Origin of the sequence: Amycolatopsis thermophila (assembly GCF_030814215.1) — a bacterium.
Classification (GTDB): Bacteria; Actinomycetota; Actinomycetes; order Mycobacteriales; family Pseudonocardiaceae; genus Amycolatopsis_E; species Amycolatopsis_E thermophila.
On the sequence record NZ_JAUSUT010000001.1, the window covers coordinates 6256872 to 6369950 of the forward strand.

Sequence of the window (113079 nt, forward strand, 5' to 3'; positions counted from 1 at the left end):
ATTCCAGTCTCCCCTACCGAACTCAAGCCTGCCCGTATCCACTGCAGGTCCGGAGTTAAGCCCCGGATTTTCACAGCAGACGCGACAAGCCGCCTACGAGCTCTTTACGCCCAATAATTCCGGACAACGCTTGCACCCTACGTATTACCGCGGCTGCTGGCACGTAGTTAGCCGGTGCTTCTTCTCCAGGTACCGTCACTTACGCTTCGTCCCTGGCGAAAGAGGTTTACAACCCGAAGGCCGTCATCCCTCACGCGGCGTCGCTGCATCAGGCTTCCGCCCATTGTGCAATATTCCCCACTGCTGCCTCCCGTAGGAGTCTGGGCCGTGTCTCAGTCCCAGTGTGGCCGGACACCCTCTCAGGCCGGCTACCCGTCGTCGCCTTGGTAGGCCATCACCCCACCAACAAGCTGATAGGCCGCGGGCCCATCCCGTACCGCCGAAACTTTCCACCCCTGCGGATGCCCACAAAGGTCATATTCGGTATTAGACCCCGTTTCCAGGGCTTATCCCAAAGTACAGGGCAGGTTACCCACGTGTTACTCACCCGTTCGCCACTCATCCCCGGCCGAAACCGGTTCAGCGTTCGACTTGCATGTGTTAAGCACGCCGCCAGCGTTCGTCCTGAGCCAGGATCAAACTCTCCAACAATGTCAGAAAATCAAACCCGGCTATGATTCATAGCCTCAAAGGAACCCACAAAGGGTTCTAGCTAATCAAACTGGCTTTAGCTCATCAATACACTGTTGAGTTCTCAAACAACACGTTTTGTTGTGTCACCCGACGACCCCGACCAGCAACACAGAGCCTCGCGACTCCAATTCGCAGCGGTTTCGTCTAGCGGCGGTCACCCACTCTACCACCCGAGGTGGGAGCTTGGTTCGTGACCCCCCGCCCGGTACCCCGTGCTCCTCGGCCTCGCGGCTCCGGCCCGGTCTCCCTGGCGACGAAGAGAAGATTACATGGTCGGAAACCCCCCTCGAACAGGGGGGTCCCTAAACCGCGAAACCCCAGGTCAGGCCAGCAATCGGACGCCGGCGGTGTTCCGCTTGCCGCGGCGCACGACCAGCCACGTCCCGTGCAGCGCGTCGGTCCGCTCCGGCCGCCACTCCTCGTCGGCGATCTTCGCGTTGTTCACGTACGCACCGCCCTCCTTCACCGTGCGCCGGGCCGCGCCCTTGCTGTCGACGAGACCGGTGGCGACGAGCAGGTCGACGATGGTGGGGTCGTCGGCCAGGCGCACCTCGCCGGTGGGCACCTCGCCCATGACCGACTCGAGGGTGCGCGCGTCCAGCTCGGTCAGTTCTCCCCGGCCGAACAGGGCCTGGCTGGCGTTGATCACCTGGCGCGTCTGCTCCTCGCCGTGCACCAGGGTGGTCAGCTCCTCGGCGAGCCGGCGCTGGCCGGCGCGCAGGTGCGGCTTCTCCTGGGTCAGCTGGGCGATCTCGTCGATCTCCTCGCGCGGGACGAACGTGAGCATGCGCAGGTAGGGCACGACCTCGGCGTCCGCGACGTTGACGAAGTACTGGAACCACGCGTACGGGGAGGTCATCTCCGGGTCGAGCCAGAGGTTTCCGCCGCCGGTGGACTTTCCGAACTTGCGCCCCTCCGAGTCGGTCACCAGCGGCGTGGTCAGCGCGTGCACGGCGGCCCCGTCGACCTTGCGGATGTAGTCCACCCCGCCGACGATGTTGCCCCACTGGTCGGAGCCGCCGATCTGCAGCTTCGTCCCGTACTGCCGGTGCAGCTGCAGGTAGTCGTAGGACTGCAGGAGCAGGTAGCTGAACTCGGTGTAGGAGATGCCGTCGGTGGCCAGGCGCCGCTTGACCGTCTCCCGGGCCAGCATGACGTTGACCGAGAAGTGCTTGCCGACGTCGCGCAGGAAGTCGAGCGCGGAGAAGTCCTTGAACCAGTTCAGGTTGTTCTCGATGACCGCACCGGTCGGCGAATCGTCGAAGGTCACGAACTTCTCGAGCTGCACCCGGATCTTCTCCAGCCGGGCGGCCGTGACCTCCCGGCTCACCATGGTCCGCTCGCCGACGTCCCGCGGGTCGCCGATCTGCCCGGTGGCCCCGCCGCCCAGCACGATCGGGCGGTGACCGGCCCGCTGGAACCGCGCCAGCGTCAGCAGCTGGACGAGGTGACCGGCGTGCAGGCTCTCCGCGGTCGGGTCGAAACCGCCGTAGAGGGTGAGCGGACCGGCGTCCAGATCCTTCCGCAGCGCATCGAGGTCGGTGGACTGCGCGATCAGTCCGCGCCAGGACAGTTCGTCGAGGATGTGTTCGCTCACGTCTCGATACTCCCGTACGAGGTCAACCGGTTATGTGGGGGGTCGGACCCGCCCGCCCCGCCGGTAGGCCGACACCGCGGGCGAGCCGGAGATCCAGAACCGCCACGGGGTGTCCATCCCGGCCGCGACACCGACGCGCGGGCCGGAGGAAACGCGGCCGGCGGGGATCTCCTCCCCCGTCAGCAGGCGCACCGGCGAGTCCGGGTCGACGAGGTCGGCACCGTTGTGCTGCGGGCCGATGCCCAAGGCGGAGGTCAGCCGCGCCGGACCGCGGCCCAGTTCGGCGTCCTTGCGGGCGGCCTTCCGGCGTGAGCGGGCCAGCTCCGTGCCCTCGATGACCTCGGCGGCGCGCAGCAGGACCGCGCCTGCTTCGCCGTCTTCCCGGCCGACCACGTTCGCGCAGAAATGCATGCCGTACACGAAGTACACGTAGAGGTGACCGGCCGGACCCCACATCACCGTGTTGCGCGCCGTCCGGCCGCGGTAGCAGTGCGACGCGGGGTCGTCCTCCCCGCGGTAGGCCTCGACCTCGACCAGCCGCGCGCGCACCGTCCCGCCCGGTCCGGTGCTTTCCAGCACCGAGCCCAGCAGCACGTGGGCCAGGTCGACCGGGTCGATGGCCAGCTCCTCGCGCTTGAACAGGCGGCCGGTCATCGCAGCACGACCTCGCCGCCGGGGGCGCGGAGCACCGCCTCCAGGCGGGGTTCCGGGCCGGTGACGACCGTGAGGACGGCGCCGATCGCGGCGAGCGGACCCGCGACCAGCCCCGGCTCGGGATGGACGCCGGTCAGCGACTCGAGCGTGGTGCCCTCGGGCAGGGCGTCCGCCGGGTGCGGCGAGTCCTGCCAGTCGATGAGGAACGGCACCACTCCGCCCTCCTCGCGCGGGGCGGCCAGCGACCAGCTGAGCAGCACGCCGTCCGGCCGCCGCCGCGACATCGGCACAGGCTCGCCGAAGGGATACCCGGCCGCGGCCGACGTCTCCCGCGCCGCGGCCAGGTCCGGCACGCGCAGCGCCCAAGTGACCAGGCGCGGGCCGGTCAGCTCGTCGATGCCGAACCAGCGCGGCCCCTCCGGCGCCGCCTGGTCCGGATCGGGCCCGATGACCTCCAGGTACGCGCCGTCGCCGAGACCCGCGAGGTGGTTGCGGGTCCCGCGGCCGGGGTGCGGACCGCCGGGTACGAGCTCGACCCCGCGCCCGCGCAGGTCCGCCACCGTCCCCGGCAGGTCCGGCGTCGCGTAGACCAGGTGGTCGAGTGTCACGCGATCCACTGCCGGTGCTCGGCGACGCGCGCCACGAGACGCTCGAGCTGCTCGGCCACGCGCGCCGGGGCGGTGCCGCCGCGCGCGTCGCGCGAGTTCACCGAGCCCTCGACCGTGAGCACTTCCCGCACCCGCGGGGTCAGCGCCGGGCTGATCTTCTCCAGCTCCTCGTCGGTGAGCTCGTCGAGGCCGGCGCCTCGCGCCTCCGCGACCCGGACGCACTCCCCCGCCGCCTCGTGCGCGAGGCGGAACGGCACACCCTGCCGCACCAGCCACTCGGCGATGTCGGTCGCGAGCGTGAACCCGGCCGGGGCCAGCTCGGCGAGGCGATCGGTGTGGAAGGTCAGCGTGCCGATCATCCCGGCCAGTGCCGGGAACAGCAGCTCCAGCTGCTCGACCGAGTCGAAGACCGGTTCCTTGTCCTCCTGCAGGTCCCGGTTGTAGGCCAGCGGCATGCCCTTGAGCGTGGCCAGCAGACCGGTCAGGTTGCCGATCAGGCGGCCGGACTTGCCGCGCGTCAGCTCGGCGACGTCCGGGTTCTTCTTCTGCGGCATGATCGAGCTGCCGGTCGCCCACGCGTCGTCGAGGGTCACGTAGCCGAATTCGGCCGTGTTCCAGATGATGACCTCCTCGGCGATGCGCGACAGGTTCACGCCCAGCATCGCCAGGACGAACGCGAACTCGGCGGCGAAGTCGCGGGAGGCGGTGCCGTCGATCGAGTTCTCCACGCTCGTGGTGAAACCGAGCTCCGCGGCCACGGCCTCCGGGTCCAGCCCCAGCGACGACCCGGCCAGCGCGCCGGACCCGTAGGGCGACTCGGCGGTGCGGGCGTCCCAGTCGCGCAGCCGGCTGACGTCCCGCAGCAGCGACTGCGCGTGTGCCAGCAGGTGGTGCGCCAGCAGGACCGGCTGGGCGTGCTGCAGGTGCGTGCGGCCGGGCAGGACCGCGTCCGGGTGCCGCCGGGCCTGCGCGACCAGTGCGTCGACGACGTCCAGGGTGCCCGCGGCCACCCGGCGGCCGGCGTCGCGCAGCCACATCCGGAACAGGGTCGCGACCTGGTCGTTGCGGGACCGCCCGGCGCGCAGCTTGCCGCCCAGCTCCGGCCCGGCCCGCTCGATGAGCCCGCGCTCCAGCGCCGTGTGCACGTCCTCGTCCGCGACGGTCGGGGTGAACGCGCCGGACTCGACGTCGGCGGCCAGCGTGTCGAGGGCGGTGAGCATGCCCGTGAGCTCGTCCTCGGTGAGGAGACCGGCCTTGTTCAGCACCCGCGCGTGGGCCTTGGACCCGGCGATGTCGTAGGGCGCCAGCCGCCAGTCGAAGTGCGTCGACGCGCTCAACGCCGCCATCGCCTCGGCCGGGCCGCTGCTGAAGCGGCCGCCCCACAGCGCGATCCCGGGTTGGCCGTTGTCTGCCATGTGTTCGTCTCAGCCTTTCTGATCCCGCGTCGCGGCTTACTCGTGGTCCAGGTCCAAAGTAGAGGAGCGCCGGGCCAGTGCGGCGAACCGGTCGGCCAGGTCCTTGCCGCTCAGCGGTTCGCGGGCGATGACCGCCACCGTGTCGTCGCCCGCGATCGAGCCGACGACCTCCTCGAGTGCGGCCCGGTCGATGGCGCTGGCCAGGAACTGCGCCGCGCCCGGCGGGGTGCGCAGCACCGTCAGGTTGCCCGAGGCGTCGACCGACACCATCAGTTCGGCCAGCAGCCGCGACAACCGGGACGTTCCGCCCTGCACCCCGCGCACCGGGCTGCCGTCCTCGGGGATCACGTACACCGGAGCACCGGAGTCCGCGCCCCGCAGCTTGACCGCGCCCAGCTCGTCGAGGTCACGGGACAGGGTGGCCTGCGTGACCTCGACCCCCTCCGCGGCCAGCAGCTTCGCGAGCTCGGTCTGGCTGCGGATCGCCATCGACGACACCAGCTCGACGATGCGGGCCTGCCGGGCGGCGCGGTTCATCGTCGCGAAGCCTCCTGCTCCAGGAGCCAGACCAGCAGCGCCTTCTGGGCGTGCAGGCGGTTCTCGGCCTCGTCCCACACCGCGCTCGCCGGGCCGTCGATCACCTCGTCGGTGATCTCCCAGCCGCGGTGCGCGGGCAGGCAGTGCAGCACGACCGCGTCGTCCCCGGCCTCGGCCAGCAGCTCGGTGTTGATCTGCAGCTTCCGGAACGGGGTGACCCGGTCCATGCCGTCGTTCTCCTGGCCCATCGACGTCCAGGTGTCGGTGACCAGCACGTCCGCGCCCTCGACCGCGGCGCGCGGGTCGGTGAACAGGTTCACGCTGCCCCCGGTGTCCGCCGCGCGCTTCTTGGCGTCGGTGACCACCTCCGGGTTCGGCTGGAAGCCCTCCGGCGCGACGACCCGGACGTGCAGGCCCGCGGTGACCCCGCCGAGCAGCAGGGAATGCGCCATGTTGTTGGCGCCGTCGCCGAGGTAGGTCAGGGTCAGCCCGGCCAGCCTGCCCTTGCGCTCGCGGATCGTCTGCAGGTCCGCCAGCACCTGGCAGGGGTGGAACTCGTCGGTGAGGGCGTTGACCACCGGGACGCTCGCCACCGAGGCCATCGCGATGATCCGCTGCTGAGCGAAGGTGCGCCAGACGACCGCGTCCACGTAGCGGGAGAGCACCCGGGCGGTGTCCTCGATCGTCTCCTCGCGACCCAGCTGCATCGAACGGCCGTCGACGATGATCGGGTGCCCGCCCAGCTGGGCGATGCCGACCTCGAACGACAGGCGGGTGCGGGTGGAGTTCTTCTCGAACAGCACGGCCACCGACTTCGGGCCGGCCAGCGCGCGGTTGGCCAGCGGGTCCTTCTTCAGCTCGGCGGCCAGGTCGAGGACGGCGAGTTGCTCTTCGGGGGTCAGGTCGTCGTCGCGCAGGAAGTGGCGGAGCATCGGGCAGTCAGTCCTTCGTGGTGGTGGTGTCGAGCGCGCCGGGCAGCGCGGCGAGGAAGCCGCCGGCCTGCTCCTGGCTCAGGATCAGGGGCGGGGCCAGCCGGATCGTGTCGGGGGCGACCGGGTTGACCAGATAGCCGGCGGACTGGGCGGCCTGGGCGAGTGCGGGCGAGACCGGCTCGGTGAGCATGATGCCGATCAGCAGGCCGGCGCCGCGCACGCCCTTGACCAGCGGGTGGGCGAGCTCCTCCACACCGGCCGCGATGTCCTTGCCCACGCGCGAGACGTGGTCGTTCAGGCCGTCACGGGCGATCGTGCGCAGCACCGCGAGCCCGGCCGCGCAGCACACCGGGTTGCCGCCGAAGGTCGTGCCGTGCTGGCCCGGCTTGAACAGCTCGCCGGCCTCACCGGCACCGATCACCGCGCCCAGCGGCAGACCACCGCCGAGCCCTTTGGCCAGGGTGATCAGGTCGGGGATGATCCCGGCGCGCTGGAAGGCGAACCAGTCGCCGGTGCGGCCGATACCGGTCTGGACCTCGTCGAGCACCAGCAGCGTGCCGGTGGCCTTGGTGATCTCGCGGGCGGCCTGCAGGTAGCCGTCGGGCGCCGGGATCACGCCGGCCTCGCCGAGGATCGGCTCGAGGAAGACCGCCGCCGTGTCGGTGTCGACGGCGGCGCGCAGGGCGTCGACGTCACCGAAGGGCACGTGCACGACACCGGGGACCAGCGGCTCGAAGGGCTGCTTCTTGCCGGGCTGGCCGGTCAGCGACAGCGACCCCATGGTGCGGCCGTGGAAGGCACCTTCGCAGGCGACCACCTTGGTGCGCCCGGTGAGCCTGGTGATCTTCAGGGCCGCCTCGTTGGCCTCCGCGCCGGAGTTGACGAAGAGGACCTTGCCCTGCCCGGCCAGACCCGCGACGTCGAGCAGCGCCTCGGCCAGCTCCACCGCGACGGGGTTGACGTAGAGGTTCGAGGTGTGGCCCAGCTTGGTGATCTGCTCGGTGACGGCCGCGACGACGTCGGGGTGCGCGTGACCGAGCGCGTTGACCGCGATGCCGCCGACCAGGTCGACGTACTCGGTGCCCTCGGCGTCCCAGACGCGGGCGCCCTCGCCGCGGACCAGGGTCAGGTTCGGGGTGCCGTAGTTGTCCATGAGGGCCGACTGCCAGTGCTGCCGGCCGTCCACATTGGAGGTGAGCGCGTCCATCAGGACTCCTGTTCGGGGAGGACCATGGTGCCGATCCCGCGGGAGGTGAAGACCTCCAGCAGGACCGAGTGGGCGATGCGGCCGTCGATGACGTGCGCGCGGCGCGTGCCGCCGCGCACCGCCCGCACACAGGCCTCCATCTTCGGGATCATGCCGCTGGCCAGGGTCGGGAGGAGCGCCTCGAGCCGGTCGACGCGGATGCGGTCGATCAGGGACGAGCGGTCCGGCCAGTTGGCGTACAGGCCCTCGACGTCGGTCAGCACGACCAGCTTCTCGGCGTCGAGCGCGGCGGCCAGCGCGCCGGCCGCGGTGTCGGCGTTGACGTTGTGCACCACGCCGTCGGCGTCCGGGGCCACGGTCGACACGACCGGGATGCGGCCGGCGTTGACGATGTCGAGGACCGCGTCCGGGTTGACCGAGGCGACCTCGCCGACCAGGCCGACGTCGACCGTCTCGCCGTCGACCGTGGCGTGCTTGCGCTCGGCGGTGAACAGCTGCGCGTCCTCGCCGGAGATGCCGACCGCGTACGGGCCGTGGGCGTTGATCAGCCCGACCAGTTCGCGGCTGACCTGGCCCACCAGGACCATGCGGACGATGTCCATGGTTTCCGGGGTGGTGACGCGCAGGCCGCCTTTGAATTCACCGACGAGCCCGACCCGTTCCAGCATCGCGGTGATCTGCGGGCCGCCGCCGTGCACCACGACCGGGCGCAGGCCGGCCAGCCGCAGGAACACCATGTCCTGGGCGAAGGCGCGCTTGAGCTCGTCGTCGATCATCGCGTTGCCGCCGTACTTGACGACGACGGTCGCGCCGTGGAACCGCTGCAGCCACGGCAGCGCCTCGATCAGCACACCGGCCTTCTCGGCCGCGGTGGCCATCCGGTCGTCGGCCGCCACCAGTTCGGGAGGAGTCATGAGGAGTAGGCGCTGTTCTCTTCGACGTAGGCGTGGGACAGGTCGGTGGTGAAGATGGTGGCCTCGCTGGCGCCGATGCCCAGGTCGATCACGATCTCGATGGCGCGGCCGGACAGGTCCGCCGCGGAGCGGTCGGCCGCCGTGGTGCCGTTGGCGAACAGGGTGACGCCGTTGATGGTGATCGACAACGTGTCCGGGTCGACCTCCGCCTGGGCGCGGCCGACGGCCATCGCGACACGGCCCCAGTTCGGGTCCGAGCCGAACAGCGCGGTCTTGACCAGGTTGTCCTCGGCGACCGTGCGGCCGACGTTGATCGCGTCCTGCTCGCTGGCGGCGCCGCGGACGACGACGTCGACCTCCTTGGTGACGCCCTCGGAGTCGGACCGCAGCTGCTGGACCAGGTCCAGGCAGGCGGCGGTGAGGACGTCGGTGAACTCGTCGAGGCCCGGGGTGACCCCGCTGGCGCCGGAGGCGAGCACCAGGACGGTGTCGTTGGTGGAGGTGCCACCGTCGACGTCCAGGCGGTCGAAGGTGACGCGGGTGGCGGCGCGCAGGGCGGCGTCCAGCGCGTCCGGGTCGACCACCGCGTCGGTGGTCAGGACCGACAGCATCGTGGCGAGGTTCGGGGCGAGCATCCCCGCGCCCTTGGCGAAGCCGCCGACGCTCCAGCCGCCGTCGTGACGGCGCAGCGTCTGCTTCGGCTTGGTGTCGGTGGTCATCACGGCGCTGGCCGCGGCCAGCGCCGAGTCGGCGGTGGTGTCGAGCGCCTTGACCGCGGCGTCCACACCGGACAGCACGGCCGGCATCGGCAGGCGTTCCCCGATCAGGCCGGTCGAGCACACCGCCACGTCGATCGCGCCGACCTCGAGCAGCTCGGCGACCTTCTCGGCGGTCGCGTGCGTGTCCTGGAACCCGCCCGGGCCGGTGGCCGCGTTCGCCCCGCCGGAGTTGAGCACCACCGCGCGCAACCGCTTGTGCCGCAGCACTTCCTGCGACCAGAGCACCGGCGCCGCCTTGACGGCGTTGCGGGTGAAGACACCGGCCGCGGCCTGCTCCGGCCCGTCGTTGACGACGAGCGCGAGGTCCAGGGCGCCGGACGCCTTGATCCCGGCGGCCACGCCTGCGGCGCGGAACCCCTTCGGTCCGGTCACGGTCACGGTGCGACTCCTACTGTCGGAAGGCCGGTGGTCTCGGGAAGACCGAGCGCGACGTTCATGGACTGGATGGCACCGCCCGCGGTGCCCTTGGTCAGGTTGTCGATCGCGGCGACGACGACCAGGCGCCCGGCGTCGGCGTCCACGGTGACCTGCAGCTGCACGTTGTTCGAGCCCAGCGTCGCTGACGTGACCGGCCAGCTGCCCTCGGGGAGCACCTGCACGAAGGGCTCGGAGGCGTAGGCCTTCTCGTACACCGCGCGCACGGCCGCTGTTTCCGGCTCCCCCGCCAGCGGGGCGCTCGCCGTGGTGAGGATGCCGCGCGGCATCGGGGCCAGGACGGGCGTGAACGACACGGTCACCGGCACCCCGGCGACCGAGCTGAGGTTCTGCACGAACTCGGGCGTGTGACGGTGCGCGCCGCCGACCCCGTACGCGCTCGCCGACCCCATCACCTCCGACCCGAGCAGGTGAGGCTTGAGACTCTTGCCGGCGCCGGACGTGCCCGTGACGGCCGTGATGGTCACCTCGGGGCGCACCAGCCCGGCCGCCAGGGCCGGGGCGAGCGCGAGGGTGCCGCCCGTCGGGAAGCAGCCCGGCACCGCGATCCGCTTGGTGCCGGCCAGCTTCTCGCGGGCGCCCGGCAGCTCCGGCAGGCCGTAGGGCCAGGTGCCGGCGTGGTCGCCGCCGTACCAGCGCTGCCAGTCCGCCGCGTTGTGCAGCCGGTGGTCCGCCCCCAGGTCGACGACCAGCACGTCGGGCCCCAGCTGGGCCGCGATCTCCGCCGAGTGCCCGTGCGGCAGCGCCAGGAAGACCACGTCGTGGCCGCCCAGGGTGTCTGCACTGGTCTCCTGCAGGATGCGCCCGGCCAGCGGGACCAGGTGGGGCTGATGCTGACCCAGCGGGGTGCCGGCACTGCTCGCCGCCGTCACCGCGCCGATTTCGACCTCCGGATGCGCCAGCAGCAGGCGGAGGGCTTCCCCGCCCGCATACCCGCTCGCCCCGGCCACCGCGACCTTCACCGTCATACGAATGATTATGCATTGCGACGGAAGATCAATCAAACGGATCGGGTTGGAGTCACAACGCGCCGGGGGTTCGGGGACTTGGGGCGGAGGGGTGGGGCGCGGGCTCCTGGGGCGCGGGCTTGGCCCGGACCTGGGCCCCGACCTGAGGCGGATTTGGGGCGGACTCGGGGCGCGCGGGCTAGGGCTGGGCCTCGGGCGGGCGCGGCCGGGCACGGAGCAGGTCCTGGCTGGGATACGGACGGGCGCGGAGGCCAGGCTTGCGCCGGGCCTTCGCCGGGTTTCGGGCGGGCGCGCGGAGGCCAGGCCAGGCTCGCGCCGGATCTTCGCTGGGTTTCGGGCGGGCCTGGTGCTCCGGCTGGGCCCCGATCTGGGCGCGGATTTGGGGCGGGCTAGGGACTGGAGTCTCGGGCGGGCTCGGGGCGGGTTTCGGGCGGGCGTGGGGGCGCTCACTCGGGGCGGGCCTTGGGGTGCGGGCTTGGGGCGGGCCTGGGCGCGCACTTGGGCCTGTGCTCGGGCCGGCCTGGGGCTCGGGCTCGGGCCGGCCTCGGGCGAGCCGAAGCCCTGGCCTACTCCTGGGCCTGCTCCTGGGCCTGGGCCCAAGTCCGGGTCCGGACGGCCCTGGGCGAGTGGCGGGAGGGCCGACACGCGGGTGGCGGACGGGCGAGGTGCTGGTTCGAGTCGTCGCCCCGGGCGGACCGGGGGGCTCGGCCGAGCGCTACCGGCGCCGGTCACTCGACCGAACCCACCGAGCGCTGCCAGTGACCCGCAGGTTCCGTATTCGCCCTGTCGGCAGCCCAGGTGGAGACCAGCGTGTCACCCGACCTGGTGCGGCGTCCCGCACCGGGCCGGGCGCGCCGTGCCCCGGTTCGGCTCAACGGTCGGTGAACCAGGCGCGTGCCGCCTGCACTGCCCGGTCAGCCGCCGATCGTCATCGGTACCTCCGAGGGTCGGCCCGGCTCCCACCTGCGTTGGACCGCCGTCCTTGACACGTCCAGGCGGCAGACACCGGCTGACTCCCACCCAAGCGCTCAGCGAGCATCGGCACCTCCGAGAGAGCGGGGCACCGGCCGGCTCCCACCTGGGTGGTCAGTCGTCATCCGTGGCTCCGGGCGTCGGCGCGGCGGGCGTGTCCGGGGAGCGCATGCTCGGCGGGTCGGGCAGGTACTCACCGCGGCGCTCGGGGTCGCAGCCCACCCTGGGCAGCCGGGCACGGATGCCGCCCGGGCTGCGCTCCATGTCGCGGGCGATGTCGGCCACGCTGTCGCCCGCGATCCAGCGTCGTTCGAGTTCGGCGTCCATCTCCGCGGTCCACGGGCGGCCCTGACTGGCCGGGCGTGCTCTTCGCCCGCCCGGATCCGCCAGCGCGGCGTGGTGTCGCAGCGTCTCCGACAGCATCGAACCGAGGGTGGCCGCCGCGGTCGGCGTCACCTCGATCTGGCCGTCGGCCACGGGTTCGCCCTCCGCACCGGCCGCGCCGATGCGGATCACGAGACGGCCGGCCTCGTCGCCGGCGGGCAGGGTCGTGACGTCGATGGAAAAAGTGGTCTCACCAGCGCGGAGCGTGCTCCGGTGCTCTTCGATGATGTTCATGCCCGGCACGCTAGCGGCACCCACCGACACTTTTCGTTCACGGACGGTCGCCGGTCGATTGCGGACCGGAATTGTCGTACCCCCGCCCTACCGTGATCCCGGTCATCACACAGCACTGGGGGAGACATGAGGGAGCACCAGTTCTGGCGGCTCGTCACGGGGCGCACCGTCAGCGAAATCGGCACGGTCCTGCGCGGACGGACCGCACTCGAGGTCATCCGGTTCCACCACCAGTTCAGGCGCCTTCACCTGCGCGCCTGCCGGTGGGATGTGTGGACGGCGTTCGGGCTGGTCCTCGGCGGTGCGGGGGCCGGCGAGCTGCGCGCGGGCGTCTGCTGGCTCATCCTCCGCGGTCGGGGCGCTTACCGCCGCGCCCTCGTGGATCCCGACACCCTCGCGGCGCTCGGGGCCGATCCCCTGAAGATCACTCGAGCAGGTGAACTCGCGCACCTCGCACACGATCTGCTGGCGCCGCCCGGCTCCGGTGAGGTCGCCACCGCGTACCGCGAGGCCATGGCGGCCATCCTCGGTGAGGCCGGCCCGCGGGAAGCCCCGCCGGGCGAACGGCCCGCCCTCGACGCCGAGACGCTGGCGCGCTGCTACCCGCGGCTGACCGCCCGGTACGGGATCGTCGCCGAACCCATCCGCCAACTCGCCCCGGTGGAACGGACGAGCCGGTGAGCAGAATGCAGCTGCCGCAGGACAACCTGACGCGCGGCCACCCGCGGCGGAACGGCCTCCGCGGGATCGGGGCCCTGGCCCAGCCCATCCGGCGGGCCGTATCGGCGACGGGCCGTCCCGGGCGGGCGGAGCGACCGATGACCGCCAGGCAGCAACCGCAGGACAGGCTGCCGGGCGCCAGGCAGCAACCGCTGGCAAGCCGCCGGGCGGCAGGCAGCAACTGCTGAACAGGCTGCCGAGCGGCAGGGAGCAACAGCACGCCAGCCGGCCAGGCGCCACGCAGCAACAGGACGCCAGGCCGTCGGACACCACGCAGCAACCGCGCGACAGGCCGCCGGGCACCACGCAGCAACCGCGCGACAGGCTGCCGGGCGCCAGGCAGCAACCGCTGGACAAGCCGCCGGGCGGCAGGCAGCAACTGCGCGCCAGGCAGCCACTCGCGACGCAACAACCGCACGCCAGGCCGTCGGACACCACGCGGCGACCGGGCGGCAGCCGACCGAGCGCCCCGCAGCTAGCGCACGACAGCCTGCAGCGCGTCCCGGAGCTCAGGGGCCTGACCGCTGCCCGCGCGGTCCGCGCGGGCGTCCGGCGTGCCCTCCGGCTCCGGTTCGGGCAGTGGGTCACACACGGCGTCCGGCACGTCGCCCTTCTGGCGGGGTGGCAGCGCGCCCGTGGCGAGGTAGTCCGCGATCCGGTCGTCCACACACGCGTTGCCGGACAGCGAACCGGCGTGGGTGGTGCCGCCCGGCTCGCCGATGAGGCTCGCCCGCGGGAACCGGCGGCGCACCTCGAGGTTGCCGGCGAACGGGGTCGCCGCGTCCAGCTCCTCACCGATCAGCAGCGCACCCGCCACCCGGCGGCCGTCGACGTCCACCGGCTTGCCCGCGGGCACCGGCCAGGTCAGGCACGGCGCGTTGTACCAGGCATTGCCCCACGTCTCGAACGGCGACTTCGCGTAGGTGATCCAGTTGTCCACCTTCCAGTCCGTCCAGTTCCGCGGCCACGGGGCGTCGGTGCACTGCACGGCGTTGTAGACGGCGAACCCGTTGTCGTCGCCGGGCGAGTTCGTCCGGTCGTAGCGGTCCTTGAGCGTCTGCCAGTCCCGCTGGTGCACCCACCCGGCGAACAACTTAGTCAGCTCGTCCCACGTGGACTGGTAGTACCCGGCCTGCAGGAAGATGTCGGTCCACTCGTCCGGGCCGATCACCCCGCCGGCGGGGGTGGCGTCCAGCTCACGTTGCTGCGCGTACCACAGCTTCTCCACGTCCTCGCCGGTCGTGCCGAGGTGGTACGCGGCGTCGTGCCGGGCGATCCAGTCGAAGTACACCTTGATGTTGCGGCCGAAGGCGACATCCTGGTCCAGGTTCGCCCGGTAGAAGACCTTCCGCGGATCGACGTTGCTGTCCAGCACCATCCGGCGCACCCGCTCCGGGTACAGCGTCGCGTACACCTGGCCGAGGTAGGTGCCGTAGGAGAACCCGAAGTAGTTGATCTGCTCGGCGCCCAGCGCCTTGCGCAGGCTGTCGAGGTCCTGGGCCACATCGGTGGTGCGCAGGTGCCGCAGCAGCGGCCCGTTCTTCTCGCACGCCGCCGCGTAACCGCGCGAGCGGTCAAGCCACGCCCGCTCGAGGTCGGCGGTGCGCGGCACGTAGGCGGGCCGGTCGTAGCCGAAGTAACCGGGATCGCACGACAGCGCGGGGCGACTGGACCCGACGCCACGCGGGTCGAAGCCGATCCAGTCGTAGGAAGCCCCGGCGTCGTGCGGCACAGTCCGGCCGAGCGCGGACAACCCGAGGCCCGAACCACCCGGCCCGCCCGGGTTGACCAGCATGACGCCCTGGTAGTCGGCGCTCGTGTGCCGCACCCGCGACACGGCGAGCGAGATCTTCGCACCGGCCGGATCGGAGTAGTCGAGGGGAACGTCGAGGAAGCCGCATTCGGCGCCGGCGCGCACCAGCCCGCTCGACTGACAACTCCCCCAGCTGATCGGGGCGGGCGTGAACTCCGGCGGCGCGGGAGGCGCGGCGGCCGCGGGCGCGGCCACCAGACAGCTCGCCAGCACACCGGCCGCGAGGGTCGCGGGCACGAGCCTGCTCACAGTGCTCCTTCTCGTCGGCTGCGCGGTCAGGACCTCACCACAAGATCGTGGATCACGCTGGTTTCCGCCAGCCGACGCGCGGCGCACGGCACGATGCCACCCGACGGGGAAGGATCGTCGAATGGACGAAGTGGACGAACTGGTCCAGGCGGCGCGCTCCGGGCTGGCGGACCTCGCCGACCCGGTGAAGGCGCCGCAGATGCGCCGCTACATGAAGTCGGACATGGACTTCCGCGGGGTGCCCAAGCCGGAACGGGCGCGCCTGGCGCGGCGCGTCTTCACCGAACACCCGCTGCCGGACCGGGAATCCTTCGTCGCGGCCGTCCGGACACTGTGGCGGGACGCGGCGTACCGGGAGGAGCGCTACCTGGCGATCGACCTGACGGGCCACCGGGCGTACGCGCGCTGGCAGGACCACTCGCTGGTGCCGCTCTACGAGGAGATGATCGTCACCGGTGCCTGGTGGGACTACGTCGACGAGATCGCCATCCGCCGCATCGGGCCGATCCTGCGGGCCGAACCGGGACGGCTGACACCGGTGATGCGGCAATGGGCCCGCGACGCCGACACCTGGCGCCGGCGCACGGCGGTGATCTGTCAGGTGGGGGCCAAGGAGAACACCCACCGCGACCTGCTGACCCACGCCGTCGAGGCGAACCAGGACGACCGGGACTTCTTCCTGCGCAAGGGAATCGGCTGGGCGCTGCGCGACTACTCGCGCACGGCGCCCGGGTGGGTGCGCGCCTTCGTCGAGGCGCATCCCGCACTGTCGCCGTTGTCAGTGCGGGAAGCGCTCAAGCATCTCGGCGGCTGAGAACCGGCCTACGCGCGCAGCTCGGCACCGTACCGGGTGCCGGCCTCGGCGATGGCGGCGTCACGCGCCTCGGTCGCCTCGTCCACGGTGAGCGTGCGGTCCGCGGCGCGGAAACGCAGCTTGTAGGCCAGCGACCGCTTGCCCTCGCCGACCTGGTCACCGGTGTAGACGTCGAACAACGAGGTCGCCTCGAGCAGGTCACCACCGCCCGCGACCAGGGCCTCGGCCAGGTCCGCGGCCGGCACCTTCTCGTCGACGACCAGCGCCACGTCCAGCAGCACCGGCGGGTACGGCGAGATCACCGGCGCCGGCCTGCGGTCCTGCAGCGGGATCGCGTCGAGGTCGAGCTCCATCGCGACCGTCCGCTTGGGCAGCCCGAGCGCCTCGACCACCTTGGGGTGCAGCTCGCCGGCGTGCCCGACCGGCCAATCGCCGACCAGCAGCTCGGCGCAGCGGCCCGGGTGCCACGGCGCCAGCTCGGCGTTGCGCACCCGCAGCTCGACCCCCGCCGCCTGGCCGACCAGACGCGCGGCCTGGACGGCGTCCGCCCAGCCTGCCTGCTCGCCCTTGCCCCACCAGCCCGCGTGCTCACGCTGGCCGGCCAGCACCACGGCCACGTGCTGCGGCTGGGCCGGCACCGCCGCCTCCAGCTGCGCCAGCTCCTCGTCCGACGGCCGGCCGTCGACACCCAGGTCGGGCACCGGCACCGGGTTCGCACCCGGCAGCACGACCTGTCCGATGTGGAACAACGCGAGGTCCTTGAACCCGCGGGAGGCGTTGCGCTGCAAGGTTTCCAGCAGACCGGGCAGCAGCGTGGTCGCCATCCGGTCCTTGTCGGCCTCGAGCGGGTTCTGCACCTTCACCGTCTTGCGGCGCACGTCGTCGGCGGGCAGGCCGAAGGCGTCCCACACCTGCTCCCCCACGAACGGGAACGGCTGGACCTCGACGTAGCCGGCCTCGGCGAGGGCGCGGGAGACCGTGCGGCGCCGCCGCTGGGCGGCGGTGAGGCCGGTCCCGGCCGGGGCGGTGGGCAGGACCGAGGGGATGCTGTCGTAGCCCTCGAGCCGCAGCACCTCCTCGACGAGGTCGGCGGGCTGCTCGAGGTCGCCACGCCAGCTGGGCGGGGTCGCGTGCACCAGGGCGACGCCGTCGTCACCGGCGCCGACCGTGGTCTTGCATCCGATCTGCTGCAGCCGCTGGACGGTGACACCGCGCTCGTAGCGGACGCCGGCGATCTGGTCGGGCAGGCTGATCGGCATGGTGATCGGGGCCGGCGGCGCGACGCTGCCGACGTCGGTGCGGCCGGGCTGGATGCTGCCGTCGCCGTAGGTGCGCAGCAGCCGCGCCGCACGCTCGACCGCGGCCGCGCACACCTGCGGGTCGGTGAACCGCTCGAACCGCTTCGCGGCTTCGGAGAACAGCTTGTGCCGCCGCGCGGTGCGACTGATCGACGGCGGGTCCCAGTGGGCGCCCTCGAGCAGGACGTCCGTGCTCTCGGCGCTGATCTCGGTGCTCGCGCCGCCCATGGTGCCGGCCAGCGAGGCCACGCCGCGCTCGTCGGCGATCACCACGTCGTCCGCGTCGAGCGTGCGCTCCACGTCGTCGAGGGTGGTCAGCTTCTCCCCCGGCTTCGCGCGCCGGACGACCAGGCCGCCCTGCAGGGACGCGGTGTCCCACGCGTGCAACGGCTGGCCGAGCTCGAGCATCACGTAGTTGGTGACGTCCACGGCCAGCGAGATCGACCGGATACCGGCCAGCAGCAGCCGGCGGCGCATCCACCACGGCGTCGGGGCGCCGGCGTCCAGGCCGGTCACCCGGCGCACCACGAACCGGTCGCAGCCGGTCGGGTCCTCGATCTCGACCGGCCAGGCCTCGCCCTCGGCGGCGGGCAGATCCAGCGCGGCCGGGTCGCCGAACGACACGTCCAGCGCGGCGGCCAGCTCACGCGCCAGCCCGCGCACCGACAGCGCGTAGCCGCGGTCGGGGGTGGGCGTCAGCTCCAGCACGGTGTCGGCGAGCCCGAGGACCTCGTACGCGGAATCGCCCGGGCTGGCCGTCGACGGCGGGAGCACGAGGATGCCGGTGTGGTCGTCCCCCAGCCCCAGCTCGCGGGCCGAGCAGATCATGCCGTCGCTGATCCGGCCGTAGGTCTTGCGCGAGGCGATCTCGAACGGCCCGGGCAGCACGGTGCCGGGCAGCGCGACGACCACCAGGTCGCCCTCGGCGAAGTTGGTGGCGCCGCAGACGATGCCGCGCGTGCGGATGCCGGACGGGCCCTCGTTGTCGGCGGGCTCGTCGTCGGAGGCTTCCTCGCCGACATCGACGCGGCAGTACCGGATCGGCTTCTTGAACTCGGTCAGCTCCTCGATCTCGGCGACGCGGCCGATCACGAGCGGGCCGGTGACCTGGTCCAGCGAGCGGACCTCGTCGACCTCGATGCCGATCCGGATGAACGCCTCGGCCAGCTCCCGCGGTCCGACCTCGCCGGCGTCCAGGTGCTCGAGCAGCCAGCTGACGGGGACTCGCACTCAGGCCTCCGTTCCGAAGGGAAGGGTGAAGCGGACATCGCCCTCGACGATGTCACGCATGTCGGGAATGCCGTTGCGGAACTGCAGTGTCCGCTCGATGCCCATGCCGAACGCGAAGCCGGAGTAGACGTCCGGGTCCACACCACAGGCGCGCAGCACGTTCGGGTGGACCATGCCGCAGCCACCCCACTCGACCCAGCCCGCGCCACCGGCCTTCTCCTCGAACCACACGTCGACCTCGGCGGAGGGCTCGGTGAAGGGGAAGAAGTGCGGGCGCAGCCGGGTCCGGGACTTCTCGCCGAACATCGCGCGGGCGAAGGCGTCCAGGGTGCCCTTGAGGTGGGCCATCGTGATGCCCTTGTCCACCGCGAGACCCTCGACCTGGGAGAACACCGGGGTGTGCGTGGCGTCCAGCTCGTCGGTGCGGTAGGTGCGGCCGGGGCAGACGACGTAGACCGGCAGGTCGCGGTGCAGCAGCGTGCGGGCCTGCACCGGCGAGGTGTGCGTGCGCAGCACCAGCCCGGAGCCCGGCTCACCGGCGTAGAAGGTGTCCTGCATCTGCCGGGCCGGGTGGTCCTTGGCGAAGTTGAGGGCGTCGAAGTTGAACCACTCGGCCTCCAGCTCGGGACCCTCGGCGACCTCCCAGCCCATCGCCACGAAGACGTCGGCGATCCGCTCGCTCACCGTGGTGAGCGGGTGCCGCGCGCCGCGCGGGATCCGGTCCCACGGCAGCGTGACGTCGACGGCCTCCTCGCGCAGGACGCGCTCGTCGCGCTCGGCGACGAGCGTGGCACGGCGGGCGTCGAAGGCGGACTGGATGGCCTGGCGTGCCTCGTTGACGCGCTTGCCGACCTCGGCCTTCTCCTGCTTGGACAGCGCGCCGATGGCGCGGCGGGCCAGCATCAGCGGCGAGTGGTCCCCCAGGTGGGCCGGCTTCACCGCGGCCAGGGCGTCCAGGTCGCCCGCGGCCTGGAACTCGGCTTCGGCGTGCTTGACCGCCGCCCCCAGGGTCTCGGGCGAGGTGGCCTCGGCCGGGGTCAGTTCCTGCTTCTCGGTGGCTCCGGACATAACTCCTCGGTGTCCGCTGGACGGGATCCGCCGTGCGAGGTGCACACGTGACGATTACCGGTGGATTCTAGGCGATCGCGATCCGGCGCCGGCGCCTCACCCGGCCGGACGACGGGCCGCCATCGCGCTGGTGTAGAGGCACACGGCGGCCGCCGTGGCCAGGTTGAGGCTCTCCGCCGCGCCGTAGAGCGGTATCCGCACCGGGAGATCCACCGCGGACAGCACCTCGGGCGCGAGCCCGTGGGCCTCGTTGCCGAAGACCCAGGCGGTCGGCACGGCCGCGTCGAGGGCGCCCAGCTCGGTGTCGGCGTATCCGTGGGCGGCGAGCAGGCGCAGCCCGGCGGCGCGGCAGGCGCCGAGAGCGGCGGCGGTGTCGCGCACACGCGCGAGGGGGAGGTGGAAGAGGCTGCCGGCGGAGGCACGGACGCACTTGCCGTTGTGCGGGTCGACGCTGTCACCGGTGAGGAGGACCGCGTCGGCACCCGCGGCGTCGGCCACCCGGATGACGGTGCCCGCGTTGCCGGGGTCGGCCACGCCGTCCAGCACGGCGACCAGCCGGGCGGACGGGCCGAGCAGGCCCTCCAGGGGCCGGTCGAGCACGGTGCACACCGCGACGATGCCCTGCGGGGTCACGGTCTCCGACAGCCCGGCGGCCGCCCGGTCGGTGATGCGCGAGACGCGCACGCCCGCCTCGCGCGCGGTGGCGACGAGGTCCGGGTGCGCCTGAGCGGCACGGTCGGTCACGAACAGCTCGTGCACCCCGGCGGGGTCACGCGCCAGCGCCGCGCCGACCGCGTTGGCGCCCTCGGCCAGGAACCGGCCGGTCTTGTCGCGCTCCGCGCGGCGCGTCAGGCGCCGCGCAGCAACGACCCGGGGGGTCCGTTCGGTGAACGGAGCCGCCCCGGGCCGGGTCAGATCGGTGCGCTCGCTCAGGCCGACTTCTTCTCGTCGCTCGGCCCGGTCGTCACGTGCTGCTTGGCCAGCTCGGCCAGCGCGGTGAACGCCGCGGCGTCGTTGACGGCGAGGTCGGCGAGGATCTTGCGGTCGACCTCGACACCAGCGGCCTTGAGGCCCTGGATGAAGCGGTTGTAGGTCACGCCGTTCTGCCGCGCGGCCGCGTTGATGCGGGTGATCCACAGCTGGCGGAAGTCACCCTTGCGGGCACGGCGGTCCCGGTAGGCGTAGTTGAGCGAGTGGAGCATCTGCTCCTTCGCCTTGCGGTACAGCCGCGAGCGCTGGCCGCGGTAGCCGCTGGCCAGTTCGAGAGTTGCGCGACGCTTCTTCTGGGCGTTGACCGCCCGCTTGACGCGTGCCACGGGTCCGTCCTGTCGTTCTCAGGGGGCGCGATCGGCGCCCCGGGGGTTTACGGCGGAAGAGGAGGGGCTCAGCGGCCGAGCAGCCGCTTGACCCGGCCGACGTCGTTCTTGGCGACCTCGGCGGTGCCCTCCAGGCGGCGGGTGACGCGGCTGGACTTCTTCTCCATCAGGTGGCGGCGGCCCGCCTTCTGACGGCGGAGCTTGCCCGTGCCGGTGACCCGGATGCGCTTCGAGGTCCCGCTGTGCGTCTTCATCTTCGGCATTGAGTGCTCTCTTTCATGGTGCAGCACACCGGAGTTCCGGTGTGCTGCGAAACTGCGTCGGTCGCGGCGGCCGTCAGGACTCGACGGGTTCCTTGACCTTCGGCTTGGGCTTGGCGTTCTTGTGGGGCGCCAGCACCATGATCATGTTGCGGCCGTCCTGCTTCGGGGACGCCTCCACGTAACCGAGCTCGGACACGTCCTCGGCGAGCTTCTGCAGCAGCCGGAAACCCAGCTCCGGCCTCGACTGCTCACGACCGCGGAACATGATGGTCACCTTGACCTTGTTCCCGGCGGAGAGGAAGCGGGACACGTGGCCCTTCTTCGTCTCGTAGTCGTGCTGGTCGATCTTCGGGCGCAGCTTCTGCTCTTTGATGACGGTGAGCTGCTGGTTACGGCGTGACTCGCGGGCCTTCTGCGCGCTCTCGTACTTGAACTTGCCGTAGTCCATGAGCTTGCAGACCGGCGGGCGCGCCTGCGGGGCGACCTCGACGAGGTCGAGATCCGCTTCCTGGGCGAGCCTGAGCGCATCCTCGATCCGGACGATGCCGACCTGTTCGCCGTTCGGTCCGACGAGCCGGACCTCGGGAACGCGGATGCGTTCGTTGATGCGTGTCTCGGAGCTGATGTGGCCTCCTTGGTCCGAGTTTCAATGTCTAGCCTGCTCGACCTGGTGCCCACATACCACGGGCCCCGTCCCGGGCATGTCTGCCGGGATGCGGGGCCCTGCTTTCCGATCACGTCCGACGGCTACGACGAACGTTCCGCCGCCATCGGGTACACCCGGTGACGGGACCGGACCCGGCCGCCTCGAGCGGCGACTCGGGTGGGAGCGGGGCTCCACTTGCCGCCCCCGATTCCTCGGGGACTGGTCGCACGTGGAAGGGTACCAGACGTGCTTGACGATGGTTCCAACGCGCCCGACCCGGGCGATATTTCCCCGCCCGTCCGCGACCTGCAGGACATCCCCAGTGTCGAGGTCATCAGCCGGGCCGCGGTGATGCTGCTGTCCGCCGCGGCCGAGCGGCTCGGGCTCGCCGACGAGGACCCGGACACCAGCCCGCACCGCGACCTGGACGAGGCCCGGCGCCTCATCACCGCGCTGGCCGGCCTGGTCACGGCGTCGGCCGAGTACCTCGGTGTGCACGCCGCTCCCCTGCGTGACGGCCTGCAGTCGCTGCAGCGGGCCTTCCGCGAGGCCTCCGCCGTGCCCGACGCGCCCGGCCAGGGCCCCGGCGAGAAGTACACCGGCCCGGTGATCTGACGTCGCGGACGGTGGAAGCGCGGGCTTCCACCGCCCGCAGCGGGGGTGTCAGTCCACGACGGCCAGCAGGTCGATCTCGACCAGGAGACCGGCCGCCAGGCCGACGTACACGGTGGTGCGCGCCGGGTAGGGCTCCGGCATCAGCTCGTTGTAGACCTCGTTGAAGGCCGCGAAGTGGTCGCGCTCGGTCAGGTAGGCCCGCACCATCACGACGTCCTCCCACCCCGAGCCCGCCTCGCGCAGCAGCGCCTCGAGGTTGGCGAACACCTGGCGCGTCTGCTCGCCGACGGTCGTGCCGACGATCTCCCCGGTCTTCGGATCGAACGGGACCTGCCCGGCCAGCTGCAGGATGTTGCCCTTGCGCACCGCGGGCGAGTAGTTCGCCGCCGGCTTCGGGGCGTTCTCCGTGCTGATCGAGACCTTGCCCATGTACCGCTCCCTCTCTCACCTGCTCCATCCACTGTGGATGGACGCGTCCTCGGCCGCGGCCCGCAGCTGCGGCAGCAGCGCCAGCAGGCCGTCGTGGTCCAGCAGCACGCGCGGCACGGACAGCGACACGGCTGCGAGCACCTCCCCGCCCTGACCGCGCACCGGCGCGGCGATGCAGTGGATGAAGTCCTCGTGCTCGGCGTCGTCGACCGCGTACCCCTGCTCGGCGACCTTCTCCAGTTCGGCCAGGTAGGCCTCGGCCGTGGTGATGGTGTTGGCGGTCAGCGCGGGGTAGTCCAGGTCGTGCGCGATCGCCGCGCGCTGGGCCGCCGGCCGCGCGGCCACCAGGACCTTGCCGACGGCGGTGCAGTGCAGGGGCGCACGTTTGCCGACGCGCGAGTACATCCGCACCGTGTGGCGGCCCTCGTACTTGTCGACGTAGACGACCTCGCCGTCCTCGTAGGTGGCGAGGTGGACGGTGTGCCCGGTGCGCTCGTTGAGCGCCGCCAGCGCGGGCGCGGAGCTGCGCCGCACGTCCCGGTCCTCCAGCGCCCGGTTCGCCAGGTCGAACAGCGCGCTGCCGAGCCGGTAGTGCCGCGTTCCCTCCCGCTGCACGAAGTGCTGGCCCTCCAGGGTGCGCAGCAGGCGCAGCACCGTGGACTTGTGCACCCCCAGCTCGCCGGCCAGCTCGTCGAGCGTGGTCGCGCCGCCGGCGAGCGCGCCGAGCAGGCTCAGCCCGCGCTCAAGACTCTGGCTCACGTTCGCTCCATTGACCGGTCACGGACCGGATGCTACACCTATCGCATTCACTCTGCGCAACGCACATTGCGCAATACGCAACGGAGCACACATGGTCTCGTCCGATTGCACCCTGGACCCCGCCGCGCTGGCCTCGATCGCCGGTGAACGCCTCGACTGGCGGTTCAAATCCATCCCCGCCGGCCTGTGGGGGCTCACCCTGGCGGAGGCCGCCGCGCGACGGCCGAACCTGTTCACCGACGGCTTCGTGGGACCGGTCGTCGTGCTGGAGGCCGGCGCACTGGACCACAACCTGCGCACGATGGCGCAGTGGTGCGACCGGGCCGGCGTCCGCCTCGCCCCGCACGGCAAGACGACCATGGCACCCCAGCTGTTCGCGCGCCAGGCCGAGCACGGCGCGTGGGGCATCACCGCGGCCAACACGAGCCAGCTGCGGGTCTACCGGGCCTTCGGCGTCTCGCGGGTCCTGCTGGCCAACCAGCTCGTCGACCCGGCGGCGCTGCGCTGGCTGGGCGCCGAGCTGGACGCGCACCCGGAGTTCGAGTTCAGCTGCTGGGTGGACTCCGTCACCTCGGTCGAGCTGATGACCGAGGCGCTCGCCGGCGTGGACCGCCCGGTCGACGTGCTGGTCGAGCTGGGCGGGGACGGCGGGCGCACCGGCGTCCGCGACCTGGCCACCGGACTGGCGGTGGCCGAAGCCGCGCACGCGAGCCCGGCGCTGCGGCTGGCGGGCACCGGCGGTTACGAGGGCGCCCTGGCCCACGACCCGGGCGAGCGCTCGCGGGACGTCGTCGCGGCCTACCTGCGGAACCTGCGGGAGCTGACGCGGGAGATCGCGGACCGGGGCCTGTTCGCCCGGCTGGACCAGGTGATCGTGACCGCGGGCGGCAGCGCCTACTTCGACCAGGTCGCCGCGGCCCTCACCGAGGACTGGGGCGGCCTGCCGGTCGTGCCCGTGCTGCGCAGCGGCGCCTACGTGACGCACGACGACGGCTTCTACCGCGGCATCTCGCCGCTGGGCGAGCACCCACGCATCGACGGCACACCGCCGTTCCGTTCCGCGCTGCGCGCCTGGGCCCAGGTCACCTCCCGGCCCACCGACGAGCTGGCGCTGCTGACGCTGGGCAAGCGGGACGCCTCCTTCGACGAGGGGCTGCCCGAGCCGCAATGGCACCGCCGGCCCGGCGGCGAGCCGGAGAAGCTGGCCGGCCACACCGTGACCGCGCTCAACGACCAGCACGCGTTCCTCGCGCTGCCCCCGGATTCCCCGCTGCGCGTGGGCGACTGGGTGGGGCTGGGCCTGTCCCACCCGTGCACGGTGTTCGACAAATGGCCGCTGCTGCCCGTGGTCGACGGCGACACCGTCGTCGGCTTCGTGCGCACGTACTTCTAGGAGGCGGGGATGGACCTCGTTCTGCGGGGCGCGCGGATCGCCGACGGCACCGGTGCTGCCCTGTTCCGGGCCGACGTGGGCATCGACGGCGGCCGGATCGCCGACATCGGTGACGGTGTCACCGGCACCCGCGTGATCGACGCGGACGGGCTGGTGCTCGCACCCGGGTTCGTCGACATGCACGCGCACTCCGACCTGCAGCTGCTCGCCGACCCGGGCCACCTGGCCAAGGTCTCCCAGGGCGTCACCACCGAGGTGCTCGGGCAGGACGGCCTGTCCTACGCGCCGGCCGACGACACGACGCTGGCCGCGCTGCGCGAGCAGCTCGCCGGCTGGAACGACGACCCGCCCGGCTTCGACTGGGACTGGCGCTCCGTCGGCGAGTACCTGGACCGGCTCGACCGCGGCGTCGCGGTCAACGCCGCCTACCTGGTCCCGCAGGGCACGGTGCGGATGCTGGCCGTCGGGTTCGACGCGCGCCCGGCCACGGAGTCCGAAGTGGACCGGATGCGCGAGCTGGTCGCCACCGGCCTCGACGAGGGCGCGGTCGGCATGTCCTCCGGGCTGACCTACACGCCGGGGATGTACGCCGACGACGACGAACTGGTCGCGCTGTGCGAGGTGGTCGGCGCGCGCGGCGGGTACTACAGCCCGCACCACCGCAGCTACGGTGCCGGCGCGCTGGACGCGTTCGCCGAGATGGTCGAGGTGTGCCGCCGCGCGCGGTGCCCGCTGCACCTCGCGCACGCCACGATGAACTTCTCGGTCAACCGGGGCAGGGCGCCGGATCTGCTGCGGCTGCTGGACTCCGCGCTCGACGAGGGCATGGACATCACGCTCGACACCTACCCCTACCTGCCCGGCGCGACGTACCTGTCCGCGCTGCTGCCGAGCTGGGCGGCCGAAGGCGGGGTGGCCGCGACGCTCGAGCGTCTGTCCGATCCGGACACCCGGGAACGGATGCGGGTCGCGATCGAGGAGACCGGGTCGGACGGTGCGCACGGCGTGCCGATCGACTGGGAGAGCATCGAGATCAACGGGGTCCGGCGGGCCGAGAACGCCCACCTGGTCGGCCTTTCCGTCGCCGAGTCCGCCCGGCGCGCGGGTGTTCCCGCCGCACAGCTGTACTTCGACGTCCTGGTGTCCGAACGGCTCGGCACGTCGTGCCTGATGCACGTCGGGCACGAGGAGAACGTGCGGGCCATCATGCGGCACCGCACCCACACCGCTGGCAGCGACGGGCTCCTGGTCGGCGACCGCCCGCACCCGCGGGCCTGGGGCACCTTCCCCCGCTACCTCGGCCGCTACGTCCGCGAACTGGGTGTGCTCGACCTCGCCGACTGCGTCGCGCACCTGACCGGACGTCCGGCGAAACGGCTGCGGCTGACCGATCGCGGGCTCGTGCGCCCCGGCTACGCGGCCGATCTCGTGCTGTTCGACCCCGCCACGGTGGCCGACACCGCCACCTTCGACGAGCCGCGGCAGCAGGCCGCGGGCATCCCCTACGTCTTCGTCAACGGCGTCGCGGCCATCGACGACGGCAGGCCCACCGGCGCGCTCGCCGGCCACTCCCTCCGGAGGTCCGCTTGATCGACTGGCTGCAGCACTCCACCGGGGGGCTGCTCACGCTCGCGGCGGTGTCGATCGCCGTCCTGCTGGTACTGATCATCCGGTTCAAGACCGAACCGTTCATCGCCCTGATCGTCGTCGGGCTGCTCACCGCGCTGGCCGCGGGCCTGCCGGTGGGCACGATCGTCGGCACCGCGCAGAAGACCTCGGATTCGTTGCTGGAGAAGGGGTTCGGCGGAATCCTCGGGCACATCGCCGCGATCATCGGCCTGGGCACGCTGCTCGGCGCGATCCTGGAACGCTCCGGTGGCGCGCGGGTGCTCACCGGTGCGCTGCTGCGGGCGTTCGGCGAAAAGCGCGCGCCACTGGCGATGGGCCTGGCCGGGCTGATCTTCGGCGTCCCGGTGTTCTTCGACATCGGGATCTTCGTGCTCGCGCCGCTGGTCTACGTCGCGGCGCGGCAGGGCGGACGTTCGCTGCTGCTGTACTGCCTGCCGCTGCTGGCCGGCCTGTCGATGACGCACGCGTTCATCCCGCCGCACCCGGGACCGGTCGCCGCGGCCGGGCTGCTGCACGTCGACCTCGGCTGGATCATCCTGATGGGCGCGGCGTGCGGGATCCCGGCGTGGTTCCTCTCGGGCGTGGTGTTCCCGTCCTGGATCGGCAAGCGGATGCACGTGGCGGTGCCCGCCGAGATGCTCGTCGACGCCGAGGACGACGACGAGGAGCGGCCGGGCCCCTCGCTGGCCCTGGTGTCGGCGATCATCGCGGTGCCGCTGGTGCTGATCCTGGCCGGCACGTTCGGCAGCATCTGGCTGCCGAAGAACTCGGTGCCCGCGGGCATCGCCGCGTTCGCCGGGACGCCCGCGGTGGCGCTGACGATCGCGGTGCTGCTCGCGTCGTGGCTGCTGGGCACCCGTCGCGGGATGACCGGCCGGGAACTGTCCGAACTGTCCGCCGCGTCGCTGCGGCCGGTCGCGATGCTGCTGCTGGTGGTCGGCGCGGGCGCGTTCTTCGGCGCCGTGCTGTCGGCGACCGGGATCGGCAAGGCGGTGGCCGACTCGCTGCAGGCCGGCGGGCTGCCGGTGATCGCCGCGGCCTACGTGATCAGCTGTGGTCTGCGGATCGCGCAGGGCTCGGCGACCGTCGCGATCGTCACGACCGGCGGCATCATCGCCCCCAGCGTGACCGGCCTCGGGTACTCCCAGGCCCAGCTGGCGCTGATCGTTGTCGCGATCTCCGCGGGGTCGATCATCGCCTCGCACGTCAACGACGGCGGGTTCTGGATCGTGTCCCGCTACTTCGGGATGACCGTCGGCGAGACGCTCAAGACGTGGACGGTGCTGGAGACCATCCTGTCCGTCTCCGGGTTCGCGATGGCGGCGATCCTCATGGCCGTGGTGTAGGGCCGTCGGTCAGTTTCCGGGCAGAAGGGACGACCGACCGGTCGTCACCCACCGGGTGTGCTCTTGCACGCATGGCGAAGACCCGGACCGGACGGGAGGAGAACCGTCCACTACGGACCGGTTAGCGCCCATCCCGGTGGAAAACCTTCCCCGCCAAGCCCTTCAGTCGATGTTGCTCCGGTCGTAGCATGGCCCGGGTCGCTGAGGGAGCAGCGGAGTGGGGAGCAGCTCATGGTCACGACCGGCGCGCGGCCCGGCCAGCTCGATGGCGAACCGGACCCGCCCCTGGGAAAACGGCGCCGGAGAGCGCTACCCCAGGCGCTGGCCGTGGCGGCACCGGTGGCCCGCCCGCACCTTCCGGCACTGGCCGCGACGTCGGTGCTGGAGCTGTTCGGCGCCGGGGTGTCCCTGCTGCGCCCGTGGCCGCTGGCCCTGGCCGTCGACCACGCCATCGCCGGGCGGCCAGCGACCGGGCTTCTGCGCTGGCTCAACGGTTTCTCGCCGGGATACGTGCTGCTGCTGGCCGGCGCGGCGACGGTGGCGCTCAGCGTCGCCGCCGGTGCACTGAACCTCGTGTCGACGGTGTCGGCTCAGCGCGCGGCCGAAGGGATCGGCGCCCGCTTGCGGGAATCGGTGTTCGAGCACACGATGGAGCTGTCGCTGCGCTGGCACGACCGGATGCCCAGTGGCGAGTTGCTGTCCCGCCTGACCAGCGACGTGGCGCGGATGCTGGCCGCGGTCGTGGCGGTGGCGACGATCCTGATCCCGGACACGTTCGTCCTGCTGGTCGTCCTCGCCGTGCTCGCCGTGTTCGACCCCGGTCTGGCGCTGATCGGGGTGGCGGTGCTGCCCTTGCTGGTCGTCCTCGCGGTGCGGCAGCGGCGCCGGGTGCGCCGCGCGCAGCACGAAGCCCGTGACGCGTGGGGAAAACTGAGCGCCGTCACCAACGACCTGCTGCGCAACGTCCGCGCGGTCCAGGCCTTCGGCCGCGGCGACCGGGCGCGGGAACTGTTCGCCCGTCCCAACGGGCGGTTGCGGGACGCCGAGGTGAAGGCGGCCGCGGTGTCGGCCCGGTGGAGCCCGATCGCCGACGTCGTGCTGTCCCTGGGGGCCGGCCTGGTGCTGGTCGTCGGCGGGCGCGCGGTGCTGTCCGGCTCGCTGAGCACCGGTGACCTGCTGGTGGTCCTGGCCTACCTGGGCGACATGTATTCGCCGGTGCGCAGCCTGACGCGCCTGTCCTCGGTGCTGGCCAAGGCCGGGGCGAGCGCCAAGCGCGTGGACGAGGTGATGGCGGCGTCGGAATCGGTGGCCGACGCGCCGTGGGCGCGGCCGCTCCCCGAGCGCATCGGCGAGGTCCGCTTCGCCGACGTCGGCTTCGCCTACGAACCCGGGCACCCGGTGCTGCGCCACTTCGACCTGGTCGTCCGCGCCGGCGAAACCGTGTGCCTGCTGGGCCCCAGCGGCGCGGGCAAGAGCACGGTGCTGCACCTGCTGCTCAGGCTCTACGACGTCGACACCGGACGGATCACGGTCGACCGGTCGGACATCCGCGACCTGCGACGGCGCAGCCTGCGGCGGCGGATCGCGTTCGTGCCGCAGGACCCGTGGCTGCTGGACGCGACGGTGGCGGAGAACATCGCGTTCGGCTCGGCCGGCGCGGATCGTGCGGCCGTCGAGGAGGCGGGACGGCAGGCGCTCGTCGACGAGTTCGTCCACACCCTGCCCGACGGGTACGACACGACGCTCGGCGAAGGGGGCGTCCGCCTGTCCGGCGGCCAGCGGCGGCGCGTGGCGCTCGCCAGGGCCGCGGTGTCCACCGCGCCGCTGGTGCTGCTGGACGAGCCGACCGCCTCGCTCGACCCCGTGTCGTCCGCGACCGTCGTCCAGGCCATTCGCGGCGCCACGGCGGACCGGACCGTCCTCATCGTGACGCACGACCGGGACCTGGCGGCCATCGCCGACCGGGTCGTCGTGCTAGACCGGGACCCGGAACGACCCGACGAGACCGCGGAAGGAGGTGAACCCCATGCTGTTGATCAAAGGCCCGATGTCCTACCGCAAGCACGGACACCGGCACGGTAAGCACACCAGCCGGACCACTCGCACCAGCCGCACCAGCCGGTCGCGCTGCTGACGACGCCATCGATCACCCTGGTGGCCCGCGTTCCGCGCGGGTCACCGGGCTCTGCCGGGAGGACGGCCCATGAGCGCACCCGATCTCGACGACGACGGCCAACCCGTGTGGGACACCGCCGAAGGTGGTGAGTTCCCCGGTGGCACCCGCGCGGTGCGGCGGCTGGGTGTGGGGTGGCGGTGCGAGACGTGGCTCGTGTGGTCGGTCCCGCTGTGGTGCCCGGTCGTGCTGAAACTGCCCCGTCCGCACCTGCGCGAGCACCCGCGTTCGGTGACCGCGCTGCGCCGGGAGGTGACGGCCCTGTCCGGGCCGCCGCACCCCGGCCTGCCGAGGCTCATCGCCGACGGTAGCGGCGAAGCCCTGCCCCACCTGCTGTTCGAGTACCTCGACGGGCCCGACCTCGACGACGTCGGAGACGACATCGGGCCGCTGCCGGAGGGCGAGGCGGCGTTGCTGGGGGTGCAGCTGCTGTCCGCGGTGGCGGCGGTGCACCACGAAGGTCTGGCCCACCTGGACGTCAAACCGGGCAACGTGGTGCTGCGCGACGGCAAACCGCTCCTCATCGACTTCGGCAGCACCCGCGCGATCGGGTCGCCCCAACCGCCGGGACGTCCGATCGGGACCCGTGGCTACACATCCCCCGAGCAGGAGGCGTGCCTGACGGTGTCACCGGCCATGGACGTCTACGGGGTCGGGGCGACCCTGCACGCGGTCGTGACAGGCCACCGGCCGGATGCGGGCGGGCGGTCCTCCCCGATGCTCGCGGGACTGCTGGAGCCCGACCCGACGCGGCGCCTCGACCTCACCGAGGCGACGGCCGCGCTCCTGCAGTGGATTCCCGCCGAGTTCCGGCCGTGGCCGGAATGGGCGGACGCCTACCTCGGTGGAGCGTGACCGTCGTCCCGGTCACCAGCCGGTCAGAGCCGGCTGGCGTTGTGGAACGGCATGCCGGCCATCGAGGACACCTTCACCGGCTGCCCGGACGTGCTGGCGTGCACGATCTTGCCGTCGCCGACGTAGATGCCGACGTGGCTGACCGGCGTGTAGAAGAACACCAGGTCACCGGGCTGCAGCTGGGACTGCGCGACCGGGGTGCCCAGCGTGGACTGGGCGCTGGAGCTGTGCGGGAGGTCCACGCCGGCCTGCTTGAAGGCCCACTGGACCAGACCCGAGCAGTCGTAGGCGTTCGGCCCCGCCGCACCCCAGGCGTAGGGCTTGCCCTGCTGGGTGAGCGCGCTGCGCAGCGCGGTCGCGCCGACGCTGGTGCCGGCCACCGAGGCCGGCGCGACGGCCGGGGCGCTGTCGACCGGAGCGGCCGTGCTCGCGAAGGCGGGGCCGGCGGTTCCGGCGACGGCGGCGGCCAGAACGGCGCCGGTCACGCCGGCGCGCAGGAGTTTTCGACCGGACTTGGGGTGCGCGGAATGTTGTCCCATGTCGAGCGTTTCCTTTCGCTTTCCACCGCCCGTGGCGGGGGAACCACGAAAAACGGCGGTGGCCCGCGGCCGCGATCTTTCGGGGACAGATCACTGGTTGCCGCGAGAGCGCAGAAAACGTTACGAACCGGGCCCCATATATGTGAAGACCCGGTGCGATATGACACAGATCAAATCATCAACAGTAACGGATCTTTGGCCGATAGTGACAATTCATTTCGTCCCGGCGCGGAAAGCGCCGGGACGGTGAGGTCATTGCTGCGGTGCGTAGCCCTGCTGGAATTGGCCCTGCGGCTGCTGCCCCTGCTGCTGGTACTGCTGCTGCGCGGCCTGCTGGCCGGCCTGCTGGGCGCCGGGGTCGGCGCCGTCGGGCACCACGTACACCGCCGTGCCGTAGGCGGCGATCTCGCTCGCGGTCTGGGCGATTTCGTTGCAGTCGAACCGCATGCTCAGCACCGCGTTGGCACCGAAGGCCATCGCCTCCTGGCAGAGCCGGCCCAGCGCCTCGTAGCGCGAATCGGACAGCAGCTTGGACAATCCCTTGAGCTCACCGCCCGCCATCGCCTTGAAACCCGCGCCCATCGTGGAGAACATGTTCCGGCTGCGCACGGTCAGCCCGAACACCTCGCCGTAGACGCGCACCACGCGGTAGCCGGGCAGATCGTTCATGGTCGACAGCAGGATCGGGAACCGGGGCTGCTGCTGCTGGTATGGCTGGCTCATGCGCGGATCGTAGCGGTGCTCAGGTCTGGACCCGGTACCAAACCTCCGGACGCCCGACCTGTCCGTATCGCGGCTCGCGCCGCGCCAGCCCGTTGTCGGCCAGGTACTCCAGGTAGCGCCGCGCGGTCACCCGCGACACGCCGGTCGCCGTCGCCGCCGCGCCCGCGGAGAGTCCGTCGGGTTCCGCCCGCAGCGCGGACACCACGGCGTCCAGCGTCTGCCCGCTCATCCCCTTCGGCAGCGCCTGCGCCACCGGCGAGCGCAGCGCGGCCAGGGCCCGGTCCACCTCGGACTGTCCGAGCACCTCGCCTTCGCCGAAGCTGTCCCGGAACTCCGCGTAGCGCTCCAGCTTGTCCCGCAGCGAGGAGAAGGTGAACGGCTTGATGAGGTACTGCACGACGCCCACCGACACCGCGGCCTTGACCACGGCGAGGTCGCGTGCCGAGGTCACCGCGATGACGTCGACGAGGTTGCCCGCCGCGCGCAACGCCCGGCACACCGCGAGACCGTGCGTGTCCGGCAGGTAGAAGTCGAGCAGGACCAGGTCCGCGCTGTCCCGGTCGAAGAACCGCAGCGCCTCCGCTCCGGAGTGGACGACCGCGGCGACCGCGAACCCGGGAACCCGCTCCACGTAGGTCCGGTGGGCCTCGGCCGCGACCTGGTCGTCCTCGACCACGAGCACCCGGATCACCGCACCGCCTCCCGTCGTACCGGCAGCCGCACCGTGAACACCGCGCCGCCGTCGGTGGTCACGTCCACGCTCCCGCCGTTGCGCCGCACCACCTGCCCGACCAGGGCCAGACCGAGCCCGTGACCGTCCGGTTTGGTCGTCCAGCCGCGCTCGAACACGTGCCGTCGCACCTCGTCGGGCACGCCGGGCCCGCTGTCGGCGACGCGCAGCAGCAGGTCGTCGTCCTCGATCTTCGCGGTCACCGTGACCCTCGGCCGCCCGGGACGCTCCCCCGCCCCCTCGATGGCCGCGTCGATCGCGTTGTCGATCAGGTTGCCCAGCACGGTGATCAGGTCGCGGGACTCCAAGCCGGTGTCGGCGTCCTCGATCGCGGTGTCGTCGGTGAGCACCAGCTCGGCACCGCGCTCGCCGGCCTCGGCGGTCTTGCCGAGCAGCAAGGCGGCGAGCACCGGTTCGGACACCGCACCCACCACCTGGTCGGTGAGCCGCTGGGCGATCTCCAGCTCGGCGGTGGCGAACTCGATCGCCTCCTGCGAGCGGCCCATCTCCACCAGGGACACCACGGTGTGCAGGCGGTTGGCCGCCTCGTGCGCCTGCGAGCGCAGGGATTCGGCCAGGCCGCGTGCGGTGGTCAGCTCCCCGGTGAGCAGCTGCAGGTCGGTGTGGTCCCGCAGGGTCACGACGGTGCCGTGGTCGCGGGCCCGCGCGCGGGAGCGGACCGGCGCGGTGCTGACCACCAGCACCCGCACGTCGGTCAGGTGGATCTCGTCGCGCCGCGGCTCCTGGCCGCGCAGGGCCTCGACCAGGCTCGGCGGCAGGCCCAGGTCGCCCACGGCGGCGCCGGCCGGGTCCCCGGCCAGCCCGAGCAGCTCCCGAGCGGCGTCGTTGCACAGCACGACCCGTTCGTCCGCGCCGACCAGCACCAGCCCCTCGCGCACCGCGTGCAGGGTCGCCTCGTAGTAGGCGAAGACACTGCTCAGCTCGGCCGGCGCGAGTCCACGGGTCTGGCGGCGCAGCCGGGCACTGACCAGGTAACTGCCGGCGGTCCCGACCACCAGCGCGGCCCCCGCGACGGCGGCCAGGGTCTGGATGCGCTGCGCGAGCGTCGCGGCGATCGCGTCCACCTTGATCCCGGCCGACACGAGCGCGACCACCCGCCGCTCGCCGTCGAAGACCGGCACGACGGCGCGCATCGACGGGCCGAGCGTGCCGGTGTAAGTCTCGGTGTAGACCCGGCCCTGCCGGGCGACGTCGATCGTGCCCAGGAAGCGCTGTCCGATCAGCCGCGGATCCGGGTGGGTGTAGCGGATGCCGCCGGGATCCATGATGGTGATGAAGTCGACACCCGTGTCGTGGCGGACCTGTTCGGCGAAGGGCTGCAGCGCGGTGCTCGGTGACGGCAGCGCCAGCGCCGACAGCACGGCCGGGGAGTCGGCGATCGTGGTCGCGATCGCGGTCACCTTGTCCCGTGCGCGGTCGTCCACCGTGCGGGCGGCGTCCACATAGGCCAGCAACGCCCCCACCGCGACCAGCACTGCCACGCCCGTGACCTGCAGCAGGAGCAACTGGCGCGCAAGGCTCCAGCGCCGGCTCGTCATCCGCACCCCGCCATCCCAGCACACCGGCCCGGACGAGCGCGCAGGCGGTTCACGGCCGGGGAACTCTATGAACACAACGGTGACCCCGGTCATAACCGTGGCCGATAGTCGTCGAAGCTGCGCCGAGGACGGCGCGCCTCGTCCCCACAGGAGGCAACGTTGCCTACGGCACAAGAAACCGGCGCGAAACCGCGTCGCGACCGGATGCACTACCTCTACCTCGCGGTCGTCGCCGCGGTGGTGCTCGGCGTCGTCGTCGGGCTGGTGTTCCCGGACTTCGGCAAGAGCCTCGCCTGGCTCGGCACCGCGTTCGTCAACCTCATCAAGATGATGATCTCGCCGATCATCTTCTGCACCATCGTGCTCGGCATCGGCTCGGTGGCCAAGGCCGCGAAGGTCGGCAAGGTCGGCCTGATGGCCATCGGCTACTTCCTGGTGATGTCCACGTTCGCGCTGGCCATCGGCCTGGTCGTGGGCAACCTGCTGCACCCCGGCTCGGGCCTGCACCTGGACCCGTCGTCGATCGCGAAGGCGCAGGAACAGGCGAGCAAGGGCACCAGCGAGGGCACCACCGACTTCGTGCTCGGCATCATCCCGACGTCGCTGGTGTCGTCGTTCACCGAGGGTTCGGTGCTGCAGACGTTGCTCGTCGCGCTGCTGGCCGGGTTCGGCCTGCAGAAGATGGGCGACGCGGGCAAGCCGATCCTGCGCGGCATCGAGCACCTCCAGAAGCTGGTCTTCCGGATCCTGGGCATGATCATGTGGGCCGCCCCGGTGGGCGCGTTCGGCGCGATCGCCGCGGTGGTCGGAGCCACCGGGTGGAACGCGCTGAAGAGCCTCGCGGTCGTGATGATCGGGTTCTACGTGACGTGCGTGCTGTTCGTGACGATCGTGCTCGGCGCGATCCTCTGGCTCGGCGCGCGGGTCAGCATCTTCAGCCTGCTGCGCTACCTGGCGCGCGAGTTCCTGCTGATCGTGTCGACGTCGTCGTCGGAGTCGGCGCTGCCGCGGCTGATCGCGAAGATGGAGCACCTGGGCGTCAGCAAGCCGGTCGTCGGCATCACGGTGCCGACCGGGTACTCGTTCAACCTGGACGGCACCGCGATCTACCTGACGATGGCGACCCTGTTCATCGCGACCGCGCAGGGCAGCCCGCTGTCGGTGGGCGAGCAGATCTCGCTGCTGGTGTTCATGATCATCGCGTCGAAGGGCGCGGCCGGCGTGAGCGGCGCGGGCCTGGCGACCCTGGCCGGCGGGCTGCAGTCGCACCGGCCGGACCTGGTCGGCGGGGTCGGGTTCATCCTCGGCATCGACCGGTTCATGTCCGAGGCCCGTGCGGTCACCAACTTCGCCGGCAACGCGGTGGCCACCGTGGTCATCGGGGCCTGGACCAAGGAGTTCGACCGGGACAAGGCGCGGCGCGTGTTCCGCGGCGACGACCCGTTCGACGAAGCCACGCGACCGGAGCGGGAGGCGGAGCCTGAGCTCGTGAAGGCGGGCGTCTGAGGCGTGCCCGCGGGCTGGTGATCGCGGTGGTCGCCGCGATCACCAGCCCCTTCCTGGGCTCGCCCGCCGCCACCGCGCAGGGCCGTGCTGAACGTCCCCCGTGCCTTCCGCCGGCTGCGGCCACCCCGCACCCGTGCCGGCGGGACGGAGCGTGACCCGCACCGTCACCTCGGGCGGTCTCACGCGCAGCTACCTGCTGCACGTTCCGGCGGATTACCGGCCCGACCGGCCGGTTCCGCCGGTCCTGTCCGGCTTCGCGGCGACCGCCGTCATCGCCGCCCCGGACACCGGCGCGAACGCCGCGATCCGGCCGCTCAGCCGGCAGGCCAGCACCCCGGTGAACCCGCCCCGTTGGACGTGCCCGTCGCGTAGATCCACGATCCCCTACGCCGGTGATCCCGCCCGCGGGGCTACCGTCCATTCCGGACCGGCCGGCGGGGTGTGCCGCGCGGAACGGCTGTTCGGCGGCACCCGGGGTGTCCGGGGACGAGGTAGGGGTCTCCCGGTGGCGCGGGTGCGACCGGGGCGCCGACGTCGTGCACCACCGGCTCGAAGGGCTGGCCGAGCACCACGCCCAACCGGATTCGGACGTCCCGCCGGTCCTCGACGCGACACCGGTGATCATGCGGTTCTCAGCGCGCACCCGCTGCGTTGAGGTGGGCCTGGAGCCCGCGCCGGCCACGCCGCATCATCAGGGCGTGGTTGGCGCGGAACACCGGCCGCGCGAGCGGCGACAGCGTGCGCAGCAAGGGTTTCGTGGCCAGCACCTGCTGGGTGATCTCCAGCCGCGTGCCGCCCGGCTGCCCCAGCACCACCGCGGCGAGCGAACCCTCGAGATCACCGCTCAGGTGCACGCGCATGCGGCCGGTGCGCGGATCCTCCTCCGCGCGGCGCATCCGGATCGTCAACGCGTACGGCAGCGCGGCGCGGCAGACCAGCACAGCGGTGTCGTCGTCCAGGCGGCTGACCTCGCGCACGTCCGGCCACCAGCGGGGATAGCCGGCGACATCGACGACCGCGTCGAACACCGCGGGCACGGGTGCCGACAGCAGCCACGTGTCCCGGAACCGGTAGGTGTTGACCCGCATGGATCGAGTATGCGCCGAGATCAATAACCGAACCCGCTGTCGCCGCTCGTGGCGGGCGGGGTTGCGGTCGCCTTCGCACCGGCCGGGGTGACGGCGAACCACGTGCCGTCGACGCCCTGACCGTTGGCCTGGCCCGGCGCGGTGTCGTTGAGGTAGCGGTAGAGCGGCCACCCGGCGAGCGTGAGCTGCCGGACGCCGTCCGGCCGGACCAGGACCCCGGCCAGCCCCGGGGCGATCCCGTCGGTGGCCGGCGCGGCGGCACCCGCGACGGCCGGCGGCCAGCGCGACGCGCAGGCGCCGAAGCAGTTCGACGCCGACGGGCTGTCCAGGTCGAACCGGTAGAGCGTGCGGCCCTGACCGTCGGTGACGACATCGCCGAGGACGTCGGCGCTGGTCACCCGGAGGTCGGCGGGCGGCCGTGGCGGCGCTGCCGGACCGCAGCCGGACACGAGTGCCGCCAGGAGCACGGCGGCGAGCGCGACGAGCAGGCGGGTCATGGGCACCTCCCCCGGTGGGAGCCCCGGCTGCCGGGGATACCTCATGACACGAACCGGGCGGCCGGACGGTTCACCCGGCCCGGCGTGGGAACGCGCGGCCGCCGGTGCCGGTGGCCGCGCGATCGCCTTCGTCAGTTGAGCAGGTCCTGCAGGAACTTGCCGGTGTAGCTCTCCCCCACGGTGGCGACGTGCTCGGGCGTGCCCTCGGCGACGATCGTGCCGCCACCGGACCCGCCCTCCGGACCCAGGTCGATGACCCAGTCCGAGGTCTTGATCACGTCGAGGTTGTGCTCGATCACGATGACCGTGTTGCCCTTGTCCACCAGCCCGTTGATCACGCCGAGCAGCTTGCGGATGTCCTCGAAGTGCAGACCGGTGGTCGGCTCGTCGAGCACGTACACCGTCTTGCCGGTCGACCGCTTCTGCAGCTCGCTGGCGAGCTTCACGCGCTGCGCCTCGCCGCCGGACAGCGTCGGCGCGGGCTGGCCCAGCCGGACGTAGCCCAGGCCCACGTCGACCAGCGTCTGCAGGTGGCGGTGGATCGCCTTGATCGGCTCGAAGAACTCGGCGGCCTCCTCGATCGGCATGTCGAGGACGTCGGAGACCGTCTTGCCCTTGTAGTGCACCTCGAGCGTCTCGCGGTTGTACCGGGCGCCCTTGCAGACCTCGCACGGCACGTACACGTCGGGCAGGAAGTTCATCTCGATCTTGATGGTGCCGTCACCGGCGCACGCCTCACACCGGCCGCCCTTGACGTTGAACGAGAAACGGCCCGGCTGGTAGCCGCGCACCTTCGCCTCGGTGGTGGCCGCGAACAACTTGCGCACGTGGTCCCACACACCCGTGTAGGTCGCCGGGTTGGACCGCGGGGTCCGGCCGATCGGCGACTGGTCCACGCGCACCAGCTTGTCCACCTGGTCGAGGCCGCGCACCCGGGTGTGCCTGCCGGGCACCTGGCGGGCGCCGTTGAGCTTGTTCGCCAGCACCGTCGCGAGGATGTCGTTGACCAGCGTCGACTTGCCCGACCCGGACACGCCGGTGACCGACACCAGGCACCCCAGCGGGAACGACACGTCCACCCCGCGCAGGTTGTGCTCGCGCGCCCCGACGACGGTCAGCTGCCGCTTCTTGTTCACCGGCCGCCGGATCGCCGGCACCGGGATCGCCTCACGCCCGGACAGGTACGCGCCGGTCAGGGACTTGCGGTTCTTCACCAGCTTGGTGAACGGTCCGCTGTGGACGATGTGCCCGCCGTGCTCGCCCGCGCCCGGCCCGATGTCGACCACCCAGTCGCTGGCGCGGATGGTGTCCTCGTCGTGCTCGACGACGATCAGCGTGTTGCCCAGGTCACGCAGGCGGGTCAACGTGTCGATCAGGCGGCGGTTGTCCCGCTGGTGCAGTCCGATCGACGGCTCGTCCAGCACGTACAGCACGCCCACCAGGCCGGAGCCGATCTGGGTGGCCAGCCGGATGCGCTGCGCCTCACCGCCGGACAGCGTCGCCGAGGCCCGGTCCAGCGACAGGTAGTTCAGGCCCACGTCGAGCAGGAAGCGCAGCCGCGCCTGGATCTCCTTGAGCACCGCGCCGGCGATCATCGCCTCGCGCTGCCCCAGCTTGAGGCCGTCGAGGAACTCCGAGGCCTCCTCGATGGACAGGGCGCACACCTCGGCGATGGAGCGGTCACCGCGCTCGGCGTGCTCGAGGGTGACCGCGAGGATCTCCGGCTTGAGCCGGGTGCCCTGGCACGCCGGGCACGGCACCTCGCGCATGTAGCCCTCGTACCGCTCGCGCATGTAGTCGGACTCGGTCTGCTCCAGGCGCCGCTCCAGGAACGGGATGACCCCCTCGAAGCTGGCGTAGTAGCTGCGCTGGCGGCCGTAGCGGTTGCGGTAGCGGACGTGCACCTGGTCGCTGACGCCGTGCAGCACCGCCTTCTGCGCCTTGGCGGGCAGCTTGCGCCACGGGGTGTCCATGCGGAACCCGATGGTCTCCGACAGCGACTCCAGCAGCCGCTGGAAGTACTCGGCGCTCTGGCCACCCGACCACGGCGCGATGGCGCCCTCGGCCAGCGACAGCTCGTCGTCGGGCACCACCAGTTCCGGGTCGACCTCCTTGCGGATGCCGATGCCGGTGCACTCCGGGCAGGCGCCGTAGGGCGAGTTGAACGAGAACGAGCGCGGCTCGAGGTCCTCGATCGCGAGCGGGTGCCCGTTGGGGCAGGCCAGGTTCTCGGAGAACCCGCGGATGCGGTGCGGGTCGCCCTCGGGCAGGTCGACGAACTCCAGCTCGACCAGGCCGTCGGCCAGCCGCAGCGCGGTCTCGACCGAGTCGGTGAGCCGCTGCTTCGCCGACGCCTTCACGGTGAGCCGGTCGACCACCACCCCGATGTGGTGCTTCTCCTGCTTCTTCAGCTTCGGCGGGTCGGTCAGCTGGTACACCTGACCGTCGACGCGGGCCCGTGAATAGCCCTGCTGCTGCAGGTTGGCGAACAGGTCGACGTACTCGCCCTTGCGACCGCGGACCACCGGCGCGAGCACCTGGAACCGGGTGCCCTCCTCCATGTCCAGCACCTGGTCGACGATCTGCTGCGGGGTCTGCTTGCTGATCGGCTCGCCGCACTGCGGGCAGTGCGGCTTGCCGGCGCGCGCGTAGAGCAGCCGGAGGTAGTCGTAGACCTCGGTGATCGTGCCCACGGTGGACCGCGGGTTGCGCGAGGTGGACTTCTGGTCGATCGACACCGCGGGCGACAGGCCCTCGATGAAGTCGACGTCCGGCTTGTCCATCTGCCCCAGGAACTGCCGAGCGTAGGCCGACAGCGACTCCACGTAGCGCCGCTGGCCTTCGGCGAAGATCGTGTCGAAGGCCAGGCTCGACTTGCCCGACCCGGACAGGCCGGTGAACACGATCAGGCTGTCCCGGGGCAGGTCGAGGTCGACGCCGCGGAGGTTGTGCTCGCGCGCACCGCGAACAACGAGGCGATCAGCCACGGATGAGGTCCCTTCCCTGGAATGTGACGGCCGGATCAGCCAGCCGCATCCATGCTAGGACGACCCACCGACAGAAACCGGAGCCGGACCGCTCGGCTCCCCCGTGACGAAGTCGTCCGGGGGCGTGCGGGGCGGCGGCGCCGTCACGGCGCGCGGTCTGGTCAGCCAGCGGTGGGCCGGCCGTTCGACGAACTTCGTGAGCAGCCATCCGGCGCCGATCGCCGCCCCCAGCACCAGCGGCAGCCGCGCCCAGCCCGGCAGTCCCGCGAGCAGCAGCGCCTTGGCCAGGATGTAACCCAGTTCCTGGTGCAACAGGTAGACACCGTAGGAAATTCCGGCGATCCAGCCGATCGCCGGGGCCAGCGGGCGCAGGAACGTCCAGTCCGGCCCCTTCGCCGCGGCGCACACGAGGACGAGCACGACCGCGAACCCGAGGTCGGAGGGCAGCCGCGCCGGGTCGGTGGGCAACGCCACGTGGTGCGGGTACAGGTGCAGGTCCTGCGCCACGACCACGGCGGCCAGCAGCACGACCAGGTGCGCGGTGGACATCCGGCCGCGCGACCACAGCCACACCGCGATCCCGGCGGCGAACGCGTGCAGCCGGTGCAGGCCGAAGCCGAACACGAGCGCGAACGCCCACGGCGACGGGTTGTCCGGCCCCAGCACCCAGAAGCGGACGACCAGCGGCACCAGCGTCATCGCCCAGGCCAGGACCACCGCGTGCCGGGCGGCGTGCGGTGAGCGGAACCACCGGGTGCGCGACCACAGCAGCGCCGCCCCGGCGAAGACCATCAGCTGCACCGGCAGCGTCCAGTAGGAGCCGTCGAGCCAGATGAACCCCTGGTGCCAGCCCTGCACCATGGTCAGGTTGACCAGCAGGTCCCAGCCCACCGGCACGTACCAGGAACTCGCCCACGCGACGCCGTCGGTGGTCGGGCCGAACAGCTTGTCCCACCAGTGACCGCCGAACCCCTGGCCGTTGAAGGCGGCGCCGGCCGCGCGCATGACGAAGTAGGTGACCAGCACGGCGACCAGGTACGGCGGGACCAGTCGCGCGGTCTTCTTCCACATCCAGCGGCCGCAGTCGCCGCGCCGGATCGTCTGGCAGACGAAGAAGGCCGAGACGACCATGAGGATCGCGGCGCCGAACTGGGCCGTGATCTTGACCGGGTAGTCGTCCAGCTCGGGGTGCGCCAACGGGCCCTGGTGCGTGATGTGGCCGAGCATCACGGACAGGACCGCCAGGACGCGCACGGCGTCCCAGCTGATGCGGCGCTGGGATCGGGGATGTTCGGGGAGGGAACTCGGCACTGTCTCGGGGCGTCTCACAAGATCGGGTCGGGGACGCAGCGGAGCCTACGTTACCTTTCTGAGACCAACCTGAACGGGTGGAACGCGCTGACGCCCGGCGACTACGGTTGGTGGCGTGAACGTCGTAGAGGACTACACCGGCCACGTCGAGCCGGGCGGGGACGCGGCCCGACGGGTGCTGGGGGCGCTGACCATCACCAAGCTGTCGGTCGGGCCCATGGACAACAACACCTACCTGCTGGTTTGCCGTGCGCAGAACGAGGCGCTGCTGATCGACGCGGCGGCCGACCCGGAGCGGATCTCCGATCTCATCGGGCACGGGCCGGACCGTCCGGCGCTGCGCACGATCGTGACGACGCACCAGCACGCCGACCACTGGCAGGCGCTGGGTGCCGTCGCGGGCGCCTACGGAGCGAACACGGCGGCCCACCCGTTGGACGCCTCGGTGTTGCCCGTACCCCCGGACTTCCTGGTCGAGGACGGCTCGACGCTCACGGTCGGTGACTGCACCCTCGAGGTGATTCACCTGAGGGGGCACACTCCGGGCTCGATCGCGTTGTTGTACCGCGACCCGGACGGCGGCACCCACCTGTTCACCGGCGACTCGCTCTTCCCGGGCGGGGTCGGCAAGACGGGCTCGCCGGAGGACTTCCGGTCGCTCCTCGGGGACGTCGAATCGCGGATCTTCGACCGGCTTCCCGACGAGACGTGGTTCTACCCCGGCCACGGCGACGACTCGACACTCGGCGCGGAGCGCCCGAAGCTGCCGGAGTGGCGCGAACGCGGCTGGTGATCGAGGCCGCGGAACGGGCTGCCCGGTCTCCGGGCGGCCCCGCGTGGCGCACGGGTGCCGACGTCACAGCCGGCGTGCGCGTGGCTCGCTCCTGGACGGGGACGATCTCGACCGTCCCGTCCGGCCCGGGGAAGTCGTCCGCGTTCCTGGTGTGGAGCGGCCGCACCGACCTGCTCCGTCCGCGGGGGCCCGGACGGCGGGATCCCCGGCCATCGCTACGCCCTGGTGCAGTTCGGCCGCGATGATCGCGGGTGAGTTCCGGCACAGCGGGCAGGACCGGCGGATCGCGCACGCCCTGGCACCACGGACCACAGGCGGCGGGCGTGTCAGTAGAAGAACACGTCCTCGGTCAGCCCGACGTTCAGCGTGCGGTACGAACCGGTGTAGAAGAGCAGCGGTGTGCCGTCCCGGTGGTCCAGGTGTTCGACCTCGCCGAGGAACAGGGTGTGGTCGCCGGCGGGGTGGCGGTCGACGATGCGGCAGCCGACGAACGCCAGCCCGCCGGGGATGAAGTCGAACCGGCCCCGCACGTCGAAGCGCACGTCCACGGACGGACGGCCGCCGAAGTGGCGCGACACCTCCTCCTGGTCGGAGGACAGCACCGTCACCGCGTACCGGTCACCGGCGTGCAGGTGCCGCGCCATCGTGCACGCGCCCAGTGACACCAGGATCAGCGGCGGGTCCAGCGACACCGACAGGAAGCCGTTCGCCGTCATGCCGTGCACGCCGCCGGCCGTGCGGGTGGTGACCACCGTGACCCCGGTGGCGAACCGGCCCATCGCCGTGCGGAAACGGCGCGGGTCGGTCGCCGTCGCGGCGGTCACGAGCCTTCGACGGGCGCGTAGTGCAGGATCTGCGCCCCGCCCGTCGCGTAGTTCGGCACGTCCGCGGCCACGGCCCGGCCCTGCTCCGACGCCATCGCCGCGGCCATCGCCTCCGCCGAGTCGAACTCGGCCTCGAAGATCGCGAAGTACGGGCTCTCCCCCGCCATCGCGGACACGTCGAAGCTGTACCGCATCGCGCGCAGCCCCGGCAGCTTCGCGGCCAGCGGCAGGTGCGTGTTCACGTAGTACTGCTTGAAGTGCTCGGGGTCGGCCGGCGGCGGGTACAGAACGGTCAGACGGTACATCGTGAAACCCCTTTCTCAGGCCTGGCCGTGGCGGGCCAGGAACTCGTTCGTGCGCTCGGGCGTGGCCAGGATGCGCCACTGCCGGTCCGGGTAGTCGAAGTTGTCGGTGAACTCGTCGGCCACCGCCTTGTCCGCGTGCATAGCGCCGAACAGGCGCAGCAGGTGCTCCGGTGGCGGGCCGATCATCAGGTTGGTCCAGTTCGCCGCGCCCAGCACGACGTCGGCGCGCCGCGCCGCCACGTCCTGGCAGAACAGCTCGTCGAACCCGTAGTCCTCCAGGATCGCCCGCCCGGTGACCCACGCCGAGTGCGACGCCGAGTTGGCGCCCTGCCCGACGACCGGGTCGACCACCGTGTGCACGTCCCCGATCGCCAGGGCGAACTTGCCGTTCGGCAGTTTCGCGTAGTCCTGCCGCACCGTCGGGGTCAGCGCGCCCTGCAGGATGTCCAGCGGGCCGGTCAGCGCGAACGTCGCCGGGTCGACCCGCTCGAACGTGCGCGGGTGGTGCTTGGCGAGCTTGTCCAGCACGAGCCGCTCGTAGGCCTTCGGGTCGTCCTCGTACCGCTGCCGGCCGAGCACCTCGAGGTCGCCGCCCGGCACGTTCTCGAACAGCAGCGCCGTGGTGAAGCCGTCCCGGCCGTACATCGGGATCTCCAGCAGTTCGCCGTGCCCGGGCGAGACGCTGATCGTGACGCCCTTGGGCTCGGAGTAGCTGATCCCGTGGTACAGGCCGACGGACAGGATGCGCTGGGGCCGGTCGTACGGGCTCAGCTCCGGCCGGCGCGGGAACAGGGCGGCGAACGCGCCCCGGCCGGCGGCGACGACGAGCAGGTCGTGCCGGCCGGCGATGGGTTCGATGTCCTCGGCCTGCAGCGTGCGGATCTCCAGCCGCCCGCCGCGCTCGGCGAAGGTCTCGGTGAGCTTGGGCAGGTAGAGGCGGTAGTCGATGGCGCTGGACCACTCGGCGAAGTCGCCGCGCCAGATCATCGGCTCGGGGCCGCCGATGTAGTGGTGGTGGCAGGAGTAGCCGTACTCCCCGACCGGCCAGAAGTCGATGCCCAGCCGGCGCTCGCGCTCGAGCGTCGGCGCGTGGTGGGCGACGCTGTTGAGCAGGCGCCCGTTCGCCAGCTGGGCGGCGGTCTTGTCGGTGTAGACGGTGACCGGGACGTCGTGCTTGCGCAGCATCAGGCCCAGCTGCAGGCCGGCGATCCCGGCACCGATGATGCCGATGTTCGGCATGGTGGCTCCTCTCGTCACAGTGGGTCCGGACGCTCGGTGATCTCGTCGTCCCCATCCTGCTGCCCGGCGCCGCGCGGGTCTTTCCCTCAGGCGAACGTTTCTTGACGATTCGCGAACCCCTCAGGACAGGGCCCGTGCGCGGAACTCGCGGGGGCTCAGTCCGTAGGCGGCCTTGAACGCGCGGCTGAAGTGGGCCGCGTCGGGCAGGCCCCAGGTGGCGCCCACCGCGCTCACCGATCGCGTCAGGTCCGGGCGCGCGAGGTCGCGGCGGCACTGTTCGAGGCGGCGCATGCGGATCCACCCCGCCACACCGGTGCCCTGCTCGGCGAAGAGCTTCTGCAGGTACCGCGTCGAGATGTGCAGCGCGGCCGCGACCGCGTCCGGGCACAGGTCCTCTTCGGACAGATGTGCGTCGATGTAGGACCGGGCGCGCAGGACCAGCGCGTCGTGCCCCACCTCGCCCGGTGTGGCGCCGGCCTGTTCGGCCAGCAGCGCCGACAGCAGATCCAGCACCGCGTCGGCGAGCGGGATCGGCGAGCCGTCCCGGCCCAGCTGGTGCACCAGCCGCCGGAACAGCGGGGACAGCAGCGATCCCGGCTCGTCGTCGCCGCGGATCGCGCGCCCCAGGATCTGCCCGGCACCCGCCCCCAGGCGGAGCCGGGAGCGCGGGAACATGAACACCGCCATCGACGTCGGTTCGCCGAACGCCAGCGTGTAGGGCCGGTCGGTGTCGTACACCGCGAAGTCGCCGGGGCCGAGCATCGCCTCGCGGCCGTCCTGCACCAGCAGGCAGCTGCCGCGCACCTGCAGGCCCAGCTTGTAGTAGCCGCGTTCGCTCGCGCCGATCATCGCCCTGGTGCGGCGGACCCGGTGCGGCCCGGCGTCCACCTGGGACACCAGGGTCGAGCCGAGGTGGTCGATCCGCACCTCGCCGCGGAAGCCGGGCTCCGGCGCGTCCGCGTCCAGCGGCACGAACGCGTCGGAGATGACGTGCCGCCAGTACTCGACGCTCTCGCCGCCGGACACCGAGCGCGTGCTCAGGATCCGCGTTGCTGTCTGGACCACGTTGTCCTCCGCTCTGCGTGTCAGGAGTTCAGGAAGGCCCGCACCCGGCTCCGGGTCGCGAGCAGCCGCCACTGCCGCTCGGGGTGGTCGAAGTTGTCGGTGAACTCGTCGGCCCGGCGCGGATCGCGCGCCAGCCCCCGCCACAGCTCGTCCAGCCACGGCGGCGGGTCGAGCACCAGGTTCGTCCACGCCGACGCCGCGAGCAGGACCTCCTCGCGGGCCCGCGCGACGCGGCGGCAGAACAGCTCGTCGAACACCGTCTCCGCGGCGATCTCCCGCGCCACGACCGCGGCGCTGTAGGAGGCGATGTTCGCGCCCTGCCCCATCACCGGGTCCACCACGACGTGGGCGTCGCCGAGCGCGAGGGCGAACTTGTCCCCGCCCAGCGGCCGGAAGTCCTCCCGCACGGCCGGGGTGACCGCGCCCTGGAGCAGATCGCGCGGGTGGGTGAGGGCGAAGGCGTCGAGCACCCGTTCGGCGGTGGCCGGGTGGTGCTCGTGCAGCTTCGCCAGCACCGTCTTGCGGAACAGCGCCGGGTCGGCGGCCGGGGACAGCTCGTTGAGCACCGCCAGCTCACCGCCCGGCACGTTCTCGAACAGCAGCGCGGTGACCGGCCCGTGGCGGGACAGCAGCGGGATCTCCAGCAGTTCGCCCTGCCCGGGCGCGACCCCGATGGTGACCGCGGCGGGCTCGGCCGGCGCGATCCCGGTGTACAGGCCCGCGCACACCAGCCGCCGCGGCGCGTCGTGCGGGCTGTGCTCCGGCCGGCGCGGGAACAGGCCGCTCAGCGGGCCCCGCCCGGACGCGACGACGAGCAGGTCGTGGTTGCGGGCGAGGCCGCCCAGCTCGCGCGGCCCGACCGCGCGCACCTCGACGCGCCCGCCGCGCTCGGCGAGGTCCTCGGCCAGGCGCGGCAGGTAGATCCGGTGGTCGACGGCGCAGGACGGGTGGGTGAACCGGCCGGTGAAGCGCAGACCGCCGATCCAGTGGTGATGTGCCCGGTAACCGAATTCCGCGGCCGGCCAGTGGTGCACGCCCAGCGCGCGCTCGCGTTCCAGCAGCGGGTGGTGGTGCGCGACGGTGTTGAGCAACGGCCCGCCGGCGAGCTCGTCCATCGACCGCTCCGCGTAGAGCGTGACGTCGACGTCGGCGGCACGCAGCGCGAGGCCGAGGTGGAGCCCGGCGATGCCCGCCCCGAGGATGCCGACCGTGGTCACAACCCTGTCCTTACTCTATTATCGAGCAGCCAGTTCTATTTCTGAGTGAACAGTACGAGGGGCGCATGGCGGAGGGCAAGGTCGTCGGCGGCGCGGGCCTGCAAACACTCGAACGGGGGTTGTCCGTTCTCGAGGCGGTCGCCGAGCACGCGCCGTGCACGACGGCGACGGTCGCCGAGGTCACCGGCCTGCACCGGTCGATCGCCTACCGCGTCCTGTGCACCCTCGAGGCGCGCGGCTACCTGCAGCGCGACCGGTCCGGCCGCTACGAGGTCGGCCTGGCGGTGCTCACCGTCGCCTCGGCCGTGCGCTCCGACCTGCAGACCCTCGCCCAGACCGAGCTGTCCACGGTGGCCGAGGCGACCGGGACGGTCGCGTTCCTCGCCGTCCCCCACGGCGACGAGGCCCTCACGCTGGTCACGGCCGAGCCACCGGCCGCCGCCACCCCCGTCTCCTACCGGCCCGGGGTGCGCCACGCGCTCACCCGCGGCGCGCCCGGCCTGGCGATCCTCGCCGCGCTCCCGCCGCGGCCCGACGAACGACCCGAGGTGGCACTGGCCCGTGACCTCGGTCACGTGCGCACCACCGGCGAGGTCGTGCCCGGCATCAGCGCGCTCGCGGTGCCCGTCCGGCTGCGGGCCGGGCGGGTCGCCAGCGCCAGCGTGCTGTTCGTCGCCGGCCGCCTCGACGAGCAGAGCGCGCTGACCCACCTGCACGCGGCGGCAGAGCGGCTCGACGGCCGCTGACCGCGGCCACGCCGCTCGCCGAAAAGGTGCGGCGCGGGTAGGCTGTGCCCACGGTTGAGCAAGTAGCCGTCAGATGATCCCGACAGGCGCTCGCCGCGCAGTTGGAGGCCGTGGTCATGGCTTCTCCCGAAACTCGTTCCGCCCCGACGACGCAGCGGGGCATCCCCGGCCCGCGGTCCACCAGGGCCGCCGGGCCGGCCGCGTTCGCCGTCGACGTGTCCCAGCCCGCCTGCCACACCCTGCTCGTCGAGGTCGGCGGTGACGTCGACCTGGTCACCGCGCCCCGGCTCGCCGAGATCGTCGAACACCGCCTGCGCGGCCCGGTGACCCTGCTCGTGCTCGACCTGTCCGAGGTGACCTTCCTCGGCACCGCCGGGCTCACCGTGCTGGTGGAGACCCAGCAGGCCGCCGCACGCCGCGGCACCGCACTGCGCGTCACGGGGACCGGCACCCGGCCCGTCGAACGCGCGCTGCGCGCCGCGGGAATGCTGCACAGCTTGCCCACCGCGGACGAGCCCGCCGAGGACGTCGTGCTGCGGCACGTCGCCGAGCAGAACACCATGCCGGCTCGCTGGTGACACCAGCGAGCCGCTGACCCCATCGGCACCCCGCAGCACGGCGAGGCGCCGGTCGCCCGCCTGACCAGGCCCTTGTCCCTCCGCGCCCGGATCCGGAGCCGGCAACCCCCGTCGGTGGTGGACCTAGAGCACGAGGTCCTCGGGCCTGCCGACCTCCTTGGCGATCGTCGTCGTGGTTTCCCGCTGCCCCAAGGGATCGGCGTCGGTCAGCGCTCCGAACGACAGCCCGGTCAGCCCTTCGATGCGGCGCACCGGCACCTGGAACGTCCGGTAGGCGCCGTAGTCGAACTCGGCGGGCGCGACCTCCAGGCCCTGCAGCAACTGTTCCTGGCTGAGCAGGTAACCGGTGGCCGACAGGCTGCCGTCCCACCGGACCATCGCCACGACCTTGAAGAACTGCCGCGGCAGCCGCACACCCCGGTACTGGTCGTCGTCGGCGGCCAGTACCGGGCCCGTGTAGACGTTGACGCGCAGGTCGCGGTTGTCGGCGTTCTCCAGGACGTAGTCCTCCAGCCCCGCCCACGTCGTCTTGTTCTGGTTGAAGTCCTCGTGCTGGGGCGTGCAGTTGGTGAAGTGGAACGTGTCGTCGTTGGCCGACTTCGCCACCTCCCGCGTCGCACCCCAGGCGGGATCGAGACGGCGGACGAGATGACCGCGGTCGAGCGGGTTGTCCGCATACACCTCCTCACCGGTCTGCTCCTCCTGCGGCACCCGCGGGTCGAACGACCAGTTGTCCGTCTCCCGGCGCAGTTTCGCGCTCGTCGTGCCGTCGATGTTGACAGCGGTGAAGAACGCGAGCCGCCGCTGCTTGTTCAGCACCACGCTGAAGTGGTGGTAGGGCAGCACGTACTTCGGTTCGGCGGCCGCCTGCCGGTTCACCGCCGCCAGCGGCACGAGGTCCGGCGACAGCGCCGGCAGCGGGATGCGGTGCCCGGCCAGGAAATCCGGGTCGTAGCCGCCGCGGTCGGAGTAGTCCGGGTCGATGCGGATCGCCTCGGTCACCGGGGCGGCCGTCACCGGCGCGGGTTCACCGAACACCGCCGACAGCAGCGCCTGCTGCCCGGGAGGGAACGCGCGCGTCCGCAGCGCCGCCGCGAGACGGCTGACCCGCACCCCCTCGTTGACGACGCCGCCCAGCTCACCCTGCTGCGGCGCCGGGACACTCGCGTGGTGCAGCGCGACGATCTCCCACTGGTCGTTGAAGACCGGCGAGCCCGACGACCCCGGTTCGGTGTCGGTCTCGTAGTGCAGGAAGAGCTCCAGCACGTCGACGATCCGGTTCTCCCGCAACGCGATCTGCTTCCGCTCCCCGCCGGGGTGCTGCACGATCGTCACGAAATCACCGACGATCGCCTTGCCCTCGGCCTCGACGAGCCGGTTGAACCCGAACACCGCCAGATCCGCCGCCGTGGCCCGCACCGCGACGAGCGCGAAATCGAGCCCCGGGTCCGCCGCGAAGAAACGGCCCGGGTCGAGCGCGAACAGCTTCACCGGCAGCGGCAGGCCGTCCGCGCCGTCCTGGTAGTCGAACTCGACGACGCTGGACGCCGCGACGGCCGGGTCGCCGAGCACGTGGTGGTTGGTGAGCAACAGTTCCGGCGACACCAGCGAACCGGTGCCGTAGCCCTGGAGACGGCCGCGGTCGTCGCGGATCGAGACGCGGCCCACCGCCTTCGCCGCGCGCACCCCGCCCTCCAGGTAGCCCACGCCGAGCAGGTCGTCGGTGCGGATGATCCGCTCCAGCACGGTGCCCGCGTCCCGCAGGGCGTCCTCCTCACCCCGCGCGATGGCCACCGGGCTGACCGGCCGCACGTCCGGTCGGGTGCGGCTGAGCCGGTCGATGCGGGTCGCGACCCGGCCGGGGTCGTCGGCACGCGCGATCCCCCACGGCTCGGCGAGGAGAGCGATCTTGCGGTGCCGCTCGTCCTCGCGTTCGTGCACGCGTTTCTCGACCGCGTCGCGGTGCGGCAGGGACGTCATGTCAGCGGTCCGTCGGGATCGCGACTTCGCCGTCCTCACCGATGAGCCGGTCCAGGACGGCGTCGGGCAGCCACACCCGGTGCGGGTAGTTCTCGCCCCACGAGTTGAGGATCGGCACCGCGTTCAGCTCGTCGGCGCGACTGTTGCCCAGCACCTGGTGCACCTCCGCGGCCGAGGTGGCCCAGCGGAAGGCGAGGATGCCGTCCGCCGCGTCCGGCTGGTAGGCCGCACGCTCGCTGACCGTGTCGTCGGCGTAGGCCGGATCCCAGTCGACGTGACCGGCCGCGACCAGCACCTCCGCGGCGGCGCGCACCGAGGTGCCCCCGCCGTCACCCGGATTGGTCTGCGGCCACCCGTCGCGTTCCTTCGCGCGGTCCCACAACCACCGCGCCGTGTACAGGCCCTTGTTCAGCAAGGTCATGCAGCGCGACCAGCCGAAACCGACGCACGCGCCCTCGTGGCCCTGGTTGTAGAAGTGGTACCAGTCCTGCTGGTCCGGTTCCCCGCCCGGCTCGAGACACACGCAGTGACCACCGCGGATCCGCCCGAGGTCCCCGCCCGCGCCGACGACCATCTCACCGGACCGCTCGTCGCGCTCGGGCCCGTCGAACGCCTCGTACCAGTTGACGCCGATCACCACGGGCACGGCCGTCGGGCGGTCCGCCTCCGGTAGTGCGGTGATCGGGTAGCTCTCGAGATGACTCCAGTCGTCCGGGATGTAGCGGCCGAGCCGCCCGTCCAAGGGGTCGCTGCCGATGGGGCGATAACGCATGATCACTCCCGCGGTGGGTCCGGAGGGCCTCGCCGTGGAAGTCGCCACCGCGGCGCGGAAGTTACTTGATCCTCCGCCGCCCGGCCGAGGGCCGCTGTTAGGCTGCGCGCGTGCAGGAGGACGGGCCGGTCGTGGACATCTACACCGACGGCGCGTGCAGCGGAAACCCCGGCCCCGGCGGATGGGGCGCGGTGCTGCGATACGGACGCCACGAGAAGGAGATGTACGGCGCCGAACCCGGCACCACGACCAACAACCGCATGGAACTGATGGCCACGATCCGCGCGCTGGAAGCCCTCACACGGCCCTCCGTGGTCCGCGTCTACACCGATTCGAGCTACGTCCGCAACGGCGTCATGCAATGGATGCCCCGCTGGAAGACCAACGGATGGCAGACAGCCGCCCGCGAACCCGTGAAGAACGCCGACCTCTGGCAACGACTCGACGAAGCCATCGGACGGCACGAGGTCCAATGGCACTGGGTCAAGGGCCACGCCGGACACCCCGACAACGAACGCGCCGACCGGCTGGCCGTCCGCGGCGCCAAAGAAGCCGGGCAGCGGGGCTGAGGCGCGGACGAGGCACGAGACCGCGCAGCGGCCGCAAGGCCGCCAGGCCGCAAGGCCGCCAGGCCGCAAGGCCGCCAGGCCGCCAGGCCGCAAGGCCGCCAGGCCGCCAGGCCGCAAGGCCGCCAGGCCGCCAGGCCGCAAGGCCGCGCAGCGGCCGCCAGGCCGCAAGGCCGCCAGGCCGCCAGGCCGCAAGGCCGCGCAGCGGCCGCCAGGCCGCAAGGCCGCAAGGCCGCAAGGCCGCAAGGCCGCAAGGCCGCAAGGCCGCAAGGCCGCAAGGCCGCAAGGCCGCAAGGCCGCAAGGCCGCAAGGCCGCAAGGCCGCAAGGCCGCAAGGCCGCAAGGCCGCAAGGCCGCAAGGAGGCTGAGCCTGCGGGCGATGGGCCCCACAGGGCCGGGGCTCTGCAGCCCCGCAGCGGCCCGGCCCGCCAGTAGCCGCCGAGGCCACCCCTGCCGTTACCCGGGGTCCGGCCGCGGCACCGGTGGCAGTAGTGCCCTCCCGTCTCGCCCCTCGGGCGCGGCGTGAGGCTGCTGGGCGCGAAGCGCCCGGAGATCCAGCGAACGCCCCGGGCCGGTGGCCGTCCCTCAGTGCGCCGCCTCTCGCGGCATGGCACCGGAGAGGCGGCGACCCGGATGTGGTCGGCCAGCCGCTGGTCCTTTTCGGACGGTTCCGCTCCGGCCGGTGGATTCCCTGGAGATTCCGGGAGAATGTGAAAATCGGGACTGGGCCGTTCGAGCGATTCCGGGAGAAACGGCCGCAACCGATGGAGTGATCGGGCGATCATTCCGGCTCATGGTGCGGACCATGAATGGCAAGACGCTCGCGTTCGGCGAGGACCGCCCCAAGCAGGGCCGGGCGGCGGCGGTCGCCGCGGTGGTGGTGGGGGCGCTGGCCGCCGGCGGGGCGGGCCTCACCTCGGGCGGGGGCGCCGCGGTGGATTCCGCGCCGTCTGTGCAGGGCAAGACCGCGAGCAAGGACGCGGCCCGCAAGGGGCAGCGGCAGCAGGCCTGGTCACGCCTCGGCCTGCGCGCGGTCAAGCAGACCGTCCGCGCCGAGCTGACCTGCACCGCCCATGCCTACGGCGAGGTGCAGCGGTTCTTCGCCACGCACCCGTGCCGCAAACTGGACCGTCTCCTCCTCGCGCTCGGCGACACCCGCGGCAACACGGTCGTCCTCTCGATCGCGTGGGTGCGGATGCCCACCTCGGGCGCCGCGGCCGAGCTGAAGAACCTCGCCGACACCGACGGCACCGGCAACGTCGAGCCCCTCGCCGCCACCGCACTCGACCTCACCGGCGTGCGGTTCACCGGCGACCACTACGGCTCCCGGCGCAGCGGTTCCCTCGTCGTCATCGCCGAGGCCGCGCCGGCGGGCGGGCACCCGGACGCCGCCACGATGGACGACGCCGCCGAGGTGGCGGCCGAGTTCCCCCCGCCCTGACACCGGTTACCGGCGCTCCAGGATCCCCCGCACGAAGGCCGCCTGCCCGGCGTGCTGCAGGTCGTCGGACAGCACGCTCACCAGCCGCACCCCGAGGGTCACCGGCGGGTCCCACGCCTCGTCGACCACCTCGTCCAGCTGGTCCTCGCGCAGGCCGCCCAGCCACGACACCGTCTGGTCGTGCACCGCGTCGTGGTGGCCGGTGAGCAGCTTGGCCTGCGCGCGCACCGCGGCGACGTCCTTCGGCCGGTGGCCGTAGCCCGTGGCGGAAGGCCGGAACGGCAGCCCGAACCGCTCGTGCCAGCCCTGCGCGGTCCACACCTGCGGCGTGCCGGCCAGGTCCGCGATGTGGTCGTCCTGCACGCGCGTCAGGTGCCACACCAGCCACGCGATCGAGTTGGCGCCCGGATCCAGCCGCTCGGCCAGCTGGTCCTCGCTGAGCCCGTCGACGGCCTCGTGCACGACCTCCTGGATGCGGCCGAACCCGTCGATCACCAAGTCCGCAACAGTCATGTCCCCCACGCTAGCGGCGTTCGATCAGTCCCGCCGCGACCAGTTGCACCGTCACCAGCACGGCGACGGCCTCCGCCGCCAGCAGGCCCACCAGGACCAGCACCTGCGTCACCCCGGCCTGCACCGGGCTCGCGCCGCCCAGCAGCACGCCGACGTAGGCGCCGGGCAGCGTCACCAGGCCGACCGTGCGGGTCTGGTCCAGCGCGGGGATCAGGGCCTGGCCTGCGCTGGGCCGGCAGATCTCCAGCGCCGCCGCCCGGCGCAGGAACCCCAGCGCGAGCGCGGCCTCGTACTCGCCGTGCCGGGCGGTCAGCTCGTCGAGCGCGCGCCGCGCCGCCTGGGAGGTGGCCGTCATGGTGCCGCCGATGACGATCCCGGCGACCGGCACGACCGCCACCGGCTTCAGCGGTACGACGCCGAGCCCGAGGACCAGCACGAGCACCGGCAGGACCCCGGACGCCAGCGCGACCGCGATCCACGGCAGCCCCGCCAGGGGGGCGCCGATCCGCCGGGACGCGGTGAACGCGGCGATGGTGAACATCAGCAGCACGAACAGACCGGTCCACCACCCCGACCGCAGCACCGCCGTGATCAGCAGCGACACCACCGCCAGCTGGGCGACGGCCCGTCCCGCGGCCGCCGCGACCGCCCAGCCGGGCCCGAGCCCGCCGAGCCCCATGGCGAGAGCACCGACCGCGACGAGCACCGCGAGGACGACGGCCAGCATCGGCCCGGCGTTCAGGGTCGCTCCGCTCACGCGGACGATCCTGCCTCAGGACCGGCGTCAGGGCAGGGACTTCGAGCAGCGGACCATGCCCTGCGGCGTGGACACCGACCGCTCGCTGACCACCACACCGTCGACCGTGATCCGGCAGATGAGCGTGCCGCCGCCGGCGTTCTGCGCGGACAGGCTGAAGTACTGCTCGCCGCCCCGCGGCCCGGTGCGCGTCAACGACACCGACCACGGCGTGCCGGCGTCGAGCACCTGGGCGATGTCGGAGCCCTGCGCGACGTAGGTGACGTTGAGCGCCCCGGCTCCCCCGGTCAGCTCGTAGGTGACCGCGTGGGACACCTGCGGCACCGCCGCGACCGGCGCCTCGACGGGCGCCCCGGCCCCGCTCAGGGAGCCCACTGCCGGGTCGGTGCCCCGCGCGCCGGCGATGAGCATCGAGGTCAGCCCCACCGTGAGCAGCACTCCGAGGCCCGCGAACACCGCCAGCGAACTGGACAGCGGCCGCCGCGGACCCCGGCCCGGGGCCACCGTGGGAACAACACCCATGGCGTCGTCTTCTCCCGACTCACCGCGCTTCCGTCGAGCGCGTCAACCATTCCTCGCGAGACGAGCGCCAATCGTTACCTTCCGGGAACATTACCGCCCGCTTTTCACCCGACCGGGGTAGTAGGGCGTCGATGACCTGCGGTTTCTACTCGCTGGCGTCATCGATGTCACCGGTTTCGACCGCCAGGATCCCGGGCTGGTCGGCGAGCCGGGCGAGCAGGTCGGTGACGCCGCGCGGCCCGAGCAGCCGCATCCGCAGATCGATCACCCGGTCCTCGTCGCGGCGGGCGGTCAGCGCCTGCTCCACCGAGTACCCGGAGCGGGTCGCCAGTTCGAGGATGCGCCGCAAGGCGCCCTCGCCGTCGCGGTAGGCCAGGCGCACCGTGGTGGTCGCCGCGGTCCGGCGGGTCAGCAGCCGCACCAGTGGCGGGTAGCCGTAGACGACCAGGAAGTGCGCCGCGGTGACGACCAGCGCGAGCAGCGGCAGGCCGGCGGCGCACGCGCACCCGACCGCGACGCTCATCCACACCACCGCCGCGGTGGTCAGCCCGCGCACCACGTCGCGGCGGACGAAGATCAGACCGCCGCCGATGAACCCGATCCCGGACACGATCTGCGCCGCCACCCGTGACGGGTCGAGCACGATCCGCCCCTCGGCGAGGACGTCGGTGAAGCCGTACTTGCTCACCAGCAGGAACAGCGCCGCGCCCACCCCGACGAGGGTGTGGGTGCGCAGCCCGGCGCTCTTCTGCTTCAGCTCCCGTTCGAGGCCGATGAGCGAGCACAGCACGAGCGCGAGCACCAGCTCGCCGATCTGCTGCCAGCCCTGGCCGGAAGGTTCGGCAAACATCCGGACAGGCTAGTGCTCGCTCGCCCGCTGACGCGCGGCCAGAAAGTGCGTTATGTCCTTTGTGGAGGGGTAGAGTTCCCGGTACCGCGCGTAGAACTCGTCATAGACCTCCACGGCGTCCGGATCCGGGCGGACCGTGCCGGCCACCGGGTTCCAGCGCTCGATGTCCGGGTCCGCGCCCACCGCCACCGCGGCCAGGTACGCGTCGCCCAACGCCGCGCCGATCGTCTCCGCCGGCACCTGCTGGTCGGAGCTCGTCACGTCGCTGACGATCTGCGTCCACAGCCCGCCCTGGGTGCCGCCGCCGACCGCGACCAGCCGTCCGGCCGCGCCGCCCGAGTCGCGCATCGCCTCCAGGTTGTGCCGCACCCCGTATGCGATGCCCTCCAGTGCCGCGCGGTAGATGTCGCCGATGCCATGCGCGGTGGTCAGCCCGGCGAGCACCCCGCGCGCGTCCGGGTCGAACAGCGGCGTCCGCTCCCCCGCGAAGTAGGGCAGCATCAGCAGGCCCCGGCTGCCGGCCGGGACCTTCGCCGCCTCGTCGACGAGTGCCGCGAAGTCGCCGCCGACCAGGCGGCGCAGCCAGTCGGTGATCGCGCCGGAGGTGGCCATCCCGGCGGCGAGCGAGTACGTGCCGGGGAACGCGCCGCACGTGGTCCACAGACCGGTGTGCGGTCGCGGGTCGGCGAGCACCTGGATCAGGAACATCGTCGTCCCGTACATCACCATCGTGTCGCCGGGCTCACTCACGCCCACGCTCGCGGCCTCGGCCCACGCGTCGACGGTGCCCGCGGTGACCGGAAGCCCCCGCGGCAGGCCGGTTTCCGCCGCGGCGGCCGCGCTGACGGTGCCGGCCACCTCGGTCGGCCAGATCAGGCGGGGCATCTCGACGCCGGGTGCGCACAGCGCAGCCCAGTCCGCGGCCCAGTCACCCGCCCGCAGGTCGTACATCGGATCGCACTGGCTGGCCGAGTGGTGGTCCAGGACGTACTCGCCGGTGAGCCGGTGCACCAGGTAGGAGCTGCACATCAGGAACAGCCGGGTGCGCTCGTACACCTCGGGCTCGTGCCGGGCCAGCCACCGCCACTTGGGCCCGACCGCCTGGGACGACAGCGCGGTACCGGCACGCTCCACAATGGCGTCCGCGCCGAGTTCCGCGGTCAGTTCCGCGATCTCGCGGGAGGCGCGGGTGTCCACCCCGTACAGGATGGCCGGGCGCAGCGGCGCGCCGCCGGCATCGGCGGGCAGCAGCACCGGGCCGATGCCGCTCACCGCGAGCGCGCCGAGTGTGCGGTCGCCTGCCGCCGCGACCAGCTCGCGGGTCAGCGCGAGGAAGTCGGCCCACCACACGGTTTCCGCGTCGTGCTCGACCCACCCGGGATGCGGGTAGGAGGTGTCGTGCGCGCGCGAGGCGCGCGCCACGATCTCGCCGTCACGGGTGACCAGGACGCCCTTGGAGCTGGACGTCCCGATGTCGATGCCGAGCAGCAGATCAGCCACGGGACCACTCGTGCAGCTCGATGCCGAGCAGGCCCGCCACCGCCCGCAGCTCGGCGCGCCGGTCGCCCGGGATGGCGTGGATGTGGTTGGCACCGAACTCGGACAGGAACTTCTCCGCGGGCGCGTCCAGCCGTGCGAAGGCGTGCGGCCACTCCGGGGTGGACTGCCGCATCAGCGCCTCGTTGGTGTCGTCGTCGTAGCTCTCGAACTCGCCCAGCATCAGCTGCAGACGGTACTCCCCCGCCCGCCGCGTCAGCCGTCCCAGCGTCATCTGACCGGGCGCCGCGATGTGCTGCACCGAGGCGCCGCCGGCGGGGAAGAAGAACACCTCCGGATAGAAGTGGACCTTCGCCAGGTTCTCCGCCGGATCGTCGCTGCGCGCGGCGTACCAGGTGGCGTGCTGACCGGAGTTGCACAGGTCCCAGATGTCGCGGTCGGCGTGGTAGTGGCGCACATCGGCGAACAGCACCGGATCGCCGGAGATCTTGTGCATGAGCTGCATGGTCAGCGCGCCGTCCATGTCCGCCTCGGTGGCGGTGACGTGCACCGGCTTGGGGCCGTTCCAGTCGTAGGGGTCGTTGAGGAAGGCCTCGGTGACGTCCATCGTGGCGAAGTGCTCGGTCAGCTCCGGCTGGCCCTTGATGCCGGAGAAGTCCAGGTTGCGCTCGGCGATGATGTCGCGAATGGCGAGGTAGGACCGGATCTGCCGCTCCAGCAGCTCGGGCGTGAGCTTGTCGCCGTCGTAGTGGACACCGGCGGCGTGGGCCTCGATCCACTCGCGCGCCTTGGCGGCCTCCTTGCCGTCGGCCCGCTCGGCGCGCAGCACCAGCTCGTACTGGTCGATCTCCTCGACGTCGACGCCGAACTGGCGCATCCACTGATCGGTGTTGGCGACCGCGGTGTTCATGCCCATCGGCCGTCCGCCGAACCGGCCGAAGGTGGACCCGCGCAGGGAGGCGACCGCGGCGGCGGCACGGGCGTGCGCGCCGGCCTGCTCGGCGAGGCTCGCGTCGTCCGGGGCGCCCCAGAGCCTGGTGTGGGTGCGGCCGATCTGGTCCAGCGCGCCGCCGGCGGCGAGCATGCCGACCAGGCCCGGCTCGGTCGGGTCGGTGCTCGCGACCAGGATCAGCGGGCTGCGGGTGGCGTCGGCGGCCAGCATCGTGAAGTGCGGGAAGCTCCACACCGCGTAGTAGAAGACGGTGACGTCCACCCCGGCGGCGTCGACCTCCCGCGCCACCGACGTGGCCAGCGTGTTGGTCGCCACGATGTCACTGCCCGCGACCACCTCGTGCCCGGCCGCGGTCAGCGACCGCACCAGCGCGTCCTGTTTGGACCGGATGAAGCCGGCGTTGCGCGCGTGCACATGTCCACGCCCGTCGGAAATGCTGATCACGCCGATGCGGGCCACGATGCCTCCTAGCGCGGGTAATCGATTACTCAAGACGCTATTCTGGCCCCCGGACGGTGTCAATAGCACCGGGGGTCCACCGCGCGAGCGGCACGGCAGACGGGAGGTCGCGGTGGCGACCATCAGCGATGTGGCGCGGCGCGCCGGGGTGTCCACGGCCACCGTGTCGCGGGCGCTGAACGGCGTGTCCACAGTGGACCCGGCGCTGGTCGCCCGGGTGCGCGCGGCCGCCGAGGAGCTCGGCTACCAGCCCAACGGGCTCGCGCGGAACCTGCGCCGCCAGGAGACCGCGGTGCTCGCGCTGATCATCTCCGATGTGGAGAACCCGTTCTTCACCGCGATCGCCCGCGGCGTCGAGGACGTGGCGCAGACGGCCGGGTACTCGGTGGTGCTGTGCAACTCGGACGAGAGCGCGGAGAAGGAGCGCCGCTACATCGACGTGGCGCTGCAGGAGCGGGTCGCGGGCGTGGTCCTGTCACCGACCGACGAGTGGGCCGGGGTGGAGCGGCTGCTGCGGCGCGGGACGCCGGTGGTGGCGGTGGACCGGCCGCTGCGGGCGGGTACGGGTGACCAGGTGCTGGTCGACACGCGCGCGGCGGCCCGCGCGGCCACCGAGCACCTGCTGGCGGCGGGCTACCGGCGCGTCGCGTGCGTGACGGGACCGGCGGGCATCCGCACGGCCGACGACCGGCTGGCCGGCTACCGGGACGGGATGGGGCGGCGGAAACGACGTGAACGGCGGGCCGGGTACCGGGCCTCCGGCGGCGAGACGGCCACCCGGGAACTGCTGGCCGAGCCCGATCCGCCGGACGCGCTGCTGGTGGCCAACAGCGCGATGGCGATCGGCGTGCTGGAGACGCTGCGGGCGCAAGGTCTGCGGCCGGGGCGGGACGTCGGGGTGGTGGCCTTCGACGACGTCCCGTGGGCGACGCTCGTCGACCCCCCGCTGACGGTCGTGGCGCAGCCGGCGTACGAGATCGGCGCCGAAGCCGCGCGGCTGCTGCTGGCCCGCATCGCGGACGGCTCGCTGCCCCCGACAGCCACCACCCTGGAGGCGAAGCTGATCGAGCGGGGCAGCAGCCACCGCGACTAGGCCATGTCCGGTAAGTCGTCGGAGCCGGAGGATGGTGGCGGTGATGGTCTCGGCGTCGAAGGCGGGGCGGGCGCCTGCCGCGGGAGCCCTTGCCGATGCGGCGGGGATCTGATCCTCACGTTCAGGACGGACGAAGCGGATCCGCCGCCTCCCGCATCGCCTGCCGGGGTGACGGGTGCGGGTACGCCTTGTCCGCGACGACCACCTCGGGTCGGCACCGCGGTCGGGGCGGCCGCGATCCCGTCGAGCAGCGGCACCAGTTGCGGGTTGTCGCCGGCGTGCCCGCCGGTGAGCAACACCCGCCCAGCCCCGCGCCTGAGCCCCGGGACGGGCGCGCCCGCGAGCGGACCCGCCGCCCCTTCCCCGGGCCGAGGCGGGGCGGCAGGTCCGGGCCGGACCGTCAGGAGCCGTTCAGCTCCGCGTAGGTCGCCGCCGCGTTCTCCTTCGTCACCAGCTTCGTCGGCAGCGTCTGCGTCTTGGGCACCTGCTGGCAGTCCACCAGGATGCGCTTGGCCGCGTCGATCGCCTCCTTGCCGCCCGTCGGGTAGAGGAAGGTGGCCGACAGGCGCCCCGCCTCGACGGCCTTGAGCCCGCCGGACTCGATGGGCAGCCCGTCGATGCCGGTGATGGGCAGGTCGGGCCGCCCGGCGTTGACGGCCGCGATGCGCGCGCCCTCCCCCATCGGGTCGTTGTGCGAGTAGATCGCCTGGATGTCGGGGTTGGCCTTGAGGATCGCGTCGGCCTGCTGCTGTCCCTTGTCGCGCAGCCAGTCGCCGTCCTGGGCGGCCACGATCTGGATGTTCGACCCCTGGATGCCCTGCATGAACCCGTCGTGCCGTTCCCGCGCCGGCGTCGACCCGGCGAGCCCGCGCAGTTCGCCGATCTTCCCGCCGCGCGGCAGCAGCACGGTCTTGAAGTACTCGCCGGCCTGCCGCCCGATGTCCACGTTGTCCGCGCCGATGAACGACGTGTAGGCGTCGCCGTCGACCTTGCGGTCCAGCACCAGCACCGGGATCCCCTTGTCGTAGGCGCGTTTCACCGGCGCGGTCAGCGGGGTCGCCTCGTTGGGGCTGATGATCAGCAGGTCGATCTGCTGGGTCAGGAAGTTGTCGACCTGCTCGACCTGCTTGGAGTTGTCCTGCGCCGCGTCGGCGAAGTTCACGGTGAACTGCGGGACCGCCGCGGCGGCGGCCCGGATGTCGTCGTCCATGCGCTGCCGGTAGGGCTCGGCGACGTTGGCCTGGCTCATCCCGATCGTGTACTTGCCGTCCGCCCCGCACTTCGCCGGCGCGCCCTGCGCGCTCTGCGTGCCGGAGTTCTCGTGCGTCGTACCGCAGGCCGCCAGCAGCAGGCACGCGCCCACCGCCGCCAGGCTCCGGGACTTCCTCATGGTCCTTACCCCTTCCGTCAGGAAACCGATGCCGGGCGCAGCCGCTGCAGTCCCGCGGCGAGCACGATGACCAGGCCGATCACGAGCAGCTGGACGTTGGAGTCCACGTTGTTCAGCCCGAGGATGTTGCGCAGCACGCCCACCAGCAGCGCGCCGGCGACCGTGCCGACGACCGAGCCGCGCCCGCCCATCAGGCTGGTGCCGCCGATGACCACCGCGGCGATGGCGTCCAGTTCGTACATCGCGCCGTCGTTGGGCCCGCCGAAGTTGAGCTGCCCGGCGTGCACGATCCCGGCCAGCGCGGCGAGCAGGCCGCACAGCCCGAACACGACGATCTTGACGCGTTTGACCGGCACGCCGGACAGGCGCGCCGCCTTCTCGTTGCCGCCGATGGCGTAGACGTGCCGGGAGAACGCGCTGACCCGCAGCAGCACCACGGCCAGCGCCGCGACCACCAGGAAGATCAGCGCGGGGATCGGCACCAGCCCGTTGAAGGTGCGTTCCCCCAGCAGCGAGAACGTCGTCGGCGCCTGCCCCGGCCCGTCCCCGTAGGTGATCGACACGCCCTGCCCGCCCGACCAGATCCGCGCGAGCCCGCGCGCGATCTGCATGCCGGCCAGGGTCACGATGAACGCCTGGATGCCGAACGAGGTGATCGCGAACCCCTGCAGCAGGCCGAACCCGAGCCCGATCACCAGCACCAGCAGCACCGCGGGCACCAGGCCGAGGTCGTTCCCGGTCAGCAGCACCGCCGACCCGACGCTGGCCAGGCCGAGCACCGACCCGACGGACAGGTCGATGCCGCCGATCAGGATCACCAGCGTCATCCCGACCGCCAGGATCCCGATCTCCGACATCGAGCGGACGACGTTGAACAGGTTGCCCGAGTCGAGGAACACGAGCTCGCCGTTCTTGCTGGGCGAGTACACCACCGCCGCGATGAACACCAGCACCAGGCCGAACAGGCTCTGGAACCGGAACAGGGTCGCCAGCAGGCCGCCGCCCGGCCGGGTCAGGTCGGGCAGCGGCGCCGCTTTGGCCTCGGTCATGACGTCCCTTCCACCACCAGGTCCTCGACGGCCCCCTCGCCCATCGAGAACGCCAGCAGCTCCGCTTCGGTGGTGCTCGCGGTGTCCAGTTCGCGCACGCTGCGGCCGTCCCGCAGCACGACGACGCGGTGGCACACGCCGATCAGCTCGGCCGGTTCCGACGACGCCAGCAGCACGCCCACGCCCCGGCCCGCCGCCTCTCCCAGCAGCCGGTAGATCTCGGCCTTGGCGCCGACGTCGACGCCCCGGGTCGGCTCGTCGAGCAGCAGCAGGGCGGGGTCGGTCAGCAGGCCGCGCCCCAGCACGACCTTCTGCTGGTTGCCGCCGGACAGCGACCCGACCGGATCGCGCAGCGAACCGAGCTTGACGCCGAGGCGCTCGACGACGTCGGCCGCCGCGCGGCGCTCCGTGCGCCGGGGCACCACGCCGGCCCGCGCGATGCGGTCCACAATGGACAAAACGGTGTTGGCCAGGACGGAGTGCTCCAGTGCCAGACCGGCGATGCGCCGGTCCTCCGGCACGAACGCGATGCCCAGCGCCAGCGCGCGGCGCGGACCGCGCGGGCGGATCTCGTTGCCGCGCAACACGATCCGCCCCGAGAAGCGTCCCCCGACGCCGTAGAGGGTCTCCAGCAGCTCGGTGCGGCCCGAGCCGAGCAGCCCGGCCACGCCGACGATCTCGCCGCGCCCGACCCGCAGGCTGATGCCCGCCGGGTCGCGACGGCCGGGCCGCCGGGACGGCACGACGAGATCCTCGACCCGCAGCAGCTCCTCCCCCGCCGCCCCGGCGTCACCGGTGCGGAACATCGCCTCGACCGGCCTGCCCACCATGGCCTCCGACGCCTGCTGCGCCGTCATCGCGCGGGCGTCGAACCCGGCCACGACCTCCCCGTTTCGCAGCACCGTCGCCCGGTCGGCGACCCGGCCGATCTCGTCCATCCGGTGCGAGATGTAGACGATGCCGGCGCCACCGCGGCGCAGTTCGCCGATGACCGCGAACAGCCGGTCGATCTCCGGCGCCGACAACGCCGACGTCGGTTCGTCCATCACGATGATCCGGGCGTCCAGCGACAGCGCCTTGGCGATGGTGACCAGCTGCTGCTCCCCGGTTCGCAGCTGTTCGACCGGGCGCCGCGGATCGATGCGGATGCCGATGCGCTCCAGCAGCCGCGCGGTCTCCCGCACCATCCGGCGGCGGTCGACCGTGCCGAGGCGGGTGCGCGGCTCGCGGCCCAGGAACACGTTCTCCGCGATCGACAGCGCCGGGACGAGGTCGAGTTCCTGGTGGATCATCGCGACGCCGGCGCGCTGCGCGTCACCGGGCCCGGAGAACTTCACCGCCGCGCCGTCGATGCGGATTTCCCCGCGGTAGCCGCCCACCTCGCCGGAGAGGACCTTCATCAGCGTGGACTTGCCCGCGCCGTTCTCCCCGAGCAGCGCGTGCACTTCTCCCGCCCGGACGGTGAAATCGACGTCACGCACCGCGTGAACACCGCCGTAGGACTTGCCCACACCGGACAGCTCGACCAGGGGCGACGCCGCGTCCGCAGCCATCCGCACCCCCTCGCCACGCTGCGAGAAATCGATTACCCGACCGAACCTAGAGTGACCCGCGGCACATGTCAAGAGTTGACCGGGGCCTGTCCTCTCCGGACAGTTTTCCCCAGAGCGCACGAACCCGCACGCTGAGGGCTATGCTGAACCCCATGACCGTCGCCCTGGAGAACGTGCTCGCCAAGGCGGGCCTCCGGATCGACGCCGCGGAGTTCCTCACCCTGGTCGAGGACGCCGCGCGCCGCCTGTCCCCGCCGAGCCCGGACCCGTCGTCCTCCTTGTCCGAGGCGCAGCGGGCCGCGCTGGGCGAGACCGGGCTCGACCTCTCGCCGCGGCGGGACGACGAACCGGACGGGCGCGCGCCCGCGGTGGCCGCGCACGCCGTGCTGGCCGAGTCGGCGCTGACGGTGGCCGAGGCCGCCCGCCGGCTGGAGGTCGACCCCAGCCGGATCCGGCACAAGCTCGCCGACCGGCGCCTGACCGGGTGGAAGGACCAGGGCGGGTGGCGGCTGCCGGCGTGGCAGTTCGCTGATCGCGGGGCCCTGCCGGGGCTGGACGTCGTGCTCGCCGCCGTGCCGGGCGACCAGCCGGCACTGGTCGTCGCGGCGTTCATGAACACCCCGCAGGACGACCTGGAGATCGGTGGCCGCCCGGCCACCCCGCGCCAGTGGCTGCTGGCCGGGGGCGACCCGGCGCCGGTCGCCGCGCTGGCCGCCACGCTCGGCACCCCGTTCTGAGGCCGTATCGCCCCTCATGGCCCGGTTGCCGCTCCCGCCGTCGCGGGCTGAACTCCTCGCTGCCCTGCGCCCGGACCCCGACATCGTCGACGTGCCACCGACGCGGCGCCTGGTCCGGATCTTCAGCGCCGGCGGCAACCACCCGCAGCGCTGGAACACGTTCCGCTACACCGGCCCGCTGCCGCACGGCCGGTTCGACCCGCAGCCGCCGCGCCGCGACGGTCGGCCCGCCGACGACCCGGCCAACGGCGTCCTGTACTTCGGGCTCACCGTGCGGACGAGCGTGGCGGAGGTGTTCCAGACGACGTCGCTGGTGGACCGCCGCACGCGCGGCCCGCGGCTGGTCGTGGTGCGCCCGACGCGGTCGCTGAGGCTGCTCGACCTGACCGGTCTCTGGCCGACGCGGGTCGGGGCCTCGCAGGAGATCTCCAGCGGGCCGAAGAAGATCACGCAGGCGTGGGCGCGGGCGATCCGGACGGCCTTCACCGACCTGGACGGCCTGTGGTACCGCTCGTCGATGGACGGCGGGCACCCCGCGCTGTGCCTGTGGGACCCGCCGGCCGGGAACGCGCTGCCGCTCGCGCCGGACGTGCTGCTGCCGCTCGATCACCCCGGTCTGGACGTGCCGCTGGGGCGGGTCTGCGAGGAGCTGAACTACGTGCTCCTCAACTGAAAGCACAGCGTGATCAGCCGTCCCGATCGCAGGCGCGGCCGGCGGCCCGAAGCCCGGATGTGCCGCTGGGGCGGATCCGCACCCGGCCCGCCCCAGCGGCGCCCGCATCAGGCCAGGTGCCGGGACCACCACTCGAGGACGGCGTCGAAGCGCTGGGCCCGGTGGCGCGGTTTGCCCGACCGGCTCAGTTCGTGGCCCTCGCCCGGGAAGAGCAGCATCTCGACCTCCGTGCCGTTGCGCTTGAGCTCCACGAACAGCCGCTGGGCCTGCTCGACCGGGCAGCGCCAGTCGTGCTCGGAGTGGACCACCGCGAACGGGATGCGGATCTGCGCGGCGTAGCTCAGCGGGCTCCGCTCGCGCTGCACCACCGGGTCGGCCCCCACGTAGGCCTCGGTGAAGAACCAGCCGATGTCGGAACTCCCGGTGAACGAGTCCCACGCGTTGACCGCGCGCTCGCTCCACGCCGCGCGGAACCGGGAACCGTGGTGGGCCGCCAGCCAGCTCGTCATGAACCCGCCGTAGGAACCGCCCATCACGCCGACCCGCGAGGAGTCCAGGTCGTCCCGCTCCAGCGCCGCGTCCAGCAGCGCCAGCACGTCGTCGACGTCGACCGTGCCCATCCCGTGCACGATCGCCTGCCCGTGGCTCTCCCCGTAGCCGGCTGACCCGCGCGGGTTGCCCATCACCACGGCGTACCCCGCCGAGGCGTACACCTGCGCCTCGTCGAACAGGCCCCAGTCGTAGGCCGCGAACGGCCCGCCGTGCACCACCAGCAGCACCGGGTGCGGGCCTGCACCCTCGGGCCGCACCAGCCACCCGTGCACCGGGTAGCCGTCCGGCGCCGTGGTGCTCAGCTCCTCGACCGGGCGGATCCCCGCCTCCCGCACCGGCTTCGAGAAATCGGTCAGCACCCGCGACCCCGTGCCGTCGAGCAGCACCACGTCACCGGAGCTGTCCGGGCGCGCCACGACCGCCGCGATGCGCTCCCCGTCCACGGCGAACGACCGCACCGCGCTGCGCCCGCCGAGCAACCGGGTCGTCCCGTCCAGGGGCGTGCGGTCGGCGTCCCGCGGCACGGCCCGCAACTCGACCGCGCCCCGGTTGAGCACGGTCACCAGGATCTCGTCGCGGAACGACGCCGGTGGCACGTCGCTCGTGCAGTACACGGATTCGGCGTCGGTGAGCCGCCGCGGCTTGGCCGGCTCGCCGTTCGCGGGCAGCTCCGCCGACCACAGCCCGGGATTGCGGGCCACGACGTGCGGCCACGTGTATTCCTGGCCGTAGAAGAAGACCGTCCCGTCGGCCGTCACCACCGGCTTGGCGGCGCTGCCCGCACTGCGCACCGCGAGCACCGGCTCACCCCCGGAGGCCGGGACCAGGTAGAGATCGCTCTCCTCGGTGTCCGTCGCACCCCACTCGCGTGGCGCGACCACAACCAGGGCCGAGGAGTCGGGCAGCCAGGCGGGGTCGGACACGTCGGCCCGGTCGTCGGTCAGCGGCTGCGGCTCGCCCGGCTCCTCCGCGTCCGCGAGCTCGACGACGAACAGCCGCCGCGGACGGTCGCGCAGGAACCCGAGGTTGTCCAGCCGGTAGTCGAACCGGGTGATCCGGCGCGGCGCCTCCGCACCGGGTTCGAGCACCTCGCCGTCCTCGTCCGGCGCGCCGTAGCGGCCCGCCTCGGGCACGCGTGCGGTGAAGGCGATCCGGCGGGAGTCCGGGGACCACACGGGGGAACCCGCGCCCAGCGGCAGCGCGGTGAGCCGCCGGGCGTCGCCGCCGTCGGCGGGCATCACGTACAGCTGCGGCTTGTCCTCGCCGGACGACCGCAGAAAGGCCACCCAGCGGCCGTCCGGCGAGATCGCCGGGTCGGTGTCCCGCTCGCCGTGGGTCCACCGCCGGGCCGCCCCGCCGTCCGGGGCGGCCCGCCACAGCGAACTGCGATAGGTGTTGCCATCGAGGTCGGGGGTGGTGACCGCGGTCAGCAGCAGGGAGCCGTGCAGCGCGGGCGTACCGGGCACGGCCAGGAGTTCGAGATCCGAGGAACGCATGCCCCCGAACCTACCCGATTTCGTTAGCCTCGCTAAGAGCTTCTGCCTGGGCCTTCTTCTCGTCCCGCTTCGCCTTGGCCAGGCTGAGCACGGTGGTGACGGTCAGGACGACCACGATCACGCCGAGCGAGACCCAGTTGTTGATGTCCAGCCAGTCCGGTGCCGCGTGGTACTCGTGCAGCGCGTGCAGGATCAGCTTCGCACCGATGAACGCGAGGATGACCGCCAGCCCGTAGGACAGGTACACCAGCTTGTTCACCAGGCCGCCGAGCAGGAAGAACAGCTGCCGGAGTCCCATCAGCGCGAACGCGTTGGCGGTGAACACCAGGAAGGCCTCCTGGGTGATGCCGAAGATCGCCGGGATCGAGTCGACCGCGAAGAGCAGGTCGGCGCTGCCGATCGCCACGATCACCACGAACATCGGGGTGAGCCACCGCCTGCCGTCCCGCTTGAGGGTCATCCGGTGGCCGTGGAAGTCCTCGGTGACCGGGTAGACCTTGCGGATCCAGCGCACGACGGCGTTCTCGTGGTACTCGTCCTCGTGGTCGTCGCCCCGGACGAGGCTGATCGCCGTCCACACGAGCACCGCGCCGAACAGGAAGAACACCCACACGAACTGGGCGATGAGCGCGGCGCCGATCGCGATGAAGACGCTGCGCATGGCCAGCGCGAGCAGGATGCCGATCAGCAGCACCCGGTGCTGGTGGATCGCCGGCACCTTGAACGACGCCATGATGATCATGAAGATGAACAGGTTGTCCACCGACAGCGAGTACTCGGTGATGTAGCCGGTGAAGAACTGGACGCCGTAGTCGTGCCCGGCCAGCACCCAGACTCCGATGCCGAACAGGATGGCGCACGTGATGTAGAAGACGACCCACTTGGCCGCCTCTTTCGTGGTGACGGCATGCGGCTTCCGGTCGACGATCACCAGATCGATCGCGATCAGCACGAGCAGGCCTGCGACAGTGGCAGCCCACAGCCACACGGGAACAGTCATCTACGCAATACCTCCGGTTAGCGCACAGCAGCAGCTAGCCGGAGGTCTCTTCCGCCGGTCGAACCGGCCGGCGGTGCCGGGTGCCCCGAAGGACCGCCGTGCTGACGACACCGCCGCGAAGGAATACTCCCCTCCACGTCGTGTCCATCTTTCCTGATCAACCGGCCGAGCACCACCTTAGGTAACCCTTATCACCGCGGAACCCAAGATCGGGACCGCGACGCGGCGTTCTCAGGAAAGCTCCCATACCGTTTCGGTGTGCCCCGAATTCCGTTCCCGCACACCCGGCGTACCCGGATGGTGACCCTCGTGGTCGTCGTCCTGGTCGTCGCCGCGGCGGTGCTCGTCTGGACCCGCTCCTCGAGCGAGCCCGCCGCGGTGCCGACGCAGGACGCCGTCCTCGACGTGCCCGCCGCGCCCGGCTCGGCCGAGCAGATCCGGCTGGACACCACGCTCTACCTGCCGGACCGCACACCCGCACCGGCGATCCTGCTGCCGCACGGGTTCGGCGGCGACAAGACCAGCGTCGCCGGTGACGCCCAGGAACTGGCCCGGCGCGGCTTCGTCGTGCTCACCTACTCGGCGCGTGGGTTCGGCCGCAGTACCGGGCAGATCGCGCTGAACGACCCGGACTTCGAGGTCGCCGACGCGGCGCGGCTGGTCGACTGGCTCGCCACCCGTCCCGAGGTGCGGCTGGACGGGCCGGGCGACCCGCGCGTGGGCGTGCTGGGCGCCTCCTACGGCGGGGCGCTCGCGCTCCAGCTCGCCGGGCGGGACAAGCGGATCGACGCGATCGCGCCGATGATCACCTACAACGACCTCGCCCAGGGCCTGGCGCCCAACGCGGCCGCGGCCACCGCCCCGGCCGCCGGCACGCCCGCCGCCGGCGCGTTCTCGCCCGACGGCGTGTTCAAGAAGTCGTGGGCCGGGCTGCTCTTCTCCGCGGGGACGTCCGCCGGCGGCACCGGCGGGCTGGGCGCGGAGGCGCCCGAACCGGGTCAGGAGACCGGCGACACCAGCCAGTCCACGGGCTCGACCGGGAGCGGCGGGGGCGGCGCGGCCGGCGCGGCGCCGCTCCCCCAACAGACCCCCCGGCCGGGGCAGCCCGGCGCGACCACGTGCGGCCGGTTCACCGCCGAGATCTGCGCGGCCTACGCCGACCTCGCCACCACCGGGCGCGTCAGCCCACCGGTGGCGGCGCTGCTGCAGCGCCTGTCGCCGTCGGCCGTCACCGGCCGCATCACCGCGCCGACCCTGCTGGTGCAGGGCGAGAACGACACGCTGTTCGGGCTGGACCAGTCCGACGCCACCGCCCGGCAGATCACCGCGGCGGGCGGCCACGTGCAGCAGGTCTGGTACACCGGCGGGCACGACGGCGGCAGCCCCGGCCCGCAGCTGCGCGCCAAGATCGGCGACTGGTTGTGGTTCCAGCTCACCGGTGAGGGGGGCAACCCGTTCAGCGGGTTCTCCTACGACGTGCAGGGCTCGCTGCGGGCCTCCGGCTCGCCGTCGGTGCGCACGGTCGACGCGGGCGAGTACCCGGCGCAGACGCAGCGGCGCACACTCCCGCTGACCGGCGGCGAGCAGACGATCGTCAACCCGCCCGGCGGCACCCCCGCCGCCGTCAGCGGGATCCCCGGGCTCAACTCCGCGGTCAGCGGCTCGTCGCGGCTGTCCGGGTTGTTCGGCACCGATCCGCCCGGCCAGTCCGCGCGCTTCACCAGCGCGCCGGTCGACTCGCAACTGCTGGTCACCGGTTCGTCGACGGTCCGCCTGCGGATCTCCGGCACCGGCGAGGCGGCGCTGTTCGTCAAGCTCTACGACCTCAACCCGGACGGCACCCGCACGCTCCCGTCGAACGCGATCGCGCCGATCCGGGTCGCGATCCCGGCGTCGGGCACCGCCGAGGTGACCGTGACGCTGCCCGGCATCGTGCGGCCGGTCGAGACCGGGCACGCGCTGCAGCTGGTCGTCACCACGACGGACCAGGCTTACGCGACGCCGCCGGCGCCCGCCGCCTACCGCGTCGCGTTGGCCGACCCGGCACTGGCCGTGCCGGTCGTGCCGGGCACCGCCGTCGGCGCGGCGTGGCCGGTGAGCACGCTCGTCGGCATCGGCGTCAGCCTCGCGGTGGCCGCCCTGATCGCCGCCTTCGCCGCCGTGCGCAGGCGCCGCTCGCACCAGGTCGATCCCGCGCTGGCCGGCGTGCCGCTGGTGATCGACGGGCTCACCAAGGCCTACCCCGGCAGGGTCACCGCGGTGAACGACCTGTCCTTCCGCGTCGAACCCGGCCAGGTGCTCGGCCTGCTCGGGCCGAACGGCGCGGGCAAGACCACGACCCTGCGCATGCTGATGGGCCTGATCACCCCCACCGCCGGGGAGATCCGGGTGTTCGGCCACCGCGTCGCGCCCGGCGCGCCGGTGCTGTCGCGCATCGGGTCGTTCGTCGAGGGCTCCGGGTTCCTGCCGCACCTGTCGGGCACCGCGAACCTGCGCCTGTACTGGGACGCGACCGGCCGCCCGATCGAGCAGGCACACCTGGAGCAGGCGCTGGAGATCGCCGGGCTGGGCAACGCCGTGCATCGCAAGGTCCGCACCTACAGCCAGGGCATGCGGCAGCGACTGGCGATCGCGCAGGCCATGCTCGGGCTGCCGGAGCTGCTCGTGCTCGACGAACCGACCAACGGGCTCGACCCGCCCCAGATCCACCAGATGCGCGAGGTGCTGCAGCGCTACGCGGCGACCGGCCGGACCGTGGTGGTCTCCAGCCACCTGCTGGCCGAGGTCGAGCAGACCTGCACGCACGTCGTGGTGATGCACCGCGGCCGGCTGGTGGCCGCGGGCGAGGTCGGCGACATCGTGGCCGCCGGCGGCGAGGCCACCTTCCGGGTCGACCGGCCCGAGGCGGCGGCCGACGCCCTGCGCGTGGTGCCCGGGGTGTCCGGTGTGGACGTCGAGGGCGACCTCGTGCACGCCGACCTGGACGGAATGCCGCGCGCCGAGGCGGTCGCGGCGCTCGTGCGGGCCGGGGTCGCGGTGGAGCAGGCCGGGCCGCGGCGACGGCTGGAGGACGCGTTCCTCCAGCTCGTGGGAGAGGAAACGTCATGACCGAGAACGGGGTCCACACCGATCCCGCGGCGCTGGACGACCTGACCGACGCCGCCGAGCACACCCACTCCGGGGTGGGCGCGGACGGCGCGGTCGAGGGTTACCGCGCGCGGCGGACACTGCGGCTGGGCGTCGAGCTGCGGCGCCAGCTGCGGCGGCGGCGCACCCAGCTGGTGCTCGGGTTCGTCGTGCTGCTGCCGTTCATCCTGGTGGTGGCGTTCGAGATCGGCCAGACGAGCCCGAACCGGCGCTCCGGCGGGTTCGTCGACCTGGCGACGGCGAGCGCGCCGAACTTCGTGGTGCTGGCGCTGTTCGTGTCCGGGACGTTCCTGTTGCCGACGATCGTCGCGTTGTTCTTCGGGGACACGATCGCGAGCGAGGCGTCGTGGTCGAGCCTGAAGTACCTGCTGGCGATCCCGGTGCCGCGGCACCGGCTGCTGCGGCAGAAGGCGATCGCGTCCGGGCTGCTGTCGATCGTGGCGCTGGTGCTGCTGCCGCTGGTGTCGCTGGTGGCCGGGCTGATCTTCTACGGCGCCGGGGACGCGGTCAGCCCCACCGGCGACGCCATCCCGTTCGGGCGCAGCCTCATCGCGCTCGGGCTGTCCACGGTGTACGTGGTGATCCAGCTGGGGTGGGTGGCCGGGCTGGCGCTGCTGCTGTCCGTGCTGACCGACGCGCCGCTCGGCGCGGTCGGCGGCGCGGTGCTGGCGGCGATCCTGTCGCAGATCCTCGACCAGATCACCGCGCTGGGCACGCTGCGCAACTACCTGCCGACGCACTACTCGTACGGGTGGATGGACCTCATCGCGAGCGACATCGACTGGACGAACATGGCCGCCGGGGTGTTGTCCGCGGTGATCTACGCGACAGTGTTCACGGTGCTGGCCGCGCGCCGCTTCGCGACCAAGGACATCACCAGCTGATCCGGCTACGGTGAGCCGATGACGACGATCGAGGTGGACAAGGCCGGCGACGTGGCCGTGCTGAGGCTGGCCCACGGCAAGGCGAACGCGATGGACACCGAGCTGTGCCGGGAGCTGGCGGCGCGGCTGGAGGACGCCGAGCTCGGCGGTGCGAAGGCCGTGGTCCTGACCGGGCGGGACGGCATGTTCTCGGCGGGCGTGGACCTGCGGCGCATCCAGTCGGGCGGGGCAGCCTACGTGCGCGAGTTCCTGCCCGCGCTGTCCGACGCGTTCCTGGCCGTGTTCGGGTTCCCCGGGCCGGTCGTGGCCGCGATGACGGGGCACGCCATCGCGGGCGGCGCGGTGCTGGCCGCGGCGTGCGACCGGCGGGTGCTCAACGCGCGGCAGGGGCGGGTCGGCGTCACCGAGCTGCTCGTCGGGGTGCCGTTCCCGTTGGTGGCGCTGGAGATCCTGCGGTGCGCCTACGGCACGGAGCGGCTCGCGGGGCTGACGTTCCTCGGCCAGACGTACGCGGGTGAGGACGCGCTCGCGCGGGGCCTGGTCGACGAGCTGGCCGAGCCGGACGCCGTGTTGTCCACGGCGATCGACACGGCGACGCGGCTGGCGGCGGTGCCGGCCGAGACGTTCCGCCACACCAAGGCGCAGATCCACCGCCCGTTCGACGAGCGGATCGGCGAGCAGCGCGCCGGCGACGACGTGCACGTCGAGCGGATGTGGTCCGCGCCGGAGACGCTGGCCGCGATCGACGAGTACGTGCGGAACACGCTCGGCAAGTGATGGCGGAGTTGGTGTAGGGCGGCGTCGTCGCCCCGATGGCAGCGCCCGTCACCGGTGGCGCGCGTGCGGCGTGGAGAGCGCCGGCGGCGCGCGCTCGCCCGGCGGCGGCGCGCGCCGCCGGCCGGCCGGCGCGGCAAGCAGCAATCCATCCCGGCGCACCAATCCCCCCGGCGCACCGATTCGCCCCAGCGCCGGTCGTCCTGGCCCGCGCGTTGGCCGGCGCCGATCCGGCCCAGCGCGCTGAGTCCCGGCTCACCGAACCCCGGCGCATCGGATTGCGCCCACCGGCCCTCGCCCACCGGCCCTCACCGGGCCGCGCTGAGGCGCTGCGGCCCGCGGGGCCGCAGCGCGACGCGACAGGGCCGCTGGTTACTTCACGCCGGCGGCGTCCATGCCGCGCAGTTCCTTCTTCAGCTCGGCGACCTCGTCGCGCAGACGGGCCGCCAGCTCGAACTGCAGGTCGCGCGCGGCCTGCATCATCTGGTCGGTCATCTGCTGGATCAAATCGGCCAGCTCGGCGCGCGGCATGCCCGCCACGTCGCGGTCCACCAGCACCCCGGAGCTGCGCCCGCCCTGCTCGGGCTTCTTGCCGCGCGAGGCGTTGCGTCCCGAGCCGCCCACCGGCACGGCCTGCTCGGAGTCCTCGGCCTCGGTGTAGACGCGGTCCAGGATGTCGGCGATCTTCTTGCGCAGCGGCTGCGGATCGATGCCCCGCTCCGCGTTGTAGGCCATCTGCTTCTCGCGGCGGCGGTTCGTCTCGTCGATCGCGAACCGCATCGAGTCGGTGATCTTGTCCGCGTACATGTGGACCTCACCGGACACGTTCCGCGCCGCGCGGCCGATCGTCTGGATCAGCGACGTCCCGCTACGCAGGAAGCCCTCCTTGTCCGCGTCGAGGATCGCCACCAGCGACACCTCGGGCAGGTCGAGACCCTCGCGCAGCAGGTTGATGCCGACGAGCACGTCGAAATCGCCCGACCGCAGCTGCCGCAGCAGCTCGACCCGCCGCAGCGTGTCCACTTCGGAGTGCAGGTAGCGCACCCGGATGCCCAGCTCCAGCAGGTAGTCGGTGAGGTCCTCGGCCATCTTCTTGGTCAGCGTGGTGACCAGGACCCGCTCGTCGCGCTCGGACCGCAGCCGGATCTCGTGCACCAGGTCGTCGATCTGGCCCTCGGTCGGCTTGACCACGACCTTCGGGTCGATCAGGCCGGTCGGGCGGATGACCTGCTCGACGAACTCGCCACCGGTCTGGCCCAGCTCGTACGGACCCGGGGTCGCCGACAGGTACACGGTCTGGCCGATCCGGTCGGTGAACTCCTCCCACGTCAGCGGCCGGTTGTCCAGGGCGCTGGGCAGCCGGAACCCGTGCTCGACCAGGGTGCGCTTGCGGGACGCGTCGCCTTCGTACATGCCGCCGATCTGCGGCACCGTCACGTGCGACTCGTCGATGACCAGGAGGAAGTCCTCCGGGAAGTAGTCGATCAGGGTCGCCGGCGCCGAGCCCGGCCCGCGGCCGTCGATGTGCCGCGAGTAGTTCTCGATGCCGGAGCAGAACCCGACCTGCCGCATCATCTCGATGTCGTAGCTGGTGCGCATGCGCAGCCGCTGGGCCTCCAACAGCTTGCCCTGCTTCTCCAGCCGCGCGAGCTGCTCGGCCAGCTCCTCCTCGATGCCGCGGATCGCCTTCTCCATCCGCTCCGGCCCCGCGACGTAGTGGGTGGCCGGGAAGATGCGCACCTCGTCCACCTCGCGCACGATCTCGCCGGTGAGCGGGTGCAGGTAGTACAGCTTGTCGATCTCGTCGCCGAAGAACTCGACCCGCACGGCCAGCTCCTCGTACGCCGGGATGATCTCGACCGTGTCGCCGCGGACCCGGAACGTGCCGCGCGAGAACGCCAGGTCGTTGCGCGTGTACTGGACGTCGACCAGTGCCCGCAGGAACGTGTCGCGCTCGACCTCCATGCCCACCGCGAGCCGCGTCGACCGGTCCAGGTAGGACTGCGGCGTGCCGAGGCCGTAGATGCAGGACACCGAGGCGACCACGATGACGTCGCGCCGCGACAGCAGGTTCATCGTCGCCGAGTGCCGGAGCCGCTCCACGTCGTCGTTGATCGACGAGTCCTTCTCGATGTAGGTGTCGGTCTGCGGGACGTAGGCTTCCGGCTGGTAATAATCGTAGTAGCTGACGAAGTACTCGACCGCGTTGTGCGGGAACAGCTCGCGCAGCTCGTTGGCCAGCTGTGCGGCCAGCGTCTTGTTCGGCGCCATGACCAGCGTCGGCCGCTGCACCCGCTCGATCAGCCAGGCCGTGGTCGCCGACTTGCCGGTGCCGGTGGCGCCCAGCAGCACGACGTCCTTCTCGCCCCGCTCGAGCCGCTTCGCCAGCTCGTCGATGGCCGCCGGCTGGTCACCGGCCGGCTGGTACTCGCTGACCACCTCGAACCGGCCGCCCGTCCGCGGGATGTCGGAAACGGGCCGGAACTCGGACTGGGCGAGCACGGGGTGTTCGGTTGCGAAAGCCACGTCCACCAGAGTAGGCGCGCCCACCGACAATTTTCAGCGAGGCGGGTTCTAGCAGGCCAGACGGCGGTCGCGGGCGGCGCGGGCCAGGCAGGCCTCGCAGGGCATCCCGCAGATGCGCTCCAGCAGCTCGGCGCTGCCGCACACGATCGGGGCGCCGCAGCGGGCGACGAGCACCTCGGGGATCGGGCCGGTCTCCGGGATCGGCACCAGGTGGCACACCCGGTCGCGTTCCCCCGCCACACCCCGGCGCAGGCGCACGAGGGCCATCACTCCGGTCGGTTCGGCGTGGACGACGTTCCCCATGTGCGAATCGTAAACCGGAATAATCGTGGAATCTTCGTGCCCTCGGCCCAATCCTGGGGGCCGGGACTGGTCCTGAAGGACGAAAGCGCAGGGACGCGGGCCGCCGGGGTTCTCATGAACCACCCAAAAGAGACAAATTGGCAGGTCGGCGCGTCGGGCGTGTCGGGCCGGCCGCGTGGGCGCCACAGCGCAGCTCCCGAACCGCCCGGCGCGGGGGTACGGCACGGCGGCACAGTTCGCGACAAGCGCAGTTGCCAGCAACACTGCGCGCCAGTCGAGGGGTTCCGGCCCGCCGCCATGCGCGGTCAGCACCGCCCCATCGGCCCGGGCGACGTCGCGAAGGGCCCGGCCAGGTGGGCGTCCCGAACCGCCCGCCGCGGGGGTACCGCGCAGCGGCGCAGTTCGCCCCAACGCAGTCGACAGCAACACTGCGCGCGCCAGCGCAGGCGCGGCAGCCGAGCCCACCGCTACGGCGCGGTCAGCACCGCCCCATCGACCCAGGGGACGTGACCACCCGGAAAGAGACAAGCGGCAAGGCAGCGCGACGAGCCCGGCCAGGTGGGCGCCCCGAACAGACCGCCGCGGGGGTACCGCGCAGCGGCGCAGTTCGCCCGACCGCCGTCGGCAGCAACACTGCGCGCGCCAGCACAGGCGCGGCAGCCGAGCCCGCTGCTACGGCGCGGTCACCACCGCCCCATCGACCCGGGGGACGTGACCCCCCGGAAAGAGACAAGCGGCAAGGCAGCGCGACGAGCCCGGCCAGGTGGGCGTCCCGAACAGACCGCCGCGGGGGTACCGCGCAGCGGCGCAGTTCGCCCGACCGCCGTCGGCAGCAACACTGCGCGCGCCAGCACAGGCGCGGCAGCCGAGCCCGCTGCTACGGCGCGGTCAGCACCGCCCCGCCGAGCCGGTGGCACAACCGCAGCGCCAGCTCGACGTCCAGGCGGTTGTCCGACACCGGGCGGCCCAGCATCTCCTCCGCCTTGCGGACCCGGTACTGCACCGAGTTCTTGTGCATCGTCAGCTGCGTGGCCGCGGCCGTGTAGCTGCCGCCGGCGGCCAGGAAGACCCGCAGCGTCTCGCGCAGCCGGGCGTGCTGCTCGTCGTCGGTGGCCAGATCGCCCAGCGTGTCGGCGACCCAGCCGCGGGCCGCGCTCATGTCGCCCGCCATCAGGGCCATCGCGCCGACCTCGCGGAAGGTCAGCACCCGGTCGCAGTGCTCGCCCGCGGCGAAGGCCAGGTTGTACACGCGCTGCGCCTGCCGGTGGCTGCGCCGGAACCCGTCCAGCCCCTCCCCCGGATCGCCGAGCACGAACCGGATACCCGGATCGGCCTTGTCGAGGGCCTTGCGCACGCACTCCTCGTCCGGCATCGCGGCCCGCTCCAGCGGGAACCACACCCACGCGCAGACCTCGTCGTTGGGCACGAACAGCGGCCCGCCCGCGCTCGGCAACCCCCCGGCGAGCTCGGTCGCGACCGCCTCCAGCGCGCCCAGAACGTGCCCGGCTCCGGGCACCGGCGCCTGCCAGACGATCATCGCCAGGTGGGTGCCGCGCAGCCGGTAGCCGAGGCTGGCCTCGCTGGTGTCGGTCGTCCCGCCGTCGAGCAGCGCCCGCACCCGAGCGGCGCGCACCGCGCTGCGGTTGACCAGCCAGCGGTCGCGTTCCTCCTGGTAGGCGGACACGACCTGCTGCGTGACGCGGTCGATGAACGCGAACGCGCCGGTCAGGGCGTGCCCCATCATGGCGCCGAGCAGCCGCGGATCGGACTCGATCTCGACCGCCTCGCGCAGGGAATAATCCAGGATCGCGGTCTGCCCCAGGTAGTAGGCGCGGATCAGGTCGACCACCGGGGTGCCGCGCTGGGCCAGCCTGCGCGCGTACTCCATCGCCGCGGCCGGCGCCTCCACCCGGGACGGATCGATGCCGTGCTGGAAGATCCGCAGCGCGGTGTCGACGTTCTGGTAGACGCTCGCGGACAGCAGGCTCAGGACGCTCTCGTCGTCGTTGACCAGATGGGGCAGTTCGCGCGCGTACAACTGGACCAGCTCGCCGGTCAGTTCGGTGGCCCGCTCCGCCAGCGCGGCGGCCACCTTCGCCACTCCCTCGATCGCGTCTGCGTCCGCCACGTGATCACCCTACCGTCGTGACAGTTTCCTTCCTTCTGTAAACCCGCAGAATGGAGACATGACCGCGCACGCCGGGACGATCCACCCCCCGAAGATCGAGACCTTCGACGTCGCGAACCGGACGAACACCGACCCCAAGGGCATCGCCCGCGTGGTCGAGGAGTTCCGGGTCGAACCCTTCGGCCTGTACTGCGCCCGGCCGACCCCCGGCCGGACCCAGTTCCACTACCTCGAGTCCTGGCTGCTGCCCGGCCTCGGCCTCCGCCTGACCGACTACTGGTTCCGCCCCGGCCACGAACGCGACCAGGACTTCTACCTCGACGTCGTATCCGTCGACAGGGACGGCGACACGTGGCGCACCACCGACTGGTACCTGGACCTGGTGGTGCGCGAGGGCGAACGGGTGGACGTGGTCGACACCGACGAGCTGCTCGCCGCGGCCGGCGCCGGCCTGCTGACCCCGGCCCAGGCCGAACGCGCACTGGAGATCACCTACGCCACCGTCGACGGGCTCGCCGCGCACGGCTACCACGTGGACCGGTGGCTGTCCGCGCACGGCATTCAGCTGAGCTGGCGCCGCCGCACTCCACCGATCGGTTGATGGACGAGATCACCGGCCGGTGGAGCGGGATGTGGCCGCCGGGTCGATCCGTAGCGGCCCGGTCCCGCGAACGATGGTCGCCATGGGGATCATCGAGGTGGCACACCTCAGCAAACGCTACGGCGAGAAGGTGGCGGTGGCGGACGTGTCCTTCACCGTCGAACGGGGCGAGATCTTCGGGATCCTCGGCCCCAACGGCGCCGGGAAGACCACGACCGTCGAATGCCTGGAGGGGCTGCGGCGCCCGGACGGCGGCACGATCCGGGTGCTGGGCCTGGATCCGCGGCGCGACACCGCGGAACTGCGCCGCCGGCTGGGTGTCCAGCTGCAGGAGACCCAGCTTCCCGACCGGCTCCGCGTCGGCGAGGCACTGGAGCTGTACGCATCGTTCTACGACGCTCCCGCCGATCCCGGCGAGCTGCTGGACGAGCTGGGCCTGACCGGGGTGCGCGGCACCGCCTACCGCAAGCTGTCCGGCGGGCAGAAACAGCGGGTGTCGATCGCGCTCGCGCTGATCGGGCGGCCCGAGGTGGCGGTGCTCGACGAGCTCACCACCGGCCTGGACCCGCAGGCACGCCGCGACACCTGGGACGTCATCGAGGGCATCCGCGACCGCGGGGTGACGATCCTGCTCGTCACGCACTTCATGGCGGAGGCGGAGCGGCTGTGCGACCGGATCGCCGTGATCGACGCCGGCCGGGTGGCCGCGATCGACACGCCCGGCGGGCTGGTCGCGCGGGTGACCGATGAGCAGACCGTCCGGTTCCGGCCCTCGCGCCCGGTCGGTGACGACCTGTTCACGGCCCTGCCCGAGGTACGGCGCGTGCAGCGGAACGGGGGGCGGATCGTGATCACCGGCACCGGCGAGTTGGTGCAGGCCGTCACGTCGGTGCTCGCGCGGAACCAGGTCGTCGCGGGCGAGCTGCGGGTGGAGCAGGCCGGGCTGGACGAGGCGTTCGTCGCGCTCACCGGCCGCACGATCGAGCGGGGGGTGTGATGCTGACCAGGCTCACCGCCGTCGAGGCGAAACTGTTCCTGCGCGACCCGGGCGCGCCGTTGACCGTGATCGGCATCCCGGTCGCGTTGCTGCTGGTGTTCGGCCTGATGCCGGACGCGAACCGGCCCAGCGAGGACTTCGGCGGCCAGATCCCGCTGTCGGCGTTCATCGCGCCGCTCTCGGTGGCGATCCTGCTCGGGATGCTGGCCCTCACCCTGTTCCCGGCCGCGATGGCCGCCCACCGGGAGAAGGGGGTGCTGCGCCGGCTGGCGGCCAGTCCGGTGCCGCCGTCCCGGCTGATCGTCGCGCAGCTGCTGGTCAACCTCGCGGCCGCGCTGGTGGTCGTGCTGGTGATCGTCGTGGGCGGCCGCCTCGTGCTCGGCCTCGCGCTGCCCGCGAACCCCGGTGGCTTCCTGCTGTCGCTGGTGCTGGGGGTCGTCGCCCTGTTCAGCGTCGGCCTGCTGATCGCCGCGCTCGCCCCGACCGGGCGCGCCGCGAGCGGCATCGGCACGGCGGCCTTCTTCCCGATGCTCGCGCTCGGCGGGGTGTGGGTGCCCAAGGAGGACCTGCCCGGGGCGCTGCAGCACGTGGCCGACGTGCTCCCGCTCGGCGCGACGCTCAACGCGTTGCGCGCGACGTGGACCGGCGGCCGGCCGGAGCCGCTGCAGCTGGCCGCGCTGGCGGTGTTCGCCCTGGTCTGCGGTGCCGTGGCGACGCGGGTGTTCCGGTGGAGCTGAAGAAGTTGACGTTCGTGGGCAACCGATCGGGCGCGGACGGCGTCACAGAGGCGAAGCTCGCTCGCGTTCCCGCGCTCGGCATGGCGGGGGCCGTGGCGGTGCTGTTGCTCGTCACCAGCGGCCGCTACGGCTACTTCGGCGACGAGCTGTCTTTCCTGGCGGCTGGTCGGCATCTGGCTTGGGGGTATGCCGACCAGCCGCCAGTACACCCCCTGCCGGCCCACCTGGAGGTGCTGTTCGTCGGCGACGATCCCGGCATCCTGGCCGGGCGGTTCACCAGCGTGACGCCGGCGGGGCGGATCGACGACGGCCCGGCCTCCGGCCAGGGTACGGCGCTGTGGCCGGAGCTGCGGGACTTCGGACCGGGCACCGGATAATGCGTCTCGTGAACCGTCCCTTCTGGTCCTCGTCGCTCGACTTCGCCGTCGGGTCCGGTGGCGCGTGGTCGGAGAAGTGGGACCGCTGGGCCGGGCACCGCCTGCCCTACCTGCTGCTGGGCCTCGGGGTCGTGCTCAGCCACCGGGCCGACGTGCTGGCGCCGGCCGGCGCCGCCCTCGTCTGGCTGCTGGTGAAAGACCTCGCGGTGCCCCGGCGGTGGCGGTCCCACGGGATCACCCTCGCGGTCTCCTTCGCCGGGACGCTGACGATGGCCGCGCTGCTGATGTACCGGGACCCGCTGTTCCTGGTGTTCATGATCAGCTGCTTCTTCACCGCCCTGAAGCTCAAGCCCGCCGCGCTCGGCGTGCTGGGCCTGGCCGCGACGTCGCTGCTGATCAACACGATCGGCTCCGGCGGGCCGGTGCCGGCACTGCGGAGCAGCCGGTGCTGTGGCTGACGATCGTGGCCGTGCAGACCACCGCGATCTGCGGCGGCACGATCGCGTCGCGGAAGATCAGCGAGCAGAACGAGGCGCGGCGCGCGGCGCTGGCCGAACTGGAGTCGGCGCTGCAGGAGAACGCCGGCCTGCACCGGCAGCTGCTCGCCCAGGCGCGCGAGGCCGGGGTGCTGGAGGAGCGGCAGCGGCTGAGCCGCGAGATCCACGACACGCTGGCGCAGGGGTTCACCGGGATCATCACCCAGCTGGAAGCCGCCGAACTGGCCGAACGCGACCCGGCCGAGTGGCGGCGCCGCCTGTCCACCGCCCTCGCGCTGGCGCGGGAGAACCTGACCGAGGCGCGCCGGTCGGTGCACGCGCTGCGGCCGGGCCCGCTCGACGAAGCCGGGCTCCCCGAGGCGCTCAACGCCGTCGCCGCCCGGTGGGCGCAGCGCTGCGCGGTGGACGTCGAGTTCACCGCGACCGGCTCACCGCGCCCGTGCACCCGGAGATCGAGGCGACGCTGCTGCGGGTCGCCCAGGAGGCGTTGTCCAATGTGGCCAAACACGCGGGCGCTCGTCGCGTCGGACTCACGTTGTCCTACATGGAGGATCAGGTGACGCTCGACGTGCGCGACGACGGCGCCGGTTTCGACCCGGCGCGGCGCGGTGACGGGTTCGGGCTGACCGGGATGCTGCAACGGGTGCAACGGCTCGCCGGGACGCTCGCCGTGGAGTCCGAACCCGGTGGCGGCACGGCGATCTCGGCGAGCCTGCCCGCGATCGGGGCCACATGATCACCCTGGTCATCGCCGACGACCACCCCGTGGTGCGGGACGGCCTGCGCGGGATCTTCACCCCCGAGCACGGGTTCGAGGTGCTCGGCGAGGCGGGCGACGGCGCCGAGGCGGTCGCGCTCGCCGAGCGGGTCGGGCCGGACGTCGTGCTGATGGACCTGCGCATGCCCGGCACCGACGGGGTGCACGCGATCGCCGAGCTGGCGCGGCGCGGCAACCGGGCGCGGGTGCTCGTGCTGACCACCTACGACACCGATTCGGACGTGCTGCCCGCGATCGAGGCCGGCGCGACGGGCTACCTGCTCAAGGACGCGCCGCGCGAGGAGCTGTTCCGCGCCGTGCGGGCGGCCTCCCGCGGCGAGGCGGTGCTCTCCCCCGCCGTCGCGAGCCGGCTGATGGGGCAGATGCGCGCGCCGGCCCGCGAGGAGCTGAGCCGGCGCGAGATCGAGGTGCTGACCCTCATCGCCCGCGGCGGCACGAACCGCGACGCGGCCGCGAAGCTGTTCATCAGCGAGGCCACCGTGAAGACGCACCTGTTGCACGCCTACGCGAAACTCGGCGTGAACGACCGCGCGGCCGCGGTGGCCACCGCGTTGCGGCTCGGGCTCATCGACCCCGGCCCGGTCACCCGGCCAGGCAGCCGGTGACGAGCTTCGCGACAGCCTCGGGCTGGTCCTCCGTCACGTAGGTGTAGGCGTCCTCGACGGTGTGCAGGTCCGCGCCCAGCTCACGGGCGTAGCGGGTGGCGTGGGCGAGCGGGAAGACGTGGTCCTCGGCCGCCCAGACGAGGTGGACCGGCTTGCCGAAGTCCCGGACGAGGCGCCGGGCGGCGGCGCGCGTGTAGCGGGCCGAGACCGAGCCGATCGCCTTGCGCCCGTCGTGCCGGATGTCGGCCCGCTCCAGGACCGGGCGCACGTAGCTGTTCATCACGCGCGCCTCGATCGGGTGCTTCGCCAGCCAGCCGTAGGTGTTGCGCCACCGCCACGTCCGTTCCAGGCGGAGCACCTGGTAGAGCGCGCGGTAGGTGACCGGGTTCGCGGCGGTGGCCTTGAGCAGGCCGAACCCGCCGGGGCTGGGCGGCCAGGTGTCCTCCGGCGTCTCGCACGAGGACAGCACGAGCCCGCCGATCCGCTCCGGGTGGGCGACCGCGGCCAGCTGGCTGTAGGCGCCGCCCGAGTCGTTGCCGAACAGGGTCACCTCGCGCAGGTCGAGCTCGGCGAGCAGGTCCGCGAGGAGGCGCGCCACGCCGGGCGGGGTCAGGTCGCCGTCGCGGTCCACCGGCACGGTGTGCGCGCCCAGCGGCAGGTCCGGGGTGATGCAGCGGAAGCGGGCCGCGAGCAGGGGGACGACCTTGCGGAACAGGTTCGCGTTGACCAGGTAACCGTGCGCGAACACGATCACCGGCCCCGCGCCCCGGTCGTGGAACCGCAGCCGGCCCGACGGCAGCCGCACCTCGCGGGACTCGCCGAGCTCCGGATCTCGCCAGTCGTTCACCGCGCCCTCCTTCTTGTAATGATTGCAAGAAGTACGGTAGCGCTCGCGGCGGTTTTTTTGCAACCATTGCAGGAATGGACCCCCGGAAACGACGCACGATCGACGCCCTGCTGCAGGCGGGCGAGGAGCTCTTCGCCTCCCGCGGGGTGGACGAGGTCACCGTCGAACAGATCGCCGGGAAGGCGGGCGTGGCGGTCGGCTCGATCTACAACCACTTCGGCTCGAAGGCCGGCCTGCACGCGGCGATCGTGGAGCGCGCGCTAAGCGCCGACCGCGACCACATGGACCGGGCCTACACGGCCGGGCGCACCCCGGTCGAGCAGCTGTTCGCGGCGGCCGAGGAGTACCTGGAGTTCTACCTGGCCTACCCCGAGTACTTCCGCATGCTGGCGTTCCCGGGCACACCCGGCCAGTACCCGGCGGGGCAGGACCTCGCCGGGCGGCTGGCGCGGTCGGTCGACCAGCAGAACCGGCGGATGGTGGAGGCGCTGCGGGCGGGCATCGCGGACGGCACCCTGCGCGACGTCGACCCCGAACAGGTCGCGACGATCCTGTGGGCGTCCTGGAACGGGGTGATCAGCCTCGGATGGCGGCCGGACGCCCTGCACCGCACCGAAGGCGAGCTGAGGGAGCTCCTCCGCACCGCGACGGACGTCGTGGCGCGTGGTTTGCTGGCCCGGTGACGAGCGCCCGGCGGCACGCGCGCGGGCCCCGCCGCAAGCGGCGACACCAGGGCCGGGCGGCGCGCGTCGGATGGACGTCGCGCGCTCCTGGCCGGGTGAGCGGCATGGGGCCGGACAGGCGACCGCCGACGGCATACGCCGGGCCGGGCGGGCACGGGGCACGGCGGCGAATCGCGGACCGTCCGCACGCCGCCCCGACGGGCGGCTGACTCGGGGCCCGGCCGGGCGGCGGGCACGAGCATGGCCGACGGCACGAGACCGGACGAGCGGCATCGGCCGGACAGGCGACCGCCGACGGCATAGGCCGGGCCGGCTCCCCGGGAGCACGGCCTCCCGGACACTGCCACCACCGGCCAGGCAGCCAGCGGCGAATTCCGCGCGTGGCTGCACACACGAACCGCAGGGCGGCTCCGCCGCGCAGCCCCCGGTGGACGCTGTTGTCCGGCCCCGGTCAGGCCGGTCCGAGATCCGCCCCCAGCCAGTGTTCCGGCCGCATCGCGATGACCACGTGCTCACCGAGCCGGGTGCGTTCGAACTCCAGGTAGCCGGCGACCTTGTCCTCCGGCAGGTAGCGTCGCGCCATTTCCCGCGCCCGCTCGTCGCTGTCCGGGGCCGTGCCCGTCACCGGTCCCTCGACCGACACGTACCGCACGGTCGGCTCGGTGCGCTGCACCATCAGGCTGAACCGCCCGGCCGCCTCGATCGCCCGCGCCTTGCGTGAACCCGGGAGCGTGCGCACCCACAGCTCACCGCCCGGGCGGTACTGGTACCAGATCGGCACCGTCAGCGGCGCCCGCTCCCGTTTCTCCACGACCGACAGCGCGCCGACGTGCGGCTCGGCCAGGAACTGTTCCCGTTCTTCCCTCGACAGTGCCATGCGCCGCAGGCTACGTGCGGTGTCCGACAAAAACCGGTCACGCCGACCAGCCGGTGCGGCCCGCCCACTCCTCGGCCCGCTCGAAGGCCGCGTTGACCCAGCCCTGCTTCTCCTCCGCGTAGGCCTCCACGGAACCGTCGTCCGCGTGGGCCTGCGCCAGCTTCGCCTTCACCGCCGCGTACGCGTCGCGCTCGCCGGGGTTCGCCCGCAGCCACGCGGCGAACAACAGCGCCAGCCGCCAGGCCGGCGTCGCGGTGCTGCGGACGTGCACGTTGACCGCCCGGCCCGGGTCGGCACCGTAGTGGAACCGCTTCAGCCACCGCTCGCCGCCGCCCTGCGGGTCGTCCCACCACTCCCCCTCGGCGCGCAGGAACCCGGCGTCGGACAGGACGTCGGCGAACTCGTCGGCCTGCTCCAGGGTCGAGACGGTGACCTGCAGGTCCAGCACGTCCTTCGCGGGCAGCCCGGGCACCGACGTGGACCCGATGTGGTCCACCCGCAGCGCCCGGCCCGCGGTCAGCAGCCGCAGCCGGGCGAGCGCGCGGGCGGCCTGAGCCGGCCAGGTTTCGTCGTAGGGCACCAGCTTCGGCGGCACCGGCGGGCGCGGGCGGCGCAGCCGCACGTTCGCCTCGAACGGCACCAGCCGCTCGGCCCACAACCGGTCCACCTCGGCCAGCACGGCGTCCGGCTCGCCCGAGTTGTCCAGCCACACGTCGGCGACGGCGCGCCGCTGCTCGTCACTCGCCTGCGCCTTGATCCGCGCGCGGGCGTCCTCCTCGGACATCCCGCGCAGCTCGGTCAGGCGCCGCAGCCGCGTTTCCACGGGCGCGTCCACGATCAGCACGAGGTGGTAGTTCGGCGCGTACCCGCCCTCGACCAGCAGCGGCACGTCGTGCAGCACGACCGCGTCCGGCGGGGCGGCGGCGATGCGCTCGGCGGTGCGGGCACCGATCAGCGGGTGCAGGATGCCGTTGAGCCGCTGCCGGGACTCCTCGTCCGCGAACGCCTTGGCGGCCAGCGCCGGGCGGTTCAGCGCCCCGTCCGCGCCCAGGACGTCGGCGCCGAAGGCCTCGACGACCTTCGCGAGCCCCTCCGTGCCCGGCTCGACGACCTCCCGCGCGATCGCGTCGGCGTCGACGTGCACGGCCCCGTGCTCCACCAACCGCGCGGCGACGGTCGACTTCCCCGCACCGATTCCTCCGGACAACCCCACCCGCAGCATGGTTCGCATTAGACCAGACGCCACGATCGGGTGTTCTTTACTCCCTGATGGGCTTGTAATCCAAACGAGACGGGTGACACGCCGGGTCGCTACTACGCTTCCGACCGCTCGTTGCGTACGGTGCGCGGCGGGAAAGGTAGCCCACACGGAGGAACGATGCCGCAGAGCAAGCACACCGGGAGGCACCGGCTCGGCACGCCGGGTCTGGTGCACTGCGTCCTGCATCGTCCCGTGGCGGTCGCGCTGGAGGAGTACCGGCGCACGTGGTTGACCGCTCTGCTGATCCCCGCCAAGCACAGCCTCGCCGGGCTGAAGCGCCGCGCCCGCGCGGCCGCGCTCGAGCGCGCCTGGGCACCGGCGGTCACCTGAGACGCGACGAAGCCCCCGCCGCGTCGGCGAGGGCTTCGCGTCCCGGTCGTCAGCCGGTGACCAGCGTCAGCCCGTAGGCGGACAGGATCTCGTCGACCGGCTGGAAATACGTCGTCCCGCCGCTGGTGCAGTCACCGGAACCGCCCGAGGTGACGCCCTGCGCCTGGCTGCCGCTGACCCACGAGCCGCCCGAGTCGCCCGGCTCGGCGCACGCGCTGGTCCTGGTCAGGCCGGACACCGCGCCCTCGGCGTAGTTGACGGTCTGGTTGGTGGCCTGGATCGTGCCGCAGTGCCAGCCGGAGGTCGAACCCGAGCGGCACACCGACGAGCCGACCGGCGCCGCGGTGTGCCCGGTGACCGTCACGTCCCCGTTGCCGTAACCGTCCACAATGGGCGATGGCGTCCAGGACGAGCCGGTGCGCACGAAGCTGTAGTCGTTGCCGGGGAACGACGAGCCCTGGAACGTGCCCATCGCCGAACCGTCGGGCGCGCTGACCGAGTCGCCCGCGTTGCCGCAGTGCCCGGCCGAGACGAACCCGCCCTGCACGGAAAACCCGACCGAGCAGCGGGCGGCGTCGTTGATGTAGTAGGCGTCGCCACCGACGATGTCCCCGGCGAACAGGCGCGGCGTGCTGGTGGCCTCTTTGACCTGCACCGGCCCGGCCGCGCGAGCCCGGTCGAGGAAGCCCTGCACGTCGGCGCCGTGCGCGCCCGGCACGACGGTCACCACGACGCGGTCGGCCTGCTCGTCGACGTACCACCCGGTGACCTGGCGCGGCGCGGCGCGGCCGGCGAGCCTGTCGAGGGCGTCCTTGGTGGCGTCCAGGGCGGACTCGGTGTGGGCGACGAGGGCGGTGTCCGCGCCGGCGGCCTTGACGGCCTCGGCACGGGCGGCATCGGTGATGCCCACGACCAGCTTGCCGGAGGCGACGTCGTACCAGGCGCCGCCGAACGCCGGTCCGGCGGCGGCCTGGGCGGCCGGGGCGATTCCGGCGGCGGCGGCCTCCTGGGCCGGGCGGGTGCCGGCCTGCTCGGCGGTCAGCCCGAGGTCGCGCTGCATCGCGCCGAGCAGCGGCGAGGTGGGCGTGGCACCGGCGACGCTGACCGTGGTGGCGAGGACGGAGCCCACGGCCAGCGCGGTGAGGCCGAACGTCCTGACGAGGGGTGATCGCTTCATCGGGCACTTCCTTGGCGACGGGGACCGGTTCACCTAGCAGTGTGGTCATCGTGCCGTCAGGTTGTCACCCGGCGAAAGTAGGTTGGTGATTTTCTCCCCCGAGCGGGGGTCCGGCCGTCAGCGGCTAGTTCACGCAGCCGGACAGGTCGGTGCTCGCTGATTCCGGAACCGTCGGGGACGGGGTGGTCGTCGCCGCGCCGGCGGTTTCGGCCGCGGCCCTCGCGACGGTCGTCGGCGTCGAGGAGGTGGTGCTGCTCGCCGAGCTGTGGCCGCCGGAGTCACCCAGCAACGCGTCCATGAAATCGCGAACCTGGACGGGATCGACCTCCACCGCGTCGCCGTCGCCGGGGGTCTGCAGGCTCAGGCTCTGCACCGGGATGGTGGCGAAGGTGAGCGAGCTGGAGCTCAGGTTGTGCATCTGCTCGGCGAAGGTCAGCACGTCCCAGCCCTGGTCGATGACGACCGAGCGGGAGACGGCGCTCACGAGGCCGGCCAGCCGGCCCGGGTCGGTGAGGGTGCCCGAGCCGAGCACGACCTGCGCCATCCCGGCCAGGAACGCCTGCTGGCGGGCGATGCGGTCCAGGTCGCCGTTGGGCAGCCCGTGCCGCTGGCGGACGAACGCCAGCGCCTGCGCGCCGGACAGCGTCTGCTCCCCCGCCGGGAGATCGGCGCCGGAGTAGCTGTCGTGCACCGGCGCCTTGAGGCACACCGGGACACCGCCGACGGCGTTGCTCAGCTCGTAGAAGCCGGCCAGGTTGACGGCGGCGTAGTGGTTGATCGCGAGACCGGTGAAGTCCTCGACGGTCTCGATCGCGGTGCGGGCGCCCGCCGCCGCGGCCTCGCGGTCCAGTTCGGCGCCGGTGACGCCCTGGGTGCTGAGCGCGGTCAGCGCCGCGTTCTTGCCGTAGGTGTAGGCGGAGTTGATCTTGTGTTTGCCGTAGCCGTCGGCGATCTGCACGTAGGAGTCGCGCGGGATGGAGATCGCGGTCGCCGAGCCGCCGCCGGCCGGGATGTGCACGACGATCATCGTGTCGGCGGTGTCGCCGCCGTCGCCGGAGTCACCGGCGTGCAGCTGGTCGAGCAGGCTCTGCGGCAGCGGGTTGCCCTGCCCGTCGGTGCGCGAGTCGAGACCGACCAGGAGAATGTTCTGCGCCGCGGCGAGGCTCTCGCGGCCCGTGGGGAGCTGGGCCGACGGGGCGATCACGTCCGCGGTGGCGAGGTCGCGGTCGAGGCGGGACAGCTGGGTCCAGGCGTAGCCGGTAGCGCCGAGCACGAGCAGTGACGCCAACCCCGCGGCCGTGTAGCGCACCGATCTCCACCGGCTACCGCGGGCGGGCGGGGTCGTCACTCCCTGTCGGCGTAACACGCCTGCTCCACCTCAGATTTCACTCGTTCCAGCTAAGGCCAGGATCCACCAGAAATCTGACAGTTTGCTGTGAATTCCGCGCTGGGGCCGGTGACGTTCTCATCACGCACAGCAGGGACGGCGGCGGAAGGCGGTGGGGCGCCCAGCGGCCGGAGCATCGACGGCCGCCGGCCGGTGGGCCCTGCGGGGCGCGGCGGGCTTCTCGGTCAGGCCCCGAGGGCGGGCCGGGGCCGGCCCCTCGGGGCCACCGGGCAGGGGCGGGGCCTCTACAGGCCGGGGGCGGGGGCCGGAAGCCGCCGCTCAGCGAGCCACCGGGCGGGGCCGGAGCGGCCTCGACGAGCCCGGGATCGCCGGGCCGGCACAAGACCCGTTCCCCAACGAAGCGCCGCCCCCCGGGGGATGGGGGCGGCGCTTCGAGGTTGGAGTGAGCGCGGCGGGGTGCCGGAGTTCGCGGGCAGGCTGGGCACTGCCCGCCGCGCTCGACCGACCGGCACGCGAGGGGGAGGGCGGCGCCGGGCGGCTGGTCGTGGCGTCAGGAAGCCGCCGTCGAGGTGGTCTCGGCCGAGCGGGCCAGGGCCCAGGACGGGGGACCGCACTGCGGCCGCCACGTGCCCAGGTGCACCCACTGCCGTCCCCAGCTGTACCCGGCGAGCACCACCTGGCGGTGGCACCGCGAGCAGGGCTGCGGCGGCGAATCGACCTGCATGATCACCCCTCCGGTGTTCTCGGTTCCGGTCGCGACTACCAGAGTGCCTGCGCGAGGCGCCCGGGAAACCGGGAGTCCTACGCATCTGGGTACGTAGACCGGGCTACGTACCGTCCTCGGCGGCCGCCCGCTGCTCGGTCAGCCACGCCGCGATCTGCGCGCGCGAGGTGAAACCCAGCTTGGTCAGGATGTTCTCCACGTGCGTCTCGGCGGTCCGCTGCGCGATCACCAGCCGCGTGGCGATCTGCTTGTTGCTCAGCCCCTCGGCGACCAGGTGGGCGATCTCCCGCTCCCGCCGGGTCAGCCCGCCCGGCAGTTCGGCGCGCCGTTTGACCTGGGCACCAGGTGCCGCCGGCTTCTCGGCCAGGGCGAACGCGACCGCCTCGTCCAGGTCCAGGTCCAGCGTCGCGGCGTAGGCCCGCTGAAAGACCTCGGCGCCGAGCACCTGCTCGGACTGGGCCCGGCAGGCCTCGTCGAAGGCCACGTGCGGTCTGGTCACGTAGGTCTTCGACCCGCTCAGCCGCCACACCGCACGTGCCGCGCCGAACAGGCCGGCCGCCCGCTCGTGCCGCCCGGCCGCGGTCGCGCACCAGGCCAGGCCGCTGAGGGCGAACGCGACCTGGGAGCGGTCGGTCCTCTGCAGTGTCAGGGACTCGCGCAGCAGCGCGGCGGACCTGCGGTAATCGCCGTTGCGCCACGACTGCAGGGCGACCGCCCACAGCGCGTAGGTCTTGACCCAGGCAGCCTGGTGCTCGTCACACAGCGCGAGCGCCTCCTCGGCCACCCGCTCCCCCGCCGGGTCGGCGAGGAAGAACAGCGCGGCGGCGAGCACGAGGAGTGTGTTGGTCACGTGCCGCGCATTCCCGATCCGCCGGTAGCGTTCCAGGGCCTCCTCCAGCAGCGCCCGCCCGCCGACGAGGTCGCCACCGTAGAAATCGGCCGAGCCGGCGCACAACGCCCAGCCGGCGCGCAACTCGTCGTCGTCGAGCTCCTCCGCGAGGTCGTGCAACTCGGCCAGCATCACCCGCACCTGCTCCGCGTCGCGCAGCTGGATACCGGTGAACGCGGCGGCCTGCAGGGCCAGACCGCGGCGGTGGGTGCCCCGCTCGGGGTCCAGGGTCACCGCGGACTTGAGCCAGCGGTAGCCCTCCGCCACGAACCCGCCGGCGAACCAGAAGTCCCACAGCGGCCCGGCGATCAAGGCCGCGTCGCCCGCCCGGGCCGGGTCCAGCAGGCAGTACTCCAGCGCCACCCGGATGTTGGGCTGGTCGCGCCGCAACCGCTCGATCCACTCCAGCTGCTGCGGGCCGAAGCTCTCCTCGCGGTAGCGGGCGGCGAGCCGGACGATGTAGGCGACCTGACGGGCCCGCACCGCGTCCTCACGGCCGGAGCGGACGAGCTTGAGCTGCCCGTACTCGCGGACCGTCTCGAGCATCCCGTACCACGCGGTCCGGCCGAACGTCCCGTTCCGGCGGACGAGGATGGACTTGTCCACCATGCCCGCCACCAGGTCGAGCACCTCGCCCTGGCCGATACCGACCCCGGCGCACACCGCCTCGGCCGCCTCCAGGTCGAAGCCGCCGGCGAACACCGACACCGCCGCCCACACCGCCTGCTCGGCGCGGCTGCACAGGTCGAAGCTCCAGGCGATCGCGGCCTCCAGGGTCTGCTGCCGGTCCGGCGCCGTCCGGCTGCCGTCGGTGAGCAGGCGGAACCGGTCGTCCAGGCGCTGCAGCAGCTGGTCGAGCGAGAGCACCCGCAGCCGCACCGCGGCCAGTTCGAGCGCGAGCGGGATGCCGTCCAGACGGCGGCAGATCCGCACCACGGTGTCGCGATTGGACGCGTCGACCGTGAACCCGGGGACCACGGCGGCGGCCCGCTCGGCGAACAACGTCACCGCCTCCACGGCGGGTTCCCCGTCGGTGGGCACCGGCAGCGGCGGCACCACGAGCACCTGCTCACCGTCGGCGCGCAGGAGCTGGCGGCTGGTGGCCAGCACGCGCACCGACGAGGTGGCCGACAGCAGCTTCGCGATCAGGACTGCGCACGCCTGGAGCACGTGCTCGCAGTTGTCCAGGACGAGCAGGACACGCTTGTCCTCGAGGTAGTCGGCCAGGCCGCTGACCTGCGACCCGGCCTCGTCGGTGAGGCCGAGCGTGGCGGCGATGGTGTGCGCCAGCAGGCCGGGGTCGCGCAGTTCGGCCAGCGGCACGAACCACACGCCGTCCGGGAACGCCCGCCGCAGGTCCGCGGCCGCGCGCAGAGCCAGCCGGGTCTTCCCGACGCCGCCGGCCCCGGTGAGGGTCACCAGCCGGGCCGATGCCAGCAGCCGCCGGGTTTCGGCCAGCTCACGGCGCCGTCCCACGAAGCTGGTCAACTCGCTGGGCAGGTTGCCGGCACCGCGCGAGGAGTCGGGCATCCCACGATTCTATGCCCGGTTCCTCCCTGATCAGGCGGTGCGCAGGCGTCCGTGCCGCCGCAGCAGGCCCACCAGGTGGGCGTTGACCTGCCCGGGGTGTTCCAGGGGAAAAGCGTGACCGGCGTCGGGCAGCACCACGAGCTCCGCACCCGGGACGGCGCGGGCGATGGCCTCGCTGTGGGACGGCGGCGTGACGACGTCGTCCGCCCCGGCGAGGACGAGGCACTCGGCGCGGTCCAGCGCGGCGAGGGCGGCGACCTTGTCGTGGACGCGGAACTGCGGGAAGAAGTCGGCCAGCACGTCCAGCGGGGTGGCCCCGATCAGGCCGACCAGGAAGTCGGCGACGTGCGGCGGCACCTCGGAGGCGAAGGCGTGCCGGGGCACGAGCGCGCCGGTCAGCTCGCGCACCGGCCCGGTCAGCGGCGTGAGCCGGTGCAGCAGCGCCAGCGCCCACGGGGTCAGCCGGTGCACCGCGCGCATGCCGTGCCGCGGCAGGCCGAGGTCGCCGAGCACCGGCTCGGCGCTGGTGGCCAGCAGGGCGGTCGCCGCGATCCGGGTGCCGAACAGCTCGGGGTACTGCTCGGCCAGCGCCATGATCGTCATGCCGCCCATGGAGTGCCCGACGAGGACGACCGGCCCGTGCGGTGCGGTGTCCTCCAGCACCGCGCGCAGGTCGCGGCCCAGCTGGTCGACGGTGGCGTGCTCGGCCGGGCCGCGCTGCGACCGGCCGTGCCCGCGCTGGTCCCACAGCACCACGCGGGCGTGCCGGACCAGGTCCGGGGTCTGGAAGCTCCAGCTCGCGGCGGACAGGGCGTAGCCGTGGCACAGCACGACGGTGACCGGCGCGCCCGCGTCGCCCTGGACCTCGGCGTGCAGCGCCACCCCGTCGTCCGCGATCACCGTCCGGCTCTCGCCCCGCGGCCGCGTGACCGGGACGGCCGGCGCGCCGCGGCTGCCGGGACCGACCAGTCCCCCGGTGGCGGCACGCAGGGCGGTCCGGGTCAGCACGAGCCCGGCCGCCAGGCCCAGCTCCACCGCCTTCACCGCGCGCATGTCCCTCCTCCGGTGCGCAAACCACGACACGATGACCCTGCCGTGTGCCGGCACCCGGGGAGCACCGGGAAAATACGTAGGACGCTACCGAGATGTCAGCAGCCGGAATAGCGGTGGGCGGGCAGCCCGCGCACGCCGGGCCGCAGGCGGAACAGGGCCCCGGCCTCGGGCTGCGTGCCCTCCTCGAGCCCGTGCCGGGAGGTCGTCACGTACAGCTCGGCCAGGTCCGGCCCGCCGAAGGTGCACGCCGTGACCTGGGTGGCCGGGAACTCCGCGCGGGCCACCTGCTCCCCCTGCGGGGTGTAGCAGTGCACCGCGCCACCGCCCCACAGCGCGACCCACAGGTTGCCCTCCGCGTCGACGGTGAGACCGTCGGGGGAACCCAGCTCGGCGGGGATGGTGACGGCGGGACGACGGTCGGTGAGCCCGGCCGAGGCGGTGTAGTCGAACGCGTCGATGCGGCCGGTGGGGGTGTCGATGTAGTACGCCGTTCCGCCGTCCGGACTCCAGGCCAGGCCGTTGGAGATCGTGACACCGGTCAGCACCGTGGTGACCGTGCCGTCCGGGTCGAGGCGGTACAGGGCGGCCGCGCCCGGCCTCTCGTCGTAGGCCATCGAGCCGCAGTAGAAGCGGCCGTCGGGGTCGCACCCGCCGTCGTTCATCCGGACGCCGGGGTCGGTCCACACCTCCCCCAGTGGCCGGACGTCGGTCAGGGCGGTGTCGGCGACGGCGAACCCGCGCTCGACGGCCAGCACCACGCCACCGTTCTCGCCGGGCCGCAGGGCCGCCGCGACCGTGCCGACGTGGTGGCGGCGCACCTCGCCGCCGTCGAGTTCGAGCACGTCCCCGGCGAGCATGTCGACCCAGCGCACACCGGGCCACTCCGGCGCCCACACCGGCCCCTCGCCGTGCTCCGCCACCGGGGCGGTGATCTGGTCCACATCAGACATCGCGGCTACTCCTCGGTCATCCGGTGCACCGCTTCGGTCGTGGTCTCGATGAGCCGCCGCATCGCGCGCGAGGCGGCGGTCGGGCGGCGGGCCCGGACGGCGACGAGCACCGCCTGGTGCAGCGGCAGTGTCGCGGCCACCCCGCCCGGCGCGTGCGAGCTGGCCGCCAGGCCGTGGTGCAGGCTCGCCTCCAGCAGACGGCCCAGCTGCTCGATGAGCTGGTTGCCGCTGGCGCGCAGCAGGGTCAGGTGGAACGCCAGGTCGGCCTCGACGAAGGCGGCGACGTCGGCGTCGACCCGCCCGGCCTCCTCCGCCATGCGGGCGCACGCGCTCTCCAGCACCGCCAGCTGCTCCTCGGTCGCCCGCTCGGCGGCCAGCTGCGCGGCGCCGGGCTCGACCATGAGCCGCAGTTCGAGCAGGTCGCCGAGGAAGGCCGCGTCGGAGAGCTGCCCGTGCCAGCTGATCACCTCGCGGTCCATCAGGTTCCACTGCTCGCGCGGCAGCACCCGGGTGCCCAGCCGGGGCCGCGGCTCCACCAGCCCCTTGGCGGCGAGCGCCTTGACCGCCTCGCGGACCCCGCCGCGGCTGACGTTCAGCTGGGCCGCCAGGTCGGCCTCGTTGGGCAGCTGGCTACCGTGGGCGAGTTCGCCCGACACGATGCGCCGGCCCAGCCACTCGACCACCTGGCCGTGGAGGGTGCGGTGCCGCCCGAGTGGCCCGGCCTGACTCCTGCTCACGGAGTAATCCTCAAATCATTGATCCATAAAGTCAATGGACACATCGCCCGACAGGGGTTGACTGTATCGACGAATCATCCAATGATTCACGCACGCTCCGCTGTTCGAACCCGGCTCCCCGACGACGTGGATGGGTGGTCCCCCATGAGCGACGACGACCAGATCAGCCTCCCCTCCCGGCGCAGGGCCCTGAAATACTTCGGGGCCGGCGGCGGCGCGGTGGCCGCCTCCGCCCTGCTCGCCGCGTGCCAGGGGGTCCGCGACGAACCCGGATCGGGCCCGGCCGGCGGCGCGTTCGGCAGCACACCCGCCTGGCGGTTCGTGTTCGTCAACCACGTGACCACCAACTCGTTCTTCGTGCCGACCCGCACCGGCCTCGCGGACGCGGCGAAAATGGTCGGGATCCCGGAACCACAGTGGACCGGCTCCGCCGAGGGCAACGTCTCGGAGATGGCCAACGCGTTCTCCACCGCGGTCAACGGCGGAGCCGACGGCATCGCCGTCGCCCTGACCGACGACAACGCGTTCGTGGAACCGACCAAACGGGCGTTCGCCAAGGGCATCCCGGTGATCGCCTACAACGCCACCGCCGCCGGCAACCACCCGCTCACCTACGTCGGCCAGGACCTCTACCAGTCCGGTTTCCTGATGGGCCGGCGGATCGCGCGGGACGTCGCTGACGGCCTCATCCTCGTCGGGATCTCCCAGCCGGGCGGCAACAACGTGCAGCCGCGCCTGGACGGCATCACCGACGCGCTCAAACAGGCCGCGCCGGGCGTGACCGTGCTGCCCGTCAACACCGGCGCCGAGCAGGCCGCCGAGCTCAACGCCATCGCCGCCGCCTACGACGGGCACACCGACGCCAAGGGCGTCTACGCCGTCGACGCCGGCAGCACCGCCTCGATCGCGCAGCTGCTGACCACCCGCGGCCTGCAGGGCAAGGTGCACGCCGGCGGGTACGACACCCTCACCGACACCCTCAAGGGCGTGCAGTCCGGCGCGCTGGACTTCACCATCGACCAGTCCGCCTACCTGCAGGGTTTCCTGTCGGTGCTCTACCTCTACCTGTACCGGGTGTCCGGCACCCTGGTCACCCCGCCGTTCACCGACACCGGGCTGACGTTCGTCACCAAGGACAACGTGGGGCCCTACCTGACCGCGGACAGCAAGTTCGAGGGCGGCCGCAAGACCGAACCGGTGCCGATGCCGTCGTCGATCCCGCTGCCGGCGCCGTCCGGGACACCCCGGTAGGCGACGATGACGAAAGCGCTTCCCGACCGCCTCACAGCGCCGCCCCGGGCCCGGACGGGCGGTGGGTTCCTGCCCGGACTCATCCGCGTCAAGGAACTGAGCATCCTGCTGGTCACGATCGCCGCGGCGGTCTACTTCGGACTCACCAGCGGCCCGGGGTTCACCACGACGGACAACTACCACACGATCGCGCAGTACGTGGCGCCGTGGGCGATCGTCGCCGCGGGCGAGGTGATGGTGCTGATCTGCGGGCAGATCGACCTGTCCGCCGGGTTCGTCTTCACGCTGTCGCCGTTCGTGCTGGTGCTGTTCCACAACAACGGGTTCCCGCTGCTGCTCGCGGTGATCGGCGCGGTCGTCGTCAGCGGCCTGATCGGGATGGTCAACGGGCTGATCCACACCGTCTTCGGCCTGTCGTCGTTCATCACGACGCTGGGCATGGCGTTCCTGCTGTGGGGGCTGTCGCTGGTCATCTCCGGCGGCTCCCCGGTGAGCGCGCCGTCCGGCGGGTGGGTGATGTCCGTCTTCGGCGGCTGGGGCTGGTCGGAGTTCCTCTGGGCGGTCGCGATCGTGGTGGTGATGCAGGTGGTGCTGTCCACCACGCGGTTCGGCATCGCCACCCAGGCCACCGGCGGCAACCCCGTCGGGGCGGCCGAATCCGGCATCCGCACCAACCGGATCAAGGTCGTCAACTTCGCGGTGCTCGGCGCGCTCGCCGGGCTCGCCGGCATCCTGCAGGGCACCCGGGTGGGCTCCTACGACCCGACCAACGGCGGGTTCAACACCATGTTCTACGCCGTCGCCGCCGCCGTGATCGGTGGCACCGCCCTGCTGGGCGGATCCGGCACGGTCGTCGGAGCGTTCCTCGGCGCGCTGCTGCTCGGGCTGGTCTACGACGGGTTCAACCTCACCGGCGTCAGCGCCAACGCGTTCTACCTGGTGCTCGGCGTGGCGATCCTGGTGGCCGCGCTGCTCAACGTGTACGTGACCGTGATGCGCAAGCGGCTCGGCTCGAGGGGGCGGTCGTGAACGAGGTGATGCGCGCCGAGCACCTCGGCAAGCGGTTCGGACCGGTGCGCGCGCTCCGGGACGTCTCGCTGCACGTGTCCGCGGGCGAGATCCTCGGCCTGATCGGGGACAACGGCGCGGGCAAGTCCACGCTGATCAAGATCCTGACCGGGTTCCACCAGCCCGATTCGGGCCGTCTGCTGTTCGAGGGCCGGCCCGTGCAGCTCAAATCGGTGACGCACGCCCGGTCGCTGGGGATCGAGACGGTCTTCCAGGACCTGGCGATGGTGAACGACCTGCCGGTGTACCTGAACCTGCACCTGAACAAGGAGCTGGTGCACCGGCCGCTGCCGTTTCTGAAACGACGGGAGATGAAGCGGCGCGCGCGGGAGGCCCTGGACGAGATCGGCATCGACATCCCGTCGGTCACGGCCGAGGTCGGGCAGCTCTCCGGCGGCCAGCGCCAGGCGATCGCGGTGGCCCGCTCGGTGTTCACCCGCAACACCAAGCTGTTGCTGCTCGACGAGCCGCTGGCCGCGATGGGCGCCAAGGAGGGCGCGCTGATCCTGCGCCTGCTCGCCCAGCTCAAGCAGCGCGGCGATCTGGCGATCATCCTGATCGCGCACAACTACAGCCAGGTCGTGGACGTGTGCGACCGGGTGAACCTGCTCCAGCACGGTGAGATCACGTTCGACAAGCCGTCCCGGGACACCTCCGTGGCCGAGCTCCTCGAGCTCGTCCACGCCGAGTACCGGCTCGAGCACTGACCGGGCCGGCGGCAGCGTCGGTGCCGGGCATCCCGCTGGGGGTCGGGACATGGATGCGAACCGGCGCCGCATCCCGGACCTGGCGTTCGAGGTCGTCGGGGTCTACACCGGAGCGGGCACGCTCGTCATCAACTACCGCAACCAGAAGGGCGGCCTGGTCAACGAGGTGCTGCACTTCGACGGCGACCTGGTGCGCGAGGGCCACGGTACCTACCTCGGCGAGGACGCCGACCCGGCCGGCGCTACCGGGTGAGCCGCGAGACCATCCACTTCACCCCGCCCGCGGCCGTCCGGAGGTGACCGTGGCCGCGGTGGCGCCGCGCTAGCCTGCGAGCATGGATCTGACCGGGGTGACCGGAATGTCGACCGAAGACGAGCTGCGGGAGCTGATCGGCCATCCGCTGCCGAACGCGGTGCGCAAGCAGCGGGCGGCTCTGCACGAGCTGGACCGGCAGTGGCCGGCGTGCTCACCGTTCTGCCTCATCGCCACCTCCGACCCACACGGCCGCTGCGACGTCTCCCCAAGGGCGACCCCGCCGGGTTCACACTCGTGCTCGACGACCGGACGATCGTGGTGCCGGAGCGGCCGGGCAACCGCCGCGCCGACGGGTTCCGCAACATCCTCGCCAACCCCCACGTAGGGCTGCTGTACTTCATCCCCGGCCGCGGGGACACGCTGCGGATCAACGGCCGCGCCCGTCTGCTGAGGGACGCGCCGTTCTTCGACCGGATGGTCGTGCGGGGCCACCGGCCACGTCTGGCGATCCCGGTGGAGATCGAGGAGGTGTTCCACCACTGCTCGAAGGCGTTCCTGCGCTCGAAGCTGTGGGACCCCGCGACGTGGGCGCCGGAGGAGATGGCGCCGCGCGCGTTGATCGCGCGGACGCTGGAACGCCCGGACGACTCGCTGGAGGAGCTGGAGCGCTACTACGGCCCGGAGTACGCGAACAAGCTCTACGCCTGACCCAGCGCGGGTGATGCCGGGAGCCCCCGACGCCGTGGGACGGTCCTCCGCGGCGCGGCGCGTGCAGCCGGGACGCGCCCGGCCCGGCGCCCGCCCTCGACACCCGGGACGCGAAACGGCCCGTGATGCCCCCTCATCGATGACACCACGGGCCGTCCGCCGCTTCTACTGGCCCTCGGGGCGTTCGCCGGCGAAGGGGACGTCCGGGTCGTCGTCCGCGGGGGGCTCCGGGTCACGCCACTCCTCGGCGCGGCTGGAGCGGTTGCCCTGCAACGTGCCGCGCAACTCGGCCTTCATGGCGTCGTCCTCGCGCGGGCTGTGCTTCTCGCTGCCGCGTTCCATCTACCTGACCCCCTTCAGCGGGTCGTGCCCGATCGTCATCAGCCGGTGCCGCCAGTTCTCCTGCCCCGCGGTCGGTTCGAGGTCGTCCCGCCGCTCGGCGTGGACCTTGTCGACCACCTTGCGCATCACGCGCTCGTCGTCCGCGGTGAGGTCGGTGCGGCGTTTGCCGAGGATCTCCAGGACGTGCTGACCGGTCCGCGTGCCCGCCTGGTCCGGCAGCTGTTCGCTGTCGGTGCCCGCGGACCGCACCCGCAGCCACTCCGCCAGCTCCCGCGAGGTCATGTTCACCACGCGGTGGAACTCGTCCCACAATGCTTCGTCCACATGCGACTGTGTCGCCATCGTGTCACCTCCGGGCGGTCAGCATTCGCACGATGACGAAGATCAGCGCCAGGACTCCGACCCCGGCGCCGGTGCCGATCGCGATCCGTTGTGTCGTGTGCGCGGTCTCCCGGACCTTCCCGGCCAGCGCCTCGGCGGTTTCGCCCAGCTCCTGGCGGGTCAGTTCGAGGTCCAGCCGCGCCTGTTCGGCGTCGTGCGGGAAGGTGTCCTTCTTCGTCGTCATCGCCGCAGCCCCTCCCGCACCGCGGCCACGTCCTTGGGCAGCCCGGCCGCCGCCTCCTCGGGCACCGGCGGCACCGCGCCCGTCAGCTGCTTCTTGCCGATCAGCCCGGCCAGGCCACCGACCAGCAGCAGCGCGCCGCCGATGATCAGGGCCGAGGCCCACGCGGGCAGCACCAGGGCCAGCGCGAGCACAGCGGCGGCGACCAGCGTCGCCCCGCCGAACAGCGCGAGCACACCCGCCGCACCGGCCAGGCCCGCACCGGTGCCGGCGTGCTTGCCCTTGGCCCGCAGTTCTTCCGTCGCCAGCCGCAGCTCGTCCCGGACCAGCCGCTGCACCTGCTGGGACATGTCCTGGACGAGCTGCGCGATCGAGCGGTCCTCGACCGCGGTGGATCCGCGGCCCGTTGCCTCACTCATGCCTCGCCTCCCTTGAGGTAGCTCGCGAACCGGCTACCCCCGGGTGCCGGGCACTAATCGTGGGCGGCGGGCGAGCCACCCTCGCTGATCCGCTCGGTGGCCGTCTCCGACGGTGTCTTGACCGCCTCCGAGTGCGGGATGGTCTTGCCGGTGAGCGTGATGTGCCCTTCCTCGTGCAACCGCTCGACCAGGTGCGGGTAGTGCAGTTCGAACGCGGGCCGCTCCGACCGCACCCGGGGCAGCTCCAGGAAGTTGTGCCGCGGCGGCGGGCAGGTGGTGGCCCACTCCAGCGAGTTGCCGAAGCCCCACGGATCGTCCACTTCGACCGGATCGCCGAACCGGTAGCTGCGCACCACGTTGTAGATGAACGGCAGCATCGACGCACCGAGGATGAAGGCCCCGATCGTGGAGATCGTGTTCAGCACCGTGAACCCGTCGCTGGCCAGGTAGTCGGCGTAGCGGCGCGGCATGCCCATGTCGCCCAGCCAGTGCTGCACCAGGAACGTCGTGTGGAACCCGACGAACGTGGTCCAGAAGTGCAGCTTGCCGAGTCTCTCGTCGAGCATCCGCCCGGTCATCTTCGGGTACCAGAAGTACACGCCGGCGAAGGTCGCGAAGACGATGGTGCCGAACAGCACGTAGTGGAAGTGCGCCACCACGAAGTAGCTGTCGGTGATGTGGAAGTCCAGCGGCGGCGACGCGAGGATGACCCCGGTCAGGCCGCCGAGCAGGAACGTCACCAGGAACCCCATGGACCACAACATCGGCGTCTCGAAGGAGAGCCTGCCCTTCCACATCGTGCCGATCCAGTTGAAGAACTTGATCCCGGTCGGGACCGCGATGAGGAACGTCATGAACGAGAAGAACGGCAGCAGCACCGCACCGGTGGCGAACATGTGGTGCGCCCACACCGCGAACGACAGCGCCGTGATGCCCATCGTCGCGAACACCATCAGCCGGTACCCGAACAACGGTTTCCGGCTGAACACCGGGATGATCTCGGTGATGATCCCGAAGTAGGGCAACGCGACGATGTAGACCTCGGGATGGCCGAAGAACCAGAACATGTGCTGCCACAGGATCGCGCCGCCGTTGGCGGGGTCGAACACGTGCGCGCCGATGATCCGGTCGGCGGCCAGCCCGAACAGCGCCGCGGTCAGGATCGGGAACACCGCCAGCACCAGGACGCTGGTGAACAGGATGTTCCAGGTGAAGATCGGCATCCGCCACATCGTCATGCCCGGGCAGCGCAGGGTGACGATGGTGGTGAGCATGTTGACCCCGCCGAGGATCGTCCCGAGACCGGACACGATGAGCCCGAAGATCCACATGTTCCCGCCGATGCCCGGCGAGTGCATGGCGTTCGACAACGGCGCGTAGGCGGTCCAACCGAAGTCGGCGGCCCCGCCCGGGGTGAGGAACGAGGCGAGCACGATGGTCCCGCCGAACAGGAACAGCCAGTAGGAGAAGGCGTTCAGGCGCGGGAACGCCACGTCCGGCGACCCGATCTGCAGCGGCAGGATCAGGTTGGCGAAGGCGAACACGTTCGGCGTCGCGTACAGCAGCAGCATGATCGTGCCGTGCATGGTGAACAGCTGGTTGTACTGCTCCTGCGACAGGAACTGCAGGCCCGGCTGCGCCAGCTCGCCGCGCATCAGCAGCGCGAGCGCCCCGCCGATGACGAAGAACGCCAGCGAGGTGTACAGGTACATCAGGCCGATCAGCTTGTGATCGGTCGTCCTCGCCATCTTCACGAGCAGGCTGCCCCGGCGGTGTCTGGCCGGCAGCTCGTACCGGTTTCCCAGGACGATGGGGCGTGCCTTCAGCTCCGTCATACGGCCCTCCCGGTGCCGACTGGACCAACCCAGGGTGCTCCCGATCACATCGGGGAATCAAGCCCCCAACCCGTACGTGGCGTAAGCGCTGCGGATCACCGGCTGGGCGACGTTGCGCACCCGCACGCCACCGGGCGTGACACCCTGCTCACACCCGAAGTGCGCGTGGCCGTGGATCGCCAGGTCGGCGCCGCATTCGTCGATCACCTCACCGAGCTGGTAGGCGCCCAGGAACGGGTAGATCTCCGGCGGCTCGCCGCGCAGCGTCTCCGGGATCGGCGAGTAGTGGGTGAGCGCGATGCGGTGGTCGACGTCGTCCAGCTCCATCATCGCCCGCCGCAGCGCGTCGGACCGTTCGATGCTGTGCTCGACGAACGCCTTCATCTCCCGTTCGCCGAACGCGCTGGCGCACTTGCCGGCGAACCCGCCGCCGAAGCCCTTCACCCCGGCGACGCCGAGACTCTGGCCGCCGGCCTCGATCCGGGTGGAAGCGCCCTCCAGCACCTGGATGCCGTGGTCCTCCAGCAGCTTCGTGATCTCGTCCTGCCGGTCGCTGTGGTAGTCGTGGTTGCCCAGCACCGCCACCACCGGCCGCGCCAGGCCGCTGAACTCGTCGGCGACCACCTCGGCCTCCTCCAGCGCGCCGTGCCGGGTCAGGTCGCCGGCCAGCAGCAGGACGTCGGCCAGGTCGCCGAGGTGTTCCAGGGCCGGGCGCAGCAGCCCGCGGGCGTCCTCGCCCAGGTGCACGTCCCCCACCGCCGCCACGCGGATCACCGCAGGTCCTCCCTCCGGGCCGGTTCACGGGTGTCGGCCACCCGCACGTCGTTGTGCACCCGCACCCCGGGCGCGACCTCGTGCAGCACGTTCTCCAGCTCGGCGCGCCGCTCGTCGCAGGTCACCTCCCCGGACAGGTGCACGTCGTCGCCGCGGACGTTGACCCGCACACCCATCTCCGCCGTGCGGGGGTCCTCGGCCAGGGCGCGGCGCAGGTGGGCCGCGCGGTACTGGGGTGTCTCCTGCTCGCCTGCCATCACGGTGCTCCTCCGAGGTCGGCGACCGACAGCGAGTCCAGCAGCGTCAGGAACGCCTGCGCGTACGGGGACTCGGCGGTCTCCTTCGCCACGCGCTCCCAGTCCACCTGTTCCCGCAGGTCGCGGGCGATGTGCAGGAGCGGGGCGAAGTCGCAGCGGTGCGCGTCGAGGACGAGCAGCTTGTCGACCATGATGTCGGTGCCGTTCATGACGGGCGCCATCGTGGAGCCGACGCGCATCATCTCGGCCCGGGCGAGCGTCTCGTCGGTGACCGGGCGGTAGTTGGGCCGGAAGATCAGGTCGACGAGGACGTCGCCGTCCCAGACCTTGCTCAGCCAGTCCTCCGGCGGGTCCTCCGCCCGCATCCCCTCGGCCACCAGCGCCTCGGTGGCGGCGGGCACGTCCTCCTCCTTCAGGAAGAGGTCGACGTCGTGATCGGAGGGCGGGCCGCCGCGGGCGTAGACCGCGCAGCCGCCGGACACCGTGAACGGGATCTCGTGAGCCGTCAGCGTGGTGACCACCTTGGTCAGCGTGCGCAGCAACGACTGCTCGTCCATGCGCGGCGGGTACCCGTGCCCGACCGGGGCAAACGAGCACGTGCGGGCGGCGTTTCGGGCCGCGGCGGCGGGGTACCTCCCGTCCCGTTCGCGAGGGTTGGGAGCAGTCGGGACAATGCGGCGCAGCACCGAACTGAAGCTGCCCCGGACACCGGACGCCGGGCGTCGGGCGCGCCGGTTCACGAGCGAGATCTGCGCGGCGTGGCGGGTGCACCGGCTGACCCAGGACGCGGCCATGATCGCCACCGAGCTGGTGGAGAACACCCTGCGCCACACTCGGGTGGCCCCGCGCCTGGGCCTGGAACTGCACCGCGACGAGCTGACGATCACCGTGACCGACGACGATCCGCGACGGGCGGTCGTGCGGGAGAGCGGGTCCCCGCCCGGGTTCGGGCTGCTGCTGGTGGCCCAGACGTCCTGGCGGTGGGGGTGCGAGCAGGCGCCGGCCGGCGGGAAGACGGTGTGGGCGACGCTGCGCTGAACCGCGGCCCGGCGGTGCGGGACCACCGCTGCCCCGCCCCGCCGGACCTCCACCCCACCACAGACGGCTCACGCGGCACCCCGGAGCCGGGGCGCCGGGCCGGGCCGACAGGACGGGCTACCCCGCCCGGCCGTCCCCCAACCGGGATGAAGCGGGTTGCCAACGGCCCGGCCTGGTCCGTACGGTCGGAGGAGAGCGGTTGAGTGACCAGCCGTGCCGGGGCCGGACACGCCCGGTTGGAGGCTTCGAAGTTCTCGATCTTTCGGGTTCCTGGGCGCGTGTGTGAACCGTCCCCGCTGTGCTCACCACAACCCCGGGGAGACACCCGTGTACGAAGCTCACGACTTTCGCATCGACCTCACCGACCGCCCCGACGACATCCGGCTGGCCCGCGTGACCGGCGAACTGGACCTCGCCGCCGCACCGGCGCTGCGCGACTGCCTCACCGCCTGCCTCGAGTCGGGGCGGGTGTTCGTCGTCGACCTGGAGGCGGTGACCTTCCTCGGCTCCGCGGGCCTGCAGGCCCTGGTCGACACGGCCGAGTCCGCCCGGCACCGGTCGGTGCACTGGGCGCTGGCCGGCAGCCACCGGGCCGTGGTCCGCCCCCTGCAGGTCACCGGCCTGGACGAGCAGCTCCCCCGGTACCCGAGCGTCACGGTCGCCGTGCGCGACCTCCTCGCGGCCCCCGCGGCCGGCCGCTAGGCGGGCCGGCCCAGGCGCACGCACCGCAGCCCACTGCCCCGCACCACCTCCGGATCGAGGACGTCCCGGGTGTCGACCACGACCTCGCCGTCGGCGACCGCGGCCAGCTGGCTCCAGTCGAGCCGCGCGAACTCGGGCCACTCGGTCAGGACCACCAGCACCCGGGCGCCCTTCGCGGCGAGCACCGGGTCGTCCACCGGGTGGACCGGGCCGACCGGGTCACCCTCGCCGACGCCGGGGTCGTAGCCGGTGAGGACGGCGCCCGCGGCGGCCAGCCGCGCGGCCACGGCCAGTGCGGGCGAGTCGCGCAGGTCGTGCGTGCCGGCCTTGAACGTCAGCCCGAACAGCCCGATCCGGACGCCGTCCAGGCACCCGCCCGCCGCGTCCCGGATCCGGGCGACGACGTGGTCGTGCTGCCGGTCGTTGGCGTCGATCGCCGCGCGCAGCACCGCCAGGTCGACGCCGGCCGCGGCCGCGAAGCACTCCAGCGCGCGGGTGTCCTTGGGCAGGCACGAGCCGCCCCAGCCGGGGCCCGGCCGCAGGAAGTGCGGCCCGATCCGCTCGTCCAGGCCCATCGTGCGGGTGACCGCGCCGATGTCGGCGCCGGTGCGCTCGCACAACCGGGCGAGCAGGTTCACGTAGGACAGCTTGAGCGCCAGGAACGCGTTGCTGGCGTACTTGCCCAGTTCGGCGCTGGCGTGGTCGGTCCGCACGACGGGCGCGTCCAGCTCGCCGTAGAGCGCGGCGACCCGCTCCACCGCGCCCGGCGACCCGCCGAGGACGACCCGGCCGGGGTGGGCGAAGTCGTGCACCGCGTGCCCCTCGCGCAGGAACTCGGGGTTGCTGACCACGGCGACACCGGCGGCGCGCTCGATCCGGGCGCAGGTGCCGACCGGCACGGTCGACTTGACCACCAGCACCGTGTCCGGCGCCGGGGTGATCGCGTCCAGCATCGCCTCCACCGCGCCGAGATCGGCGGTGCCGTCCGGCCCGGTGGGCGTGGGCACGCAGGTGAAGACGAACTCGCGGCCGTTCACCGCGGACACGTCGGTGGTGAAGTGCAAGCGCCCGGCGGCCAGGCCCTCGCGGACGAGCGGGGCCAGGCCCGGTTCGCCGAGCGACACCTCGCCGCGCGACAGGCACTCCACTTTGGACTCATCGACCTCGGCGCAGACCACGTCGTGCCCGAGCCCGGCCAGGCACGCGGCGGTGGTCAGGCCAACGTAGCCGGCCCCGACGACCCCGACCGCGGCCACCTCAGGCCCCCACGGGCGGCCGCTGCACCTTCCGGCCCGCCGCGATCACGTCGCCCTCCGTGATGCGCAGCAGCCCGGCCGACGGCTCGTCGGCGAACGGGTCGCCCTCCTCGCCGGCCCACAGCACGGCGTGCCGGTCCTCGGTGCCCGGCGGCGGACCCCACCGCCACGGCGGGGTCGGCCCGAACAACAGCACCGACGGCGTGCCGTAGGCGGTGGCGAGGTGCCCGATGCCGGTGTCCCCGCTGATCACCAGCCGCGCCCCCGCCACGAGGGCGGCCAGCTCGGTCAGCCCGGTGCGGCCGGCCAGCACCGCGTCCTGGCCCAGCCCGGCCGCGGCGGCGAGGTGCCCCGCGAGGTCACGCTCCGCGGCGCTACCGGTCACCACGACGCGGTGACCCTCGCGGGAGAACTCGCACGCCACCTCCGCGAAGCGCCGCGGCGGCCAGCGCCGCGACCCGAACGCCGCGCCGGGGTGCACGACGACCGCCTCCGGCACCGGGCTCGGCACGGCGGGACGCGCCAGCGCGAGGTCGTGGCGGGCGGCTTCGATGCCGTGGTACGCCAGCAGCCGGCACCAGCGCTCGGCTTCGTGCACGTCGTCGCGCCACTCCGGGCCGCGCAGGCCCGGAAAGTCCGGGTGCCGGTGGGCCAGCAGACGCTCCGGGCGGGTGGCGAGCAGATCGAGAAGACTTTCCGGGCCGCTGCCGTGCAGGTTCACCGCGACGGCGGGCGGCGCGCCGTCCCAGCGCAGCGCACCCAGGCGCGGGGTGGGCAGCACGCGGTCGACCGCGCCGGTGAGCGTGGCGAGCTCGTCCAGCGCCGCGGGCGCGGCGAGCGTAATCCGCGCATCCGGGAACGCGGCGCGCAGACCACGCAGCGCCGGGAGGGCGACCAGGAGGTCACCGACCCCGAGCGCCCGCAGCACCAGAACGTCGCCGGTCACGGCCAGGAGCCCTCCTCCGAGTGCGCCACGACCAGCTCGCGCACCTCGCAGCCGGCGGGCTGGGACAACGCGAACAGCACGGTCCGCGCCACGTTCTCCGGGTCGTTCAGCTTCGCGTCGGCCGGCGGCTTGTACTGCTCGTCCCGCGCGTCGAAGAACGCGGTGTGCATGCCACCCGGCACCAGCATCGTCACGCCGATGCGGCCCGCGGTCTCCGCGGCCAGCGCGCGGGTGAACCCGACGACACCCCACTTCGAGGCGCAGTACGCGGTCGCGTCGCTGACCGCCCTGATGCCCAGCGTCGAGGCGACCGTGACGACCTTGCCGTGCGAGCGTTCCAGGTAGGGCAGCGCGGCCCGGACGACCGCGGCCGTGCCGAACAGGTTGACCTTGACCACCCGTTCCCAGTCCGCTGTGGACACCCCGTCCAGCTTGCCGGGGAAGTCGATGCCGGCGGCGGTGAACACCGCGTCCAGCCCGCCCGCCTGCTCGGCCAGCTCCGTCACGGCCCGCTCGGTCTCGGCGGTGTCGGTGAGGTCGACCGGCACGTAGGGCACGCCGGCGACCGGGGGCTTGCGGTCGAGCACCAGCGGGGTCCCGCCCGCGTCCGCCACCGCCTTCACCGTCGCCGCGCCCAGCCCGGACGCGCCCCCGGTGATCAGAACCTTGCCTGGCGATGCAGCCATGTCTCCCCTTCTATCCGTTGGACACGGTCTCGATGAGCCGCGTGGTGGAGTAGCCCTCGACGGTCGGCACGAGCACCACCCGGCCGCCGTTCTCGCGCACGACCTCGGCCTCGGGCAGGTCGGTGCCCTCGTAGTCGCCGCCCTTGACCCACACGTCCGGCCGCAGCGTGCGCAGCACCTCCACCGGCGAGGACTCCTCGAACACCACGACGGCGTCGACCGACTCCAGCGCGCTGAGCACGCGCACCCGGTCGGCGGCGGTCACCACCGGCCGTCCCGGTCCCTTGAGGCGGCGCACCGACTCGTCGGAATTGACGCACACGATCAGCACGTCACCCAGCTCGCGGGCGCGCCGCAGCAGGGTCACGTGACCCGGGTGCAGGATGTCGAAGCACCCGCCGGTGGCCACGACGCGACCGCCGCGGCGGCGGACCCGCTCGGCCAGTTCGAAACCGGACAGCCCCGGTTCCCGGGCGACCGGCTCGGCGGGTTCGGACAGGGCGGTCGCGGCGCCCGCGGCGACGAACCGGGCCGCCGACTCGACGGCCGAGGCGACCGCGTTGTCCAGCCGCGCGCCTTCGAACAGCGCCGCAGCGACCGCGCTCGCGAACCGGTCACCCGCACCGCAGGTGTCCGGGCGCACGCTGGCCGGTACGCGGGCGGCGTGGGGAACCGGGATCGTGCGGGTGGCCGAACCGTCGGCGAGCACGGCACCTCGCGCACCCACCGTCACCGCGACCGCCTCCGCCGACCACTGCACGCGCAGCCGCTCGGCCAGGTCCCCGGGCGTGCCCGGTTCGCCGGCGAACTTCGCGGCCTCGCCTTCGTTCGGCGTCACCAGCGCGGCACCGGGCACCGGCGGCCCGCCCCGCGGGTGCGGGTCCCAGACGATCGGGGCGCCGCTCTCCCCGAGCAGTTGCCGGATCCGCGGATGACTCGCCACGCCGCGCCCGTAGTCGGCGACGAGGATCGCCGACGCGCTGCGCAGCACGGACACCGTGTGCGCGTCGAGCGGTTCGCGGGCGGCGCGGCCGTCGCCGTGGTCCAGGCGCACGACCGACTGCCCGGCCGCGCGGATGCGCGTCTTGCGGACGGTTTCGCCCTCCAGCGGCAGCGCGCACAGCTCCACCTCGCCACCCAGCAGGCGGGCCAGCCGCGCGCCGCCCTCGTCCTCGCCGAGCGCCGTGACCAGCACGACGTCCGCGGCGGACCGGGCGGCCAGGCGGGCGGCGAGCCCCGCGCCACCGGGCCGGTGCCACTCGCGGCCGACGTCGACCACCGGGACCGGCGCCTCCGGGCACAGCCGTTCGGCGTTGCCGTCGACGTCGATGTCCAGCAGCGTGTCGCCGACCACCACCAGGGGGCCGGTCACGAGGGCACTCCCAGCGCCTCGTCCAGCGCCGCGCACAGGCCGTGGACCACCGCGAGGTGCGCCTCCTGCACGGTGCCGGTGCTCGGCGCGTCGATCACCAGCGTGTCATCGCAGATCGAGGCCAGCGCGTTCGGCGCCGGTCCGGTCAGCGCCCACGTCGTGATGCCCAGCTCGTGCGCGGTCTTCGCGGCCGCGCACACGTTCTGGCTGCGACCACTGGTCGACAGCGCCACCAGCACGTCACCGGGGCGGCCGTGCGCGCGCACCTGGCGGGCGAACACCTCGTGGTCGCCGTAGTCGTTGACGATCGCCGTGGTCGCCGACGTGTCGGCGTGCAGCGCGATCGCCGACAGCGGCTGCCGGTCGTTGACGAACCGGCCGACGAGCTCACCGGTCAGGTGCTGGGCTTCGGCGGCGCTGCCGCCGTTGCCGCAGGCGAGCAGACGCCCGCCGGCCCCGAGCACGTCGGCGAGGTGACGACCCCACGCCTCGATCCTCGGCGCCAGCGCGGTCAGGTCTTGCATGGTCGCGGCCAGAGCCGTGAACCGCTCTTCGATCACGCTGCACCTCCTAGTTTCTCCACGGCCCGCAGGACCTCCTCGGGGGCGACCCGGCCCAGGCACGGGTGCCCGGACACCGGGCAGACGCGGGCCCGGGTGTCGCGGCAGGGCGCGTCCTGGTCCCCGAGCAGGACGACCGGCACCCCGTGGGGCGCCCACCGCGCGGCCGGCACGACCGGGGCGAACATCGACACGACGGGGGTGCCCACGGCCGCGGCCAGGTGCGCCGGTCCGGTGTTGGGGGCGACGGTGACCCGCGCACCGGCGAGCACGGCGGCGAGGCCGCGCAGGTCGGTCCGGCCGGCCAGGTCGAGACCGTGGTCCCCGGCGACCCGGGCGGTGAGTTCGCGCTCGGCCGGGCCGCCGGTGACGACGACCCGGTATCCGGACTGGGCGAGCAGCCGGACGACCTCCGCGTTGCGCTCGGCGGGATACTGGCGCGCGGGCACCGACGCCGCCGGGTGCACCACGACGTAGCCGGGTTCCCCGACCAGGTCCGAAACGTCGGGCAGCGGGTGTCGCACGGCCAGCCGCCCGTCGTCGCCCGGCGGGAGCTCGAACCCGGCGGCCCGCGCCAGCGAGAGCGCGCGTTCGGCCTCCGGTGGATCGCCCTCGACGCGGTGCCGCAGGTCCAGCAGCGAACCCGGGTAGTCCTCGCAGATCGCGCCGATCCACGGCACCCCGCACTCGCGCAGGACCAGCGCGAGCGGCAACGGGGACTGGTGGAACGACGTCACGATCAGCGCCGACTCCGGTTGCGCGGCACGGATCCGGGCGCGCAGCTCGGCCAGGTACGCGGGGGTCACCGCGGGTGGGTCCGGGTCGATCCACGGCGCGCACCACTCGATGACCTCGTCGACACCGGGCAGCAGCTCGGCGGCGGCGCGCCCGTGCGGCCCGGCCAGGAACGTCACCGAATCCGCCTGCGCCGCGACCGCCCGCACCAGGGGCCCGGACAGCAGGACGTCGCCCGCGTTGTCCAGGCGCGCCACCAGAACCCGTGACCTCACCATGCCCGGTCCCCCATCGCCAGCCCGACCGCCTCGGCCAGGTCACCGGCCACCGCCGCGTCCCGCCGGGCCGCCGCGACCTCCGCCTCCCGCGTCCGCGGGGTCGGCACCAGCACCGCCCGCGCGCCCGCCGCGCGCGCCGCCTCGATGTCGGCACCGATGTCGCCGATGACGACGCAATCCCGCGGCCGCACCCCCAGGGCCAGCGCGGCCCGGGTCACCAGGCCGGGTTTCGGTTTGCGGCAGCAGCAGCCGTCGCCCTCGGCGTGCACGCACACCTGCCAGGTCCCGAACGGCCCGAGCAGTTCCTCGACCCGCGCGTTGACCGCGGCCAGTTGCTCGGGCGTGATCAGCCCGCGCGCCACACCGGACTGGTTGCTCACCACGCCGACCGGCACGCCCGCGGCGCGCAAGCGGCGCAGCACCTCCTCGGCCCCCGGCACCGGGCGGACCAGCTTCGGGTCGTTGTTGTACGGCTCGTCGCGGATGAGGGTGTCGTCGCGGTCGAACAGGATCGCCTTGGCCGCCGGGCGCGGACGGCGCACCCGCACCTCGCCGGCGAGGCGGTGGCACGCCGCGGCCGGCGGGATCAGCACGCTGGTCACGGCCATCTTCGCGATCTCGTGCGGGGTCATCGGCCCCGGCAGGATGCGGCGCAGCGCGAACTCCGCGGTCAAGCCGAGCCAGACCGCGCCCGCGGCCGCGGCGGCGGAGCGCTTCCCGGCGGCGCCGAACCCGAGCGCGGCGGCGCCGCCGAGCGTGGTCAGGGTGTGGCGGCCCAGCCGTCCCGGCCGCTCGCCCACCAGTTCCCTCCACTGTGGACCGAACTTGCGGCGCATCAGCGCGTTGTCGGCATTGCCGCGCTGGGCGCGCACACTGGCGAAGAAGCCGCCGTGGCGCGCCGGGTGCAGGGTGGTGCGCAGGCCGCGCTTCAGGCGCCAGCCCGCCTGCCGCACGCGCAGGGCGAGATCGGCGTCCTCGCGGAAGGCGCGCGGGAACCGCTCGTCGAACCCGCCGACGGCGGCGAGCACCTCGCGCCGGTAGGCCATGTCCGCTGTGATCCACTCCGCGGTCGCCAGCCCGGCCGTGTCGCGTTCGGAGTCCGTGGGACGGCGGCCGCCGGTCGGCGCCGGCACCACGATCCGGCCCTGCGAGGCGGCCACGTCGTCCGGCAGTGCCGCCAGATCGGTGTGCAGCCGGGACGGCCAGTCCGCGGTCGGGCGCACGTCGTCGTCGAGGAAGGCGATCCAGCCGGTGCCCGCCGCCCGCCAGCCCGCGTTGCGCGCGGCGGCCGGGCCGCGGCCGCCGGTCCGCAGCACCCGCACCGGCACGCTCATCTCGGGCAGCGGCAGGTCGCCGGGCTCCGGGCGGTCGTCGACGAGGACGACCTCGGCCGGGCGCGGCCCGATGCCGTGCTCCAGCGCGGACAGCAGGGTCCGGAGGCTGTCCCGGCCGGTGGTCGGGACAACCACGGTGTAGGCCGTCATGCCGGCCTCCGCAGCACGAACGGGCCGATCGCCAGCAGGTCGACCGGGCTGGAACCGAAGCACTCCAGCGCATCGCGCGGCGAGTCGACCATCGGGCGGCCCGCCGTGTTCAGGCTGGTGTTGACCACGACCGGGATCCCGGTGCGCGCGTCGAACTCCGCCAGCATCCGGGCGACGAGCGGTTCGGTGGCGCGGTCCACGGACTGGATCCGCGCGGTACCGTCCACATGCGTCACCGCCGGGATGCGGTCCCTCCACTCCGGACGGACGTCGTGCACGAACAGCATGTAGGGGCTCGGGATCGGGCCGCGCTCGAACAACTCCCCTGCGCGGTCGGCGAGCACCATCGGCGCGACCGGGCGGAACTGCTCGCGGCCCTTGACGTCGTTGAGCCGCTCGAGGTTCTTCCGGTGGCCGGGGTGCGCGAGCAGCGAGCGGTGCCCCAGCGCGCGGGGCCCGAACTCGGCGCGGCCCTGGAACCACGCCACGATCCGGTCGTTCGCGAGCGCTTCGGCCACCGTCGCGGCGAGGTCGTCCGGCCGCTCGTAGGGCAGGCGGGCCACGTCGAGGGCGTGCTGGA

The 113079-nt window shown here is 72.6% G+C and carries 112 protein-coding genes, 1 rRNA gene and 1 pseudogene (2 of these 114 running past the window's edge); 37 read left to right on the forward strand and 77 right to left on the reverse strand.

What is annotated here, in order from left to right:
- The 12 genes from FB470_RS30685 to FB470_RS30740 form a co-directional block, all read right to left on the reverse strand.
- Nucleotides 1-651: ribosomal RNA gene (locus tag FB470_RS30685) — 16S ribosomal RNA — on the reverse strand; it reaches 872 nt to the left of the window's first position.
- A 364-nt stretch (nucleotides 652-1015) separates the two neighbouring features.
- Nucleotides 1016-2290, reverse strand: coding sequence for a tyrosine--tRNA ligase (gene tyrS, locus FB470_RS30690; RefSeq protein ID WP_306997127.1), 1275 nt, complete (start codon nucleotides 2288-2290; stop codon nucleotides 1016-1018).
- A 30-nt stretch (nucleotides 2291-2320) separates the two neighbouring features.
- Complete coding sequence (locus tag FB470_RS30695) at nucleotides 2321-2944, reverse strand: DNA-3-methyladenine glycosylase (RefSeq protein ID WP_306997129.1); 624 nt, start codon at nucleotides 2942-2944, stop codon at nucleotides 2321-2323.
- Nucleotides 2941-3552 carry a VOC family protein gene (locus tag FB470_RS30700; RefSeq protein ID WP_306997131.1) on the reverse strand — a complete coding sequence of 204 codons (612 nt, stop codon included), beginning with the start codon at nucleotides 3550-3552 and terminating at the stop codon, nucleotides 2941-2943. The genes FB470_RS30695 and FB470_RS30700 overlap by 4 nt, the downstream gene beginning before the upstream one ends.
- Nucleotides 3549-4967 carry an argininosuccinate lyase gene (gene argH / locus FB470_RS30705; RefSeq protein ID WP_306997133.1) on the reverse strand — a complete coding sequence of 473 codons (1419 nt, stop codon included), beginning with the start codon at nucleotides 4965-4967 and terminating at the stop codon, nucleotides 3549-3551. The genes FB470_RS30700 and argH overlap by 4 nt, the downstream gene beginning before the upstream one ends.
- A 36-nt stretch (nucleotides 4968-5003) precedes the next feature.
- A complete protein-coding gene (locus FB470_RS30710) occupies nucleotides 5004-5504 on the reverse strand; it encodes an arginine repressor (protein ID WP_306997135.1) in 501 nt (166 codons plus the stop codon).
- Nucleotides 5501-6436, reverse strand: a complete 936-nt coding sequence (argF, locus tag FB470_RS30715) for an ornithine carbamoyltransferase (protein ID WP_306997137.1) — start codon at nucleotides 6434-6436, stop codon at nucleotides 5501-5503. The genes FB470_RS30710 and argF overlap by 4 nt, the downstream gene beginning before the upstream one ends.
- A gap of 7 nt (nucleotides 6437-6443) precedes the next feature.
- Nucleotides 6444-7643 (reverse strand): acetylornithine transaminase, encoded by a 1200-nt coding sequence (locus tag FB470_RS30720; RefSeq protein ID WP_306997139.1) that lies wholly within the window; start codon nucleotides 7641-7643, stop codon nucleotides 6444-6446.
- A complete protein-coding gene (gene argB, locus FB470_RS30725) occupies nucleotides 7643-8557 on the reverse strand; it encodes an acetylglutamate kinase (RefSeq protein WP_306997140.1) in 915 nt (304 codons plus the stop codon). Before argB ends, FB470_RS30720 begins: the two co-directional genes overlap by 1 nt.
- Complete coding sequence (gene argJ, locus FB470_RS30730) at nucleotides 8554-9714, reverse strand: bifunctional glutamate N-acetyltransferase/amino-acid acetyltransferase ArgJ (RefSeq protein ID WP_306997142.1); 1161 nt, start codon at nucleotides 9712-9714, stop codon at nucleotides 8554-8556. The genes argB and argJ overlap by 4 nt, the downstream gene beginning before the upstream one ends.
- Nucleotides 9711-10739, reverse strand: a complete 1029-nt coding sequence (argC, locus tag FB470_RS30735) for an N-acetyl-gamma-glutamyl-phosphate reductase (protein WP_306997144.1) — start codon at nucleotides 10737-10739, stop codon at nucleotides 9711-9713. The genes argJ and argC overlap by 4 nt, the downstream gene beginning before the upstream one ends.
- A gap of 1086 nt (nucleotides 10740-11825) precedes the next feature.
- Complete coding sequence (locus FB470_RS30740) at nucleotides 11826-12329, reverse strand: helix-turn-helix domain containing protein (RefSeq protein WP_306997146.1); 504 nt, start codon at nucleotides 12327-12329, stop codon at nucleotides 11826-11828.
- 126 nt (nucleotides 12330-12455) lie between these two features.
- Here FB470_RS30740 and FB470_RS30745 point away from each other — a divergent pair, with 126 nt between their 5' ends.
- On the forward strand, nucleotides 12456-13010 hold the full coding sequence (locus tag FB470_RS30745) for a DUF4240 domain-containing protein (RefSeq protein WP_306997148.1): 555 nt from the start codon (nucleotides 12456-12458) through the stop codon (nucleotides 13008-13010).
- A gap of 514 nt (nucleotides 13011-13524) precedes the next feature.
- Here the strand turns inward: FB470_RS30745 and FB470_RS30750 are convergent.
- Nucleotides 13525-15111 carry an alpha/beta hydrolase gene (locus tag FB470_RS30750; RefSeq protein ID WP_306997150.1) on the reverse strand — a complete coding sequence of 529 codons (1587 nt, stop codon included), beginning with the start codon at nucleotides 15109-15111 and terminating at the stop codon, nucleotides 13525-13527.
- Nucleotides 15112-15232: 121 nt separating this feature from the next.
- Here FB470_RS30750 and FB470_RS30755 point away from each other — a divergent pair, with 121 nt between their 5' ends.
- The gene (locus tag FB470_RS30755; protein WP_306997152.1) at nucleotides 15233-15925 is read left to right on the forward strand and encodes a DNA alkylation repair protein; all 693 of its coding nucleotides are present in this window, start codon (nucleotides 15233-15235) and stop codon (nucleotides 15923-15925) included.
- Between the two features lie 8 nt (nucleotides 15926-15933).
- On the opposite strand, the gene pheT is transcribed toward FB470_RS30755, so the two are convergent.
- The 6 genes from pheT to infC form a co-directional block, all read right to left on the reverse strand.
- Entirely contained in the window at nucleotides 15934-18453 is a 2520-nt protein-coding gene (pheT, locus tag FB470_RS30760) for a phenylalanine--tRNA ligase subunit beta (protein WP_306997153.1), read from the reverse strand.
- Entirely contained in the window at nucleotides 18454-19521 is a 1068-nt protein-coding gene (gene pheS, locus FB470_RS30765; protein WP_306997155.1) for a phenylalanine--tRNA ligase subunit alpha, read from the reverse strand. It lies immediately after the preceding gene.
- 96 nt (nucleotides 19522-19617) lie between these two features.
- Nucleotides 19618-20436 (reverse strand): TrmH family RNA methyltransferase, encoded by an 819-nt coding sequence (locus FB470_RS30770; protein WP_306999575.1) that lies wholly within the window; start codon nucleotides 20434-20436, stop codon nucleotides 19618-19620.
- Nucleotides 20437-20450: 14 nt separating this feature from the next.
- Nucleotides 20451-20837 (reverse strand): 50S ribosomal protein L20, encoded by a 387-nt coding sequence (gene rplT / locus FB470_RS30775; protein ID WP_306997156.1) that lies wholly within the window; start codon nucleotides 20835-20837, stop codon nucleotides 20451-20453.
- 68 nt (nucleotides 20838-20905) lie between these two features.
- Entirely contained in the window at nucleotides 20906-21100 is a 195-nt protein-coding gene (gene rpmI, locus FB470_RS30780) for a 50S ribosomal protein L35 (RefSeq protein ID WP_306997158.1), read from the reverse strand.
- A 73-nt stretch (nucleotides 21101-21173) separates the two neighbouring features.
- Nucleotides 21174-21725 carry a translation initiation factor IF-3 gene (gene infC, locus FB470_RS30785; RefSeq protein ID WP_306999577.1) on the reverse strand — a complete coding sequence of 184 codons (552 nt, stop codon included), beginning with the start codon at nucleotides 21723-21725 and terminating at the stop codon, nucleotides 21174-21176.
- A gap of 267 nt (nucleotides 21726-21992) precedes the next feature.
- Between infC and FB470_RS30790 the strand changes: the two genes are divergently transcribed.
- Entirely contained in the window at nucleotides 21993-22361 is a 369-nt protein-coding gene (locus FB470_RS30790) for a DUF1844 domain-containing protein (protein ID WP_191244027.1), read from the forward strand.
- A gap of 48 nt (nucleotides 22362-22409) precedes the next feature.
- On the opposite strand, the gene FB470_RS30795 is transcribed toward FB470_RS30790, so the two are convergent.
- On the reverse strand, nucleotides 22410-22790 hold the full coding sequence (locus FB470_RS30795) for a RidA family protein (protein WP_306997161.1): 381 nt from the start codon (nucleotides 22788-22790) through the stop codon (nucleotides 22410-22412).
- Between the two features lie 15 nt (nucleotides 22791-22805).
- Nucleotides 22806-23549, reverse strand: a complete 744-nt coding sequence (locus FB470_RS30800; protein WP_306997164.1) for an IclR family transcriptional regulator — start codon at nucleotides 23547-23549, stop codon at nucleotides 22806-22808.
- A gap of 91 nt (nucleotides 23550-23640) precedes the next feature.
- Here FB470_RS30800 and FB470_RS30805 point away from each other — a divergent pair, with 91 nt between their 5' ends.
- The 5 genes from FB470_RS30805 (at nucleotide 23641) to FB470_RS30825 (ending at nucleotide 30945) form a co-directional block, all read left to right on the forward strand.
- Nucleotides 23641-24942 (forward strand): amino acid deaminase, encoded by a 1302-nt coding sequence (locus tag FB470_RS30805; RefSeq protein ID WP_306997166.1) that lies wholly within the window; start codon nucleotides 23641-23643, stop codon nucleotides 24940-24942.
- 9 nt (nucleotides 24943-24951) lie between these two features.
- Complete coding sequence (locus tag FB470_RS30810) at nucleotides 24952-26532, forward strand: N-acyl-D-amino-acid deacylase family protein (protein ID WP_306997170.1); 1581 nt, start codon at nucleotides 24952-24954, stop codon at nucleotides 26530-26532.
- A complete protein-coding gene (locus FB470_RS30815; protein ID WP_306997172.1) occupies nucleotides 26529-27917 on the forward strand; it encodes a GntP family permease in 1389 nt (462 codons plus the stop codon). The genes FB470_RS30810 and FB470_RS30815 overlap by 4 nt, the downstream gene beginning before the upstream one ends.
- A gap of 231 nt (nucleotides 27918-28148) precedes the next feature.
- Complete coding sequence (locus FB470_RS30820; RefSeq protein WP_306997174.1) at nucleotides 28149-29999, forward strand: ABC transporter ATP-binding protein; 1851 nt, start codon at nucleotides 28149-28151, stop codon at nucleotides 29997-29999.
- A gap of 121 nt (nucleotides 30000-30120) precedes the next feature.
- A complete protein-coding gene (locus FB470_RS30825) occupies nucleotides 30121-30945 on the forward strand; it encodes a serine/threonine-protein kinase (RefSeq protein WP_306997176.1) in 825 nt (274 codons plus the stop codon).
- 23 nt (nucleotides 30946-30968) lie between these two features.
- Here FB470_RS30825 and FB470_RS35860 read toward each other — a convergent pair whose 3' ends face one another.
- From FB470_RS35860 to FB470_RS30845, 4 genes are all read right to left on the reverse strand, one after another.
- Complete coding sequence (locus FB470_RS35860) at nucleotides 30969-31484, reverse strand: NlpC/P60 family protein (RefSeq protein WP_370876614.1); 516 nt, start codon at nucleotides 31482-31484, stop codon at nucleotides 30969-30971.
- Nucleotides 31485-31736: 252 nt separating this feature from the next.
- Entirely contained in the window at nucleotides 31737-32207 is a 471-nt protein-coding gene (locus tag FB470_RS30835; RefSeq protein ID WP_306997179.1) for a YbjQ family protein, read from the reverse strand.
- Between the two features lie 19 nt (nucleotides 32208-32226).
- Entirely contained in the window at nucleotides 32227-32898 is a 672-nt protein-coding gene (locus FB470_RS30840; RefSeq protein ID WP_306997180.1) for a response regulator, read from the reverse strand.
- Nucleotides 32895-34496, reverse strand: coding sequence for an ATP-binding protein (locus tag FB470_RS30845; protein ID WP_306997182.1), 1602 nt, complete (start codon nucleotides 34494-34496; stop codon nucleotides 32895-32897). The genes FB470_RS30840 and FB470_RS30845 overlap by 4 nt, the downstream gene beginning before the upstream one ends.
- 204 nt (nucleotides 34497-34700) lie before the next feature.
- On the opposite strand from FB470_RS30845, the gene FB470_RS30850 reads away from it, so the two are divergent.
- Entirely contained in the window at nucleotides 34701-36002 is a 1302-nt protein-coding gene (locus tag FB470_RS30850; RefSeq protein WP_306999579.1) for a cation:dicarboxylate symporter family transporter, read from the forward strand.
- 213 nt (nucleotides 36003-36215) lie between these two features.
- Here FB470_RS30850 and FB470_RS36030 read toward each other — a convergent pair whose 3' ends face one another.
- The 5 genes from FB470_RS36030 to FB470_RS30875 form a co-directional block, all read right to left on the reverse strand.
- Nucleotides 36216-36380: a hypothetical protein gene (locus FB470_RS36030; protein WP_306997184.1), complete on the reverse strand. Its 165-nt coding sequence runs from the start codon at nucleotides 36378-36380 to the stop codon at nucleotides 36216-36218.
- A 254-nt stretch (nucleotides 36381-36634) separates the two neighbouring features.
- A complete protein-coding gene (locus FB470_RS30860) occupies nucleotides 36635-37090 on the reverse strand; it encodes an SRPBCC family protein (RefSeq protein WP_306997185.1) in 456 nt (151 codons plus the stop codon).
- Nucleotides 37091-37110: 20 nt separating this feature from the next.
- A complete protein-coding gene (locus FB470_RS30865; protein ID WP_306997187.1) occupies nucleotides 37111-37587 on the reverse strand; it encodes a hypothetical protein in 477 nt (158 codons plus the stop codon).
- Nucleotides 37588-37718: 131 nt separating this feature from the next.
- Nucleotides 37719-40574, reverse strand: coding sequence for an excinuclease ABC subunit UvrA (gene uvrA, locus FB470_RS30870; protein ID WP_306997189.1), 2856 nt, complete (start codon nucleotides 40572-40574; stop codon nucleotides 37719-37721).
- Nucleotides 40575-40628: 54 nt separating this feature from the next.
- Nucleotides 40629-41885 carry an acyltransferase family protein gene (locus FB470_RS30875; protein WP_370876615.1) on the reverse strand — a complete coding sequence of 419 codons (1257 nt, stop codon included), beginning with the start codon at nucleotides 41883-41885 and terminating at the stop codon, nucleotides 40629-40631.
- A 115-nt stretch (nucleotides 41886-42000) separates the two neighbouring features.
- On the opposite strand from FB470_RS30875, the gene FB470_RS30880 reads away from it, so the two are divergent.
- A complete protein-coding gene (locus FB470_RS30880) occupies nucleotides 42001-42678 on the forward strand; it encodes an MBL fold metallo-hydrolase (RefSeq protein ID WP_306997193.1) in 678 nt (225 codons plus the stop codon).
- A gap of 326 nt (nucleotides 42679-43004) precedes the next feature.
- Here FB470_RS30880 and FB470_RS30885 read toward each other — a convergent pair whose 3' ends face one another.
- The 5 genes from FB470_RS30885 to FB470_RS30905 form a co-directional block, all read right to left on the reverse strand.
- Complete coding sequence (locus FB470_RS30885; RefSeq protein ID WP_306997195.1) at nucleotides 43005-43502, reverse strand: flavin reductase family protein; 498 nt, start codon at nucleotides 43500-43502, stop codon at nucleotides 43005-43007.
- A complete protein-coding gene (locus tag FB470_RS30890; RefSeq protein WP_306997197.1) occupies nucleotides 43499-43807 on the reverse strand; it encodes an EthD family reductase in 309 nt (102 codons plus the stop codon). The genes FB470_RS30885 and FB470_RS30890 overlap by 4 nt, the downstream gene beginning before the upstream one ends.
- Nucleotides 43808-43822: 15 nt before the next feature.
- Nucleotides 43823-45046, reverse strand: coding sequence for a styrene monooxygenase/indole monooxygenase family protein (locus tag FB470_RS30895; RefSeq protein WP_306997199.1), 1224 nt, complete (start codon nucleotides 45044-45046; stop codon nucleotides 43823-43825).
- Nucleotides 45047-45166: 120 nt separating this feature from the next.
- Nucleotides 45167-46111, reverse strand: a complete 945-nt coding sequence (locus FB470_RS30900; protein ID WP_306997201.1) for an AraC-like ligand-binding domain-containing protein — start codon at nucleotides 46109-46111, stop codon at nucleotides 45167-45169.
- 20 nt (nucleotides 46112-46131) lie between these two features.
- Entirely contained in the window at nucleotides 46132-47328 is a 1197-nt protein-coding gene (locus FB470_RS30905; RefSeq protein WP_306997202.1) for a styrene monooxygenase/indole monooxygenase family protein, read from the reverse strand.
- Nucleotides 47329-47393: 65 nt separating this feature from the next.
- On the opposite strand from FB470_RS30905, the gene FB470_RS30910 reads away from it, so the two are divergent.
- Entirely contained in the window at nucleotides 47394-48074 is a 681-nt protein-coding gene (locus FB470_RS30910; protein ID WP_306997204.1) for an IclR family transcriptional regulator, read from the forward strand.
- A gap of 116 nt (nucleotides 48075-48190) precedes the next feature.
- The gene (locus FB470_RS30915) at nucleotides 48191-48652 is read left to right on the forward strand and encodes an STAS domain-containing protein (RefSeq protein WP_306997205.1); all 462 of its coding nucleotides are present in this window, start codon (nucleotides 48191-48193) and stop codon (nucleotides 48650-48652) included.
- Nucleotides 48653-48775: 123 nt separating this feature from the next.
- Here the strand turns inward: FB470_RS30915 and FB470_RS30920 are convergent, their stop codons facing one another.
- The gene (locus FB470_RS30920) at nucleotides 48776-50632 is read right to left on the reverse strand and encodes a DNA/RNA non-specific endonuclease (RefSeq protein ID WP_306997207.1); all 1857 of its coding nucleotides are present in this window, start codon (nucleotides 50630-50632) and stop codon (nucleotides 48776-48778) included.
- Between the two features lies 1 nt (nucleotide 50633).
- The gene (locus tag FB470_RS30925; protein WP_306997209.1) at nucleotides 50634-51404 is read right to left on the reverse strand and encodes a hypothetical protein; all 771 of its coding nucleotides are present in this window, start codon (nucleotides 51402-51404) and stop codon (nucleotides 50634-50636) included.
- 110 nt (nucleotides 51405-51514) lie between these two features.
- Here FB470_RS30925 and rnhA point away from each other — a divergent pair, with 110 nt between their 5' ends.
- Both rnhA and FB470_RS30935 read left to right on the forward strand, forming a co-directional pair.
- Nucleotides 51515-51973 (forward strand): ribonuclease HI, encoded by a 459-nt coding sequence (rnhA, locus tag FB470_RS30930; protein WP_306997211.1) that lies wholly within the window; start codon nucleotides 51515-51517, stop codon nucleotides 51971-51973.
- Nucleotides 51974-52774: 801 nt separating this feature from the next.
- A complete protein-coding gene (locus FB470_RS30935; protein WP_306997213.1) occupies nucleotides 52775-53410 on the forward strand; it encodes a hypothetical protein in 636 nt (211 codons plus the stop codon).
- A 6-nt stretch (nucleotides 53411-53416) separates the two neighbouring features.
- On the opposite strand, the gene FB470_RS30940 is transcribed toward FB470_RS30935, so the two are convergent.
- From FB470_RS30940 to FB470_RS30965, 6 genes are all read right to left on the reverse strand, one after another.
- Nucleotides 53417-53923, reverse strand: coding sequence for a mycothiol transferase (locus FB470_RS30940; protein ID WP_306997215.1), 507 nt, complete (start codon nucleotides 53921-53923; stop codon nucleotides 53417-53419).
- Between the two features lie 10 nt (nucleotides 53924-53933).
- On the reverse strand, nucleotides 53934-54650 hold the full coding sequence (locus FB470_RS30945; RefSeq protein ID WP_306999581.1) for an ABC transporter permease: 717 nt from the start codon (nucleotides 54648-54650) through the stop codon (nucleotides 53934-53936).
- A gap of 57 nt (nucleotides 54651-54707) precedes the next feature.
- Complete coding sequence (locus FB470_RS30950; RefSeq protein WP_306997217.1) at nucleotides 54708-55202, reverse strand: MmpS family transport accessory protein; 495 nt, start codon at nucleotides 55200-55202, stop codon at nucleotides 54708-54710.
- 145 nt (nucleotides 55203-55347) lie between these two features.
- On the reverse strand, nucleotides 55348-56052 hold the full coding sequence (locus tag FB470_RS30955; RefSeq protein WP_306997219.1) for an MgtC/SapB family protein: 705 nt from the start codon (nucleotides 56050-56052) through the stop codon (nucleotides 55348-55350).
- A 9-nt stretch (nucleotides 56053-56061) separates the two neighbouring features.
- A complete protein-coding gene (locus FB470_RS30960; protein ID WP_306997221.1) occupies nucleotides 56062-57552 on the reverse strand; it encodes an FGGY-family carbohydrate kinase in 1491 nt (496 codons plus the stop codon).
- Entirely contained in the window at nucleotides 57545-58960 is a 1416-nt protein-coding gene (locus FB470_RS30965; RefSeq protein ID WP_306997223.1) for an L-fucose/L-arabinose isomerase family protein, read from the reverse strand. Before FB470_RS30965 ends, FB470_RS30960 begins: the two co-directional genes overlap by 8 nt.
- A 112-nt stretch (nucleotides 58961-59072) precedes the next feature.
- On the opposite strand from FB470_RS30965, the gene FB470_RS30970 reads away from it, so the two are divergent.
- Complete coding sequence (locus FB470_RS30970; RefSeq protein WP_306997225.1) at nucleotides 59073-60053, forward strand: LacI family DNA-binding transcriptional regulator; 981 nt, start codon at nucleotides 59073-59075, stop codon at nucleotides 60051-60053.
- A gap of 400 nt (nucleotides 60054-60453) precedes the next feature.
- On the opposite strand, the gene FB470_RS30975 is transcribed toward FB470_RS30970, so the two are convergent.
- Genes FB470_RS30975 through FB470_RS30985 form a run of 3 tightly spaced genes read right to left on the reverse strand, consistent with a single transcriptional unit; the run spans nucleotide 60454 to nucleotide 64045 of the window.
- A complete protein-coding gene (locus FB470_RS30975; RefSeq protein ID WP_306997227.1) occupies nucleotides 60454-61443 on the reverse strand; it encodes a substrate-binding domain-containing protein in 990 nt (329 codons plus the stop codon).
- A gap of 17 nt (nucleotides 61444-61460) precedes the next feature.
- Nucleotides 61461-62492, reverse strand: a complete 1032-nt coding sequence (locus FB470_RS30980; protein ID WP_306997229.1) for an ABC transporter permease — start codon at nucleotides 62490-62492, stop codon at nucleotides 61461-61463.
- On the reverse strand, nucleotides 62489-64045 hold the full coding sequence (locus FB470_RS30985; protein ID WP_306997231.1) for a sugar ABC transporter ATP-binding protein: 1557 nt from the start codon (nucleotides 64043-64045) through the stop codon (nucleotides 62489-62491). The genes FB470_RS30980 and FB470_RS30985 overlap by 4 nt, the downstream gene beginning before the upstream one ends.
- Nucleotides 64046-64197: 152 nt before the next feature.
- On the opposite strand from FB470_RS30985, the gene FB470_RS30990 reads away from it, so the two are divergent.
- A complete protein-coding gene (locus tag FB470_RS30990; RefSeq protein WP_306997234.1) occupies nucleotides 64198-64782 on the forward strand; it encodes a DNA-binding protein in 585 nt (194 codons plus the stop codon).
- A gap of 16 nt (nucleotides 64783-64798) precedes the next feature.
- Nucleotides 64799-65455: an RES family NAD+ phosphorylase gene (locus FB470_RS30995; protein ID WP_306997236.1), complete on the forward strand. Its 657-nt coding sequence runs from the start codon at nucleotides 64799-64801 to the stop codon at nucleotides 65453-65455.
- A gap of 107 nt (nucleotides 65456-65562) precedes the next feature.
- On the opposite strand, the gene FB470_RS31000 is transcribed toward FB470_RS30995, so the two are convergent.
- A complete protein-coding gene (locus tag FB470_RS31000; protein WP_306997238.1) occupies nucleotides 65563-67503 on the reverse strand; it encodes a S9 family peptidase in 1941 nt (646 codons plus the stop codon).
- Between the two features lie 10 nt (nucleotides 67504-67513).
- Nucleotides 67514-68503 (reverse strand): TerC family protein, encoded by a 990-nt coding sequence (locus FB470_RS31005; RefSeq protein ID WP_306997240.1) that lies wholly within the window; start codon nucleotides 68501-68503, stop codon nucleotides 67514-67516.
- Between the two features lie 297 nt (nucleotides 68504-68800).
- On the opposite strand from FB470_RS31005, the gene FB470_RS31010 reads away from it, so the two are divergent.
- From FB470_RS31010 to FB470_RS31020, 3 genes are read left to right on the forward strand one after another with little or no spacing between them, the layout of a single operon-like run.
- The gene (locus FB470_RS31010; protein ID WP_306999583.1) at nucleotides 68801-71611 is read left to right on the forward strand and encodes an alpha/beta fold hydrolase; all 2811 of its coding nucleotides are present in this window, start codon (nucleotides 68801-68803) and stop codon (nucleotides 71609-71611) included.
- Nucleotides 71608-72534 carry an ABC transporter permease gene (locus tag FB470_RS31015; protein WP_306997242.1) on the forward strand — a complete coding sequence of 309 codons (927 nt, stop codon included), beginning with the start codon at nucleotides 71608-71610 and terminating at the stop codon, nucleotides 72532-72534. Before FB470_RS31010 ends, FB470_RS31015 begins: the two co-directional genes overlap by 4 nt.
- Nucleotides 72535-72552: 18 nt before the next feature.
- Complete coding sequence (locus FB470_RS31020) at nucleotides 72553-73311, forward strand: enoyl-CoA hydratase/isomerase family protein (RefSeq protein ID WP_306997244.1); 759 nt, start codon at nucleotides 72553-72555, stop codon at nucleotides 73309-73311.
- Nucleotides 73312-73680: 369 nt separating this feature from the next.
- On the opposite strand, the gene uvrB is transcribed toward FB470_RS31020, so the two are convergent.
- The 3 genes from uvrB to FB470_RS31035 form a co-directional block, all read right to left on the reverse strand.
- The gene (gene uvrB, locus FB470_RS31025) at nucleotides 73681-75834 is read right to left on the reverse strand and encodes an excinuclease ABC subunit UvrB (RefSeq protein ID WP_306997246.1); all 2154 of its coding nucleotides are present in this window, start codon (nucleotides 75832-75834) and stop codon (nucleotides 73681-73683) included.
- A gap of 48 nt (nucleotides 75835-75882) precedes the next feature.
- A complete protein-coding gene (locus tag FB470_RS31030) occupies nucleotides 75883-76137 on the reverse strand; it encodes a hypothetical protein (RefSeq protein WP_306997247.1) in 255 nt (84 codons plus the stop codon).
- An 877-nt stretch (nucleotides 76138-77014) separates the two neighbouring features.
- Nucleotides 77015-78265, reverse strand: coding sequence for a PucR family transcriptional regulator (locus FB470_RS31035; protein ID WP_306997249.1), 1251 nt, complete (start codon nucleotides 78263-78265; stop codon nucleotides 77015-77017).
- Between the two features lie 58 nt (nucleotides 78266-78323).
- On the opposite strand from FB470_RS31035, the gene FB470_RS31040 reads away from it, so the two are divergent.
- The 8 genes from FB470_RS31040 to FB470_RS31070 all read left to right on the forward strand — a co-directional run bounded on the left by FB470_RS31040 (nucleotide 78324) and on the right by FB470_RS31070 (nucleotide 82857).
- Nucleotides 78324-78866, forward strand: a complete 543-nt coding sequence (locus FB470_RS31040) for a ribonuclease FAU-1 family protein (RefSeq protein WP_306997251.1) — start codon at nucleotides 78324-78326, stop codon at nucleotides 78864-78866.
- A gap of 82 nt (nucleotides 78867-78948) precedes the next feature.
- Nucleotides 78949-79863 (forward strand): ABC transporter ATP-binding protein, encoded by a 915-nt coding sequence (locus FB470_RS31045; protein ID WP_306997253.1) that lies wholly within the window; start codon nucleotides 78949-78951, stop codon nucleotides 79861-79863.
- Nucleotides 79863-80600 (forward strand): ABC transporter permease, encoded by a 738-nt coding sequence (locus tag FB470_RS31050; RefSeq protein ID WP_306997255.1) that lies wholly within the window; start codon nucleotides 79863-79865, stop codon nucleotides 80598-80600. The genes FB470_RS31045 and FB470_RS31050 overlap by 1 nt, the downstream gene beginning before the upstream one ends.
- Nucleotides 80591-80977, forward strand: a complete 387-nt coding sequence (locus FB470_RS35870) for a hypothetical protein (RefSeq protein WP_370876619.1) — start codon at nucleotides 80591-80593, stop codon at nucleotides 80975-80977. The genes FB470_RS31050 and FB470_RS35870 overlap by 10 nt, the downstream gene beginning before the upstream one ends.
- Before the next feature lie 8 nt (nucleotides 80978-80985).
- On the forward strand, nucleotides 80986-81435 hold the full coding sequence (locus tag FB470_RS31060) for a hypothetical protein (protein ID WP_306997257.1): 450 nt from the start codon (nucleotides 80986-80988) through the stop codon (nucleotides 81433-81435).
- On the forward strand, nucleotides 81423-82034 hold the full coding sequence (locus FB470_RS35875) for a sensor histidine kinase (protein WP_370876620.1): 612 nt from the start codon (nucleotides 81423-81425) through the stop codon (nucleotides 82032-82034). The genes FB470_RS31060 and FB470_RS35875 overlap by 13 nt, the downstream gene beginning before the upstream one ends.
- The gene (locus FB470_RS35880; RefSeq protein WP_370876621.1) at nucleotides 81971-82210 is read left to right on the forward strand and encodes a sensor histidine kinase; all 240 of its coding nucleotides are present in this window, start codon (nucleotides 81971-81973) and stop codon (nucleotides 82208-82210) included. Before FB470_RS35875 ends, FB470_RS35880 begins: the two co-directional genes overlap by 64 nt.
- Entirely contained in the window at nucleotides 82207-82857 is a 651-nt protein-coding gene (locus FB470_RS31070; RefSeq protein WP_306997259.1) for a response regulator, read from the forward strand. The genes FB470_RS35880 and FB470_RS31070 overlap by 4 nt, the downstream gene beginning before the upstream one ends.
- On the opposite strand, the gene FB470_RS31075 is transcribed toward FB470_RS31070, so the two are convergent.
- Nucleotides 82835-83704, reverse strand: a complete 870-nt coding sequence (locus tag FB470_RS31075) for an alpha/beta fold hydrolase (RefSeq protein ID WP_306997261.1) — start codon at nucleotides 83702-83704, stop codon at nucleotides 82835-82837. The two genes, FB470_RS31070 and FB470_RS31075, sit on opposite strands and share 23 nt — an antisense overlap.
- A gap of 74 nt (nucleotides 83705-83778) precedes the next feature.
- On the opposite strand from FB470_RS31075, the gene FB470_RS31080 reads away from it, so the two are divergent.
- Nucleotides 83779-84387, forward strand: a complete 609-nt coding sequence (locus FB470_RS31080; protein WP_306997263.1) for a TetR/AcrR family transcriptional regulator — start codon at nucleotides 83779-83781, stop codon at nucleotides 84385-84387.
- Between the two features lie 451 nt (nucleotides 84388-84838).
- On the opposite strand, the gene FB470_RS31085 is transcribed toward FB470_RS31080, so the two are convergent.
- A complete protein-coding gene (locus FB470_RS31085; protein ID WP_306997265.1) occupies nucleotides 84839-85264 on the reverse strand; it encodes a pyridoxamine 5'-phosphate oxidase family protein in 426 nt (141 codons plus the stop codon).
- A gap of 37 nt (nucleotides 85265-85301) precedes the next feature.
- A complete protein-coding gene (coaE, locus tag FB470_RS31090) occupies nucleotides 85302-86486 on the reverse strand; it encodes a dephospho-CoA kinase (protein ID WP_306997267.1) in 1185 nt (394 codons plus the stop codon).
- 156 nt (nucleotides 86487-86642) lie between these two features.
- Between coaE and FB470_RS31095 the strand changes: the two genes are divergently transcribed.
- Nucleotides 86643-86855, forward strand: a complete 213-nt coding sequence (locus tag FB470_RS31095) for a hypothetical protein (RefSeq protein ID WP_306997269.1) — start codon at nucleotides 86643-86645, stop codon at nucleotides 86853-86855.
- Nucleotides 86856-86904: 49 nt separating this feature from the next.
- Here the strand turns inward: FB470_RS31095 and FB470_RS31100 are convergent, their stop codons facing one another.
- From FB470_RS31100 to FB470_RS31130, 7 genes are all read right to left on the reverse strand, one after another.
- Nucleotides 86905-88032 carry a S1 family peptidase gene (locus tag FB470_RS31100; protein ID WP_306997271.1) on the reverse strand — a complete coding sequence of 376 codons (1128 nt, stop codon included), beginning with the start codon at nucleotides 88030-88032 and terminating at the stop codon, nucleotides 86905-86907.
- 124 nt (nucleotides 88033-88156) lie between these two features.
- The gene (locus FB470_RS31105) at nucleotides 88157-89380 is read right to left on the reverse strand and encodes an LCP family protein (protein WP_306999584.1); all 1224 of its coding nucleotides are present in this window, start codon (nucleotides 89378-89380) and stop codon (nucleotides 88157-88159) included.
- A gap of 550 nt (nucleotides 89381-89930) precedes the next feature.
- Complete coding sequence (locus tag FB470_RS31110; protein ID WP_306997272.1) at nucleotides 89931-90104, reverse strand: hypothetical protein; 174 nt, start codon at nucleotides 90102-90104, stop codon at nucleotides 89931-89933.
- A gap of 103 nt (nucleotides 90105-90207) precedes the next feature.
- Entirely contained in the window at nucleotides 90208-92523 is a 2316-nt protein-coding gene (locus FB470_RS31115; protein ID WP_306997274.1) for an ATP-binding protein, read from the reverse strand.
- Between the two features lie 30 nt (nucleotides 92524-92553).
- Complete coding sequence (locus FB470_RS31120) at nucleotides 92554-93576, reverse strand: alpha/beta fold hydrolase (RefSeq protein ID WP_306997276.1); 1023 nt, start codon at nucleotides 93574-93576, stop codon at nucleotides 92554-92556.
- A 95-nt stretch (nucleotides 93577-93671) separates the two neighbouring features.
- Entirely contained in the window at nucleotides 93672-94517 is an 846-nt protein-coding gene (locus FB470_RS31125) for an SMP-30/gluconolactonase/LRE family protein (RefSeq protein WP_306999586.1), read from the reverse strand.
- 14 nt (nucleotides 94518-94531) lie between these two features.
- The gene (locus FB470_RS31130; protein WP_306997278.1) at nucleotides 94532-95263 is read right to left on the reverse strand and encodes a FadR/GntR family transcriptional regulator; all 732 of its coding nucleotides are present in this window, start codon (nucleotides 95261-95263) and stop codon (nucleotides 94532-94534) included.
- 144 nt (nucleotides 95264-95407) lie between these two features.
- Here FB470_RS31130 and FB470_RS31135 point away from each other — a divergent pair, with 144 nt between their 5' ends.
- The 5 genes and pseudogenes from FB470_RS31135 to FB470_RS31155 all read left to right on the forward strand — a co-directional run bounded on the left by FB470_RS31135 (nucleotide 95408) and on the right by FB470_RS31155 (nucleotide 99253).
- The gene (locus tag FB470_RS31135) at nucleotides 95408-96514 is read left to right on the forward strand and encodes a substrate-binding domain-containing protein (RefSeq protein ID WP_306997280.1); all 1107 of its coding nucleotides are present in this window, start codon (nucleotides 95408-95410) and stop codon (nucleotides 96512-96514) included.
- A 6-nt stretch (nucleotides 96515-96520) separates the two neighbouring features.
- Nucleotides 96521-97543 carry an ABC transporter permease gene (locus tag FB470_RS31140; protein ID WP_306997282.1) on the forward strand — a complete coding sequence of 341 codons (1023 nt, stop codon included), beginning with the start codon at nucleotides 96521-96523 and terminating at the stop codon, nucleotides 97541-97543.
- The gene (locus FB470_RS31145) at nucleotides 97540-98289 is read left to right on the forward strand and encodes an ATP-binding cassette domain-containing protein (RefSeq protein WP_306997284.1); all 750 of its coding nucleotides are present in this window, start codon (nucleotides 97540-97542) and stop codon (nucleotides 98287-98289) included. Before FB470_RS31140 ends, FB470_RS31145 begins: the two co-directional genes overlap by 4 nt.
- A 49-nt stretch (nucleotides 98290-98338) precedes the next feature.
- On the forward strand, nucleotides 98339-98542 hold the full coding sequence (locus FB470_RS31150; protein ID WP_306997286.1) for a hypothetical protein: 204 nt from the start codon (nucleotides 98339-98341) through the stop codon (nucleotides 98540-98542).
- An 82-nt stretch (nucleotides 98543-98624) separates the two neighbouring features.
- A pseudogene (locus tag FB470_RS31155) lies at nucleotides 98625-99253 on the forward strand (pyridoxamine 5'-phosphate oxidase family protein).
- Between the two features lie 165 nt (nucleotides 99254-99418).
- On the opposite strand, the gene FB470_RS31160 reads toward FB470_RS31155, so the two are convergent.
- The 8 genes from FB470_RS31160 to FB470_RS31195 are packed head-to-tail and all read right to left on the reverse strand — an operon-like array spanning nucleotide 99419 to nucleotide 103999.
- Complete coding sequence (locus FB470_RS31160) at nucleotides 99419-99595, reverse strand: hypothetical protein (RefSeq protein WP_306997287.1); 177 nt, start codon at nucleotides 99593-99595, stop codon at nucleotides 99419-99421.
- Nucleotides 99596-99937, reverse strand: a complete 342-nt coding sequence (locus FB470_RS31165) for a DUF3140 domain-containing protein (RefSeq protein WP_306997289.1) — start codon at nucleotides 99935-99937, stop codon at nucleotides 99596-99598.
- A 4-nt stretch (nucleotides 99938-99941) separates the two neighbouring features.
- Nucleotides 99942-100160 (reverse strand): DUF3618 domain-containing protein, encoded by a 219-nt coding sequence (locus tag FB470_RS31170; RefSeq protein ID WP_306997291.1) that lies wholly within the window; start codon nucleotides 100158-100160, stop codon nucleotides 99942-99944.
- Nucleotides 100157-100576 carry a phage holin family protein gene (locus FB470_RS31175; RefSeq protein ID WP_306997294.1) on the reverse strand — a complete coding sequence of 140 codons (420 nt, stop codon included), beginning with the start codon at nucleotides 100574-100576 and terminating at the stop codon, nucleotides 100157-100159. The genes FB470_RS31170 and FB470_RS31175 overlap by 4 nt, the downstream gene beginning before the upstream one ends.
- 53 nt (nucleotides 100577-100629) lie before the next feature.
- Nucleotides 100630-102411, reverse strand: coding sequence for an aa3-type cytochrome oxidase subunit I (ctaD, locus tag FB470_RS31180; protein ID WP_306997295.1), 1782 nt, complete (start codon nucleotides 102409-102411; stop codon nucleotides 100630-100632).
- Nucleotides 102412-102468: 57 nt separating this feature from the next.
- On the reverse strand, nucleotides 102469-103185 hold the full coding sequence (locus FB470_RS31185) for a metallophosphoesterase family protein (protein WP_306997297.1): 717 nt from the start codon (nucleotides 103183-103185) through the stop codon (nucleotides 102469-102471).
- Nucleotides 103182-103442, reverse strand: a complete 261-nt coding sequence (locus FB470_RS31190; protein WP_306997299.1) for a BON domain-containing protein — start codon at nucleotides 103440-103442, stop codon at nucleotides 103182-103184. The genes FB470_RS31185 and FB470_RS31190 overlap by 4 nt, the downstream gene beginning before the upstream one ends.
- Nucleotides 103442-103999, reverse strand: a complete 558-nt coding sequence (locus FB470_RS31195; RefSeq protein ID WP_306997301.1) for a nucleotidyltransferase family protein — start codon at nucleotides 103997-103999, stop codon at nucleotides 103442-103444. Before FB470_RS31195 ends, FB470_RS31190 begins: the two co-directional genes overlap by 1 nt.
- 115 nt (nucleotides 104000-104114) lie before the next feature.
- Between FB470_RS31195 and FB470_RS31200 the strand changes: the two genes are divergently transcribed.
- Complete coding sequence (locus FB470_RS31200) at nucleotides 104115-104480, forward strand: ATP-binding protein (protein WP_306997303.1); 366 nt, start codon at nucleotides 104115-104117, stop codon at nucleotides 104478-104480.
- A 327-nt stretch (nucleotides 104481-104807) separates the two neighbouring features.
- Nucleotides 104808-105182, forward strand: coding sequence for an STAS domain-containing protein (locus FB470_RS31205; protein ID WP_306997305.1), 375 nt, complete (start codon nucleotides 104808-104810; stop codon nucleotides 105180-105182).
- On the opposite strand, the gene FB470_RS31210 is transcribed toward FB470_RS31205, so the two are convergent.
- The 8 genes in view from FB470_RS31210 to FB470_RS31245 are tightly spaced (at most 10 nt apart) and all read right to left on the reverse strand, a layout consistent with a single transcriptional unit that may run on beyond the window.
- A complete protein-coding gene (locus FB470_RS31210; RefSeq protein ID WP_306997308.1) occupies nucleotides 105179-106438 on the reverse strand; it encodes a UDP-glucose dehydrogenase family protein in 1260 nt (419 codons plus the stop codon). The genes FB470_RS31205 and FB470_RS31210 overlap by 4 nt on opposite strands.
- A 1-nt stretch (nucleotide 106439) precedes the next feature.
- Nucleotides 106440-107384: a glycosyltransferase family 9 protein gene (locus FB470_RS31215; protein WP_370876623.1), complete on the reverse strand. Its 945-nt coding sequence runs from the start codon at nucleotides 107382-107384 to the stop codon at nucleotides 106440-106442.
- A complete protein-coding gene (locus FB470_RS31220) occupies nucleotides 107381-108070 on the reverse strand; it encodes an SDR family oxidoreductase (protein ID WP_306997310.1) in 690 nt (229 codons plus the stop codon). Before FB470_RS31220 ends, FB470_RS31215 begins: the two co-directional genes overlap by 4 nt.
- Before the next feature lie 10 nt (nucleotides 108071-108080).
- Complete coding sequence (rfaE2, locus tag FB470_RS31225) at nucleotides 108081-109442, reverse strand: D-glycero-beta-D-manno-heptose 1-phosphate adenylyltransferase (protein ID WP_306997312.1); 1362 nt, start codon at nucleotides 109440-109442, stop codon at nucleotides 108081-108083.
- On the reverse strand, nucleotides 109439-110002 hold the full coding sequence (locus tag FB470_RS31230) for a D-sedoheptulose-7-phosphate isomerase (RefSeq protein WP_306997314.1): 564 nt from the start codon (nucleotides 110000-110002) through the stop codon (nucleotides 109439-109441). The genes rfaE2 and FB470_RS31230 overlap by 4 nt, the downstream gene beginning before the upstream one ends.
- Complete coding sequence (locus FB470_RS31235; protein WP_306997316.1) at nucleotides 109999-111015, reverse strand: glycosyltransferase family 9 protein; 1017 nt, start codon at nucleotides 111013-111015, stop codon at nucleotides 109999-110001. Before FB470_RS31235 ends, FB470_RS31230 begins: the two co-directional genes overlap by 4 nt.
- Nucleotides 111009-112499: an HAD-IIIA family hydrolase gene (locus FB470_RS31240; RefSeq protein WP_306997318.1), complete on the reverse strand. Its 1491-nt coding sequence runs from the start codon at nucleotides 112497-112499 to the stop codon at nucleotides 111009-111011. Before FB470_RS31240 ends, FB470_RS31235 begins: the two co-directional genes overlap by 7 nt.
- On the reverse strand, nucleotides 112496-113079 hold the final stretch of the coding sequence (locus FB470_RS31245) for a carbamoyltransferase family protein (RefSeq protein WP_306997320.1). It continues 1045 nt past the right edge of the window; 584 of the gene's 1629 nt are visible here — the last part of the coding sequence; the start codon falls outside the window, past its right edge; its stop codon occupies nucleotides 112496-112498. Before FB470_RS31245 ends, FB470_RS31240 begins: the two co-directional genes overlap by 4 nt.

Bases quoted from the DNA above. Each gene is read 5' to 3' on its own strand.
- FB470_RS30695 (WP_306997129.1), bottom strand. From the start codon at position 2,944: ATGACCGGCCGCCTGTTCAAGCGCGAGGAGCTGGCCATCGACCCGGTC.
- argH (WP_306997133.1), bottom strand. From the start codon at position 4,967: ATGGCAGACAACGGCCAACCCGGGATCGCGCTGTGGGGCGGCCGCTTC.
- FB470_RS30710 (WP_306997135.1), bottom strand. From the start codon at position 5,504: ATGAACCGCGCCGCCCGGCAGGCCCGCATCGTCGAGCTGGTGTCGTCG.
- argF (WP_306997137.1), bottom strand. From the start codon at position 6,436: ATGCTCCGCCACTTCCTGCGCGACGACGACCTGACCCCCGAAGAGCAA.
- FB470_RS30720 (WP_306997139.1), bottom strand. From the start codon at position 7,643: ATGGACGCGCTCACCTCCAATGTGGACGGCCGGCAGCACTGGCAGTCG.
- argB (WP_306997140.1), bottom strand. From the start codon at position 8,557: ATGACTCCTCCCGAACTGGTGGCGGCCGACGACCGGATGGCCACCGCG.
- argC (WP_306997144.1), bottom strand. From the start codon at position 10,739: ATGACGGTGAAGGTCGCGGTGGCCGGGGCGAGCGGGTATGCGGGCGGG.
- FB470_RS30740 (WP_306997146.1), bottom strand. From the start codon at position 12,329: ATGAACATCATCGAAGAGCACCGGAGCACGCTCCGCGCTGGTGAGACC.
- FB470_RS30745 (WP_306997148.1), top strand. From the start codon at position 12,456: ATGAGGGAGCACCAGTTCTGGCGGCTCGTCACGGGGCGCACCGTCAGC.
- FB470_RS30755 (WP_306997152.1), top strand. From the start codon at position 15,233: ATGGACGAAGTGGACGAACTGGTCCAGGCGGCGCGCTCCGGGCTGGCG.
- pheS (WP_306997155.1), bottom strand. From the start codon at position 19,521: ATGTCCGGAGCCACCGAGAAGCAGGAACTGACCCCGGCCGAGGCCACC.
- rpmI (WP_306997158.1), bottom strand. From the start codon at position 21,100: ATGCCGAAGATGAAGACGCACAGCGGGACCTCGAAGCGCATCCGGGTC.
- FB470_RS30795 (WP_306997161.1), bottom strand. From the start codon at position 22,790: ATGGGCAAGGTCTCGATCAGCACGGAGAACGCCCCGAAGCCGGCGGCG.
- FB470_RS30805 (WP_306997166.1), top strand. From the start codon at position 23,641: ATGGTCTCGTCCGATTGCACCCTGGACCCCGCCGCGCTGGCCTCGATC.
- FB470_RS30810 (WP_306997170.1), top strand. From the start codon at position 24,952: ATGGACCTCGTTCTGCGGGGCGCGCGGATCGCCGACGGCACCGGTGCT.
- FB470_RS30820 (WP_306997174.1), top strand. From the start codon at position 28,149: ATGGTCACGACCGGCGCGCGGCCCGGCCAGCTCGATGGCGAACCGGAC.
- FB470_RS30825 (WP_306997176.1), top strand. From the start codon at position 30,121: ATGAGCGCACCCGATCTCGACGACGACGGCCAACCCGTGTGGGACACC.
- FB470_RS35860 (WP_370876614.1), bottom strand. From the start codon at position 31,484: ATGGGACAACATTCCGCGCACCCCAAGTCCGGTCGAAAACTCCTGCGC.
- FB470_RS30835 (WP_306997179.1), bottom strand. From the start codon at position 32,207: ATGAGCCAGCCATACCAGCAGCAGCAGCCCCGGTTCCCGATCCTGCTG.
- FB470_RS30845 (WP_306997182.1), bottom strand. From the start codon at position 34,496: ATGACGAGCCGGCGCTGGAGCCTTGCGCGCCAGTTGCTCCTGCTGCAG.
- FB470_RS30850 (WP_306999579.1), top strand. From the start codon at position 34,701: ATGCACTACCTCTACCTCGCGGTCGTCGCCGCGGTGGTGCTCGGCGTC.
- FB470_RS30860 (WP_306997185.1), bottom strand. From the start codon at position 37,090: ATGCGGGTCAACACCTACCGGTTCCGGGACACGTGGCTGCTGTCGGCA.
- FB470_RS30865 (WP_306997187.1), bottom strand. From the start codon at position 37,587: ATGACCCGCCTGCTCGTCGCGCTCGCCGCCGTGCTCCTGGCGGCACTC.
- FB470_RS30890 (WP_306997197.1), bottom strand. From the start codon at position 43,807: ATGTACCGTCTGACCGTTCTGTACCCGCCGCCGGCCGACCCCGAGCAC.
- FB470_RS30895 (WP_306997199.1), bottom strand. From the start codon at position 45,046: ATGCCGAACATCGGCATCATCGGTGCCGGGATCGCCGGCCTGCAGCTG.
- FB470_RS30910 (WP_306997204.1), top strand. From the start codon at position 47,394: ATGGCGGAGGGCAAGGTCGTCGGCGGCGCGGGCCTGCAAACACTCGAA.
- FB470_RS30915 (WP_306997205.1), top strand. From the start codon at position 48,191: ATGGCTTCTCCCGAAACTCGTTCCGCCCCGACGACGCAGCGGGGCATC.
- FB470_RS30920 (WP_306997207.1), bottom strand. From the start codon at position 50,632: ATGACGTCCCTGCCGCACCGCGACGCGGTCGAGAAACGCGTGCACGAA.
- FB470_RS30925 (WP_306997209.1), bottom strand. From the start codon at position 51,404: ATGCGTTATCGCCCCATCGGCAGCGACCCCTTGGACGGGCGGCTCGGC.
- FB470_RS30935 (WP_306997213.1), top strand. From the start codon at position 52,775: ATGAATGGCAAGACGCTCGCGTTCGGCGAGGACCGCCCCAAGCAGGGC.
- FB470_RS30940 (WP_306997215.1), bottom strand. From the start codon at position 53,923: ATGACTGTTGCGGACTTGGTGATCGACGGGTTCGGCCGCATCCAGGAG.
- FB470_RS30945 (WP_306999581.1), bottom strand. From the start codon at position 54,650: ATGCTGGCCGTCGTCCTCGCGGTGCTCGTCGCGGTCGGTGCTCTCGCC.
- FB470_RS30950 (WP_306997217.1), bottom strand. From the start codon at position 55,202: ATGGGTGTTGTTCCCACGGTGGCCCCGGGCCGGGGTCCGCGGCGGCCG.
- FB470_RS30955 (WP_306997219.1), bottom strand. From the start codon at position 56,052: ATGTTTGCCGAACCTTCCGGCCAGGGCTGGCAGCAGATCGGCGAGCTG.
- FB470_RS30975 (WP_306997227.1), bottom strand. From the start codon at position 61,443: ATGAGGAAGTCCCGGAGCCTGGCGGCGGTGGGCGCGTGCCTGCTGCTG.
- FB470_RS30980 (WP_306997229.1), bottom strand. From the start codon at position 62,492: ATGACCGAGGCCAAAGCGGCGCCGCTGCCCGACCTGACCCGGCCGGGC.
- FB470_RS30985 (WP_306997231.1), bottom strand. From the start codon at position 64,045: ATGGCTGCGGACGCGGCGTCGCCCCTGGTCGAGCTGTCCGGTGTGGGC.
- FB470_RS30990 (WP_306997234.1), top strand. From the start codon at position 64,198: ATGACCGTCGCCCTGGAGAACGTGCTCGCCAAGGCGGGCCTCCGGATC.
- FB470_RS30995 (WP_306997236.1), top strand. From the start codon at position 64,799: ATGGCCCGGTTGCCGCTCCCGCCGTCGCGGGCTGAACTCCTCGCTGCC.
- FB470_RS31000 (WP_306997238.1), bottom strand. From the start codon at position 67,503: ATGCGTTCCTCGGATCTCGAACTCCTGGCCGTGCCCGGTACGCCCGCG.
- FB470_RS31005 (WP_306997240.1), bottom strand. From the start codon at position 68,503: ATGACTGTTCCCGTGTGGCTGTGGGCTGCCACTGTCGCAGGCCTGCTC.
- FB470_RS31010 (WP_306999583.1), top strand. From the start codon at position 68,801: ATGGTGACCCTCGTGGTCGTCGTCCTGGTCGTCGCCGCGGCGGTGCTC.
- FB470_RS31015 (WP_306997242.1), top strand. From the start codon at position 71,608: ATGACCGAGAACGGGGTCCACACCGATCCCGCGGCGCTGGACGACCTG.
- FB470_RS31020 (WP_306997244.1), top strand. From the start codon at position 72,553: ATGACGACGATCGAGGTGGACAAGGCCGGCGACGTGGCCGTGCTGAGG.
- FB470_RS31030 (WP_306997247.1), bottom strand. From the start codon at position 76,137: ATGGGGAACGTCGTCCACGCCGAACCGACCGGAGTGATGGCCCTCGTG.
- FB470_RS31040 (WP_306997251.1), top strand. From the start codon at position 78,324: ATGACCGCGCACGCCGGGACGATCCACCCCCCGAAGATCGAGACCTTC.
- FB470_RS31045 (WP_306997253.1), top strand. From the start codon at position 78,949: ATGGGGATCATCGAGGTGGCACACCTCAGCAAACGCTACGGCGAGAAG.
- FB470_RS31050 (WP_306997255.1), top strand. From the start codon at position 79,863: ATGCTGACCAGGCTCACCGCCGTCGAGGCGAAACTGTTCCTGCGCGAC.
- FB470_RS31070 (WP_306997259.1), top strand. From the start codon at position 82,207: ATGATCACCCTGGTCATCGCCGACGACCACCCCGTGGTGCGGGACGGC.
- FB470_RS31080 (WP_306997263.1), top strand. From the start codon at position 83,779: ATGGACCCCCGGAAACGACGCACGATCGACGCCCTGCTGCAGGCGGGC.
- FB470_RS31085 (WP_306997265.1), bottom strand. From the start codon at position 85,264: ATGGCACTGTCGAGGGAAGAACGGGAACAGTTCCTGGCCGAGCCGCAC.
- coaE (WP_306997267.1), bottom strand. From the start codon at position 86,486: ATGCTGCGGGTGGGGTTGTCCGGAGGAATCGGTGCGGGGAAGTCGACC.
- FB470_RS31095 (WP_306997269.1), top strand. From the start codon at position 86,643: ATGCCGCAGAGCAAGCACACCGGGAGGCACCGGCTCGGCACGCCGGGT.
- FB470_RS31100 (WP_306997271.1), bottom strand. From the start codon at position 88,032: ATGAAGCGATCACCCCTCGTCAGGACGTTCGGCCTCACCGCGCTGGCC.
- FB470_RS31110 (WP_306997272.1), bottom strand. From the start codon at position 90,104: ATGCAGGTCGATTCGCCGCCGCAGCCCTGCTCGCGGTGCCACCGCCAG.
- FB470_RS31115 (WP_306997274.1), bottom strand. From the start codon at position 92,523: ATGCCCGACTCCTCGCGCGGTGCCGGCAACCTGCCCAGCGAGTTGACC.
- FB470_RS31120 (WP_306997276.1), bottom strand. From the start codon at position 93,576: ATGCGCGCGGTGAAGGCGGTGGAGCTGGGCCTGGCGGCCGGGCTCGTG.
- FB470_RS31135 (WP_306997280.1), top strand. From the start codon at position 95,408: ATGAGCGACGACGACCAGATCAGCCTCCCCTCCCGGCGCAGGGCCCTG.
- FB470_RS31140 (WP_306997282.1), top strand. From the start codon at position 96,521: ATGACGAAAGCGCTTCCCGACCGCCTCACAGCGCCGCCCCGGGCCCGG.
- FB470_RS31150 (WP_306997286.1), top strand. From the start codon at position 98,339: ATGGATGCGAACCGGCGCCGCATCCCGGACCTGGCGTTCGAGGTCGTC.
- FB470_RS31160 (WP_306997287.1), bottom strand. From the start codon at position 99,595: ATGGAACGCGGCAGCGAGAAGCACAGCCCGCGCGAGGACGACGCCATG.
- FB470_RS31165 (WP_306997289.1), bottom strand. From the start codon at position 99,937: ATGGCGACACAGTCGCATGTGGACGAAGCATTGTGGGACGAGTTCCAC.
- FB470_RS31170 (WP_306997291.1), bottom strand. From the start codon at position 100,160: ATGACGACGAAGAAGGACACCTTCCCGCACGACGCCGAACAGGCGCGG.
- FB470_RS31175 (WP_306997294.1), bottom strand. From the start codon at position 100,576: ATGAGTGAGGCAACGGGCCGCGGATCCACCGCGGTCGAGGACCGCTCG.
- ctaD (WP_306997295.1), bottom strand. From the start codon at position 102,411: ATGACGGAGCTGAAGGCACGCCCCATCGTCCTGGGAAACCGGTACGAG.
- FB470_RS31190 (WP_306997299.1), bottom strand. From the start codon at position 103,442: ATGGCAGGCGAGCAGGAGACACCCCAGTACCGCGCGGCCCACCTGCGC.
- FB470_RS31195 (WP_306997301.1), bottom strand. From the start codon at position 103,999: ATGGACGAGCAGTCGTTGCTGCGCACGCTGACCAAGGTGGTCACCACG.
- FB470_RS31200 (WP_306997303.1), top strand. From the start codon at position 104,115: ATGCGGCGCAGCACCGAACTGAAGCTGCCCCGGACACCGGACGCCGGG.
- FB470_RS31220 (WP_306997310.1), bottom strand. From the start codon at position 108,070: ATGGCTGCATCGCCAGGCAAGGTTCTGATCACCGGGGGCGCGTCCGGG.
- FB470_RS31235 (WP_306997316.1), bottom strand. From the start codon at position 111,015: ATGGTGAGGTCACGGGTTCTGGTGGCGCGCCTGGACAACGCGGGCGAC.
- FB470_RS31240 (WP_306997318.1), bottom strand. From the start codon at position 112,499: ATGACGGCCTACACCGTGGTTGTCCCGACCACCGGCCGGGACAGCCTC.